The sequence below is a fragment of the Actinomyces sp. 2119 genome, from assembly GCF_003591215.1.
Classification (GTDB): domain Bacteria; phylum Actinomycetota; class Actinomycetes; order Actinomycetales; family Actinomycetaceae; genus Actinomyces; species Actinomyces lilanjuaniae.
In genome coordinates this window covers 1-114463 of sequence record NZ_QYRR01000004.1, presented here as the reverse complement: position 1 = coordinate 114463, position 114463 = coordinate 1, and the positions used below count along the sequence as shown (strand labels likewise).

Genomic DNA, 114463 nt, shown 5'->3' with positions numbered 1-114463 from the left:
AGGAGCCCACCGCTCCGTGGTGCAGGGCACGGTCCAGGTGGGGCAGGAGCCGGGGGTCGTCGGCCACCCGACCCACCAGCAGGACCAGCTTGCCGCCGAGGTTGGAGGTGGCGGCACTACGGCCTGTCCTGGCGAGCTGGCGCAGGGTCTTGCGCGCCTTGGATGCGGAGACGGGCCACAGGATCCTCGCCCAGCCGGTCGCGTGGCCTGTCCGGCGGTCCTCCAGGGACATCAGCATGGAGACCTCGGGCTTGACCCTGATGCGGCAGGCCCGCACGCGCCCTCCGGTGCGTGCGCTGAGCCAGTCGGCGTCCAGGACCCGCTCCAGGACAGCAGCCGTTGACGTGTCGGCCAGGGGCGTGTCCGCCGAGGAGGTAGATGCTAGGGAGGAGGACAGCCCGCTCGTCTTGCTCATGCTACGTCCTCCCTGCTGTGCGGCTGCGGCCCGTCCTGGGTGTCCTCTTCCTCCCCGTCCTGGGGGAGTCCCGGCCGCGCCATGGGCGGCGGGCTCTGCGTGCCTCCCTCCCACGCCCAGGCCCGGAAGGCCTGCGAGGACTCCAAGAGCTGGTCGGGACGGCCCGCCAGGCGGATGTGTCCGTCCTCGACCCACACCACCCGGTCGGCCCGCATGGCGACCTCCGGGTCGTGGGTGACGGTCAGGGTGGTGCGCCCGTCTACCAGCTGGTCGATGGCGTCGAGCACCAGGGTGGTGGAGGCAGGGTCCAGGCCGGTCGTTGCCTCGTCGAGGATGACCACCGGGGCATTGCGAAGCAGAGCGCGGGCGATGGCCACCCGTTGGCGCTGGCCGCCTGACAGTGTCCCGCCACGCTCGCCCACGACAGTGTCGTAGCCCTCAGGCATCTGGGTGATGAAGTCGTGGGCGTAGGCTGCGCGCGCGGCCTGCTCGATCTCCTCGTCGGTGGCGTCCTGCCTGCCCAGGCGGATGTTGTCACGGATCGACCCGGTTAGCAGGACCGCTTCCTGGTGGAGGACGGAGACCTGGGAGCGCAGGTAGGTCAGGTTGATCTCCTCCAGGGGGTGCCCGTCAAGGGTGACCTGTCCGCTGACGGGGTCCATGGCCCGGGTGACCAGGGAGGTCAGCGTCGACTTGCCCGACCCTGAGGGGCCTACCAGCACGACGTGCTGTCCCGGTGTCACCGTCAGGTCCACCCCGTGGAGCACCTCGGTGTCCTCGTAGGCGGCACGCACCGCTGAGAAGCGGATCAGGCCGCGTACCCGAGCCGGGGTCAGTCCCGGCTCGGGGGAGACGATGTCGGGGGTGATCTCCAGCAGCGTGGCCACCCTCTCCCCGGAGGCTGCGGCCCGGGCGATGCGCCCGGTGTACTTGGCCATGTCCCGCAGAGGCTTCATGGTGGTACGCAGGTAGGTGGTGAACAGCACCAGGTCCCCGGGGGACATGGCCCCGGCCAGGACCCTCATCCCTCCGCCAACCATGACCACGGCCGTGGCGACCCCGACGATGACGTCGGTGCTGCGCTCCAGCCTGGCGGCGATACGGCGGGAGCGGACCCCCTCAGTGAGCGACTTGGCGTTGGCGCCGGTGAACCGCTTCTGGATCAGGGGCTCCAGCCCGTAGGACTGGACCACCTTGATGGCCCCCAGGGCCTCCTGGGCGGTGTTGGCCAGGTGGCCCTCAGCCTTGCGTGAGCGCATGGAGGCGGAGGTGATGTGCCGGGAGGTCCCGGAGGACGTCAGGACAAAGGCGCCCACGGCCAGCACGACGACGACAGCCAGCAGCGGGTCCAGCACGACCATGACCACCAGCATCACCACCAGGGTCAGCAGGTTGGCGGCCAGCGGCATACCCGCTGTGACCGCTACTTCCTGCATCCGGTTGATGTCGGCGATGAGGCGCTGGACGGTATCGGCGCTGCGGTTACGGGCGTGGAACTGCTGGGACAGGCCCTGCACGTGGCTGAAGACCCGGGCTCGCAGGGCTGCTGCGGTGCGCGAGCCCACCAGGGCAAAGGCGACGGTGGCCAGGTAGCTGCACAGCGCCCTGGCGGAGACCACGGCCACCTGCAGCGCGCCCAGGCCCAGGAGCATGGGTAGTCCAGCCGGGGCCGTGCCTGTATCAGTCCCCAGGGAGGACACCACCGAGTCGATGACGATCTTCAGGGGCCAGGGCTCCAGCACCCTGAACCCGACCTCGGCCAGGAGGGCGACGATCCCGCCCAGCAGGAGCAGCCACATGGGCCTGGCGTCGCGCCACACCATCCTCAGGGTGCGCCGCATGGGGGCCGGGGTCTCCTCCTCCGCTGCCTGTGCCGACCCGGCCGTCTGCGCTTCAGACCGGGAGTCGTCGTGCTGACCACTGTGGGGAGCGCTGTCGTGCTGGGCGGCGTGCTGGGTGTTGTCGTCGCTGTCGCGCTCCGGGGTGCTGTCAGGTACTGGCTGCTCAGGCACGACCCACCCCCGCGGCGTCCAGGACGGTGGCGACCACGCCGGCCCACGAGTGGCGCTGCTCCGCCCGACGGCGTCCCAGCGCGCCCAGGTGGGCACGTCGGCCCGGGTCCGCGGCCAGGGCGTCGATGGCTTGCGCCAGGCTGTGGGGGTCCGAGGGCGGCACCAGGGTGCCCAGCCCCTCCAGCAGCTGGGGCACCTGCCCCACGGCCGAGGCTACGACCGGCAGCCCGCAGGCCAGGTACTCCAGGACCTTGAGGGGGGAGAAGTACTGGTACTCCTCCCCGCCCAGGTCCGGGTAGGGGGCCACCCCGATCGCCGACCCGGCCAGGTGGTCGGGCATGTCCTGGGGGGCGACGGCGCCGCGGAAGTCGACGTCCAGCCCCAGCTCGGCCGCCTGTGACCGCAGGGCCGACAGCTGGGGGCCGGAGCCGATGATCCTCAGGCTCCACGGGACCCGGGCCAGGGAGGCAGCCACGAGCAGGTCGCTCACCCCGTGCCAGGGCTTGAGCGTGCCCACAAAAGTCACCACCACCTGGTGGGGGTCCTCCGGCTGAGGCTGGATACGACGCACGCTGACGCCGTTGGGCACGGTCATGACCCGCCTGGTTCCCGCGCTGGCGTGACCGGGGCCGGCTGCTTGCGTGTGCCGCCGCACCCAGGCGGCGACCGGCTCCGAGACGCAGACGGTGGCCGAGGCCGTACCCACCTGTGCGGCAAGGACGTCCCAGGCGCGCTCCTGGTCCACTAGCTCGCGGTGCTGGCGCTGCTCCTCCACGAGGGGGGAGTTGACCTCTAGGACGCTGGAGACCGTCTTCGAGTCGGTGGCTACACGGGCCAGGGCGTCGCTGAACAGGGAGTAGCGTTCGTAGACCAGGTCGGTGCCGTCGGCGGTCACCATCTGGGCCACCTGCTCAGCCGCCCGGCCCTGCGCCTGCTCGCGCTCTACGGTGGTGGCTCCGGCCACCTCCACGGTGCGCACGGGCAGGTCCGTGAGGTCATCAGGCACGTGCTCACCCAGGCGCGCCGTGTAGAGGACGACGTCGTGGCCCAGGGCGCGCAGCTCGCGCAGGACCTCTTGGACGTGGACGGAGGCCCCCTTGGTCCCGAAGACGGGGATCCCGGGGTCCAGACAGATGTAGGCGACTCGCATCATGCTCCTCCCCAGCTGTCGGACTGCCAGGCTGACAGCGCTGCGGCCTGGTGGCGGGAGTCGAACTGCTCCTCAATGAGTGCCCGCGCGCCCTGCGCCAGCCTGAGGGTGTCGGTCGTGCCGTCAGCGATGCGGTGCAGCGCCCGGGCCAGCCTGCTGGGGCTGCCCGGCGGCAGCAGCACACCGGTCTCCCCGTCACGTACCACCTCCGGCAGGCCGGAGACGGCGGTGGCGACTACAGGGGTCCCCGAGGCCATCGCCTCCAGCACCACCGTGGGCAGCCCGTCGATATTGCCGTCCTCGGCCTCGACGCACGGCGCGGCGAACACGTCGCAGCGTGACAGCAGGCCCCGGACCTCGGCCTGGGTCATCGGCCCGAGCAGGCGCACCTGGCCGCTGAGGCCTAGCTCGGTGACCTGAGCCTCAAGGCTGTCGCGCTCCTCCCCGTCGCCGGCGATGTCCAGCTGGACCGGGACCGAGGCGTCGGCCAGGAGCCTGACAGCGTCCACCAGGTCGGCAAACCCTTTCTTGGGGACCAGGCGGCCCACGGCAGCGACCTGGAGGGGCACGGTCGGCCGGGTCGGGGGTGAGTAGGGGAAGCGCTCCAGCTCCAGGGCGTTGTAGCGCAGGGAGACCGTCGCGCCTGTGCCCGCCAGGAGAGTACGCAGGTGGGCCTCGTTGTACTGGCTGATGGCGATGACACGTGAGGCGTCGGTGCACACCCGGCGCAGCCACTGGGGGTCCACCGAGCTGTGGTAGATGTCCTTGGCGTGGGTCGTGACCGTGTAGGGCACACCGGTCAGGGTGGAGGCAATCCAGGTGACGCGGGCGGACAGGGAGGCGAAGTGCGCGTGCAGGTGGGTGATGCGGTCGGCACGTACCCTGCTGGCCAGCTCGACGCCCTGCGCCACCTCGTCTCCGGGCAGGGTTGCCAGGACCGGCATGATCCGGGCGAAGCGCTCCCGCTCCTCCTCGTCGGTCAGACAGCCGGTGAGCTGGGCCCACATGTCGCTGGCCTTGAGCGGGCGGCTCACCCACTGCACCCTGGCCCGGACCCTGGCGATCTCGGGGTGGAAGCGTGCGTCCGTGGTGGGACGCAGCGCGTAGATGGACAGGTCGTCCCCCAGGGCCTCACGGGCCAGGATCTCCGTGACGACGAAGGTCTCGGAGAAGCGGGGGTAGACCTTGAGGACGTAGCCGATGCGCTTCATGAGGCACGAGCTCCTTCTGCTGGTAGGGTCGAGGTGCGCACGAGCCTGTCCCGGCGTGTCGGTGTGGCCAGGAGGGAGGCAGCCAGCCGGGGCACGGTGTCCAGGCCGTCCAGGTCGAGGTGCTCACGGTCCTGCCGACCCTCCACGGCCCCGGCGGCCCACCGGCTCAGGGCCTCGGGGGTCAGGGTGCCCAGCTCTAGGTGCTCCACCGCACCGACCCGTGACAGCGCTCTGGCACGGATGACCTGCTCCTGACGGGGCACCTCGCGGGGAACCAGCAGCGCCGGGGTGGAGGTGGCCAGGATCTCACAGACAGTGTTGTAGCCTGCCATGGCGATGACGGCGGCGGCCTCAGCGATGTGGTGGCTCATTCCTGGCAGTGAGCGCCGCACCTGGGTCCGGGGGCCGGCCGAGTCCTCGGCCTGCCGCAGCTCCTTCTCGCTCATCTGGGGGCCGGCGACGACGATGTGATCGTGGCCCGGGGGCGGGGTCATGGACACGGCAGCCCGAAGGAGCGCGTAGCCGTCCGAGCCACCGCCCACCGTGGTCAGCACGAACGGGCGGTCAGCGTGCTCGGGACGGGCCTCCACGGCCTGCCGTCCGTGAGCCAGGTAGCCGGTGAAGAGCACACGGTCGTTGAGCGCCCAGGGGCTCTCACTGGTGGCGACGATGTTGTGGACCTCCGGGTCGCCGTACACCCAGATCTGGTCGATCAGGCGCCTCATCTGGGAGGCCGGGCCCAGGCTGTCCCACTCGCGGGCCATGGTCCGAGGGGTGTCGAGGACCTCACGCAGCCCGAGGACCACGCGGGCGGAGGGGCGCTCGCGGCGCAGCACACGCAGCGGCTCCCGCAGCTCGTGGCGCACCCCGTAGGGATGTCTGTCGATGATGAGCAGGTCCGGGGCGAAGGCCGTAAGTGCCGCACCCAGCATCTGGGAGCGCAGCTGGCCCAGGTGGCTCCTGGTGATGCGCAGGTGGCGAGGCTGGTAGCCGCTGCTCGACTTGGCCACACCTGGCAGGACGAGCCAGTCGAAGCCGGGTGGCAGGGTGTGGTCCTCGGCTGGTGGCAGTCCGGTGACCACCATGCCGGTGACCTCCTGGCCGGTCAGGCCGGGCAGCAGCCGGGCCAGGTGGTGAGCCAGTGCCAGGTTGCGCCTGAGGTGGCCCAGGCCCTGGGCGTCGTGGCTGTAGAGCATCACCCTGGTCGGTGCGGTGGCCGCGGCTGGCACGGTGGTCGCGACCGCTGTCTCTGCAGACGTCACGGCTGGTGCCGCTGTCGCCGTCGTGTGTGGCATCGTCGTGCTTCTCTCCCTCGTTGTCTTCCCGTCGGGCAGGTCCGCCCGCCCGCTGTCAGACAGGCAGGGGACGTTCATGAGACAAGACTGGCAAGGCCGGGCGAGACCACGATGAGGGGCAGATGAGAAAGCTCTTATCTTTAAGTAAATCGAGATTGTGTTATAAGGCCTATGAGATTTGGGTAAGGGGAACTGTGTGATCCGCACGCCTGGGCCGATTCGCTCCGGGCGTTGCGAAGGCCCACAAGTGGTACGCCCCATGGCAGTATGTCCAGCAGCTGCACGTACCCGTACCGGAAGAGGAGAGGCAGACGTGACCGCCAGTAGCGACGCGAGGCGCAGGGTTTGAGCGCGCCTGAACGCCCGCTGCGCATCGGCGTCATGGGCGGAACCTTCGACCCGATCCACCACGGTCACCTCGTGGCCGCCAGCGAGGTCCAGAACGTCTTTGGCCTGGACGAGGTCCTCTTCGTCCCCACCTGGGCGCAGCCCTACAAGCGGGACAGGCGCGTTTCCCCGGCGGAGCACCGTTACCTCATGACGGTTATCGCCACGGCGTCCAACCCGCGCTTCACCGTCTCCCGTGTGGACATCGACCGGGGCGGTACCACCTACACCATTGACACCCTCCACGACATCGGGGCGGAGTACCCGGGAGCGGAGCTGTACTTCATCACGGGTGCGGACGCCCTGGCGCAGATCCTCACCTGGAAGGACAGCAGGGAGATCTTCGACCTGGCGCACCTGGTCGGCGTGACCAGACCAGGCCATGTCCTGACAGGCTCAGGAGTGCCTCGGGACCGTATCTCCCTGGTGGAGGTGCCCGCTATGGCCATCTCGTCAACCGACTGCCGCCAGCGGGTCAGCCGGGGAGAGCCCGTGTGGTACTTGGTCCCGGACGGCGTCGTGCAGTACATCCGGAAGTACGGGCTCTATCGTATGGCTCTGCGTTCGTCGTCGACGACGTCGATGACGGCGCGGGTAGCCCGCGAGCAGTCCCTGAGGAAGGAGAACGACGGTGAGCACTGACCAGACCGGCGTCAACAGCCCTACGTCAGACGATACGACGCAGGACACGCGGCGGGCTCCACGTAGCAGCCGACGTGCCATCCGCCAGGCGGAGAGGGCTGCCGAGCGGGAGGCGATCCTGACCGGACAGCAGCCGCTCCTGACCCGTCGTGAGATGCGGCGCCTGCGGGAGGAGGCCAAGGCGCTGCAGGCTGCGGTCGAGGCGGGTGAGATCACCGAGGAGCAGGCCCGCGCCCTCCAGGACCCGTTGGCGGAGCAGTCGGCTGTTGAGGACCGTGCCCAGGCTGCTGGCAGTGGTCTGGCCAGTACAGCGCCTGAGGAGGGATGGGACCCCCAGGAGCAGGCCGTTGCGGCAAGCCAGTCCGTCGCAGGTGCTGCGGAGGCGGTAGGCACCCGGGACGCCTTCCAGGACGCCGACGCTGAAGCTGCGGCCGGGGCGCCACAGGTCCCGGGGGACGGCGCCTCCGAGGGCTCCGGGGGTCATCCAGGCTGGTTCGACCTGGCCTCTCCCACGACGTCTACGTCCTCGGGGGCGGGAGCAGGTCTCCAGGAGGCGCGCTCGCAGGGGCAGGACGGCGACCCCGCCACCCTGGGCGGTGCTGCCGACCAGGACCCCGCTGCGGAGGACTCGCCCAGCTGGCGGGCGCTGACGGCTGACGAGGCGGTCGCCCTGTCGGAGATCCCTACGGGGCTCATGGATGCCGTCGATCTGCCGATCGCGGTCGAGGGGCAGTGGTCCGTGCCGGAGGAGGACTCGGGTCCGGCACCGGTCCCGGCACGGGCTTCGCTGCGCGAGCGGCTGGAGACCGGTCAGACGCCGATGGTGCCCGGGACGGGACCGGCTTCTAGCGGCTATCCTGCCGGTGCTGACGACGACAGTGCGTCGGCTCCGAAGGCGGCGGTCGGTGTCAGCCCAGGGGGCGCCGCTGCCCAGCCTGCCTTGGACGCTGCCGCCTGGCAGGGGCCGTCCCAGGGCGGTCAGGACGAGGGGGTCAGTGAGGACGGCACTGAGCGCTACGGAAGCTATGGCGGCTACGGTAGCTCTCATGATGACGATGGTGAGGCTTTCGACGGGTCCGCGGGTCCTGCTGGTACCCCTGCCGGGTCCGACGCCTCCGCCGGGCACCGGGGCGGGACTGCGGCGTCCTCGGCCCAGCCGACGGGGGACGACGAGCAGGGACAGCCTGCAGGCGCAGCCTCCGCACCCTCCTCGGCGGTGCGCCGTCCTATCGTGCGGATCCCTGCAGCAGCCCAGGGTGTGCGCACGGTCAACGCCTCCACCGGTGAGCTCAGCGCGGTGCAGCCGGTAGGCTCGGGCGAGGAGGCCGGGCAGCAGCCAGCAGGCGACTCGTTCCCGGTCGCGGACGCGGCTACCTTTGAGGACGAGACCAGTGTGATTCCCGCGGACATCTCCGCGGAGTTCGAGGACGACGCGCCCCAGTGGCCCTCACTGCGCCAGGACGCCTCTGCCGCCGGAGCTGCCGCGGGCCAGCCAATGAGTCCCTACAGTCTCCCCGACCAGCCCGGCACCGAGAGAGCGCAGGAGACTGCGGTGGGTGCCTTCACCTCCACCGAGTGGGACACTGTCGCCGCGCCTCGCAGCGCTGTCGCCCTGGAGGACTCCTCGGCGCAGCGCTCCTCGCCGACAGGGCGGATCCTGCTGATCGCCCTGATCGTCCTGGTGGTCGCCCTGGTTGTGGCCGCAGTAGTCTGGTTTGTCATGTCTCAGACAGGGGGCAGCTCCGAGGCCGCAGGGCCTACGGTGCTGGTGGAGACGACCGCAGGTGCCAGTCGGCTCTTGTGATCCCCGGAGGAGGAGAAAGGAGATCCGTGCCAGCCAGCGCCAGTGACTATGCCGTGGGGCTGACCCGCACCGCAGTACGTGCCGCAACCGATCGTAAGGGGTACGGGGCGGTTGCCATTGATGTCTCCCAGCGCCTCGGCCTGACTGACGTGTTTCTTGTCCTCACGGCTTCCAACAACCGGCAGGTGCGTGCGGTCGTCGATGCTGTGGAGGAGGCTATGCACGGCGCGGGTGCGGTGCGCCGCGCCCGGGAGGGCCTGAGTGAGGCCCGGTGGGTCCTGCTTGACTACGGTGACCTGGTTGTCCACGTGCTCCAGGAGCGGGACCGGGAGTTCTACGGCCTGGAGCGCCTGTGGAAGGACTGCCCGCTCATCGCGCTGCCCGACGACGCGGGACCGGGTCTGGACGCGGTACCAGGGTCCGAGGAGCAGGGGTGACCGAGGTCGTCCTGTGGCGCCACGGCCAGACCGACTACAACCTGTCTGGGCGTGTCCAGGGGCAGGTGGACGTCCCTCTCAACGAAACCGGTGCGCAGCAGGCGCGCCAGGCCGCTGCTGCTGTCGCCGCCCTGGGTCCCACCCGTATCGTCTCCTCGCCGCTGGGTCGCGCCTGGGCTACGGCACAGGCCCTGGCCCAGGAAGTAGGCCTGCCCGTGGAGACCGAGGACAGGCTCGCGGAGCGCTCCTTCGGGCAGTGGGAGGGGCTCACCCGCGAGCAGATTGAGGCAGGATGGCCCGAGCAGTACCGCCGCTGGCGGGAGGGTCGTGACGTGCCTGAGGTGGGTGTGGAGACGAGGGGGCGGGTCGCCCGGCGCGTCGGCGAGGCCGTTGCCGAGCTGGCGGGGCCTGGTCGCGAGGAGACGACTGACGGGGGCGTGGCCGACGGGAGCACGGATGGTGGGGGAGTGGTCGTGGTGGTCTCGCACGGCTCGGCCACTCGTCTGGGTACCTGCCACCTGCTGGGACTCGACCCCGTGACGTGGTTCGGCCTGCGTGGCATGGGCAACGGGCACTACGCGAGGCTGCGGACCCAGGACCGTGAGCCCGGGTGGGCGGTCCTGGGCTGGGACCTGTTCCCGCAGGTGCACCAGGCGTGAGCACCCTGGGACTGGGAGCACTGAGAGCTCGGTGGCGGCAGCCGGGGGCTGAGAGATAGGCCATACCAGGCGGATTTGCCTGACGGGCCTTGCCTTCATACAGTTGCCTGTGTCGCCCGTGTGGGTGGGCGTCCCGACGGGGCTATGGCGCAGTTGGTAGCGCGCTTCCATGGCATGGAAGAGGTCGGGGGTTCGAATCCCCCTAGCTCCACCACCTGTGGTATCTGGCCCTGCGTAGGGGCTGCTGCGGGTGTCGGGGCTATGGCGCAGTTGGTAGCGCGCTTCCATGGCATGGAAGAGGTCAGGGGTTCGAATCCCCTTAGCTCCACCCACGGGGGTCAGGCCGGGCTGGTGCGCCCGGCCTTATGTGTGTGACGGCCGGGGTACGCTCCCCGTGCGGGCCCGGCGCAGGGCGGCACGACCAGAAGGTGCCGGGACCGGGACACCGCCTGGACCGCAAGGTTCTTACACCCGGGGCTGACCGCCTGAGACGGGCTCCATGTCCACATCACGGACCAGGGCTAGAAAGAAACGACCGCTGAGGGTAGCCTCACCTCCAGGTCGGGGCCACCGGCCAGGGCGGCCGTGCCGCCACGCCAGGACACGGCAGGAAGGCACTCGTGTGACGTCACCCCAGGCTGGCAGCGCCAAGGCTCCCCACATCGACGACCGCACCCGCCGTACCGCCCGCAGGCTCCTGTCCGGTGCGGGCAGCGCGGCCGTCACGGCCTATCGTATTGACCCCTCCGCGCCCTCGACCTACGTGGCCCACGCCCTGAGCAAGGACGGGCGCGTCCTGGTGGCTGCCTGCCCTGCTCCCGGATCACCCCTGGCGGTGGTCCCGGAGGCCTCCTCCACCGAGGTGCGGGTAGACATTACCCTGGACGCCGCTGAGCCGGGCGTGCGCATCACCGCAGCCACAGCCCACCTGCTGGGCCACCTCACCTGGGTGAGCGCGGAGGAGGCCGCCGGTGTCCTGGGCTCGGCGTGCACCCCTGCCTGCCGCTGCGCGATCACGGGGGAGGACCCCCTGGAGCGGCTCGCCCAGGTGGCGGGCGCACCCGGCGGGCGCCTGGGGATCGTCACCACCGAGCGCGTCATGCTCCACTGCGTCACCGGCGTGTCCAGCCACACGGTGTCGGAGGTCCTTGGTGTCGAGGCGGCTGGAGGGACCGCTGCAGCCCACAGCGTCTCAACGCATCCTACGCATCCCGCCTCGGGGGCGTGGAACGCCCAGGAGGTCCTGGCCGCCCACGAGGCCGTCAGCGCCGTGGGGCAGCTCGGGCTGCGGGCCGTGTGCGACGCGGTCCGCCAGGGGGAGGCTCACGGGTGGGTGTGCTCCAGCCGGCCTTCCGTCGGCGTGTGCGCCAGCCTGTGGGACCGCATCCTGTGCGTCGACGTCGACATGCACGGAGCCACCCTCATGCACATCACGGGTGAGGAGGTCACCACCCTGGTGGTTGCCTTCTCCGAACCGCTCCAGGCGGCTGCCGAGGCCGGGCAGCACCTGGAGCAGATGGCCGCCGAGCTCCTGCCCCGGCGCCTGGCACGCCCCTGACGGCGGCACCATCCCCTGGTGGCGGCGCCATGATGGGGTGGCGTCGGCGGACAGCCGTACTTCTATAGCTCTTGGGGCTGGGCCGGTCATGCCCCGGGAGGTGGTTGTGACCCACCAAGGGCGCGTCACCGCAGTATTCAGGAGCCAGACAGACACTTACTATATTTTTCCCAAATATGGCTGACCTGTGTGAGACGGAGACTTTTGCCCGCCATCGCGCGATTACCACCCAGATTAAGTTCGTCGGTGACTTGACGGCGAAACAGGATCCTCCTAGCCTTCTTGGGGAGGTGCCCTGAACCGCACCCCAGTCAGATCATTCGTGCAGGTGCCGATCTGAGAGGTGGGTTAAGGTATCGGCATGCCGCTTGAGCCAGCAGTTGTTCCTGACTGGAAAGGGCGTGCGGTATGCAACCTTTCCGCAGCCTGCTTTGTCCGCGGTCCTGCCCCTGGCGTTGAACTGGAAGGTGAGTATCGTGCCCAGGATTAAGCAGGCCACACCCGTGCGTCTCATCGTGTGGCTGGTTCTTGGTGCAGCCCTTGTGGCGCTCTCGATAAGGAGTTTTATAATTCAGGATACCGTGACGGGGGTTGCCTCTATGGCTGGGGGTGTTCTCTTTGGCGGAGTTGCTGTATTGCAGATCATCCAGGGTCGGCGTCAGAAGTAGGCGGACGTCAGTTATACGTCCCGCTTAAGGGGGAGTCCGAGTGAGCCACATGTTGGAGGTCGAGCACCTCAGCGCCTGGTATGACCGGAAGAACCCGGTGGTGCGGGACGCCTCGTTTGGTATCAGCCCTGGTGAGGCTGTGGGGCTCATCGGTGTCAATGGTGCTGGCAAGACGACGATGCTCAAGGCGCTGTGCCACGCGCACCGGGGCTGCTCGGTGGGGGCGCTGCGCTACCGGGGCAGGCCGGTGACACCGGCCACGGCCGCGTTCAAGCGTCAGCGCTACCTCGCCCTGGCCGAGGACTCCTCGTTCCCGACCTGGTCCCTGGACACGTTTGTCCGCTTCCTCGGCAGAGCCTACGGGGCGCGCAGACGGGCGCGGTTGCTTGACGAGCTGGTCGAGGGCTTTGACTTCGGCCGCTACCGGGGCGCGCCCTTTGCGAGCCTGTCCAGCGGATCGCGCAAGAAGGCCAGCCTCATCGCAGCCTTTCACGCCCAGGTAGACATCCTCCTCCTGGACGAGCCGGTCGACTTCCTGGACTTCTCCGCCACGGAGTACCTCTACCAGCGCATACTTGCCGCGAAGGAGCACGGGCAGGCCGTGCTGCTCAGCTCCCATATCGCGGAGTCGTTCACGCGGTGCACCTCCCGTCTGCTCGTCCTGTCCTCCGGCTCGCTGTCCGCCCCCGTTCCCACCCCTGCTGACTCCCGTGACGTCGCCTCACTCATCGCCTAGCGCCTCGCCCCGTCCGCTGCTTGGCACTTCGCCCCGCTCGCTACCTGGCGTCGTCGCCGTCGAGGCAGTCGTCGGCCAGTTCCTGGGGCGGCGCACCCTGGTGTCCGGGATGGTCCTCACAGCGGTCGCGGCCTGGGCGGGGTCCCAGCTGGGACGCCAGGGGGAGGGACGCCTTGTCACCACGGGTGTCCTTCTGGCGACCGCCGGGACGGTGTCCTCCATCGCCTGGACGTGGGTCCTCAGCACACGCTGGACCACCATGGCGCTGCTGCCGGTGCGTTCCAGGGACCTGGCCCGCGCCGTCTACCTGGTGGGCACACTCGTCATGCTCATCGAGGTGACTGCTCCTGCGGCCGCCTTCATGCTGACAGGCCTGGGTGCCTCGTACACCACCGTCGTCGTGACGGCCTGCCTGGGCCTGGGGGCTGCGCCCCTCGTCATCCTGCTCTGGAGCGCGACGTCCTCCTGGCACCGGGTCGGGGCCGGTGCCACGCTGGTGGCAGTCATGGTCGTGGTGGTCCGTGCGGGTCCTGCCTACGGGGCCGCCACGGCACTGGTCGCGGCTGGGCTGTGCCTCATCACCGGCCCGGAGGTCGGCACTGACAGGCCCCGGCAGCCCAGGGCAGGCCGCCTCGCGAGGTCCTCCCTGGTCCTGGGCGAGCTCCTGCGCTCTGCCATGACCCAGGTCAACTCGCTCGTACTCCTCGGGACCGGGACACTGCTCAACCTGGCCCTCCAGCGTCACGGCTCGCCCTGGCTGCCCGGTTGCCTGCTCGTGGTCATCAACACTCCGCTGAGCTCGTACTTCTCCAGGCACCCCAGCACCTGGCTTACGGTCAGGGTCTGCCCCCGGACCTGGCTGTCCTACTGGCGGTTCGGCGCCCAGCTCGCCGTCTTCTACGCAGCCTGCGCCACCGCTGTGACGCTCGCTCCAGGCTGGTCGCCCCGCACTCCCGCCAACCTGGCCGCAGCCCTGATGGCTGCCGTGGCGGCCGCTGGGACCGCTGCTGCCATGGAGATGTACTGGCCGTTCACGGACTGGAAGTCGCAGCGTGAGGTGCTGCGCCACCCCCGCAAGTATCTTCCCGCTGTCGCGGCGCTTGCCGCGGCGGGCTGCGGCTGGCTCCTCAGCGCCATCTGATCCGGGCACGGACAGGAAGCGGAGCGCCGGGTTGCTTGCCGACCAGTTGCTGCCACTGCTACCACGATGGTGCGGGCCCACCGTGCCCTGCGTCGACAGCCGGGCCCGATCTTAGTGGGACGGCGCTAGGAAAAACGAGTGCTGGAGGTGTCCGGACCGATATTCTCGATACTTGCCGCTATTCTAGCACAGTTCTTCCCATCCTGTCAGGTCTGGTGCATAGTCAACGGTGATACGGGTGATCAGGAGTCGATGTTGGACGCCTGAAACAGCAGCCAATCAAAAGGGAGGTCTTCCGGATGCATCTCGTCGACGAGTTTAAATCCTGCTGCTCCGATGCTTTCGGCGACCTGTGGATAGTCGGGCAGAAAAACCTGCTCGCTAAATTCGAGGACGCCACCTTCATCCAGGGCGATGTGCGTATGTACTGTCAGAATATCTCCGTCAAGCTGCCCTTTGGTGTATCCAGTGAACCCTGCTTCGTTCGTAAAATTGACCTGCCCCATCTCCACGAATGATTCATATATATCGCGAGCATAATACTCTACTATAAACCATGCTTGGGGCAGCAGCGCTTCCCGAACATGCGCGGCTGCGGCGGTGAGCGCAGGACTGTCAGGAACACAGGCTAAAGACCCGCATGCGGCTATTGCCGCGCTAAAGTTATTAGCGACTGGCAGCGGTCTGGAGAAGTCTCCTTGCAATAGTGTCACATTGGGTGGCAAGTCGCCCGCCATGGCCAACATATGCGGGGACAACTCGACACCGATTACGCTCTCAGCCAGATCGCCCATGACCTTTGCTACACGTCCTGTGCCTGCGCCAATATCAAGTACCCGCCTGCCGGAAAGTTCCTCAGCGAATTCGGAAATAAGCCTGTCTGCTGTTTGCTCACCTCCTACGATGGCGTCGTGTACCGACGCGTAGGCAGCGTTATAGTCCGTGTTAGCCGTCGGCATGGGTGTTTTCCTCCTGTGATTCTGGTGCCAACCGTTGCAGCCCGACGTGGCTGGGGAATCGCTCAAGAAGAGTCTCGTCGTGGGTGATGAGGAGTACCAGCGAGGAGTCGGCAAGGCGGGCGATCTCCTCACTGACCAAGGTCTTTGTCCGCGCGTCAAGATTTGCTGAGAACTCGTCGAGGAGGGCGACAGGTGGGCGCCGCAGGAGCACGTGCATGACGAAGAGCAGCTGCTTCTGCCCGCCGGACAGCCCCACGCCCTCGGCCCCGATGACGGAGTCCAGGCCGTCGGGAAGGGATATGAAGAAGTCCTGGGCGCCGAGGCGCTCGGCGAGGGTGAGGATCTCCTCGTCGGAGAAGGCCTGTCCCAGGCAGATGTTGTCACGCACGGTGACACTCAGGGCGTCGCGCTCCTGCGTCAGGAGGAGGACCTCCTGACGTACCCGCAGAGCGGTCTGCGGTGAGACTGCGACGTCGTTCCACGTGACTGCCCCCGAGGTCGGCAGGCGCAGGGCGCTGAGCAGGCTGAGCAGAGTGGACTTGCCAGACCCGTTGTCACCGACCAGGCAGTAGGTGCCCGGGCCGGTCAGCGTGAGGTCTCCGACGCGGATCGTCTCGCCGCTGGGATAGGTGTAAGCCGCATCTCTCGTTGCCAGCCGGGTAGGGGAGAGTGCATGGGGCGAGGGAGAAGCGGGGGAGGGCTCCGGGGGCAGCGTGGACTCCAGGGTGCGCAGCCTCTCCCAGGAGGCGTCTGCCTCACGCAGGTCCCCCAGGGCGATACCCAGGGAGACGAGCGGGGAGACCATGTAAACCAGGTAGAGGAAGTAGGCCACCAGGGCGCTGGTCTCCAGATCGCCCCGTGTGACCATGTACCCGCCGGCCAGCAGGACGCCTACTAGGCCGAGCTGGGTACCGATGTTGACCACCGGCAGGATGAGGGAGGAGTACCCGACGAGCCTGTTACCCAGATAGCGGGCGTCACCGGCACGCGCCCCCAGCTCTCCGGCCGCCCAGCGTTCGGCAGTGAGGGCCTTGAGCGGCATAAGGTTGTAGAGCACCTCGTACAGGAACGAGGAGTAGCGGGCCTCAGCCACGCGCGACCTGGCGGCCACCTGGTTGAGCCTGCGCAGGACAACAAGCAGGAGCAGGCCAAAGACGACCAGCAGGGCCAGCAGTCCCAGGGTGAGGGGCCAGCTGGTCACCAGCATCCCCGACAAGCAGAAGATCACCACCAGGGCGGAGCCGACGATATCCGGATAGGTAGAGAAGTAGGGCTGCTGTGCACTGGGAATGTCCTCGACCAGGCGGTTGTTGAGATCACCCCGGTCGTAGGACGATGACTTCGAGTAGGGAGCCTCCAGCACGCGGCGCGCCAGATGGTTGCGCAGGTTGAGCACGAAGCGCTCCGAGGCTAGCCCGAAGAGGAGTCGGCTGCTTGTCGATGCCAGGGCGTCAGCGGCGAAGGCCGCAGCCAGAGCACCCAGGAGTGCTGCGGGAAAGCCCCCGCTGTCAAGAAACGAGTCCGTCACCCGGCCCACTAAATAGGGCTGTGCGGCCGTTGTCACTGACCCGATGAGAGTTCCTGCGATACCGAAGGCGTACCAGAGACGCACGCCCTGGAACCCGTGGTGTCTCAGCGAGGTCACATGACCTCCTCGAACTGCCGAGGTTTAAAAACAGCGTCATATCGTGGCAGTAGTTTGTCTTCGTATCCCGCGCTGTGGGCTATCATGAGTTGGAACATATCTGCTCCTGAGGGACGTTCAATTCTGGCCTTTACAAAGGAGTGAAGTAAGTTTCTGCAAGCGATGTACTCCTTTTCGTATAGCCCATCATGAAGCCCCTGCAAGGTGCTGTAGATATCGAGCACCCCCTTGTTTAGCCTAGATTCCCTTGAGATAAAACTACGGAGCAAACTAGGCCTATATTCTGGAAGAACCCGCCTCCAGGCTGACCAAATGCCTGAAGAAGAGTCTCTGATCCGATATAGGAGGACAACATCTTCAATACCGGGATTAGGCGCAAAGAACTTCCAGTTCGGGATAAGAAAGTTATTGGCTAATGAACCGCCGAGGCGTCGTATCCTCGTATAGGAGTCATCAGGATATTGTGCTGCTGCACTGATCAAGAACCATGCGGTGAAAACGATGGTTGCCGTCACTCTTGTCAGTAGCATTATAGGTTTATCCTTTGGGTTATATTGCTGGCGTGATCCTTGTCTAAGACAATGGTAAAATGATCTGAGTCAGGTATAACGTCAACCGATTCACCTGCTGGGAGGAGATCCTCAAAAATGCTTTTCTGCTCCGCGATAGCGGTTAATGTCGAATCAGAACTGAATACCTGGATGGGGCAACGAATAATCTCAATTTCAGTGGCACCATCAATAAGCATTGGCTCAAGAGTTCGCCACTCGCGTCGCATGGCACGCCACAGGCGACCTGTGCCAAGTTCGCGTGTGACCGTGAATACATAAGGGTTATTCAACTGACGAGACCCCAGATCGGGAGTTTCGTTTAGGAGGGAAAATCCAAGGCCAGACAAATCAGTGTTGAGGCGAATCATTTCACTAATGCCTACGACACCGCCTCGTTTTTGGGGGGCAACGCGCACCTCCTTTGGGTGTGTGGGTTCAACAAGTACTAGTCGTTGAACCAGGTCGGCAAACCTCGCTGCGAACTTATATGCAACAAGTCCCCCAAGCGAATGACCTATTAGTGTAATAGGACTATCTTTAACGGCAACATGGTCAATAACGTCCTTGAGGTCGTCGACAGCTTCCCGGATAGTAAATGGTAGATTTGATCCTACCCTAGAACAACGGTATCCTGCACGGTCATAAGTAATAACCTGGGCAAGGGTGCGCCGATGTATGAGATCTGCCAGTAAAAGTAACGAATTGGAGGATGTTCCGAGTCCATGACAAAGAACGTATACACCCGTTCCACCTCGTGGCGAAATCTCAAGCGATGCAATATCATTGCCACTATGGGCCATAGTGATACGTCTATTTCTTGTGTGCCCATCCAGGGTACTCTCTGGATGTCGACTGGAAAGAAGAGTGTCGCGAATCTCTCTCGCTTTCATGAATCCTAAAGCCGCCGATGAACTTACTAGAATACTGCATGTTAAGTGGTCTGTTTTCATGATGATTGATCCATAGTTCGAAGCAGGGAAGGGTAGGCTGCAATAAAGCAGAGCATAAAGCGTCCCAATCCCATCAACCTTGCATTGACGGCATGAAAACCTCCCATGGCAGCGAGGGCTGCCAAACGAGTTCGACGGTTCAATACAAGGAGCGGGAATGCTGTCTCAAGCGCTACAGTGAAATGTGTGATAAACTCACCGACTTTAGGGTTGCGGCGGAGCAGAATGTACAGGTCGGCGTCACCGTAGGCGTGTGTGCGCATCACGCGCTCTAACGCAACTCCATTTCGCCATTCCGGACCGAATATTTTCGTAAATCCACTAACAAAATAAGAAAGGATCAACTGTGCTGATATAAATGATGTTGCAAGATCCTGATTAGCGCCCCCTTGTGAACGCCCGATTGCCGATGCACCTAAGATGATTGCTGCCATTTGGTCAGCTCCATCGCCACCGTTGATAGTTTGTTTTCCGAGTAGAGCGTGGCTCAGTGCCACGTAAGCAGCTGATGCTTGCCTGATGCGGGAATGGTTGCTGACAACAAGGAGGGTAGATGCTGTCAGTCGACCAACGAGAATACCATTAATAACGGAAGTACGTGCAATCTGAGAATCGAATACTGTAGCCGACGGAGTCATCTCGCGCAGGAACCGCCAGTCATTTATACCTCCCGGAGCGCGGTCCTTGGGATCGAGCGCCTCAATGGTTGACATAATCTGCGCTAGCCCGCACAGGACCTCGGCCGATTTAAGTGGCTGTTCAAGAGTGGATTGTAGTAGTCGAAAATGGTGTCGCATAAAATCTCATTGCCTTTGTTTGTAAATAGGCCGAAAGCGGAAAGAACTGCTTCCTGCGTCGCACGGTTAGATTCGCCGCAAAGACATTGTGTCGCCAAAAGATCGTTAATTTATGGAAACTATCAATAACGGTTGAGTTCCGTCTATCTATTTGACTCTTATTAGTGAACTAGGTATGTTGAGGATGGTGAACTATCTATTGACTTTATTGTCTTGAATGTCGTGCCCTGAGGCTGCTCTAATAACTGCCCCAGGGCACGACAAGGTGACTGCCACTAGATTACCGCGTTGTCTCAGACGGGGAACGGTAGGCCGCGCTGTGTGCGACGCACGGCCCGGCGTGTGACGGTGCGAGCGACAGCGCGACTGGTGGCGACGGCGGCCCGGGCGGCAACGGGTGTTGCGGTCATAGGCATAACACCCTGATCGCAGAAGTCGTCACTGGCGGTAGGAATCTTGTTGTTGGTCTGATCATTGTTTACCATCTCGATGAAACGGTCCATCGCGGCACCTTACTTTCATTCCTTGAGCTTTTTGTCGGCTGATGGGTGTTAACTCGATCCTGCCCACCTGGAGTTGTGCCTCAGCAAGTGAAGCTGTTGCCGCAGAGGCCGACGGGATCTACTTTTTAGTGTTATTAACTGCCGTGGCATATCACCGGCAACCACTGTACGTGACAGCGAAGAGATCGTCAATGGCATTCATGTTGCATCGTTCACATATTATTTATTTATATACGTCTACCTGCTTTTTGATAAGTTACACTAAGGGGTGCGGGTAGCTGCAAGGGACTCGAGGCGTGCGGGCTGCTTGCGCTGTTTGAGGTGGTTGAGCAGGTAGTGCCTGTGACTCGAGTTTGGTCCAGAGCGTCTGGGTGGCCGACTCGGTGGTCTGGTGCAAGACTACAGAAACAGCGTGCATGGGCGCGGGTTGCCGATCTTACGGGTCGTACCGGTCACCGCGGTCCCGGCAACAGTGGGTTCGTTTCCAGGGGCGGGTTCGAGGTGGTTCCTGTCGGCGATGACTATCGGCCCTGGAGTTCTGATGCTCCTTGTTGTCTAGGGTGGCTCGCAGGACTTCTTGTTCCTGGGTGCTGGCTTCCTTTCGCGGCGCATCTGTGGTGTGCGTTAGGTACACGCGCGGGGCCTGAAGTCATCGGGTAGAAGGCCCAGTAACCGGGTATGGATCAGTCGGCCAGTCCAGGGTGTCTAGCGGTCTCGCCGGAGTAGAAGTGCTTCATGGGTGTGGAGTCGGCTAGAGGTTGTGCCCGTTGTTTGGATGTAGGTCAGGTCCCTGAGAGCATCAAGATTGAACTCGTACCTGCAGTGGGCCTGTGGGTATGCTTGTCGCACCCAGACTGGCCGAGTGAACAGGGGAACGTACCTGCGGGATCAGTCCCTGAACCTCGCATAGCAGGCCTCACTGATGAGTCCCAGCTTATCTGAAGGACAGCCAGGGGGCCTCTCCGTGGTTGGTGCCAAGCCCGCAGCGGGGCGACTGGGTAACCGCTTAGGATGCATTGTAGCAAGTTATCGGTGGTGACCTGCAGTGCACCCTTGCGTTAGGGTGGTTCTCCGCCCACTACTTCGGCCAACCGGACCGTAGCCTTGGTGGTCGAAGTTACACATGGTGGCCGCGTAGTCCGGTTCGCCCCAGCAGAAGTTGCGTATCCTGCCAATGCCGTGCCATAGACAGAATGCTGCGTAGGCGTTGCGAAGCTCCCCCTTCACCTAATCCCGAATCAGGTATGTCTTGAATTCTAAGCCAGCAGAACCGCCTATGAGATCACCTATGCGGGGAGAACGCTCATGGATGATCCCCATGCCGTTCAGCGTCATGTTCCGGGCGCCATGTCATGGAGGCAGCAGCTGCTGCTGCTCGTGCTCCCCGTGCGCGTACCAGTCTGCGCGGAAGACCGGAATTTATAGTAGCCGATTTATAGCAGGCCGCGTAGCAAGCAGAAGGGGCCAGCCAGTACGGCTGGCCCCCACACCTCGGCCACGGGTCGCCCGGATGGTCGGGGCGGTGCGAACCTGCCCTCAGCGGGCCTGGTAGGACAGGCAGGCGGCGGTGTCGCCCCCGACCTGGACGGCCTCGGCGGTGCACATGAGGTCGGTGTTGTGGACGCACTCCAGGCGCTGGCAGGCGCCGACGTGGGCGTCAGCCACACCCAGGCCGCCCCGGGCGTCCAGGCTGAGGAACGTGCCGCAGGACGGTGCCCCCGTGTCTCCGCCGACGGTGATGGCAAAGGCGGTGCAGCCGCCGTTGTTGAAGGCGCAGGAGGTGGTGGAACAGGAGGTGATCTGGGCGACGGCGGTCATGGCGGGCTTCCTTCCGTGTGGTGCCGTGAGGTGGACGCTTCTAACCTAAATCCGTTCCCTGCGCACCGGCAGCAGAGGGTGATGCCTCCACAGGGTGAGGCCCCAGATTTCGTTGCAACGGCGCGCATATCCCGGTCTCAGGACACGACGTGCCCGCAGGTGGCGCGCTCACGGGCGCGCCACCGGTTGCGTGCCGCCATCTTGCGTTATTCCGAGCAGGTAAGGCGTTCCTGGTCTCCTTCCCAGGCTCCTCCTCAGCTGTGCGCGGCGGCCACGGCCAGCCGCAGCGCGCCGTCGAAACGGGTCTCGCGCTCAGCCGCGCTCATGTTCTGGGAGTGGTCCAGGAGGTGGTCGGAGACGGTCAGGACGGCCAGGGCCTGCCTGCCGAACTCGGCGGCCACCCCGTACAGGGCAGCCGCCTCCATCTCCACCGCCAGGACGCCGTAGTCGGCCAGACGCTGCGTCTGGCCCTCGGGCGTGAGGTAGAAGTGGTCCCGGGAGATGACGGTGCCCACGTGCGGCCTCGCCCCTTCTCTCTCCGCCGCCTCGCAGGCGGCCCGGGCCAGGTGGAAGTCGGCGACGGCGCTGAAGCTCACCCCCGGGATCCGGGCCTGGTTCATGGCGGAGTCCGTGTGTGCACCGGTAGCCACGACCAGGTCCCCGACCTGCACCGAGGGTGCCACGCCCCCCGCCGTGCCCACACGGATGATCCGCTCGACGCCGAAGTCGCGGAACAGCTCAGTGGCGTAGATGGTCAGCGAGGGCTGCCCCATGCCCGAGCCCATGACACTGAGGGGGCGGCCGGCAACGGTGCCGGTGAAGCCGAGCATGCCCCGCACGTCTGTGACCAGGTGGGCGTCGGGCATGAGGCGCTCGGCGATGCGCTGGGCCCGCCTGGGGTCCCCGGGCATGAGGACGCAGGGGGCGAAGTCGCCGGGCTGGGCGTCAATGTGCGGTGTGGCCATGGGGGACCTTCCTGTGGATGATTTTCTGCAAGCCGCCTCTGTCCACCTGCGTCTCCCGCGCTGGGACGGGACAGGAAGCACAGGGAGCCTGGACGACCAGGCTAGTAGCCGGGGGCTGCCAGGTGGGTAGCCGTGCGGTAGTCTGCCCTGCGGCGGGCCACGCGGCGGTCCACATTCTGGACGCGAGAGGACAGAGCGGGTACCCACCACTAAGTTGCTCGGGCCCACGGCAGGGGCTACCGGTCTGCCTGCCAGGGCACCGTACCTAGGGACACCACGGAAGGACGCCTATGACCTCCTCCAGCGGCGCCGAGCAGTCCGCGCAGACACCACAGCAGGCACCGGGTCGCGAGCAGTGGAGCGGCCAGGTCGGATTCCTCATGGCGGCTGTCGGGTCGGCCATCGGCCTGGGAAACATCTGGCGCTTCCCTGGGGTCGCCTACAGCAACGGCGGAGGGGCCTTTATCGTCCCCTACATGGTGGCCCTGCTGTGCGTAGGCATCCCCGTCCTGTTCCTGGACTACGCCCTGGGCCACCGGTTCCGGGGCAGTGCGGCTACGACCTTCCGCCGTCTCTCTCGCCGCTTCGAGTGGCTGGGCTGGTTCCAGGTCCTCATCTGCTTCGTCATCATGTCCTACTACGCCGTCATCGTGGCCTGGTCCCTGCGCTACACCGTCTTCGCGGTGACCACGGCCTGGGGAGACGACGCGCAGGGCTTCTTCTTCGACTACATCGGCCTGGGGGAGATCTCCTCCTCGGGGACCCCGGCCTACTCCGCCACGCCTGTGGCCGGGGTGGTCGTCCCCCTCCTCCTCGTGTGGGTCTTCGGGATCACCACTATCGCCCGCGGCGTGTCCAGCGGGGTGGAGAGGGCCAACAGGGTCTTCCTGCCGCTGCTGGTGACCATGTTCGTCCTCCTGGTGGGGCGCGCCCTGGTGCTGCCCGGGGCGACCAGCGGGCTCAACGCCCTGTTCACCCCCCAGTGGTCCGCGCTGGGCGACCACACTGTGTGGATGGCGGCCTTTGGGCAGATCTTCTTCTCTCTGTCGGTGGGATTCGGCATCATGCTGACCTACTCCTCCTACCTGCGGCGCCGTTCCAATCTGGTAGGCACGGGGATGGTGGCCGCCTTCGCCAACTCCTCATTCGAGATCCTCGCCGGCATCGGCGTCTTTGCCACCCTGGGCTTCATGGCCTTCCGCGAGGGGGTGGCCGTCTCCGATCTGGAGGGCATCCAGGGGGTCATGTTGTCCTTCGTCACCTTCCCGACCGTCATCTCGGAGATGCCTGGAGGTGCGCTGTTCGGCACCCTGTTCTTCGCCTCCTTCTCCATGGCCGGGCTGACGTCCTTCATCTCCATCATCCAGGTGGTGGCCTCCTCCGTGGCGGAGAAGTTCGCCCTGACCACGCCCCGGGCCACCCTGGTCGTGGGGGTCCCGGCCGCGTTGCTGTCCTTCGTCCTGTTCGGGACCTCCTCGGGGCTGTACGACCTGGACGTGGTGGACGCCTACATCAACAACATCGGGGTGGTGGCCTCGGCCATCATCATGTGCGCGGGCACCGGCCTGGTGCTCAGGCGGCTCGGGATGCTGCAGCGCCACCTCAACCTGGTCTCCGAGACCCGGCTGATCGGCTCCTGGTGGCGCCTCCTGGTCGCCGTCGTGGTCCCCGTGCTCCTGGGCTACATGTTCGTCCAGACGGCGTGGTCCTTCCTCACCGACGGCTACGACGACTACTCCCTGGCCTTTACCGCGATCTTCGGCTGGGGCGTGCTGTTCCTGGTGGCGGTGGCCACGGCGGTGACCACCCTCCTGCCGTGGCGCACGCCCGTGGACGACTTCGAGCCCCTCGCCCTGGACACCCTTGAGGGGGTGAAGTGAGAGATGACAGGATCGGCTATCGCCCTCATGCTCACGTCTGTCGTCATCATCTGGGGAGGGCTGGCGGTGTCGGTGACCTCCCTGGTCTCCCGGGGCCGCCGCGAGGAGCGTGACGCGCGCGCAGCCGCCTCGGCCGCCGCGCACGAGCACCTGCGTGGCGGTGGTGCTGACGCTCGTGCCGACAGCGGCACTGGCGGTGATACTGACAGCGCTGCTAACACCTCCGGTTCGCAGTCCTGAGCCCCGGGTCGCGACCGTGTCTCACGTGCCGGACCCGGCTGCATGCTCCTGACCGTTGTGCACTCAGGTGCGACACAATGCGCCCATGAGCGACGCACGTACCCCCGCCCCCGGACACGCTGACCACGCAGCCGCAGTCGGCACGTGCCCTGGTGCGACAGGCACTGTGCCGGGACCCGGGCTGGTGGCCTTCGACCTTGACGGTACCCTCGCCCCGTCGAAGTCGCCCCTGCCCGAGCCTATGGCTGCCGCGCTGCGTGGTCTGCTGGACGTCGTTCCCGTCTGCGTCATCTCCGGGGGCCAGGTAGCCCAGTTTCATGACCAGGTCCTGACCGGACTGGGCGCCAGCCCGGCCCAGCTGTCCCGGCTCCACCTCATGCCGACCTGCGGAACCCGCTACTACACCTACGACCCGCAGGGCGAGGGGGACAGCGACGGGAGAGGTGACTGGAGGCTGGTCTACGCCAACGACCTGACTGCCTCCCAGACCCGGGAGGTGCTGGCGGTGGTGGAGGAGGAGGCCCGCAGACTGGGGCTGTGGGAGGATCGGACCTGGGGGCCTGTCCTGGAGGACCGCGGCAGCCAGGTCACCTTCTCCGCCCTGGGGCAGGATGCCCCGCTGAAGGCGAAGGAGGCCTGGGACCCCAGCGGTGAGAAGAAGAGCGCCCTGCGTGACGCGGTGGCCCAGCGCCTGCCCGGGCTCGAGGTCCGCTCCGGAGGATCGACGAGCGTGGACATCACCCAGAAAGGGGTTGACAAGGCCTACGGGATGACCCGGCTGGCACGGGCCACCGGTATCCCCCTGGCGGAGATGCTGTTCGTGGGTGACCGCCTGGACCCTGGCGGCAACGACTACCCGGTCAAGGCTCTGGGCGTCGCCTGCCGCGCTGTCACCGGCTGGGAGGAGACTGCCGAGCTCGTGACAGAGCTGGCCAGAGAGCTGGGCAGCGCCTTGGCTGACTCCGACGCAGCCGCGTGCGCTGCTAGGACCGTGTCGGCCCCGGCATCGACGGTGGCGCCGACAGCGGTATCGCCCCTGCCGCCGTCCGTGCCGTCCGCCCCGGGTCACCAGGCCCCGGCGGTGGGAGCTGGCGGCCGTGGCTGAGCCTAGGGAGCGGTACCCGGGCCGGGCCGTTTCCGCTTCCAGCGGTCCTCGCTCTGGCCGGATGGGGGCGAGGACCCAGCCGCTGAGACGCTCGGCCCTCAGGGGGTCGGGCACCGGCTCGCCCGCTCGCCGCACTCCCGGGACGGCCCGTTACCCGCGCCGCGAGGGAAGAGGCAGCCGGGGCGCTGTTCCCGGGTGGGGACCCAGGCTGCGCCCGGTGCTGCGCATGACCGCGCTGCTGGTTGTCACGGGTGCTGTGTCGCTGGCTGTGGGGCTGGCCACGGCCAGGGCCTCGGCCCCGGTCGGACCTCACGAGGCCACCTGGTCCACCACGCTGGACTCCACCGTCACCCTTGACCTGGGGCCGCTGGGGGCAGCCTCCATCGACTCGCCTGCCGGTCCCCTGGGAGTGGAGGTGGTTCTGGGCGAGATCCCCTCCGGGGCCACGCAGGCCGACGTCGTCGATCCCTCCGCGCTGGGGGAGAGCCTGTCCTCGGACGCGGCCTCCTACGTCGGGCTGGTCACCCACCCTGAGCTGACGGTCCAGCGGGGCCTGCACGCGCTGCTCCACGATGGCCTGCGCCGCGCTGGAGTCGTCGAGGGGGTCCTGCTGTGCCTGGTTGCCGCCGCCCACATGACCCTCACCAGGAGCCGTGGCGGTGCCACGCGGGGCCTCCTCGCCGGGAGCGTGGGCCGTCAGGGGTACGGCCGCACTGACGTTGCATGGGGCGCCCTCCTGCGTCGTCCCCCCGTCGTCGCGGCCACGGCCGCACTCCTGGCCGCCGTCACCGTCCTGCTGGTACCCGCCCTGCGCTCCGCACCTGTCCACGGGGCCAGGCTCGCGGCCCTGGAGGGGACGCCGGTGGCCGGGGCCACCCTCTCGGGGCGCGTCGCAGACGTGGTGACTGCCTACGGTCCCCGCGTCACCGACTTCCTGGAGACCAACGAGGCCTTCTACTCCCAGGCAGAGGCGAGCCTACGCACCGCCTGGGCGGTCTCCCAGGAGACTGGCGGCACCGTGGAGGTCACGGCCGCAGACGGCCAGGTCGATGTCGCGCAGGTCAGGCAGCGGGCCGCAGAGGCTGCAGAGGCTGAGGCCAGCGCTGCTGCAGACGCCGGGACTGCCTCTGCCGGCACCGAGACTCCCGGTGAGAGTCCCGGGGTCTCTGCCACCCCCACAGGTACGCAGGCGCCTACCCCGGGCGCCTCACCAGAGGCTGCCTCCACCACCGCCCCGGTCACCGGCGCCCGGGCCGTCCCCCAGCGAGGAGCCGTTACCGCGGTGCTGTCCACCGACCTCCACTGCAACCTCGACGTCATCGCTTTCACCGGTGTCCTGGACGAGGTCTCCGGGGCTGACGTCCACATGGACGACGGCGACCTCACCATGACCGGCTCGGACCCGGAGCAGCTGTGCGTGGACGCCCTGAGCCAGGCGGTCCCCTCCACGGTGGACAAGGTCGCGACCATCGGCAACCACGACTCGGAGTCCACCGCTGCCAGGCTGCGCTCGCAGGGGTGGACGGTGACCGACGGCACTATCCAGGAGGTCGGTGGCCTACGAGTGCTGGGGCAGGACGATCCCGAGCGCACCACCGCCACGGGGACCACCACCCGCAGCGGCGAGACCGCCGAGGAGGTAGGCGCCCGGCTGGCCGCCACCAGCTGTACCGGCTCAGGCAGCGACGTCGTGCTCATCCACCAGCCAGCCACCTTCGGTCCCCTGGTCTCCCAGGGGTGCGCGCCGCTGCTCCTGGCGGGCCACGTCCACGCTGAGCGGGGTATGACGACCAGCCAGGGAAGTGGTGGCGAGGTGTCCGCCCTCGTGTCTGGTGCAGGCAAGGGCGGCACCTCCCTGGGCGCGGTCACGCAGGACGCCTACCTGCACGTGCTGTCCTTTGCTGAGGACGGCAGCCTGGTCGCCTGGCGCGCGGTGGTCCTCCACCCTGACGCCTCGGTCACGGTAGGGGCGTGGCAGGCGGTCCCGCCGGGCGAGCCGATCCCGCAGCCCGGGGCAGCGACGACGAGCACAGCGGGCGCCGACCAGCGGTGAGGCACAATAGCCCTGACAGAGGCAGGGAGAAAAGGGTGAGAGACAACGAGAGACGAGGGAGGGACCGCATGGTGCGGGTGCCCACGGATGCCGAGATCGACGCCATGAGCGAGGAGGAGCTGGAGCTCTACCTCAACGCTCCTGAGGACTATGACCCCTCTGGTAGCGGTGACGGGCCCGGTGCCGACGACCTCCTGGCGCGTGTCCAGCAGGCAGGTGCCCACCCTGGCGGTAACGGCCAGGCTCCGGGCGGCTGGCGTGCTCCCAGCGGGGCACCCCGCTCCTACGGCTGGCTCCTGGTGGTCTGCTCCCTGCTGGGGCTGCTGGCTTGCTGGAGGCTCATCGACGCCCACCTGACGCGTCTGCGTGACCCGATGGCGAACCTGACCTGTGACGTCAACCCGCTGATCTCCTGCGGGGAGACCCTCGACGTCTGGCAGGGGAACCTTCTGGGGGTGCCCAACTCCTTCGTCGGAGCCATGGCCTTCGCCGCCCTCCTGACCGTGGGGGCGGTTGTGCTGGCCGGCCTGAGCCTGCCCCGGTGGATGTGGTGGGCGCTGAGCCTGGGGTGCCTGGGAGGAGTCGCCTTCGTCGCCTGGTTCCTTGCCGTGTCCGTGGTGACCTTCGCAAAGCTGTGCCCCTTCTGCATGCTGGTGTGGGCGGTGACGATCCCCGTGGCCGCGGCTACCTGGGGGTGGGCTGCGGCCGGGGGGCACCTGGGGCTGGGGGACCGGGGTGCCCTCGCCGTGCTGAGGGCACGGTGGTGGGTGGCGGCAGGAATGTACCTGGTGGTCCTCCTGGTCGTGCTCGTGGGTCTGTGGGACCAGTGGAGGGCGCTGCTGGGATGAGCGCAGGCGTCTCGGGAGGCAGCAGAGGCGGGGACGCGGCCGGGTCCTCGACCGTGACCCAGGACTACCTCAAGGCGGTGTGGGCGGCTGGCGAGTGGGGTGGGCAGGGCGCCTCCGTCACCGGCCTGGCCCGTCGCATGGGTGTGGCGCCCTCGACGGCCTCCGAGAACGTGTCACGGCTGGTGGAGGAGGGGCTGCTGGCCCACGAGCCGTACAAGGCCGTCACGCTCACCCCTGAGGGGCGCCTGCGGGCGATGGCGATGGTGCGGCGCCACCGCATCCTGGAGACCTACCTGGTGACCCGGCTCGGCTTTGAGTGGGACGAGGTCCACGCCGAGGCGGAGGAGCTGGAGCACGCGGTCTCCGACAGGCTCCTGGAACGGCTGGACGTGGTGCTGGGGCGGCCCATCCGGGACCCTCACGGTGACCCGATCCCCACCGCTGACGGCCAGGTGGTGGTCCCTGAGCTCGTGCCCCTGGAGGCCCTGAGGGTGGGGGCCAGGGGGATAGTGGGCCGTATCAGGGACGACTCCCAGACCCTGCGCCACCTGGCGCGTGCCGGCATCCGGCTGGACACGCGAGTGCGGCTGGTGGACCGGGGCACCATGGCGCCTGGCGAGGCCGGGGGGAGACGGCGGCGGGCCTGCGTGGTGCGTGTGTGCGGCGGTCGAGGTGCGGGGCTGCCGGACGCCGTCGTGCCTGAGGGGTCCCTGTGGCTGTGCCGCTGAGGGAAGGGGCGACAGGCCAGGGGACAATAGAGTCATGACAACCTCTGAGACGACTTCTGGGACGAGCCCCTATGCGTCCGCCGCTCCTGACGCCCCTACGGCCCCCGGTGGCGGTGCCACCCGGGAGGCGGGCGGTGCTGGGCCGACCCTCTTCACCAGGATCATCAACGGGGAGGTCCCTGGGCGCTTCGTGTGGGCCGACGAGCTGTGCGTCGCCTTCGCCACCATCGAGCCCCACACCGACGGACACGTCCTGGTGGTGCCGCGTCACCAGGTCGACTCCTTCACAGAGGCACCCGAGGACCTGGTGGCCCACCTGGCCGTGGTAGCCAGGCGCGTAGGGGCCACCCAGACGCGGGTCTTCCAGGCCTCCCGGGCCGGGCTCGTGGTCGCCGGCTACGGGGTGGACCACCTTCACCTCCACGTCCTGCCGATCCGCTCGGAGGCTGACCTGTCCTTCTCATCCGCCAGGCACGACGTCCCCGGGGAGGAGCTGGACGCGGCCATGGAGCGGCTGCGGGCGGGGCTGCGTGAGGACGGGTGGGGCGAGTTCGTCCCCTCCCACCTGGGTTCACCATCCCGGTAGGCGTTCACCAGCCCGGTAGGCTCAGACAGGCCTGTGCGGGGTTAGCAGGGGCCGCTCGTGCGGGTGGGAGCACCCCGCTACCGCCCGCCCACGGCCGGGGCGGACAGCCTGGTGGTGAGGTGCCGCGCGATGACGCGAGCGGGTCAGTGGCTCAGTGGTGGGGGCGCATGACGTGGCCGCGGGTGGAGGGGGCGCCACGACGTGGCTGGCGTACCCGGTGCCGCAGCAGGACGGCTCCCAGCACGGCCGAGATAGCGGTGCCCAGGAGCACGGCAGCCCGGGCGTGGTCGGTGGTGGGTCCCTCTCCGAAGGCTAGGCCCGCGATCAGCAGGGACACGGTGAAGCCGATGCCTGCGATCGCCGCCAGGGCGAGGACGTCGGGATTGTCGACCCCGTGGCCCAGCCGCAGGCTGGTGAAGCGGGTCAGCAGGACCACCGCCCCCCAGATCCCCAGGACCTTGCCCACGGGAAGGCCCAGGTAGACGCCGATGGCAGCGGGGTCAGCCAGTGCCTCGACCAGGCCGCCTCCGTCTACGATGTTGACCCCGGCGGCGAACAGGGCGAAGACCGGCAGCGCCAGCCCCGCGCTCCAGGGGTGCACCAGGTGGGTGAAGCGGGCCGTCATACCGGTGGGCTCGGCGCGCGTGGGGCGGGCAGGCACCGTCATCCCCAGCAGGACGCCGGCGATGGTGGCGTGGACGCCGCTAGCGTGCATGAGCCACCAGGCGGCCAGGCCCAGCGGGATGAGCAGGTACCAGTGGGTGGTCCCTCGGCGTACCAGGAGGGCGAACACCCCTGTCACGGCCAGCGCGCCCAGCAGCGCCAGGGGGTTAAGCCCCTGGGAGTAGAAGAAGGCGATGACGATGATCGCCAGCAGGTCGTCGACCACGGCCAGGGTCAGCAGGAAGGTACGCGCTGCAGGGGGCATGCCGCGCCCGAAGATGGACAGGACCGCTACGGCGAAGGCGATGTCCGTGGCCGTGGGCACCGCCCAGCCGCTAAGGCTGCCCCCTGAGGAGGCCAGCTGGACGGCGACGTAGACCAGGGCCGGGCCGACCATCCCGAAGACGGCAGCCAGCATCGGCAGGGTCGCCTCCCTGAGGTCGCGCAGCGAGCCGACGACGAGCTCCTGCTTGAGCTCCAGCCCGACGGCGAAGAAGAACACCACCAGGATCCCGTCCGAGGCCCAGTGCGCCAGGGACAGGTCCAGGTGCAGCGCGTGAGGTCCCACCACGGTCTGGGACAGCGACTCATAGGCACCCCGCCACGGAGAGTTGGCCCAGACCAGGGCTACTGCGGCGGCGGCCACCATGAGGAGCCCGGAGACGACTTCCGACTCCAGGGCGTGGTGGGCGCGGGCGAGCAGCGCGCGCCCACGAGGGCGGCGGGAGGCCGTCCGGGCGCGGTAGGGGGACGGTGCTGGAGTCATGTGTGCCTCTCGTCAGGGGGAGGCCGCCCCAGGGGCTCGGCCCTCCAGGTGGGAGGGCCTGCTTGTCCAGCCAGGAGGGCCGTCCGGTGGTTGTCGGTGGGCCAGGCTACCTGAGACGCAGGATGCCGGTCAGGCTGCTGCGCGGGTGGAGGTCTCGGAGGTCTCGGCAGGGCTTGTCGGGGCTCGGCAGGGTGACGTGTGCCCACGTCGGCGGGTAAGGGCGGGACACGTGGGACAGGGCTGGCAGGCCTGCCAGAGCCGGCAGGCGCTAGGCTGTGGCTGCCTGGCGTGCCCGACCTCCCCGTCCTGGGGCGGGTGCCGTGCCGCCTCCCGGGTGCTCAGCGAGGGCAGCCTGTGGTCCGGCGGCCGGGCGCGCGCCCGGAGCCGCGACCGCACTAGACCATAGAATGAGAGCAGCGCCACGATGACCCAGGCCCGTTCCCGCACCCAGCCCGCCAGCCAGCAGCCGGACGACGCCGAGGCCACCCCCTACCGTTACACGGCCGAGCTGGCCGGCGCCATCGAGACCTCCTGGCAGGACCGCTGGGAGGAGGAGGGGACCTTCTACGCCGACAACCCGGTGGGGACGCTGGCAGGGCCCAGGGCGCAGCAGGAGAAGCTCTTCCTGCTGGACATGTTCCCCTACCCCTCGGGCAAGGGGCTGCACGTGGGGCACCCTCTGGGCTACATCGCCACCGACGTCGTCGCCCGCTTCAGCCGCATGACCGGCAGGAACGTGCTGTACACGATGGGCTACGACGCCTTCGGCCTGCCTGCGGAGCAGTATGCCGTGGCCACCGGACAGCACCCGCGGACCTCTACCGAGACCAACATCGCCACCATGCGCCGCCAGCTGCGCCGCCTGGGGCTGTCCCACGACCCGCGCCGGTCCCTGGCTACCATCGACGTGGACTACGTGCGCTGGACCCAGTGGATCTTCCTGCAGGTCTTCAACTCCTGGTTCGACCCTGAGGCACGACGCCGTGACGGCCGCGGCCGGGGTGCCGCCCGGCCGGTCTCCGAGCTGGTGGAGAAGCTGGCCAGCGGCCAGGTTGCAGTGCCTGACGGGCGGGACTGGTCTGACCTGGACCCGGGGGAGCGCAGCGACGTCATCGACTCCTTCCGGCTGGCCTACGTCACCTCTGCCCCGGTCAACTGGTGCCCGGGCCTGGGAACCGTGCTGGCCAACGAGGAGGTCACGGCCGAGGGCCGCTCCGAGCGTGGCAACTACCCGGTGTTCCAGCGCAACCTCCGCCAGTGGATGATGCGGATCACCGCCTACGCCGACCGCCTGGCCGAGGACCTGGACACGGTGGACTGGCCGGAGAAGGTCAGGCTCATGCAGCGCAACTGGATCGGGCGCTCCGAAGGTGCGCAGGTCGTCTTCGGTGTGCCTGCGGCCGGTCCTGGTGCCGAGCTCGTGGTCTACACCACGCGGCCTGACACACTCTTCGGCGCCACCTTCATGGTGCTGGCCCCTGAGCACCCGCTGCTGGGCGGGGCGGGTTCCTCCGCCTCCGTGCGCTCTGCGGAGGAGGTGGCGCAGGACGCAGCCGCCCTAGCCGTGCCCGCTGCCTGGCCTGAGGGCACTAAGGAGGCCTGGACCGGCGGCTATGCCACCCCGGCCCAGGCCGTGGCCGCCTACCGCGCCCAGGCGGCGGCAGCCACTGAGGCCGAGCGCAGCGACGAGGGCCGAGCCAAGACCGGGGTCTTCACCGGGCTGTTCGGGGTCAACCCTGTCAACGGGGCACAGGTGCCGGTGTTTGTAGCCGACTACGTCCTCATGGGCTACGGGACCGGGGCCATCATGGCGGTGCCCTCGGGCGACCAGCGTGACTGGGAGTTTGCCCGGGCCTACGACCTGGACGTCGTGGCGACCGTGGCGCTGCCGGAGGGCACGTCCCTGGAGGAGGGGGCGTGGACCGGTGACGGTAAGCTCGTCAACTCCGCCAACGAGGAGATCAGCCTCAACGGGATGGGAGTGGAGGAGGCCAAGACGGCCATCACGGCGTGGCTGGAGTCCAGGGGGGCGGGCCGGGCCGCAGTCACCTACCGTCTGCGTGACTGGCTGTTCTCCCGGCAGCGCTACTGGGGCGAGCCCTTCCCTGTGGTGTGGGACCAGGAGGGGCGTGTCCACGCCCTGCCCGAGTCGATGCTGCCCGTGGAGCTGCCTGAGGTCACCGACTACTCGCCGCGCTCCTTTGATCCCGATGACGCCGCCAGCGAGCCCGAGCCGCCTCTGAGCAGGGCCACCGAGTGGGTGGAGGTCGAGCTGGACCTGGGGGAGGGCACCCGGACCTACTACCGTGAGACCAACACGATGCCCCAGTGGGCGGGCTCGTGCTGGTACGAGATGCGCTACGCCGACCCGGACAACGAGGAGGCGCTCATCGACCCTGCCAACGAGGCCTACTGGATGGGACCCAGGCCCCAGGACGGCAACACCTCGGGGGGTACCGACCTGTACGTGGGCGGGGTGGAGCACGCCGTGCTGCACCTGCTGTACTCCCGCTTCTGGCACAAGGTGCTCTTCGACCTGGGCGTGGTCTCCTCCTCCGAGCCCTACCACCGGCTGTTCAACCAGGGCTACATCCAGGCCTACGCCTATACCGACTCCCGGGGCCAGTACGTGCCTGCCGAGGAGGTCGAGGAGACCGAGGGCCCTGACGGCTCGGTGGCCTACACCTGGCAGGGTCAGCAGGTCAGCCGTGAGTACGGCAAGATGGGTAAGTCCCTGAAGAACATCGTCACCCCTGACGAGATGTACGAGGCCTACGGCGCGGACACCTTTCGCGTCTACGAGATGTCCATGGGGCCGCTGGACGTGGACCGGCCCTGGGAGACCCGGGCGGTGGTGGGGGCGCAGCGCTTCCTGCAGCGCCTGTGGCGCAACGTGGTGGACGAGGCCACCGGTGACACCGTCGTGGGCGACCAGCCTGCCCAGGAGGAGACCCGCCGCCTGGTGGCGCGCACGGTAGTGGGTGTGCGCGAGGACTACGAGGGGATGCGTCTCAACACGGCGATCGCCAAGCTCATCGTGCTCAACAACCATCTCACCGGTCTGGACCCCGTGCCGCGTGAGGCGGTCGAGCCGCTGGTCCTCATGACGGCCCCGGTGGCTCCGCACATCGCCGAGGAGCTGTGGAGCAGGCTGGGGCACGAGGGCTCCCTTGCCCGTGAGTCCTTCCCTGAGGTCACTGACGAGTCCCTGCTGCGCGCTGAGCGGGTGACCTGCGTGGTCCAGGTCCGGGGCAAGGTGCGCGACCGCCTCCAGGTGGACCCGGACATCTCGGAGGAGGACCTGGAGAGGGCGGCACTGGCCGCTCCCGGCGTGCGGCGTAGCCTGGACGGCCGGGGCGTGCGCCGGGTCATCGTGCGGGCGCCGAGGCTGGTCAGCATCGTGCCCGACTGAGTCCCGGGACCGTGCCCGGGTGAGCCCCTGTGCCCCTGGGGCTGGCCGGGTGGCTGATCCGGGTACCAGGCCTGTCTGGCCAGACGCTGCGCATCCTTGCGCTGCGGGGCCTTCCGGGCTGGTGCGGGGCAGGCCCGGTACTTCGAGTACCTCGACGTCGTTCTGCTCCCGGCGAGCCGGGGGTGATTTCCACGGCTACACGGGGCGGGCTCCCGCTAGGTCCCGTTAGGCTGGGTCCATGACGCTCGCCGTGGTCACCGACTCTGCCGCCTGCCTGCCAGCAGAGTCCTGCGCCCGCCACGGTATCGTCGTCGTGCCCCTCCACCACACCGGTGGTGGCAGCGGCGACGCATCCTCCGCCGGTGGCAGGGAGCCAGCTACGTCGCGCCCCAGCGTCGAGGAGCTGGAGCAGGCCTACCGTGAGGCGGCGCAGCGGGCCGACGAGGTCCTGGCTGTTCATGTCTCCGGGGTCCTGTCCGGCACGGTGGACAACGCCCGGCTGGCCGCGTCCCGACTCAACGACGACAGGCCGGGCCTGGTCCGGGTGCTGGACTCCGCCAGCTGCTCCGGGGCGCTGGCCCTGGCGGTCTTGGCCGCCTCCCAGGCCCAGGACGCTCGTCGCGGTGCCGCCCTGGCCCGGGAGAGCCTGGCCCGCTCCTACCAGTTCTTCGTTGTCGACGACCTGCGGCACCTGGCGCGGTCAGGACGTATTGACCTCACGACGGCTCGGCTGGGGGGTGTCCTAGGAGTTCGCCCGGTCCTGTCTGTCCAGCCCGAGGGCATACGGGCAGTGGAGACGGTGCGTGGCGGTGCGCGTGCCAGGAGGCACATGGTGGCCCAGGCCGTGCGGGCAGCCGGAGGCACCGCGCTGCGCGGGCCCCGACGTCCTGCGGATCCGGTGCTCCTGGCCCTCCAGGCCCCCGGTCCTGACCTGCCTGGCCTCAGGGAGGAGGTGGACGCCGCTATGGCGCGCTCGGGGGCGCGGGTCGCACAGGTCCTCACTCTCCCGGTTGACAAGGCGTTGGAGGTCCACCTGGGTCCTGGTGCCACGGGGATCGCGGTGGCACCCCGGCTCCTGGTCCGGGTGCGCACCTGATCCTGCTTGACGGGTGCCCGTGCGGGTGCCTCGTGAGCGCGAGCTTGTCAACGGGCGCCTTGTGAGCAGGTGCCGCCCAGTCACCACAGCACGTACGGGACCGGCCGTGTCCACACTATGTCCTGGCTGCCCGGGTACCGACAGCCGCCTCCCGTCTAGCGTCACCACCATGAGCGGCAGAAGACAGGCTCTGGGCAGGTCCGGGAACTGGTCTGTGGACAGGCTGGTGCGCCTGGCCTGCTCTCCGGACCCCGACGAGCCTCCCACCCGTCCGCGGCGGGTAGCACTTGCTCCCCGCGCCGCTGTCGTGGCGGGGACGCTGCTCATGGTCCTGGCTGCGGTCCTGGCGGTGCGCACGGCCCTGGGCGCTCCCGCAGCGGAGGAGGGCGCTCCGGGAGGCGCCGAGGCCTCGGGGTCCGGGGAGTCCTTGCCCCAGGCTCCTGCCACGGCTCCGGCCACCCAGGTCCAGGGGGAGCCGCCGACCGACCCCCGTGCCACCACCGGCAGCGGGGCCGCCGGCCAGCCAGGGCAGGCGGACTCCTCCCAGGATGTTGGCCAGGTGGTCGTCCACGTGACCGGTGCCGTCGCCTCTCCCGGAGTCGTGGTCCTGGACCAGGGAGCGCGTGTCGCCGACGCGATCGAGGCGGCTGGTGGGGTGACCCAGGAGGCGGATGCCGACCAGCTCAACCTGGCTCGTGTCCTCAGCGACGGAGAGCAGGTGCGTGTCCCCCGTGAGGGCGAGGTCCTGACCGGTCAGGAGGCTGAAGCGGGACAGGCAGGGGAGCAGCAGCCGGGACAGTCAGCCTCCGGGGCGTCCCAGGACGGGCCGGGGCAGGAGGCGACCGGCCTGGTCAACATCAACACCGCCAGCGCCCTGGAGCTGGAGGAGCTGCCGGGTATCGGGCCGGCGCTGGCTCAGCGGATCGTGGAGCACCGGGAAGCCAACGGTCCCTTCGGCTCCGTGGATGAGCTCACCGAGGTCTCTGGTATAGGACAGGCCAAGCTGGAGGCCCTCAGGGAGATGGCCGTGGTATGAGGCAGCGACCTCGGCAGCGTGGGGGCCTGGTCGGTGGCAGCGTCCGCTCCGGGGCAGCCGACTCAGGAGCTGCCAGCCCGGACCGGGAGCGCAGGCCCTGGGAACGTGACCACGCCCTGGTGGACAAGGCCCCCGAGCCTCTCGACCTCAGGCTGGCGGCACCAGCCGGCCTGTGCTGGGCCGCAGCATACTGGGCCGTCGGAGTCGGCGGTACCCACGGGTGGCGCCATGTCCTGGTAGCGGCTGGTGCGAGCCTCGGGGCTGCGATGCTGCTGACCGTGCCGGTGCGCCGGTTCCGGCCGCCACGCCACCGGGCGGACTCGCGCCCCGGTGCCCCGGAGGATCCCCGGGCAGCCGGGTCTGTGAGCGCCAGCCTGCTGCTGTGCGCCCTGGCTGTCTCGGCGGTCCTCACGGTCAGTGCCGCCCAGCTGTGGTCGCGTGCGGGGGACCCGCTCGTCCTGGCCTCGGGAACCTCGGTGTCGCCGCCGCAGGCCACTGGTGCAGTGACGCTGACCGCAACGGTGAGCGAGCAGCCACGGGTCCTGGCCCGGGCCGGGTCCACCACGGTGGTGACCAGCCTGAGGGTGCACACCGTGGAGGGAGAGCCCTCCAGGCTCACAGCCACGGTGCTGGCGGACGCCCAGTGGCTGGAGCTGGACATGGGAACGCAGATCCGGGTGAGGACCCGGCTCCAGCCGGCCGAGGCGGGCAGCTCCCGGGCAGCCGTCATCGGCTCCGGCGCCCAGGTCCAGGTCCTGGCTCCTCCCAGCGGGACCCTGGCGATCGTGACGTCGCTGCGGCAGGGCCTGGCAGCAGCCGTGGCCCTGGGAGAAGACCAGTCGGACCAGGCCTCCCGCGCGCCCGGGTCGCACCAGACTGCACCGGCCGACCAGCAGGGCCAGGTGGGCCAGTCAGGAACGGTGCTCCGGTGGCCCCAGGGTGCCCAGGCCCTGGTGCCCGGCATCGCCCTGGGGGACGACCACGCCCTGCCCACGCAGGTACGCCTGGACATGCGCACGGTCTCTATGACCCACCTGACTGCCGTGTCCGGGCAGCACGTGGCCATCGTCCTGGGGCTGGGCCTGGGCGCACTGGGCGTCCTGCCGCGACGGTGGCGCGCGGTGGCGGGGGCCGTGGTACTGGGCGGCCTCGTGCTCCTGGTCCGTCCTTCCGGGTCCGTCCTGCGCTCAGCGGCCATGGGTGGTGTCATGCTTGCCGGGGTGGCTGCGGGCAGGCGCTCAGCCTCGGTGCCCGCCCTGTGCGCCGGAGTCCTCCTTCTGCTCCTGGCCGACCCCTTCCAGGCACGTGACTACGGGTTCGCCCTATCCGTGGCGGCAACCGCTGGGATCCTGCTGGGAGCACGGCCTGCGGCGGCCTGCCTGTCCCGCTACCTGCCCCGGTGGCTGGCGGCTGGTCTGGCTCTGCCTGCGGTGGCGCAGGCTGCCTGCGCCCCCCTCCTGGTACTTCTCCAGCCGCAGGTAGGGCTGTGGTCGGTCCCTGCCAACGTCCTAGCGGCCCCGGTGGTCCCTGTGGCCACGGTGTGCGGCATCACTGCTGCCCTGGTCGCACCGCTGTGGCCCGCAGCGGCCTCCGTGATTGCCTGGCCGGCCCTCGCGTCCTGCGCGTGGCTGGTGGTGCTGGCCCGCAGGACTGCCGACCTTCCCGGCTCCGCGCTGGCCTGCCCCGGAGGTGTCGTCGGGGCGCTGGCCCTGGCCGGGCTGGAGACGGTGGTGCTGGGAGCGGCCAGCCGAGGGCTGCGACGCAGGGCGGGAGACGGCCTCACTCTTGTGTCTCGTCTCCTGTCTCGTGGCAGGCTAGCGCCATGGCAGCCACCCGAGCCCCACGCTCCCGTAGCAGGCGCAGCACACCGGAAGGACCCACGTGGGACCAGGTCGAGCTGGCTGCGGTGGTCCTTGTCAAGGCGGGAGAGGAGGTCCTGGCTGACCGTGCGGTGGCACGTCTTCTGGCGCAGGCCCGGGCGAAGGACCCGACCACGGAGGTCATCCGGGTCGAGGCCGCCACCTACGAGGCCCACCAGCTGGACACGCTAGTGTCCCCCTCCCTGTTCGGTGAGCCCCGGCTGGTCCTGGTCCCGGCCCTGGAGCAGATGACTGACGCCCTGCTGACCGATCTGCTGGCCTACGTAGACTCGGCTGCAGCGTCCGCCGACCCGGAGGTCAGCGTCGTCCTGCGGCACAACGGCGGGCAGCGCGGCAGGAGGCTCCTGGAGGCCGTCGGGGCCTCTGGCTACCCCGTGGTCTCCTGCCCACCGGTGAAGTCTCCCCGGGACAAGTCAGCGCTGGTGAGCGCCGACGTGGCACGAGCGGGCCGACGTATCGAGCCGGAGGCTGTCGGGGCCCTCGTGGACGCCCTGGGAAGCGACCTGCGTGAGCTGTGCTCGGCCGTTGACCAGCTCCTCGCCGACACCCAGGGGACGATCAGCGCCGAGCACGTGAGCACCTACTACGCCGGACGTATCGAGGCCACCGGCTTCACCGTGGCGGACGCCGCAGCAGCAGGCAGCACCTCGGCCGCCATCACCGCGCTGCGTCACGCCGTGGCCACTGGAACAGACCCGGTGGTGGTCGTGGCGGCGCTGGCAACCAAGGTCCGCCAGCTGGCACGTGTGGCCGCTTCCGGAGGCCGACGCATGACCCCGGCCGACCTGGGTATGGCGCCCTGGCAGGTAGACCGGGCGCGGCGCGAGCTCTCCGGCTGGTCTGATGACGCCCTGGCCACGGCTATCGTGGCGGTCGCCAAGGCTGACGCCGAGGTCAAGGGGGGCAGCCGGGACGCTGTCTACGCCGTCGAGCGCGCCGTGCTCACCGTGTGTCGTGCCCGCAGCCGGGGCACGACTGCGCGGCGGTGAAGCCATGAGGACGAGCCAGCAGGCTGGCCAGGGACGGGAGCATCCGGGTGCGTGCGTCCGGGACGGGCCGCCGGAGTACCTGGATGGTACCTAGCGCTTCCTGTACAGGGCCTTGGTGGCATAGACCGGCTCGTTGGTGACCTGGACCCCCAGGGCGCGCAGTATCCCTTCGTCCACAGGACCCAGGATGGTGGAGGTGTGCACGTCGCAGCCACGCAGGTTGCCCAGCTGCTCCAGGGCGCTACGGGCGTTGCTGTCCCCGTTGGCAGACACGGCCAGGGCGATGAGGACCTCGTCGGTGTGCAGGCGGGGGTTGTGGGAGCCCAGGTGCCTAGTCTTCAGTGTCTGGATCGGCTCGATCGAGGCCGGGGCCAGCAGGTCGACGTCGTCGATCCCGGCCAGGACCTTGAGCGCATTGAGCAGCATGGCCGAGCAGGCTCCCAGCAGCGCCGACGTCTTGCCGGTGACAACTCGCCCGTCCGGTAGCGCGATGGCAGCGGCGGGAGCGCCGGTGGACTCCGCCACCTGCAGGGCGGGCCGGACCACCGGCCGGTCCTCCTTGCTCGCACCGACCTTGGCCATGAGAAGAGAGATCCGGTCGGACTGAAGGGACTCTACGGCGTCACGCCTCTCGGCCACCAGCGCCTTGTAGTAGCGGCGGATGACCTCCTGCACAGCTGCCTCGCGGCAGGCCTCGTCGTCGCTGATGCAGTACCCGGCCATGTTGACGCCCATGTCAGTGGGGGAGGCGTAGGGGGAAGAGCCGAGGATCTCCTCGAACAGGCGGGTAAGTACGGGGAAGACCTCTACGTCGCGGTTGTAGTTGACGGCCTGGGTGCCGTGGGCTGCCAGGTGGAAGGGGTCGATCATGTTGACGTCGTCAAGGTCCGCCGTAGCTGCCTCGTAGGCGATGTTGACCGGGTGGTCCAGGGGCAGGTTCCAGATGGGGAAGGTCTCGAACTTGGCGTAGCCGGAGGCGATGCCGCGCCGGTGGTCGTGGTAGAGCTGGGACAGGCAGGTGGCCATCTTGCCCGAGCCCGGTCCGGGAGCGGTGACGACGACCAGGTCGCGGCTGGTCTCGATGTACTCGTTACGTCCGTATCCCTCCTCGGAGACGATACGGGCCACGTCACCCGGGTAACCGGGAATGGGGAAGTGACGGTAGACCTTGATGCCCAGGCTCTCCAGCTTGCGCCTGAAGTCCTGGGCCTGGCGGTTGTCGTCGGTCCACTGGGTGATGACGACGCTGCCTACGTACAGCCCGTAGCTCCTGAAGGCGTCGACATGGCGCAGCAGGTCGTCCTCGTAGGAGATCCCCAGGTCGGCACGGACCTTGCTGCGGGCCAAGTCCCTGGCGCTGACGGCGACGACGACCTCGACCTCGTCGCTGAGCTCGGCGAGCATGACCACCTTGTTGTCCGGGGTGAAGCCGGGCAGCACGCGGGAGGCGTGCATGTCGTCGATCAGCTTGCCCCCGAACTCCAGGTAGAGCTTGCCCGAAAACTGTGCCCGGCGCTGCGCGATGTGGGCGGACTGCATCCGCCGGTAGGTGTCACGGTCGAAGCCGGTACGCATGGGCACTCCTTGTTGGTAGATGACTGGCAGGTAAAACTGGTCGATGGCAAGTCATTGCTGGTACGCGCGGGGGAGCAGGCACAAGATGAGGGCGCCTCCCTGGCTGGGAGACGCCCTCGGTGGTTGCACGGTAGGACCGGCCTCACAGAGAGGCGACGCGCTTGGCCAGCTTGGACTTGCGGTTGGCCGCTTGGTTCTTGTGAATGACACCCTTGGCGGCAGCCTTGTCCAGCTTGCGGGAGGCTGCGTGGAGGTGGGTGAGAGCCGCCTCCTTGTCGCCGGCCTCGACGGCCTCGCGGACACGGCGCACGTAGGTCTTGAGCTCGGACTTGACAGACTGGTTGCGCAGACGAGCCTTCTCGTTGGTCTTGATGCGCTTGATCTGGGAGTTGATGTTCGCCACGGTGAAGCTTTCTCGTGTCTGGTGTGGTCAGTGGCCGGAGAGAGGGTTCGCGCCACGGGACTGGCAGGAGGTGGTGGGGCACCTGGCTGACCCGTGTGCCGGACCCCGCAGCCGACCAGGCCAGAGGTCCAGTGGGCGACTTTAGCACCTGCTGGCAGCAGGTCCCCAGGGTGGAGGTGCTCAGCGCGGCGTGAGGTGTGTCGCGCCGGGTCGGTGCGCCTGGAGGATTGAGGGCGTGTTGCATGGGAGAGTGGCCGCTGCAACGGCCCGTCCCGGGCGGCGCGCTTGACAGGGTGGATGAGGGGGACCTGCGGCCCAGGACAGCCGCGAGATGACAGGAGGCAGCGTGCACGGTGCAGACTACCTGGCGGCCAGCGGATGGGTGAAGCAGCCCTCAATGGCACATCTCTTGCTGGACAACGGTGTCCCCCTGCCTACCAGGGAGTTCTTACACGACGCCTTCGAGCCGGCTGCGTGGGCGGAGGCTGACAAGGTGTGTAGGCACCTGGAGCAGCAGTTCCGCGACTGTAAATTCTCACAGTCGGTGGTCTGGGGCCCGCTCCTGGTCCCCCGTCCCGATCTCCTTGACGTCCGTGGGGCGCTGGGGGCGGGAGCACGCGAGAGCCAGGAGGAGATCACCAGGCCTGACTTTGTTGATGAGCGTCTTCCCGAGGGTGCCGACGTGACTGACCCAGCCTCCCCGTGGACCCTGTACGTAACGGCTGTCTCTGACGCGGGGCTGGCTATGGGCAGCTATGACGAGGTGCGAGGACGTGGCGACGACCTGGGCAGCAGTCGGGACGAGGTGGGCCGGGGCAACAACAGTTACGAGAGTGTCCAGGGCGGTGCTGGTGGCCGGTTCTTGGTGGATGGCTTCGACACGAGGGCACTCATGGTGCGCCAGCTGTGGGGCGCGCTGGTGGTGCAGAACCTGCGTGCCCCGGACTCGGAGAAGCGCGACAGGTGGACGATGACGCTGTTTGCCGGGGAGGAGCCGGTAGAAGGCATGGCTGCCTCGGGGACCGTACTGCACGGCCAGGTCCGCCAGCGCCTTGGCAAGACGAGCCGAGGCAGTGCTCCGGTACGTGTCAGGCCGGCCCTGCGGGTGGCCTCAGCGGTTGCCTAACTCTGGTGGCGGCTGAGTTCCTAGTTGGGGCTTCTGCCCACGGCTACCCGCAGGACATCAAGCATGCCACCTATACCAGTACCGTCACCACGGCGGCCTGCTCATCCTCATAACCGCCACTTCAGCCCGTGCCACGGTGGCAACGGGCCTGTCTCACCAGCCGACTGCCCGTGGCAAGTACGTGTATCTCTAGCCAGTTCTCGTTCACGCGTGGGGTTGGAGACGCTGGTGCGGCTGCAGTTGTGTCGTGCGGATGTCACGTTCGAGAACGGAGTGTCCACGGCGGCCACAAACGGATCTGACCTGGCCCGGGCAAGAGAGCAGAGCCTTGCACTCACGCGGTTTCCCCGGGGACCTACGTGCTCTGCCGAGGCGTTTGTGGCCGCCGTGGACACGCAAACACAGACTGTCACGACCAACCAGCCCGACACGCACAGAGAAGTACCCCTTGGCCGAGTAGCCCTTCCAGTCTCGCTGGTCTGCGAGGCGACCTCGTCGGGGTGTGGAAGTGCCTGTCTGCTAGCGTCCATGACGCACGTGCCTGCGCCACGGCTCCCGCCGTGGCGCAGGCACGTGCGTGGGGTTCAGTCCTGGTCCAGGCCGAGGCGCTTCTCCATCTCCTCCAGAGGCACACCCTTGGTCTCTGGCATTGTCAGCAGCACCCAGGCGAGCTGGCCGATCATGCACACAAAGAAGATTCCGAAGGCCCAGCCTCCGCCCAGACCGCCCATGACGGTGGGGAAGCCCCAGGAGACCACGGCAGCGAAGAACCAGTGGGTGAAGGAACCCAGGGCCTGGCCGCGGGCGCGGATGCGGCTGGGAAAGATCTCGGAGATGAACACCCAGATGACCGAGCCCTGGCCGAAGGCGTGCGAGGCGATGAACACCAGCAGGCTCATCAGGACGAACGTGGAGGTGCTGCCGCCCAGGTCCTCCCCGGACAGGAAGAACACCGAGGAGATCGCGCCCAGAGACAGGAGGTAGCCGATAGAGCCGACCAGCATGAGTCTGCGGCGGCCAAAGCGGTCGATGACAGTCAGCGCGGTCATGGTGGCCACGAGGTTCATGGTCCCGATCGCGATAGAGGACAGGAAGGCCGCGTCGTTACCGGCCCCGGCCATGCGGAAGATGTCCGGGGCGTAGTACATGATCGCGTTGATGCCAGAGAGCTGGTTGAAGGTGGCGATCGCGATGGCCAGGAGGATGACCTTGGTATTCCTGCGCACGAAGAACGGTGCCTGGCCCAGGGAGGCGTCCTCCTCCAGGCGGCGGGCGATCTCGGTGATCTCGTACTCGGCCTCCTCCGGTGACTGGGTCAGGCGGTCGAGGATGGCGCGCGCCTCACCGGTGCTGCCGCGGCCGTAGAGCCACCGGGGGCTCTCCGGGATGCCCAGAGCCAGGAGGAAGAAGATGACCGCCGGGGCAGCCTCGATGCCCAGCATCCAGCGCCAGGCGACCTCGTAGTCGAAGGCTTGGGAGAACACGTAGTTTGTCATGTAGGCCAGGAGGATGCCCAGCACCACGTTGAACTGCACCAGGCCTACGAGCCGCCCGCGCATGCGCGCCGGGGAGATCTCCGCGGTGTAGATCGGTGCCACCACGGAGGCGCCACCGACGCCGATCCCCCCGATGAGACGGAAGAACATGAACAGGAGCCAGTTGGAGACCAGGGCCGAGCCCAGGGCTGAGACCGTGTAGAGGATGCCGATTGACAGCAGGACCCTCTTGCGGCCCCATACGTCGGCGGGCCGACCTGCCGACATGGCACCGATGATGGTGCCGATCAGGGCGGTGGCGACAGTGAAGCCGAGCCAGAAGTCGCTAAGGCCGTAGATGTCGCGGAGGTTCTCCGTGGTCCCCGAGATGACTGCGGTGTCGAATCCGAAGAGGAGACCGCCCAGCGCTGCCACGACAGCGCTGCGGATCACGAGGGGGCTGGTTCTTTGCGGAGCAGGAGTTGTCGTCATTGACGGGTCTTTCAAGGGTGTTGGGTCAGGGTATCGGATGGGTGCTGGACGTCACGTGACCATTGCGCAACGTAGCCTACACCAGGAACATGGTCGGTGGGGAGGAAACGGAGAGGAACAAACAGGAAATAGAGAGGACCAGGGCGAGAGAGTGAGGAACAGAGAAGACCAGGAAGAAGGGGGTCGGGGAGGGACCAGGCGCTCCCCTCCTGTCCCAGGACCTCAGCCCTGTGGCTCCTATGACGGGAAAGCGGCTGACCGCAGCCTCGTAGCGGATGTCAGCGGGCACCTGCGGCTGACGGGAAAGCGGCTGACCGACGTCTCGTCTGCCACGCTCTGCCCGGCAGACGCTTCCCACCGTTGCCGACACGCACCTCAGGAGCGGCTCAGGACCAGTGCTGCTTGAGAGCCGTGACGACTCCGTCAAAGACTGCCTGCTCCATCGTGGCGCCCTCGCGGCGCACCGCAGCGGGGTCCACCGACAGCAGCCGGTCCAGGCGGACCTCGCTGGGGCGGCCCTTCCTGTCCCAGGCGCCGGTGCCCACGTCATACCAGTATCGGCCCCACCGGGCCTCCTGGGCGGCGTCGGCGTCGTGGTCCCTGCTCGTCATCTGGGCGACCACTAGGCGCGCGTCGCTGCGGGCCAGCACCAGGACCGGCCGGTCCTTGCCCTGAGAGGGGTCCTCCTCGTAGGGCACCCAGGCCCACACGACCTCACCGGGGTCGGCCCGGCCGTCAGGGCTGGGCGTGTAGGCGAAGGACGGCAGGCCGTTGCGGGCCACGTCCCACACCGTGGCCCTACTGAGGCAGTCGGAGGCAGGTGGGGCCGCTGTGGAGGGGCAGGCGGAGGCAGCGCGCCTGTCACTTCTGCCGGTCCTGCCACCAGTCTTATCAGCCGCCAGGGAGTCGGCCGCTGCGGTCACGACCGGTCCCAGCAGCCCCAGGACCCTTGTAAGAAGTGACGGCACCAGCCTCACCCCTGCCGCTGCTGCTGGAGGGCGGACTGCCGACTGCGGTGGGTGGCCGCCTTCATGGCTGAGCAGAACTCGACCAGCTCGCTGCTCAGCGCCTCCAGCTCCGCCTCGTAGGCGGTGGAGCCTCTGGGTGCCTCCCGCAGGCTGGCGGCGTGGGACTCCACGATCCTCACTGTCGCCGAGCCGCTGATAGCACCGTCGGCCCCGGCAGCCAGCGCCTCGGTAACCTGGTCGGGACGGGAGATGCCAAAGCCCAGCATGACCGGTGCCGCACTGGCGGAGCGCAGCCGTTCTACCGCTTGGGCCAGCCCGACGGTGGAGGAGGCGTGCTCCGTACCGGTGACTCCCACCCGGGAGACCGCGTAGATGTAACCGCGCGAGGCGGCGGCCACCGCATCCAGGGTATGGTCGGCGGCGGAGGGCGGGGCGATGTAGACCGGGTCCACTCCGGCAGCCCGGGCGGCGGCGCTGAAGGGGAGCGACTCGCGCACCGGAACGTCAGGCAGCAGCACGGAGTCGATGCCCGCCCCCGCACAGTCAGCGTAGAAGCGCTCCAGTCCCAGAGCGAAGGGGACGTTGCCGTAGACGAGCATGCCTATGGGGACCTGATGGTGGCGGGCGCGCACGCGTGCCACTACCTCCAGGCAGTCGTGGAACCCGGCACCAGACTCCAGTGCCCGGACGTGGGCGCGCTGGATGGTCGGCCCGTCTGCCACCGGGTCGGAGAAGGGCACTCCCAGCTCCAGGGCGTCGGCGCCGCCCGCTACGAGTGCCTCGATCACCGCCTCGCAGACGTCCAGGTCAGGGTCGCCCACCATGACGAAGGGCACGAAGGCGCCCTCCTCGCGGGCTTTCAGTGCTCGGAACATGTCGGTGTAGCGGCTCATCTCAGGACTCCTTGGCCAGGCTGGCCAGGGGTGCGTACTCGCTGCGCCTGCCCGCCTCCACCATACGGGCGGCCCTGGCCACCGCCCCGTCGGTGGAGAACGAGCCGCCCAGGCGCGTGCGCACCTGGTCCAGGTCCTTGTCCCCCCGCCCCGACAGGCACACCAGCAGGACCGGCGGCTCGGCCCCCTCCGGTGTGCTGCGCGCCACCTTCAGGGCGTGGGCCAGGGCGTGGGCCGACTCCACGGCAGGGATGATCCCCTCGTGCCGGGACAGCAGGCGGAAGGCCTTGATGGCCTCCTCGTCGTCCACGCCCACGTAGCGGGCCCGCCCAGTGTCGGCCAGCCAGGCGTGCTGGGGTCCCACCCCGGGGTAGTCCAGGCCTGCGGAGACGGAGAAGGACTCCTCCACCTGGCCGTCAGCGGTGCGCATGAGGTAGCTGCGGGAGCCGTGGAGGATACCGACCCGCCCCGTGCTGATGGGTGCTCCGTGGCGTGCGGTGTCCAGGCCCTCCCCGGCGGGCTCCACACCGGTCAGCCTCACCTGCTCGTCGTCAAGGAAGTCGGCGAACATGCCGATGGCGTTGGAGCCCCCGCCCACGCAGGCGATGACCTCCTCAGGCAGGCGCCCCGTCATCGCCAGCACCTGGGCACGAGCCTCGGTGGAGATGACTCGGTGGTACTCGCGCACGATGGTGGGGAAGGGGTGGGGGCCGGCGGCCGTGCCCAGCAGGTAGTGGGTGGTACGGAAGGAGGCAGTCCAGTCACGCAGGGCCTCGTTGACAGCGTCCTTGAGGGTCCCTGCCCCGGAGTTCACGGGGACGACGGTGGCCCCCATGAGTTCCATGCGTTCCACGTTGGGGGCCTGGCGTACCACGTCGGTGGCCCCCATGTAGATCGTGCACTCCAGGCCCAGCAGGGCGCAGACCATGGCGGTGGCGGTCCCGTGCTGACCCGCGCCGGTCTCCGCGATGACGCGCGTCTTGCCCATCCTGCGGGCCAGGAGCGCCTGGCCCAGCACCTGGTTGCCCTTGTGGGCGCCTCCGTGGAGGAGGTCCTCGCGCTTGAGCAGGATACGGGCGCGGCCCTCCACCGGCAGGCTGCGCAGGGGGGTCAGGGGGGTGGGCCGACCCAGGTAGCGGCTCATCAGCTCGCCCAGCTCGGCGGCGAAGGAGGGGTCGGAGCGGGCCTCGATAAAGGCGTCCTCGAGCTGGTCCAGGGCGGGCACCAGCAGCTCGGGCACGTACTGGCCTCCGTAGGGGCCGAAGTAGGCCCCCAGCCTCGGGTGGGTCCGGTTGCTCCCCGTGGTCTCCCCGGTACCTTTCTGGGGCGCTCCTGAGCTACTGCCTGGGCTGCCTACGCTGCCCGTGCCGGGGCGCTGGCCCACGGGCACCGCAGCGGCCAGGGTGGCGGCCGCAGCGGCGGGGTCCGGGGCGCCTGACAGGGAGGAGCCCACCAGGAGGGCGTCAACCTGCCCGGCCAGGCGGCGCACGTCCCCAGGGGTGGACACGCCTGACTCGCCTACCAGCACGGTGCCGGCTGGTGCCAGCGGCGCCATCTCCTCGGTACGGGCCAGGTCGGTGGCCAGTGTGTGCAGGTCTCGGTTGTTGATACCAATGACACGAGCACCCAGGGCTGCGGCCCGGTGCATCTCCTGGGGCGTGGAGACCTCTGTGAGTACCTCCATGCCCAGTTCGTGGGCCAGCCCGGCCAGCTCGCGGTAGACGTCGTCAGGCACCACGGAGAGCATGAGGAGGACGGCGTCGGCCCCCAGGTGACGGGCAGCCAGCACCTGGACCTCGTCAACGACAAAGTCCTTGCACAGCACCGGCACGTCCACCACCGCTCGTACGGCGGCCAGGTCTTGGAAGGAGCCGTTGAACCGGTCCGGCTCGGTGAGCACCGAGACGGCCGAGGCATAAGGGGCGTACTGGGTGGCCAGGGCGGCAGGGTCGTAGCTGGAGCGGATGGTGCCTCGTGAGGGGGATGCTGCCTTGCACTCCATGACAAGGGCCGGGCGCGGGCTGGGGCTGGGACCTGAGCGGGTGCGCAGCGCCTGGGCCAGGGACCGTGCCGAGGGCTCCAGGTCTTGGGCGCGCAGGTGCCCGAACTGCGCCCGCAGCTCGGGAAGCCGGGCGCGCCGGGCTGTGACGATGGAGTCCAGGACGGTGCCGGTGGCCATGAGACGCTGGTCCACGGGACGCCGCTGCGGGCGGGCGGGTCCGGTGCGCCCGGTCGTGCCGGGCCTAGCCGTGGTGGGATCTGCTGCGGCGGGCGCTGCTTCAGGGCGCGGTGTCGCGGGGCCGGGGGAGGGGCTGGTCATCGGGTCTCACCCTCCCCGCCCTGGTCAGCGGCACCTGCCGGGGGTGCGGCTGAGTTCCCGGCGGCCGTGGCCCAGGCCGTCTCCGAGGCCCTGGTCATGGACTCCAGGTGGCTGGCCACCCGGCCGCTGGCCAGCTGGTCCAGGGCCATGCGGGTGCCGTCGGCCAGGTTGTCGGCCGGACCTGCCAGGTAGAGCAGCGCCCCGGCGTTGACGGCGATCGCGTCGCGGTGCGCCTCCTGGCCGTTGCCGACGAAGACCTCGCGCAGCAGGTCGGCGTTGTGCTGCGGGTCGCCGCCCAGCACGTCGTGGAGGGCGTAGGTGGGCACTCCCAGGTCCTCCGGGGTGACCGTGTAGGACGTGACGCCGCGCGGGGTGGCCTCACGCACCAGGGTGGGGCCGTGGACGGCGATCTCGTCGGTGCCCGCGCCGTGGACCACCAGCGCGCGCTTGCGACCCAGACGGACCATGGTCTCGGCGATCATGTCGAGGATGCCCGGGTCAGCCACCCCCATGAGCTGGTAGGTCAGGTGGGCAGGGTTGAGCAGGGGGCCCAGCACGTTGAAGATCGTCGGTGTGGCCAGGGCCTGGCGGACAGGCGCGACATGGCGCATGGCCGGGTGGTAGGCCTGGGCGAACAGGAAGGTGAAGTGGTCACGGGCCAGGACCCCCACCGCCTCCTGGGGGGGGAGGTCCACGGGCAGGCCCAGGGCGGCCACGACGTCGGCCGCGCCGGTGCGCGAGGACACGGCCCGGTTGCCGTGCTTGGCTACCGAGACCCCCATAGAGGCAGCCACGATCCCCGCTGCGGTGGAGATGTTGAGGGTCCCTGCCCCGTCACCCCCGGTGCCCACGACATCGACGAGCGGGAAGGTGACCTGGGGGAAGGGCCGGGCGGCCTGGCGGAAGGCGCTGGCGGCCCCGGCGACCTCGTCGGCGGTCTCGCCCCGGGCGTGCAGGGCGGCCAGCAGGGCGGCGGTCTCGGCCTCGGACAGGTCCCCAGCGCCCAGCGCGGCGAAGACGACGCCGGTCTCCTCCTGGGTCAGGCGCCTGCCCTGAATCACCTCACGTAGCAAGCGATGGGCGTCCTCGGCACCGGCGACCGTGGAGGCAGCGGGAGCGCTCGCCGGGGCGACCGCCGGGCTGGTCGCGGCGCTGCTCCCCGCCGTGCTTCTTGCAGCCTTGTCTGCTGTCTTCTCCGTGGTGCCCCCTGTGCTGGTGTCTGCGGGGGTGTCAGCTGGTGCAGGGGTCATGGGTTCCTCGTGATTTCTGGTCATTGACTGGTGTGTGGGCGGAGTAGCGCTGTCATGTGGGAGCCGGGGCTGCGGGACGGCTCAGGTGGCTTGCGTGCCGGACAGGCTCGTGATCAGTGACCGCAGGAGCGCGGGCCCCTGCGGGGTGAGGACGGACTCCGGGTGGAACTGGAGACCGATAGCGGGACGCTGGCGGTGGCGCGCAGCCATGACGACGCCGGGGCCGGCCGGGTCCGCCTCCGCTGTGACGGCCAGCGGCACCAGGACGGCGGGCAGCGCACGGGTGCCCAGGGAGTGGTAGCGGGCGACGTCAAGCGGTCCGCCCGCCAGGACCTGGAAGGCGGGGTCACAGCGCCCCGGCCCGGTCACGTCCACGCGCACCGAGCGGCCGTGCACGGCCCCGACCCGGTCCACCCGGCCCCCGCAGGCCTCGACGATCGCCTGGAAGCCCAGGCAGATGCCCAGCACGGGGACGGCGCGCTCCAGAGCGGCGCCGACCAGCTCCATGAGGCAGCCTGAGGTGCGCGGGTGGCCGGGTCCGGGTGACAGGCACAGCACCGGTCGCTCAGTGCTGCTGCCACTGCTGCTGCCCGGCCGCGGTTGGAGCGCGTCCAGGACGGTGGAGGCGGGGCTCGTGCTGCGGTAGACCTCGATGTCGGCCCCCAGGGAGGCGAACTGGTCGACGAGGTTGTAGACGAAGGAGTCGCGGTTGTCGAGCAGGACGACGCGCATCTCAGGGCCTCTCTTCCCGGTCCGTGTCTTCCCGTGCCGTGGCCTCAGGGCTGCTGGAGCCGATGACGAGCCGGGCACCCTGGGCGGCGGCAACGGCCTCCAGGACCGCCCGGGCCTTGTGGAGGGTCTCAGCGGCCTCGGCGGCCGGCACGGAGTCGGCCACCACTCCCGCCCCGGCCTGCACCAGAGCCGTCCCCTCACGCACGAAGGCGGAGCGGATGACGATGCAGGTGTCGAGCTCCCCGTCGCCGCGCAGGTAGCCGACCGAGCCGCCGTAGCTGCCGCGTCGCACCCCCTCGGCGGTGCGGATGAGCTCGGCGGCGCGCAGCTTGGGGGCGCCGGTGAGAGTGCCCATGGTCATGGAGGCGCGCAGGGCGTCCAGGGCGTCCAGGTCAGCGTCGAGCTGCCCGCTCACCTCCGAGACCAGGTGCATGACGCGGGAGTAGCGGTCCACGCGCATGAGGTCGTCAACCTGGCGGGTCCCGGCCACGCTCACCCTGGCGACGTCGTTACGGGCCAGGTCCACCAGCATGACGTGCTCGGCGACCTCCTTGGCGTCGGTGCGCAGCTCCAGCTCCAGGCGCGTGTCGCGCTCGTGGTCGATGCTGCCGTCTGGGGCCAGGCCGCGCGGGCGGGTGCCGGCGATGGGGCGGATGGCGACCCGCCCGGTCCTGGCCGAGTGCAGCAGGGCGGACTCCGGGGAGGCTCCCAGCAGCTCGAAGTCAGGGGTGCCCAGGTAGAACATGTAGGGGCTCGGGTTGGAGTCGCGCAGCCGGTGGTAGGCGGCCAGGGCGCTTGGGCACGGCATGGTGAAGCCGCGTGAGGGCACCACCTGGTAGACGTCCCCGGCGGCGATGTGGCCCTGCATCTGGTCCACCAGGGCCTCGAAGTCGTTGTCGGAGACAGTGGGACGGGCGGTCAGGGTAGTGGCTGGTACCGCTGCCCGGGGGGCCGGGTCCCGCGGAGGGGCTGCCGGAGGCCCCTGCGGCTGCGGGGCCGGGTCCTCGGAGTCGTTCGCGTCCTGAGAGTCCCTGGAGTCAGCGGCGTGTCCGGGGAGCGCCCGGGGCCGGGCAGCAGCCTGGCCGGTGGCGGTGTCGGCAGCGGCGTCGGTAGCGGTGTCGATGGCAGCGGCCAGCTCGTCTAGGCGCTGCTCCAGGTCACAGGCGTCCACGGAGGCCCCCACCAGGGTGGCCGTGCGCGTGGGGTGATCGATAACCAGGATGATACGGGCGTCGTAGAAGAGGTAGTCGGGGCAGGTGTTGGCGCCCGTGGCTACCTCGGGCAGGGTCTCGACGGTGGCCAGGTAGTCGAAGGCGAGCACGCCCGCCTCCAGGGGCAGGTGGGGGTGGTCCACCTTGGTGGCGGCCAGGACCCGCAGGGGCTCGACGGTGGAGGTGGCGGTGAGCCGTTCGCGCTCCTCCAGGCTGCCGTCCTCGGGCGGGTCCGGGAAGGTCAGGGTGACCTGCTCGGCGGCCCGGATGCTGGCCGGGGCGCCTCCGGGCCGAGGGCTAGCCTGCGTGGGCTGCTGCGCGCGCTGTGGGTCAGGATCTGGAGCGGGCTGCGGTGCGGGGCCTGGTGCGGGCTCGCTGAGGACGTAGCGGCCCAGGGCGGTGCGCACCCGCTCCACAGCGGCACGGCCGTCGGCTCCGGCGCGGGGGAGGGCCTCGACAGTGACGGTAGGGCCGGTGCAGGTCAGCCGGGCGGAGGCCTCCAGGACCATGACGGTGGTGCGGGAGGCCTTGGTGGTGACGTCGGCCGTCTCCAGCAGCACGGTGTCGCAGGGGCGCGGTGCGCCGTCGGTGCCCGCAGTGATGGGGACCAGGCCCGCCGCAGCCAGGTGCTCCAGCAGCAGGCCTGCGTCGCGGTGGTAGCTGGTGGCCCGTGTTAGCACGGTGGGTGGGGGAAGCGTCATGAGGGCCTTCCTGTTCGTGCCACCAGCAGGACCCGCCCGCTGACGCGCAGGACCTCGCCTGGTGGCGAGCTCTTGCGGTGCGGTGCCGACTGTAGGGCGTCAGCGGCTGCGGGTGGCTCGCCTCCTGGGGAGCCACCACCACTGGCTGGTGCAGGGCGCGGTCATGGCCGAACCTTATGACGGGCGGTGCCGTGCGCACAAGCGCAGCGCCACCGGAGGGTGCGTGTGGCCTCGTGACAAGAGTGTTGACATGGTTTCTAGGTCACGGGTAGCGTCGCGTGGACATGTAGCCTGCGGGCTGCTGAGCTGGTGCGTAGCGAGGAGCCTATGAGGCAGGCAGTTGTCGTGGGCAGTGGTCCCAACGGGCTGGCTGCCGCCGTGACGCTGGCCGAGGCTGGCCTGGCTGTGCGCGTGGTCGAGGCGGGTGACAGGATTGGTGGCGGTGTCGACTCGGAGGAGCTGACGCTGCCGGGGCTGGTGCATGACACGTGCTCGGCGTTCCACCCCTTTGGCCCGGTCTCACCGTTTATGAGCCGCTTTGGCCTGGAGGGGGAGGGACTGCGGTGGCGCTGGGCCCCTTACGAGCTGGCCCACCCACTGCCTGACGGGCGCGGGGCCGTCCTTCACCGCAGCGTCGCGGACACGGCGGCGGGCCTGGGCGGGGACGGGGCGGTCTGGGCCGGGCTGCTCGGCCCGCTGGCCGAGCACTTTGACGCGCTGTCGGCGGAGATCCTCCAGCCCGTGGCCCACATGCCGACTCACCCGTTGGTCCTGGCCCGGTACGGCGCCCCTGCTGCTACGCCCGCGGCGATGCTGGCGCGGGTGTGGAGGGGCGAGGCGGCCCGCGCCCTGTTCGCTGGTGCCGCTGCGCACGCGCTGCGCCCCTTGGGGGCGCCCTTCTCCTCGGCCATCGCTCTGGCGCTGCTGGCGGCGGCCCACGGCTGCGGGTGGCCGGTGGCCCAGGGCGGCTCCGGCGCGATCAGGGACGCGGTGCTGCGCCGGGCGCGGCGCGCGGGGGTCGAGATCGAGACCGGACGGCGTATCAGGTCACGCAGGGAGGTGGAGCCGGGCAGCCTGATCATGCTGGACACCTCGCCCGCTGCGGCTGCCCAGATCCTTGCCGATGCCCTGCCGGGACACGTGGCGCGGGCCTACCGGGCCTACCGGCACGGGCCGGGGGTGGCCAAGGTGGACATGGCCGTGGCCGAGGGGGTGCCCTGGCGACACCTGCCCTCCCGGCAGGCGGGTACGGTCCACCTTGGGGGGACCCTGGCCCAGGTCGCTGCCGCCGAGCGGGAGGTCTGGCGCGGGCGGATGCCGCGGCACCCCTTCATCCTGGTGGGCCAGCAGTACCTGGCTGACCCGGGCCGGGCCCATGGGGGCGTGTACCCCCTCTACGCCTACGCCCACGTCCCGGCGGGCTGGCCCGGTGACGTCACACGGCTGGTCACTGACGAGATCGAGCGCTACGCCCCGGGTTTCCGCGAGCGTGTCCTGGCCTCCACCTCCCGCTCGGCCCTCGATCTCCAGGCGGCCAACGCCAACTACGTCGGCGGGGACATCATCGCGGGTGCCAGCACGGCGCGCCAGCTGGTGGCGCGGCCGCGACTCGCCGCCAACCCGTACGCCACCGGCGTCCCCGGGGCCTACCTGTGCTCGGCCGCGACCCCGCCGGGTGCTGGTGCGCACGGCATGTGCGGATACCTGGCCGCGCGGGCTGCCCTCAAGGACCTGGGGGAGAGGCGGTGACCCGGGCGGATGGCCCGGGCAGCCGGGGTGCCCATGACGGTCACACTCGCGGTGCGGACCGGGCAGGGCGTGCGGGCCTGGGTGGCCCCGCCAGTCCGGTCACCGACGCCGTCCCGACCCGCAGGGACCGCCCGAGGGCACTGCCCCACGACTGGTGGCGGCGCGACCTTGCGGTCGCCCTCCTCGCCCTCCTGCTGTGCGGGGTGGAGACCGAGGCCGTGCGCAGCCTCGGTGTGCTAGAGCGCGGCGGCACGGTTGTGGCGGCCTACGGCTTCGCGGGCGGGCTGGCCCTGCTGTGCGTGTGGCGGCGGCGGTTTCCCCTGAGTGTGGCCGCCTGCGTGTTCCTCCTGTTCCTGGTCGTCAACCTGACTGAGCCCGACGTGCTCAACCTGTTGGGCAACAAGGCGGTCCTCGCCCTGGTGCTGTTCAGTACCGCAGCCTGGGCCTGGCCGCGTCGCCGGGCGAGGACCGTGCTGGCCGCCCTGGTGGCAGGCCTCCTCCTTCTGGGTGCGGTGCTCACGGTGAGGGGCGCGGTGGCCAGCGGCCTGTGGTCGCAGCCGACGCTCCACCTGCTGCCCCCCGGCCTGGCCCTGCTCATCGACAACCTGCTGCTCAACGCGCTGTGGTGCGGGCTGCCGGTGCTGGCGGGCACCATCGCGTGGCAGCTGGTCCAGGAGCGGATGCTGGTGGAGGAGCAGGCCGCTCTCATTGACGCCCAGGCTGAGGAGCGTCGGGCCGACGCGGTGGCCGACGAGCGGCTGTGGATCGCCCGCGACCTGCACGAGGTCGCGTCACGTGACGTGGCAGCCGTTGGTGTGTCGGCTGCGGCGCTGCGGCGCAACCTCACCAGCCCTCCCCCGGAAGTGGCCCAGGGGTTGCGGGACATGGAGGCGATGTCGCGAGAGGCGATGCGTGCCCTGCGCCTGGTCGTGGGCTCGTTGCGCCAGGATGACGGGGGCGGCCTGCCTCCGGGTCTGGACAGCCTCCCGGGACTGGTTGAGGAGCTGGGCCGCCGTGGCCTGAGACTGCGCTACTCGCAGGTGGAGTGCTGTCCCGGGATGACCGGCAGGGTCCCAGCGGCGGTGGGCCTGTCGCTGTACCGGGTGGCGCAGGAGGCCCTGTCCAGCGTGCTGGCCTCCTCCACTGCGGACGAGGCCTCCCTGGTGCTGCGGGTGCTGCACCAGGGCACCGGGCACGCCGCCGAGGTCGAGGTGGTGGAGCGGGGGCGCAGACGTGAGACCGCCTCCGGTGATCGGCGCGGCCTGCTCGGTGTCTCCGAGCGCGTGGCTGCCCACGGCGGCACGGCTGAGGTCGGCCCTCGCCTGGCTGGCGGGTACGGTGTGCGGGTGAGACTGCCCTTCCGCCCTGTGGAGGAGCCGGGATGAGCCAGATCCGGGTGCTCCTGGTCGATGACCACACCGTCATGCGCCGAGGCTTCGCGCTCATGCTCCAGGCCGAGCCCGACATCGTGGTGGTGGGGGAGGCCGCTGACGGCGCGGCCGCAGTGCGCCAGGCCCGTGCGCTGAGTCCTGACGTCGTCCTCATGGACGTGCAGATGCCTGGCGTGGACGGTATCAAGGCCACCGAGCAGGTGACCGAGGCCGGACTCGCCCAGGTCGTCATCCTTACCGCCTTTGACGACGACGGGGCCCTGTTTTCCGGGCTGTCGGCCGGGGCCGCGGGCTACCTGCTCAAGAACGCCGACCCGGTTGAGATCGCCGAGGCCATCCGCCAGGTCCACCGGGGTCACGGCCAGCTGGCGCCGGAGGTGACCAGGCGGGTGCTGGACCGCCTGCCGCACCAGGGGCGGGGCGCGGCGCCGTCTGCCGCACTCGACTCCCTGACCCCGCGGGAGCGGGAGGTGCTGCGCCTGGTGGCCCAGGGGCGCACCAACCAGGAGATCGCCGAGGAGCTGATCGTGGGTGTCACGACGGTCAAGAGCTACCTGTCGGCCTGCCTGGCCAAGTTGCACGCGCGTGACCGCGTCCAGCTGGTGGTGCTGGCCTACGAGCTCGGACTCGTGCGGCCCGGTGAGGGTGGTTCTCCGTCCTGATCCTGGCTCGCGGCGGCAGTCTGCCGGGTGCAGCCGGGAGGCTGCGCGGGTCGAGGCAGCTGTCTCACGTGGGCACGAGACCTGTCAGGTGTGCGGCTGGGTCTGCTCCTTCGTGGGGAGGGGTGGTGGGCTGTGGGCTCTCCTTCCTCGGCAGGGGGAGGTTCCGGCTCCTGGCAGGGTCAGGTGCTGGCTGGTTGCTCCTAGCCTGGTGGTCGGCAAGAAGACACTGGCAGGCAGTGACAGGCAGACAGCAAGGAGGTGGTGATGCTGGAGGTTCGGCACCTGGTGCGGCGCTTCGGGGCCGTGACGGCGGTGGAGGACATGAGCCTCACGGTGCGCCGTGGCGAGGTCGTCGGCTTCGTGGGGGCCAACGGGTCGGGCAAGACCACGACGATGCGTATCATCATGGGTGTCCTGGCCCCGCACGGAGGGGAGGTCCTGTGGGACTCCCGGTCCGTGGACGCCGCCGTGCGCCGCCGCCTGGGCTACCTGCCCGAGGAGCGCGGCCTCTACCCTAAGCAGGCGGTGGCCGACCAGCTGGTCTACCTGGGCAGGCTCGCGGGCAGCAGCCGGTCCCAGGCCCGCCAGACCGCCGCACGGCTGCTGGAGGAGCTCGGTATTGAGGAGTACGCCAGGTCCCCTCTGGAGTCCCTCTCCCTGGGCAACCAGCAGCGGGTCCAGGTGGCGGCAGCCTCCATGAGCCGGCCCGTGGCGCTCGTGCTCGACGAGCCGTTCTCAGGGCTGGACCCGCAGGCCGTTGACCAGATGGCGCAGATGCTTCGCAGGGACGCCGACCGTGGGGTCCCCGTCCTGTTCTCCTCCCACCAGCTGGACCTGGTGGAGCGCCTGTGTGACCGGGTCGTCGTCGTGGACCAGGGGCGGGTTGTCGCTGAGGGGACCCCCGGGCAGCTGCGGGGCGAGCAGGACCCGGTTGTCCTCATCAGGCTTGAGGGCGACGCCGGGTGGCTGCGCGACGAGCCCGGTATCGAGGTCCGCGACATTGAGGGCAGGCAGGCCGTGGTGCGCCTGGGCTCGTGGACCACGACGGACCTGCTGAGGGCGGCCCTCAGCCGTGGTGGCGTCCACGAGCTGCGCCCGTGGCAGCCCAGTCTGGCAGAGATCTTCAGGGAGGTGGTCAGCGATGCCAGCGGCACCGAGGACGTCTGAGACGACTGAGCAGCCGGGGACGACGAAGAGGACAACGAACCAGTCTGGCTCGCACGAGCAGCCTGCGGGGGCTGCTGCGCGCGGGGCCTGGCTGGTGGTGGCCGGGCGGGAGATCTCCGTCCAGTTGCGTAGCAGGACGTTCCTTGTCACCGTGGTGACGACGGCCCTGGGGCTGATGATCACCATCTCCGTGAGCGGATTTATTGCGAGCCTGATGAGCGGGTCCGGCGGTGGCCCCACGCGTGTGGCCGTCACCGACGAGGCGGGCGCGCGCCTGGTCCAGCGTGCCCAGCAGTTGGCTGAGGCCACGGAGGACGCGCCCCGCCTGGAGGCCCGCGAGGTGGCTGACGAGGCGGCGGCGCGTCAGGACGTGCTCTCCGGCGAGGCCGAGCTGGCCGTGGTGACTGAGGGCGGTGGCAGCGAGGTCACACTCATGGTTCGCAGCGACCCGTCGTCGCCGCAGGCCAGCCTGGTGGCAGAGGCGTGGGCACAGCTCCGGCTGGAGGACAATGCCAGCGCCCAGGGGGTGCCCATGGAGGCGCTGCTGGAGGGGACGCAGGTCCGCGAGGTGGTCCTTGCGCCGGGAGAGCCCTCGCCGGGGACCGTCCGGCTTACCGGCTGGGTCCTCACCGGGCTGTTCTACCTGCTGGCCGTGATGTTTGGTGCCCAGCTCGCGCAGGTGGTGCTGGAGGAGAAGCAGAACCGGGTGGTGGAGATTATTGCCTCCCTGGTCCCGGTGCGCTCTCTGCTCTACGGCAAGCTGGTGGGCAGCTGGGTGGTCTCCGTGGTCCAGGTGACCGCCTACGCCTGTGCTGCTCTGGTGGGCTTCTGGCTGCGAGGCTCCGGGGTGGACCTGTCACGGGTCAGTACGGTGCTGGTCTGGTTCGTGGTGCTGCTTGCGGCCGGTCTGGTGGGGACCAACGCCCTGTGGGCGGTGGCGGGGTCGATGTCCACCCGGAGTGAGGACCTTGCCCAGACGGCTACACCGGTCACGTTGCTGCTCATGGCGGTGCTCCCGGTCGGGTTCCTCACCACAGGTCCGGCCGCGACGGTGCTCTCTTTTATCCCGCTGGCCAACGTGGCCGCGATGCCCACAAGGATGCTGGCAGGCGGTGCCGCTTGGTGGGAGCCGGTCCTCTCTCTGGTGATCACGCTCGCTGTGTTCACCCCGCTGCTGGTCATGCTGGCGACGGCTGTCTACCGCCGCTCGCTCATGCAGACCCAGGGGCGCCTCACCATGCGCCAGGCGCTGCGTCTGCCTGCTGACTGAATCCTTCTCTGACACGGTTGTCTTAGTCTTCTTCGCCTTCTGCGGCGGCCCAGACGTAGTTTTCGTCGTCATCGTTGTCCTGGGTAAGGTGGAGCCGCAAGCTCGTCCAACGAGGAAAGTGGCAAGGCGGGCGCCTGGAGCACTCTGTGGTGTCAGTGCTCCAGGCGCCTACCTGCATGCTGCCATGCAGTGCCGAGTACCTGTCGGTGCTACACACCACGGGGTGGGGCTGGACTAGCGGGTCGCCGCGCCAACGGCCGCACCGCCGGCGGCTGCGGCCACCAGGGCGCCTGCAGCCTTGGCACCCGCACCCAGTCCTGCCACGAAAGCAGCAGGGGTGGCGAGTACGGGAACCTGTGCGCGGTCCACCACGACCACGGTGTCGGAGTTGACCTTGTCAAGCAGCTCGTTCATGAGTCCTCCCTTGCTCTGTCAGTTTGCCACGGCCCGATAGGCGGCGTACGCGGCCCCACCCACAGATCCCCCGCCGAGGGCTGCTCCGGCCGCCCACGCAAGTGCGGCGGGTGTAGCGAGTACCGGTGCTTCAGACCTGCTGGCCCGCAGCTGAAGCATTTCCTTCAACGCGGGGTCTGAGTTGACCTTGTCAAGCAGTATCGGCATATGCTCCCTCCTTTCTGTCCTGAGAGGACAATCTCTCCAATGAGAACCTTTCTCCTGGAGGTCTAGGTGTCGGACGACGAGACGAAGAACAGTGCTACCACGGTCCCCGCCGTGATGGCCAAAGATACGGACGACGTTATTCGACCCGGATTATCCATGTGATCGAACATAGTCAGGTAGGTGACAGAGCCTACGAACATTGTTGTCAGCCAGAAGGCGTACCACCTAGACATTCGCACCTCCTAGCACGCGGCTGAGGCGCTCAGCCCTCACACCTTCTAGGGGCTGCCGAAGCGCCCGAAAATGCTGGGTGACACACCCCCGTTCGATCCGGGGCTCCTCGCGTTGATAGCAGCGCTTCCTTCTCATGACTCTCCCCTTTCCAGCACGAACCAGTCGAAGGGTGTGCCGTGTGCGGCGTACATCGCCTGTACGGGCTCAAAGCCTGCCTGTCGCGCCAGCCACTCAAACCGTCCTTCACCCAGTACCAGCACCACCTCACGGAAAAGAGACTCTGTGCCGTCCGGGTGATGAACCCTGGCTTCGGTCTCCATGAGGTCCCCGTCCCACGATGCCCGGAACTCGCACCACCCCTGGCCGTCTGGCATGGGGAAGCGCGATGGTCCGGCCTCGAAGAGGGCGCGGTAGGTGGACAGCGAGTAGTTCTCTGCGATCAGGGTTCCTCGGGGGGCCAGCACCTCTCTGACGTGCCGCAGGCAGTCCGCGTACTCCTCAAGGCTGTCCACGTAGGAGAGTGAGCCCATCGCAGAGACCGTCACCTCAAACTCCCCAGAATAGAAGGGGAGCGGCAGCCTGACGTCAGCCAGCCGGGCCGATAGGCTCTCCGGCAGCCGCTTGGCCAGCAGGTGCTCCAGCATTGGCTCAGAGTTGTCGATACCGGTGTAGGAGGCCGCCACCTCAGCCAGCGGCAGCGCTACTCGCCCGGTCCCTATACCGATTTCCAGGGTCTTGCGTCCGCGAACGTAGGGAGCGCACCTGGACACAAGCTCTGTCGGGTCACTGGCCCGGCTGATGAACGGGTCATAGAGATCCGCCATGACCTGGTCATACTGGGGTGTGCCAATCATGAGGCCTCCACCGGCTCGTAGTCGAACACCATGTCGTACAGCGGATTCTCCGAGTGGTCGTATCCTGAGTACCGCACCAGGAGCACCTGGAAGTAGGGGTATCCTTCGCGTGGTGTGACCCTGGCGCGCACAAAGCTGGTGACCAGCCTCTTGGCCGACTCCACCGCCTCCTTCTCCGTAGGGACAGAGGCGGCCTGGTTGTTCAGGATGGTGGAGGCGGCGTCGAAGATGCTCTTCTCCATACGCCGGGCCGGGAACCAGAACGCGTGCCACCACCGTCTGGGCTCAGCCTCGTAGACCGCCATCCACGGCGTGTGGTCCGATCGGTCCTCGTTCGCGAGGCGGTACAGGAAGTGCTGGTCGTGGACCGCAGGGTTAGGGGCGAAGAAGCGCCAGTTGGGGATGAGCAGCCCCGTGCCGGTGCGGTCCACCTGACGTACCCGGTCAAAGCTGCGGTCAGGGTGCTGGGACAGGGCCGTGACCACCAGCCACACGGCGAACACCGCCGGTAGCAAGCGGCGCAGCAAGGCTTTCATGAGGTGACCTCCCGGGGCTCGGGGCGTTCCTGGACCAGTGAGGTAATCTGCTGAGCCAGACGCTGGGCGGCCTGTGGAGCGTTGATAATGCTCAGGTGGTCGCACTCTTCCAACTCCAGGCGTCTGCCACCCGCCGAGCCTGAGGCCACGTACTCGTCGTAGAGGCCGCCCTGCTCTGGGGAGCTCGCAACGGTCGCCTCCGCAGCGATCACATAGACCGGGGTGGCTACCTGCTCCAGGGGCGCCCCGCCGTCCAGCAGATGGGGGTAGAGGTAGCGCCACTCCCGGGCTGCGGCGTACCAGGTAGAGGCTGCCGATATTTCTGCGCGCAGGCGCCCCAGGAAGGGACTGCCAGCCGCCGAGCTCAGGACACCGCCCTTGTCCATCAGCAGGCCCGCGCCCAGCGCGACGGGAAGCGGGGCGGTGCGCAGGGTGAGGTCAGTGCCCTTGGCCCCCTCTCTCTGCGGCTGGCTCACCACCATCTCGCGAGGGTGCATAGGGTCGATGAGGATGACCCCGGCAATGTTGTCGAGCTGGCCAGCCAGCCGGTGAACCAGGTAGCCGCCCATCGAGTGCCCGGCCAGCCAGACCGGACCGGTCCCGGAGCACACCTCCTTCACCACGTCGGCTGCGTCGGCAACAGACTCCTGGAGGTGGTAGGGGGCCTCTGAGCGCCGCAGCGAGCGCCCGTAGCCTGCGCGGTCGTAGAGGACAGCTGTCACGCCAGACAGGTGCGAGGCCAGCAGCAGCCACGAGGTTGAGGTGTTCATGAGCCCGCTTGCGAACAACATTGTGACGCCACTGCCTCCGGCAGGCGCGCCCCGGTAGCAGGACAGCTCGTTGCCACTGCGGCACCGAACCACGTGGTGCTCGTAGCCAGAGTGACGCCTCAGCGAGCGGGCAGTCGCGTACGCCTGGTGCGCCAGACCGATCCCCAGTGCCGCTGTCGTCACAGCGGCCGTGTCACGCATCACGCTCATGCGGACACCTCCTCCCAGCGCACCAGGCTGCGCACTGCGGGGTAGGTAGACACGAACGCCCAGGAGAACCTCGACAGCCCCATGAACCGGGCATTGGCCGCGTGGAAGGCCGCCATGACAGCCAGGCCCCAGTCCATGCACCGGCCTCTGCCCACAGCCAGCAGCGGGAAGAGGGCCTCAAAGGCCACGACACCCCGGCACAGTGCCCGCGCCGAGCGCGGGAACCGCGTCAGCAGACGGTAGAAGCCCTCGTCACCATAAGTCTGGGTGCGCATGATGCTGACCAGGGCGTCCCCGCTCCTCCACAGGGCTCCTGGCAGCTTGGCGATACCCGCCGCGCTGTAGGACAGGATGGTCTGGGCCCCGATGAACTCGATCGCGGCGCGCCTGGTGCCAGCCGTGCCGCCAGCCCGCCCGAGCCCTGCTGCGGCCGCGACCAGGAAGGAGACCTGGTCCGACCCGTCCGTCCCGTACAGGTGCCTGGGGTACAGCAGCAGCTGGGACCCTGCAAGGAGCAAGTCGGCCCCGGCACGCACCCCCTGGTGCCTCACAGGCGACAGCAGCACCATCCCCGCGCCGACCTGCGCCACGTGCAGGCCCGAGGTCACCGCCTCAGTAGCAACAAGATCACGCATCCTGCGGGTCAGCCTCAGCTTTGAGGGCACCTGGTCCCTGGCGAGATTCCAGTCGTTGAGCCCGCCCGTCTCCCGGTCAGCCCGTCGGACAAGGTACTCGGCGCCGGACAGTATCTGGCACACGGCCGACACCCGCTCAGCAGTACCCAGAGGCGCCCCCAACGCCCTCGACAGCACGCTGTCGACAACAGGGCGAGGTGCAGGCACACGCTCTCGCGGTCTCCTCAGAGTCTTCATTGAACCCCTCCGAAAGTCATGCAGAAACTTGGCGCAGCAGCCAGCGGCAGAGACTGCTGACCTGCTGAGTACCGTGTACCGTGCTCGGCGTTGAACCAGCGTTTTCTTCGATAAGAAATGTAGATGAGGCAGGGGGTCGGCTGCTCCTACCTGAGGCCGGGGCCTGTCCTGCTGTGGGAGGTGGTCTGTGGCGCTCTTCCTCCTCCTGGCGGAGAGCCTGGAACCGTGCGTCCCCGGGATTGGAGAGGGCAGAGGGGGTGTGGTGCGTCGCCGGGCTGGTCGAGGTCGGTGTGCTCCGACTGCCACAGGACCACGGGGCGGCGGGCGTTATGATCATTCAGCGGGTCTGCGCGCAGGTCCGTGAAGCCGCTGTCCTGCCCGCTTGTCCTGCCTGGGGTCTTGCCTGCCCGGCTCGCCCAGGCTCCGGGTGGGACGGGCAGAAGCGCGGGCGCGAGCCGGGTCCCACGGCTGCGAGCTGACCTCCCTGACTGAAAGGAGCGTACCCATGAGCGCTGAGCAGCAGAAGACGGTGATCGTGGTTGACCGCCACCTCCCGATGGGCCTGGCTGTCAACGCCGCCTCCATCGTCTCCGCGATGGTCGCCAGCGCCTGCCCTCAGATCATGGGGCCACCGGTGAGGACGGCAGACTCTGAGCTGCCGGGCGTCGTCCTGACGCCGCTGCCCGTTCTTGCCGGTGACAGCGGGCTGCTCGCCTCGCTGTGGGGCCGTGCCGAGGCGCAGGGCTCCGGCGTTGATGTCTTTCCCTTCACCCGCCTGGCGCAGGGGTGCAGGACTTATGAACAGTATGTCTCCAGGCTCGGTTCTGCCCTCACACGTGACCTGGAGCTGGCGGCGCTGGGGCTGCGAGGACCCAGGAGGCAGGTCACCTCCCTGACGGGTGACCTGCCGCTGTACCCCGCGAAGGATGCGTGACATAGCGGCAGGTGCAGGAGGGGCTGTCTCAGGCAGGCGCGGCGGGCGAGTGGTTGTGCTGCTCCGTGGCGGCACTGTTGGCAGTAGGGGTGGCTGGAACGGTGCTCTGACGGGCACGCCGGTAGCGACCCGTGATGACGGCGGCCAGAGCGCACACGGCTGCCACCGCCACCACGCGCCCTGCAGGGCTGGTGTACCAGGCGGCCAGGACCGCCATGCCGATCGTGGTGTAGACCCCCGCCCAGGCCAGTGCCCCTACTGCCGTGGCCAGGGCGTAGCGGTGCAGCGGCATACGGGTCACGCCCGCGGACAGCTGGATGGCGCTCTGGAGCCCCACCGTGAGGAAGGACAGGGGGACGGCGAGCACGCCCCACCGCGCAGACCAGGCCTGGGCGCGCACGTACACCGGGGACTCCAGCACCCTGGCCCAGCGGGAGCGCGCCGTGCCCGCCGTGACGCCCCGCCCGACCCAGTACACGGTGTGGGACCGCATCATGGCCAGGCACCAGAAGAACAGGAAAATCCCCGGGTAGGGCAGCTCGTGGATCCGGTCCATCACATAGGTCAGCCTAACTTAGGCGGGATAGGGCAACGTAATCGTCATAGGACAACACGGCACCGTGTTGTCCTATGACGATTTGGTGCCGTGAGCGGGGCGGGCCCGGTGCCGTGAGCGGGGCGGGGCGGGGTGCAGAACAGGTCCCGGAATCGACAGGTTGGTCCTGCGGGCTGGCCCTGCCGCAGGGAAACCGGCTTGACTGTGCCCAGGCCTCCCTGACGGTGACCGACGACGGCAGCACCGGGCAGCACTGCCAGCATGCCCGTCCCGCCAGCGGCAGGCGGCCCGCCCCACCCCGTGCTCCCACCGTGCGCAGGGAGAGGCACAGCAGCCACAGACACAGAGGTACAAAGAGGTACAGAGAGGTACTCTGCCATGCTGTCGATCAACTGGAACGACGTCTGGAACGTCGTGGCAAGCCTGCGACCACAGCTTATCGCCATCGGCGTCGTGCTCCTGCTCGCCGTGGTCGTCACGGTTGCCGTGAGACGCAGGGGCAGTCCCTTGCGCAAGCTAGTGCGCTCCACCACGTGGGTCGCCGCCGCGCTCGCCGTGGCGGTGGCCGTCACCTCCATGATGTATGGCGGCCTGCGCACCATCCTGGACCTGTCCTCCGGGGCGGGTACGCTCAGCGAGGAGACCAGGGCCACCGTTGAGGAGTTGGGGAACACCATCTCCGATGAGGGCATGGTCCTGCTGAAGAACACCGACGGCGCCCTGCCGCTGGAGGAGGGCTCCGCGCTCAACGTGCTCGGCTGGGCCTCGACCAACCCGATCTACGGCGGGACCGGCTCGGGCTCGCTCAGCCCGGACAACCCCACGACCACGCTCCTGGACGGCCTGCACAACGCGGGCTTCACCACGAACGAGGAGCTGACCTCCCTGTACACCGACTACCGCGCCGAGCGCCCCGAGGTGGGCATGTTCGAGGCGGACTGGACCCTGCCGGAGCCCACCTCGCAGGCCTACACCTCAGACGTCGTCACCGGCCTTGAAGAGTTCTCCGACACCTCCGTGGTCACCATCGCCCGCTCCGGGGGCGAGGGCTTTGACCTGCCCCAGGACGTCAACGCCGAGGTTGCCGACAACCCCGCCTTCAGCTACACCGACAACGCCGAGGACACCCCCGACTTCGCCGACGGGCAGGGCTACCTGGAGCTGACCGCCCCCGAGCGCGACCTCATCGAGCTGGCTAAGACCAGCTCGCAGACCACCGTCGTGGTCATCAACTCGGCCAACGCCATGGAGCTGGGCGACCTGGAGGCCGACCCCGACATCGACGCCATCATCTGGGCTGTCCCCGGCGGCCAGGTGGGCTTCAACGCCCTGGGGCGCATCCTGGACGGAGAGGTCAACCCCTCCGCCCGGACCCCTGACACCTTCGTGACCGATATCAAGTCCTCACCCGCAGCCAACAACTTCGGGGACTTCACCTACACCAACATGGAGGGCTACGGTCAGACCTCCCCGTTCACCGACACCACGACCTACCCGGGGTTCGTCAGCTACGTGGAGGGGATCTACGTCGGCTACCGCTGGTACGAGACCGCTGCGGCCGAGGGGGTCATCGACTACGACAAGGAGGTCGTCTACCCCTTCGGCTACGGGCTGTCCTACACGACCTTCCGCCAGGAGATGGGGGAGGTGACCTACGCCGACGGGACCGTCTCCTTCGACGTCACGGTCACCAACACCGGTGACGTGGCGGGCAAGGACGTCGTGGAGGCCTACTACACCGCCCCCTACACCGACGGCGGCATTGAGAAGTCGGCTGTCGACCTGGCCGACTATGCCAAGACCGGCCTGCTGGAGCCCGGCGCCTCCGAGACGGTGGCCATCAGCTTTGACGACGACGCCATGGCCTCCTACGACTCCCAGGACGCCAAGGCCTACGTACTGGAGGCCGGCGACTACACCGTGTCCATCCGCAGCGACTCCCACACGGTCATCGACTCCGCCGAGGTGACGGTCCCCAGCACCATCACCTACACCGGCGAGACCACTCACGACGGGGACGTCGTGGCGGCCACCAACCAGTTCGACGACGCCGCAGGTGACGTCACCTACCTGTCTCGCGCCGACTCCTTCGCCAACTACGAGGAGGCCACCGCCGCCCCCTCCTCGCTGGAGATGTCACAGGCCCACCAGGAGTCCTTCGTCGCCAACGACACCTACGACGCCTCCCAGGAGGACGACGCCGACGCCGAGATGCCGACCACAGGGGCGGACAACGGGCTCGTCCTGGGTGACATGCACGGCCTGGACTACGACGACCCGCAGTGGGAGCAGCTGCTCGACCAGCTGAGCGTGGCGGAGATGAACGACCTCATCGCCCACGGCGGCTACGGGTCGGTGGCTGTCGACTCGGTAGGTAAGGTCCGCGTCTCCGACGTGGACGGTCCCGCCTCCCTCAACAACAACTTCACCGGAGTGGGCTCCATTGGCCTGGCAGCCGCCGTGTCCGTGGCGGCGACCTGGAACAAGGAGATCGCCCACGACTTCGGCACCGCTATCGGCACCATGGCTCACGACATGGACGTGGCAGGCTGGTACGCCCCGGCCACCAACACCCACCGCTACGCCTACGCCGGGCGCAACTTCGAGTACTTCTCCGAGGACCCGGTCCTGGCAGGCAACCAGGTGGCCCAGGAGATCCAGGGAGCCAAGGAACTGGGCGTCTACGCCTTCATCAAGCACTTCGCCTTCAACGACCAGGAGACTAACCGCACCAACATGCTCGTCACCTGGTCCCAGGAGCAGGCGCTGCGTGAGATCTACCTGCGCTCCTTCGAGATCGGCGTCAAGGAGGGCGGGGCCGGGGCGGTCATGACCGCGTTCAACTACATCGGGACCACCTACGCGGGCGCCTCGCCCGCCCTTCAGCAGGCTGTCCTGCGCGATGAGTGGGGCTTCCGGGGCATGACGCTCACCGACTACTTCGCGGGCTACGGCTACCAGAACGCCGACCAGCTGGTGCGCAATGGCGGCGACATGATGCTGGCCACCACAGACATCGGGGTGAACTTCGTCCAGGACACCTCGGCCGCAGGCGTCCAGGCGATGCGCACCGCCTCGCACAACATCCTCTACACCGTGGCCAGCTCGTGGGTCTACGAGGACGGCCAGCCCGAGGCGCAGCGTGCTCCCTGGGAGTACACAACCTGGGCCGTGCTCGGGGTGCTGGGTGTGGTTCTCCTGAGCCTGGAGGCCCTGGCCGTGAGGCGCTTCCTGGCCCGCAGGAGGCAGGCGGCGGCCCAGGCGGCCGACGGTGCTCCCGCGCAGCCCTCAGAGTCCTCGGGGTTGTCGGGCTCCCCTGAGTAGGGGCGGCTGCCGCCAGGCAGCAGGAGGTGGGCGGGTGTGTCCGTGCCCGCCCACCTGCCCGGCCCGCGGCCTGTCCCGGCCGCTGGCGCTGCCCCGTCCTGCTCCCACCCTTCTTCTGCCACTGGAAAGACCTGAGAAAGGACGCCTCGTGACCCCCGACCCCCGCGACCTCACCCTGCTGGAGGCCGCCGCCCTGCTCTCGGGCGCCTCCGAGTGGGACTCCCGGGCACTGCCCTCCAGGGGCGTGCGCTCCTTCGTGCTGTCCGACGGCCCCCACGGGGTGCGCCGCCAGCTCGGCAGCGGCGACCACCTGGGAATCGCCGCCTCCGAGCCCGCCACCTGCTTCCCTACTGCCGCCACCGTGGCCAACAGCTGGGACCCCGACCTGGCCGAGGAGATGGGGGCGGCCCTGGGCCAGGAGGCGCGTGCGCTGGGAGTCGATGTCCTCTTGGGCCCGGGGCTCAACATCAAGCGCTCACCCCTGTGCGGGCGCAACTTTGAGTACTACTCCGAGGACCCGCTGCTGTCGGGCCGCATGGCTGCTGGGCTGGTGCGCGGCATCCAGTCCCAGGGGGTGGCCGCCACCCCCAAGCACTTTGCCGTCAACAGCCAGGAGCTGCGCCGCATGGCCTCGGACTCCGTGGTTGACGAGCGCACCATGCGCGAGCTCTACCTCACCGCTTTCGAGATCGTCGTGCGTGAGGCGGCACCGCGCGCCCTCATGAGCGCCTACAACAAGGTCAACGGCGTCTACGCCAACGAGAGCCACCACCTGCTCACCGAGATCCTGCGGCAGGAGTGGGGGTTTGACGGCATGGTTGTCTCCGACTGGGGAGGCTCCAACTCTGCACCCGCTGCAGCGGCTGCCGGCAGCTCCCTGGAGATGCCCGCACCCGGACTGCACTCGGCGCGTGAGGTCGTCGCCGCGGTGGAGTCTGGGCAGCTCTCCCGCGAGCAGGTCGAGGCCCGCGCCGCCGAGGTCCTGGCCGTGGCGCAGACGGCACCCTCCCACGGGGACCTCCCGGTCCTGGAGGACCGGGCGCACCACGACTTGGCTCGGCGTGTGGCCGAGGAGTCCATCGTGCTGCTGCGCAACGAGGACGCCATGCTCCCCCTGAAGCCGGGGACCCGGGTGGCCCTTATCGGTGACATGGCCCGCACGCCGCGCTACCAGGGCGCTGGCTCCTCCCAGATCAGCCCCACGCGCCTGGAGACTCTTCTGGAGGCTGTCGGGGAGACCGAGCTGGAGCTCGTCGGCTACGCCCAGGGCTACCACCGTGACGGCAGGCTGGACCCGGACCTGTGCCGTGAGGCAGTCTCCCTGGCCGCTAGCGCCGAGGTTGCCGTGGTGTGCCTCGGCCTGGACGAGCTCTGCGAGTCCGAGGGCCTGGACCGCAGCCACATGCGCCTGCCCGAGGCCCAGACCCGCATGCTGGCCGAGGTCGCCCGGGCCAACCCGCGCACCGTCGTCGTCGTGTCGGCCGGGTCTGCGGTGGAGACGCAGTGGGAGGTCCACGCCCGCGCTGTCGTCCACACCTACCTGTCGGGCCAGGCTGGGGCGTCGGCGACGCTGCGGGTGCTCACCGGGGCGGTCAACCCCTCCGGCCGCCTGGCCGAGACATACCCGGTGCGCTACGAGGACCATCCCGTCGCAGCCTGGTTCCCCGCCACCGGGGAGCACGCGGTGTACCGGGAGGGACCCTACGTCGGCTACCGCTACTTCACCACCACCGGCACCCCGGTGGCCCACCCCTTCGGCTTCGGCCTGTCCTACTCCACCTGTGACTACTCCGACCTTGAGGTCGACGAGCAGGGGGCACGGTTCACCCTGACCAACACCTCCCAGGTTGACGGCGCGGAGGTGGCCCAGCTCTACGTGCGCCCGCCCGGCGGCCTGTGGGGGCCGAGCATCCAGCTCAAGGGCTTCGCCAAGGTCCGGCTGCGGGCCGGGCAGTCGCGCAGGGTGTACGTTCCTTTCGACCGTTACACCTTCCGCCACTACGACGTGGGGGAGCAGGCCTGGTGCGTGGAGGCAGGGACCTGGACCGTGCGGGTAGGCCGCAACGTCGAGGACCTTCCCCTCCAGGCGCAGGTGGAGGTGGAGGGGACCCACCCGCAGCCAGCCACGCAGGAGCTGGGTGCCTACCTCACCGGCGAGGTTACCCAGGCCACGGACGCCCAGCTGCGTGCCCTCCTGGGACGGCCCTTGCCTGTGGCCCGAGCAGGCGGGGAGCTGGGAGTCAACGACCCGCTGTCCTCAATGGCCCAGGCCCGCAGCCTCCTGGCGCGTTCCGTCGTGAGGGTCCTTAACCGCAGGAGGGCCAGGGTCGAGGCCGCAGGCAGGCCCGACCTCAACATTCTCTTCCTCCTCAACATGCCGTTGAGGGCCATGGCCAAGATGACCTCGGGCAGGGTCGACCAGGCGATGGTGGAGGGCGTCGTCGACATTGTCAACGGACACCTCCTGCGGGGGGTGCGGCGCACCACCATGGGGTACCTGCGCAACTGGCGCGCGGACCGGGCCACCCGGCGTGAGCTGTCGGGGCGCTAAGCTGTCCCGACGCTGAGCTGTCCTTGCCGCCCGGGCACCACCAGGCGGTAGTAGGCAGCAGGCAGACCACCACACCGACAACCTAAGGAGAGCCCGTGCCCGGTATCAGGCAGGCGTGGTCCCGCTTCGAGGAGAGGCACGAGACCCTTGCCCAGTTCATCGTCTTCTTCGTCGTGTCCAACGGCATCACCGTGCTCCAGCTGGTCCTCATGCCGGTGTTCCGCTGGGTGTTCCGCTTCACCTCCCTGGAGGGTACCCCCTTCCACTTCCTGCCCGTGGGCTCCTCGGGGGGGCAGACGGTCTACCTGTTCGACTACGCTGCCGGCGCCATCCAGGCCGATGGCTCCGGCGGGGGGCTGGCCTACTTCCTGGCGGTGGAGATCACCCTGCTTATTGCCCAGGTCATCAACTTCTTCGCCCAGCGCAGCATCACCTTCAGGTCCAACTCCTCGGTGTGGAAGGCGGCACTGTGGTACACGATCGCCTACATCATCATCACGGTCTTCGCCGCAGCCGCCCAGGTGGTCTACAAGGGCCCGATCTACTCCTGGTGCCAGAGCGTGCTGGGTGCCAGTAGCGGTGAGGCGGTAGCCGATGTCATCACGATGGTCATCAACGCCGCGATCTCCTTCTGGGTGTTCTTCCCCATCTTCAAGGTCATTTTCCGGCGCGAGCCCGAGCCGGACGGAGGCGACCTAGGCACTGGTCAGGCGACTGGCGAGGAGGCTGACAAGGAGACCGGGAAGGGGGTCGGCCAGGGCAGTGCTCACCACACCGGCCAGGCGGCCGGGCAGGACAGCGTGCAGGAGATGGCCAAGCCGTGAGGATGCGCTTGGCGATCCCTGAGAGGATCCGGGAAGACACGGTCTGCGCGCGCCTGTAGACTCCCAGAGGTCCTAGGGGCTCGGCATCGGCCGACAGGACGTCACACGGGTTCTGACGGCCCCGCAAGACACCCCACAGGACGCTGAGAGACGAACCGACTGAGGACACGTACATGGCACCCCTTCCCCCGTCGGCACCGTTACTGACCCTGGTTGTCCCTGCCTACAACGCCCAGGACTACGTGACGCGGTGCCTGAATACCCTGGTGGGGCACGCGGAGGTGGAGGTCGTCGTCGTCGATGACGGCTCTACTGACTCCACACCGGCGCTGCTTGACGACTACGCCAGGCGAGAGCCGCGCCTGGTCGTGGTCCACCAGCAGAACAAGGGGCACGGGGGAGCGGTCAACACCGGCCTGGCCCGCGCCCGCGGGACCTGGGTCAAGGTGGTGGACTCCGACGACGCCCTGGACCGGGCCAGCCTGCTGCGCCTGCTGTCCCACCTGCGGCGGTGGCGGCAGGCAGGCCAGAAGCCGGACCTGGTCGTCACCAACTTCACCTACGTGCGTGAGGGCAGCCGCCTGCGGCGGCACTCGGTGCGCTATCGGGGGATCCTTCCTCAGGGGCGTGTGGGCACCTGGAGCGACGTGGGGCGCTTCCGCCCCGACCAGTACCTTATGATGCACTCCCTGACCTACCGCACCCAGGTGCTGCGCGACTCCGGAACGCGCCTGCCGGAGCACTGCTTCTACGTGGACACCCTGTACTCTTTTCAGCCCCTGGCCAGCGTGCGCTCCCTGACCTACCTGGACCTCGACCTCTACCTGTACACGGTGGGGCGCCAGGGGCAGTCGGTGGCGGACGAGGTCATCATCCGCCGCCTGGACCAGCACGACCGGGTCAACGCCCTCATGCTGGAGTCGATGCCTCGCGCCCACGAGGTTCCGCCAGAGCTGATGCGCTACCTGGTCCACATCTACACCATGAGCTGTGTCGTCATCACCACCATGGCGCTGCGCTCGGGGACGCCGGAGAACCTGGCGATCCGGGAGGGGCTGTGGCAGCGCCTGGACGCCCAGCGCCCCGACGTCAGCGTCCGTGTGCGACGCAGCCTCATGGGACGCCTCATGAACCTGCCCGGCCGTGCCGGGAGCCGGGTTCCCGTCGCCGGCTACCAGGTGGCCAGAAGGATCCTGGCCCTCAACTAGGCTGCTCGGGCGGTGCCGGTGCTGTGGGCTGTCACGGTTACCCCACTTGCCTCACTACTTGCCTCACTGCCAGAACGGTTCGGCTGCCACGCTATGTCAGTGGCAGTCAGCGGCGGCGGGCGGAGCTCGGTACGGGCAGGAGCACGCGCAGCACAAAGGTGTCCTCCTGCGTCACGCCCACCGTCACCTCGCCGCCGTAGCCGGCTGCGGCGTGGCGGATGGACGTGACCCCGAAGCCGTGGGCTGTCGCGTCCTCCTTGGAGGTGACCAGTTCCGAGCCGTCTGCGGAGAAGACCGGCGGGGTGGCGAAGGTGTTCTCCACCTCCAGCAGGACCAGGCCGTGGTGAGCGCGCAGGTCAAGGCGGACCAGACGCCGGTCGGCGTCACCCACCTGGGCACAGGCCTCCACAGCGTTGTCCAGCGCGTTGCCCACGATCGTGGCCAGGTCTACGGTGGAGATGAACCCCACAGCGGCCCCGTCAGCCATGGCTGTCAGGGTGATGCCGTGCTCCACGCAGGCCTGGCCCTTGTCCGTGAGAATGACGTCAAGCACCGGGTTGCCGGTGCGGTAGTGGGCACCGTAGGGGCGCACCGAGTCCTCCAGCTCGTCGAGCTGGTCGCGACGCAGCCCGGGGTCTGTCTCGGCCCGGATGGCGGTGACCAGGTTGCGCAGGTCGTGATAGCGGCGGTTGACGACGTCGGTCACGCGCTTGGAGGCCAGGTACTGGTCGTGCTGGCTGTGCAGCAGGGCGCGCACGGCTACCACCTCGCGGGCTGCCTGCGCCTCCCGGTCCTGCTCCAGCTGGGCGTAGAGGACGACGAAGCCGCACAGGTCCACCAGGGTGCGGACGTAGAAGATCTCGGCTCCCAGGCGGGCGGAGAAGGGGGTGGAGGTCGTCATGAAGCTGAGGTTGCTCATGGCAAAGGTGATGGCCGCGATCGCCGCGGACAGCACGAGGAAGCGGGAGGTGGGTACCACCCTGCCGTGGCCGCGACCTCGCTCCAGGGGGTAGACGAGGGCCAGCAGGAGAGTGTCGAGGACCAGCAGCAAGGTCAGGGCTGCCGGGTCTGCCTGCGGGATCTCCGGGAGGAGCCGCTGCGGGAGGAACGACTCTGAGAGGAACAGCGACAGCTGCCACTGGAGGGAGGCTACCAGCTCGGCCAGGACAAAGGCGCGCACCACCAGGTAGGCGCAGCGTCGTACGGGGCCGCCCAGGGCTAGGTGGAGCACCAGCCACATGAGAGCGACAGCACCGACCATGCCCGGCAGCCACAGGGTGGTCGGCAGCGAGCCCGCTCCGAGGTGATAGGCGCACAGGGCGGGCAGGGCCGCTACTATGACGGCTACCACGACGACGGCGCGCGCAGGCCGATCCTGCTGTCCTCGGGCGACCAGGACGTAGAGGAGACAGGCGCCCCACTCCGCCAGGGCGGTCCACAGGCGGGGAATGTCAGGCAGGGCCTCCTGGATGGGCAGGTTGACCGGGGTCACGTCGAGGCCCTGGACGTCCTGGCAGCCTCGCCGGGAGGCCTCCCGGATACGGGCAGGCCGCCGACGTGGTCGGCCAGGGCTGACATGAGGCCCCGCCTGCGGGGCCGGGACACGCGCAGCACCTCGCCGGTGCTCATGAGGCAGTCCTGGTCATGTACGCCGACCACGTGGTCCAGGTTGACCAGGTAGCAGGAGTTGGAACGGTAGAAGCTGTGGCCGCGCAGAACCTCCTCCATCGCCTTGAGGCTGGACGCCACGGTGACCTCCTGGTCCAGGAGGTGGATCCTCACCCGGTGGCGCACTGACTCCAGGTAGACGATGTCACGGGCGGACACCCGCCTCACCCCGCTGCCCTCCGGCAGGAGCACGGGGCCCACGCCCTGGCGACCCAGAGCCGCCAGGGCGCGCCCCATCTCCTGGGCCAGCGCGGTGTAGGTCAGGGGCTTGAGCAGGTAGCCCAGCGCACCCACCTCGTAGCCTGCGACCGCGTACTGATGGGCGGAGGTGACAAAGATGATGACGACCGCCGGGTCGGTGGCGCGCACCGTGCGGGCAGCGCTCATCCCGTCCACGTCCCCGCTCTGCGCGCCCTCCATCCGGATGTCCAGCAGGAGGATGTCGTAGACGGGGCGGTAGCTCTCAAGGAGCGCCGAGGCACTGGGATAGGTGGTTACCTCCAGATGGACCTGCCTCTGGGCCGCGTAGCGCTCCAGGTAACCGGTCAGGGTGCGCAGGTGGAGAGGGTCGTCCTCGACGACGCCCACGTGGACCATGGGTCATCACTTCCTCAGGATGGCGACGGACGGCTCTGGCCGGTCCGGCTCTGCCGCGGCCTCCGGCTGGCCCGAGGCTGTACGGCACCGGGACGGGCTGCGTGGGGGCAGGGTGAGAAGCTAGTCTAACGCCCTGTTATCCGGTGCTGCGCCACTGTCGGACCGGAGTCGGTCGGCTGAAGGGAGACTGGTGTGCGGGCGGATCTTGTCGTAGTGGGCTCAGGCCTGTTCGGAGCCACGGTGGCCCAGCGCGCGGCGGAGGAGCTGGGGATCGACGTCGTCGTGCTGGAGGCACGTGACCACCCCGGCGGCAACGTCTGGTCCCAGGCGGACCCGGCCACCGGTATTGAGGTCCACACTTACGGCTCCCACATCTTCCACACCTCTGATGAGCGGGTGTGGGCCTATGTCAACCGGTTCACCGCCTTCAACGGCTACCAGCACCGGGTGTGGGCCCAGCACCGCGGCGAGGTGTACCCGATGCCGATCAACCTGGGCACCATCAACCAGTTCTTCCGCACCGCCATGGGGCCGGACCAGGCCCGCTCGCTCCTGCGCGAGCAGGCCGCCGAGGCTGCCCGTGCCGGTGAGGAGCCCACCAGCCTGGAGGACAAGGCCGTCAGCCTCATCGGGCGGCCCCTCTACGAGGCCTTTATCCGCGACTACACGGCCAAGCAGTGGCAGACCGACCCTGCCGAGCTGCCCGCCTCCATCATCACCCGCCTGCCCGTGCGCCTGACCTATGACAGCCGCTACTTCTCCGACCGCTACGAGGGCATCCCCCTGGGGGGCTACGCGGCGTGGGTGGAGGCGATGCTGGACTCCCCGCGTATCGAGGTGCGGCTGGGGGAGGACTTCCTGGCGGGTCTGGGGCCGCTCACCCGTGAGGCCTGCGTGGGGCGGGTGCCGGTGGTCTACACCGGTGCCCTGGACCGATACTTCGACAGCTGCTTCGGCGAGCTGTCATGGCGGACCCTCGACATGGAGACCGAGGTGGTGCCCACGGGGGACTTCCAGGGCACTGCTGTCATCAACCAGGTGGACGCCAGCGTGCCTTGGACCCGCGTCCACGAGTTCCGCCACTACCACCCCGAGCGCAGCTACCCCGACGACGCCACGGTTATCACCCGGGAGTACTCTCGCGACGCCGGGGCCGGGGACGAGCCCTACTATCCGGTGGGCACGTCCCGTGACCGGCAGCGCCTGGTCCGCTACCAGGAGCTGGCCGCCCGGGAGCAGGAGCGTAGCCGCGTGGTGCTAGGCGGCAGGCTGGGTTCCTACCGCTACCTGGACATGGACAAGACAGTGGCGGCGGCCCTGGACTGCTTCGAGCAGGTGGTACGGCCCTGGTTGCGCTCCTGAGGTGTCCCTACGCGCGCTCAGGCAGCAGAAACGTCAGAAGACAACAAGGCACCATGTCGCCCTGTGACGTTTCTGCTGCTTGTGCTGCCCCTGGTCAGGTCTCACAGCGCCACCGGGAGGGAGGCAGCCCCGGTGCGTGGGACACTAGGCTCAGACCCTGACCTTGCGCCCCCGCGGCGCCCTCCTGGAAGGCCCCTGTGTCACCGATCCCCACGCCCGACCAGCGTGACGGCGTGCAGCCTGCCGCCACCGCGCAGGAGCGGCTGCGCAGCTTCTGCATCATCGCGCACATTGACCACGGCAAGTCCACCCTGGCCGACCGTATGCTCCAGGCCACCGGCGTGGTCCAGCCCCGGGACATGCGCGCCCAGTACCTGGACCGCATGGACATCGAGCGCGAGCGGGGCATCACCATCAAGTCCCAGGCGGTGCGCATGCCCTGGGCCGTGACCGGCGCGGACGGGACCGCGGCCACCTACGCCCTCAACATGATCGACACCCCCGGGCACGTGGACTTCTCCTATGAGGTCAGCCGCTCCCTGGCCGCCTGTGAGGGCGCGGTGCTCCTGGTGGACGCCGCCCAGGGCATCCAGGCCCAGACTCTGGCCAACCTCTACCTGGCCATTGAGGGGGACCTGGCTATCATCCCCGTGCTCAACAAGATCGACCTGCCTGCTGCCGAGCCGCAGCGCCATGCCGAGGAGATCGCCTCGCTCATCGGCTGCGACACCGACGACGTCCTGCAGGTCTCCGGCAAGACCGGCCAGGGCGTGCCCGAGCTGCTCGACCGCATCGTGGAGGCCGTCCCCCCGCCCTCCGGGGTCCCCGACGCTCCCGCGCGCGCCATGATCTTTGACTCCGTCTACGACACCTACCGGGGTGTGGTCACCTACGTGCGCGTCGTCGACGGGGCGCTGCGACCCCGTGAGCGCATCGAGATGCTGTCCACCGGTGCCGTTCACGACCTGCTGGAGATCGGGGTCATCAGCCCGGAGCCGGTTCCCACCCAGGGGCTGGGGCCGGGTGAGGTCGGCTACCTCATCACCGGGGTCAAGGACGTGCGCCAGTCCAAGGTCGGCGACACGGTGACCTCCGCGCTGCGGCCCGCCACCGAGCCCCTGGCCGGGTACCAGGAGCCCAGGCCGATGGTCTTCTCCGGACTGTTCCCCGTGGACGGCTCCGACTTCCCGGCGCTGCGCGAGGCCCTGGACAAGCTCAAGCTTAACGACGCCGCCCTGACCTATGAGCCGGAGACCTCAGTGGCCCTGGGCTTCGGGTTCCGCTGCGGCTACCTGGGTCTGCTGCACCTGGAGATTATCCGCGAGCGCCTGGAGCGGGAGTTCGGCCTGGACATTATCTCCACCGCCCCCTCCGTGGTCTACGAGGTGACCACAGAGGACGGCACCACTCACACGGTGACCAACCCCAGCGAGTTCCCTGAGGGGAGGATCGCGGGTGTGCGCGAGCCGGTGGTGCGCGCCACCATCCTGACCCCCTCGGAGTACGTGGGCACCGTCATGGAGCTGTGCCAGGCCCGCCGCGGGGCCATGTCGGGGATGGACTACCTCTCTGAGACCCGGGTGGAGATGCACTACACGCTGCCCTTGGCGGAGATCGTCTTCGACTTCTTCGACGCCCTGAAGTCGCGCACCCGTGGCTACGCCTCCCTAGACTACGAGCCGGACGGCTCCCAGCAGGCCGACCTGGTCAAGGTGGACATCCTGCTCAACGGGGACCGGGTGGACGCCTTCAGCGCCATCGTGCACAAGGAGGCGGCCTACTCCTACGGGGTCATGATGACCAGGCGGCTCAAGGAGCTCATCCCGCGCCAGCAGTTCGAGGTGCCGGTCCAGGCGGCCGTGGGCAGCCGTGTCATCTCCCGAGAGACCATCCGTGCTCTGCGCAAGGACATGCTGGCCAAGTGCTACGGGGGCGATGTCACCCGCAAGCGCAAGCTGCTGGAGAAGCAGAAGGAGGGCAAGAAGCGCATGAAGGCTATCGGCCGGGTGGACGTCCCCCAGGAGGCCTTTGTCGCGGCCCTGGGGGCGGACACCCCTACCGGCAGGGACAGGTGAGCGCAGGTGAGCTCCGTGCCAGGACAGCAGCACCCGCCCCGCTCTCACGCCATCCCCTCCCGGGTGCGCTCCTACTCGCGCGCCGGGGGGCGCCTGCGTCCCGGTCAGGCCCGGGCGCTGGCGCGCCTGGCGCCCCGCTACGTGGTCCCCGTCCCCCGGGCTGACGCCGTGCGCACGGTCAGCCCGGACTTCCGCCTGGACCCGGAGCAGGTCTTCGGTCACGTGGGGCAGGTGCGCCCCCTGGTGGTGGAGGTCGGTCCCGGCAGCGGTGAGGCCCTCCTGGCCCACGCCGCCTCCCGTCCGGAGTGTGACTACCTGGCCGTGGAGGTGTGGGAGACGGCTGTGGCCCGCCTGGTATCGGCTATTAGCCGCCAGGGGCTGCCCAACGTGAGGGTGGTTCCCGCCGACGCCGCCCAGCTCCTGGCCACGGCGCTTCCGGTAGGCTGTGCCAGCGAGGTCTGGGTGTTCTTCCCTGACCCGTGGCGCAAGCCCCGACACCGCAAGCGCCGCCTGGTGACGACGAGCTTCGCGGACTCGGTGGCGCGCGTGCTGCGTCCCGGCGGCGTGTGGCGCATGGCCACGGACTGGGCGGACTACGCCTGGCAGATGCGCGACGTAGCGGAGGAGGTCTCCGCCCTGCCCCAGGGCATACGTGCTGACGACACCCTGCCCTACTTCCGCTACGACGACGCGGGTGCCCGAGCGGACCTGGGGGTGCAGGCAGCTCAGGAGGGCAGCCTGGGCAACGGGCTCGACCCGGGCTCCCCGGCCGGGATCCGGGGCGGGTGGTCCCCGCGCTACGCCGGGCGGGTCATGACCCGCTTCGAGAAGCGGGGTCTGGAGGCGGGCCGAACCGTGCGTGACCTGACGGTGACACGTACCGAGGTCCCCTGGGAGCCTGGCAGGGGTGCCAGCGTGCTCCAGGCCCTCCAGGACCAGGCGCGCTCGTGGCAGCAGCACGAATCCCAGCCTTGGCACCTGCGTGACGCCACCCCGCTGGGCAGCCTGGCGGGTGCCAGTGGCTGCCGGTCGCAGTCGTGAGTCCCTCCCAGCCGCAGGGAGCGCCCCTGAGCGGGCCCAGGACGCTGCCGCCGCAGGTGCGGTCGGCACTACCGGCGGGGGACGGGCCGCGCCCCTTCAGCGTCTACCTGCACGTGCCCTACTGCCGGGTGCGGTGCGGGTACTGCGACTTCAACACCTACACCAACCTGAGCATGGGAGCGGGAGCCTCCGCCGCTGACTACGTGGGTACCGTGGCTGTCGAGCTGGAGGCGGCGCGGGCGGCTATGGAGGAGGCGGGGCTGCCTGCCAGGCCCGCCCGGACGGTGTTCCTGGGCGGAGGTACGCCCACGGTGCTGCCTGCCGGGGACCTGGCGGCCCTGCTGGGCCTGGTCCGTGACTGCTTCGGGCTGGTCCCGGGCGCGGAGGTCACCACGGAGGCCAACCCGGACTCGGTGGACCAGGCCTACCTGGAGACACTGGCCGGGGCAGGGTTCACCAGGGTGTCCTTTGGTATGCAGTCGGCGGTGCCCCACGTGCTGGCAGTCCTGGAGCGCACCCATCAGCCTCATCGGGTGCCTCTGGTGGTGGACTGGGCCCGCCGCTGCGGCCTGGAGACCTCCCTGGACCTCATCTACGGGGCTCCGGGGGAGTCCCTAGAGGACTGGCAGCGCTCCCTGGAGGCGGCTCTGGAGATACAGCCGGACCACGTCAGCGCCTACGCCCTGGTCATCGAGGAGGGGACCAGGATGTGGGCGCAGGTGCGGCGCGGCGAGCTGGTCGAGCCCAGCGACGACGACGAGGCCACCAAGTATGAGATGGCTGACGCGGCCCTGACCGCCGCTGGCTACCAGTGGTATGAGATCTCCAACTGGGCGCGGCCGGGACGGGCCTGCCAGCATAACCAGGCCTACTGGCGTGACTGGGACTGGTGGGGTGCGGGGCCGGGAGCCCACTCCCACCTGGGAGACGTGCGCCTGTGGAACACCAGGCACCCGGTGGCCTGGGCGGGGCAGCTGGCTGACGGGAGGCTCCCGGTGGCCGGGCACGAGATCCTGGACGCGCAGGCGCGTCGGTTGGAGCAGGTGATGCTGGCCGTGCGTCTGCGTGAGGGCCTGGACCTGCGGGCGCTGGAGCCGCAGCACCCGGAGCGCCTTGTCCCGGTCGTGTCCACCCTGGTGGGTGACGGCCTGCTCGACAAGGCCGCCGCAGCCAAGGGAAGCGCGGTCCTCACCCTGCGGGGGCGCCTCCTGGCCGACACGGTGACACGGGCGCTGGTCCAGGGCGGTACCTGAAGGCGGCGGGGTCCGGACCCGCCCTGAGCGTCCTGAGGCAGGGCCGACACACTGGCGGGGTGCTGGGGTGCTGTGGCTGGCCCCAGACCCGCCTGGTCTCCTTCTCCTTGTCGATGCCCGGGGTCAGGGGCGGAGCAGGTGCAGCGGGAAGGTGAGCGTGCCGTCGGGCAGGGTGGCGGTGAAGCCTGTTCCGGTGATGACAGCCCGGAACGCTGGTGGTGGGGCGTCGATCTGGGCGACGGCAGCTGCGAGGCTGGCAGCGCCCTGCTGCACCTGCCCGCCTCCAAGCTTCACCTCGACCGCGGCCCAGCGACCGTCTGGCAGCGAGAGGATGGCATCGATCTCGTACCCGTTGGAGTCGCGGTAGCGGGAGACGGAACCTCCCAAGGCCTCCGTGTAGACAAGCAGGTCGTGGATGACGGCGGACTCAAACAGGAGGCCCAGGGTCTCCAGGTCCGCAGTCAGGTCGTCTGCGTCAGCACGCAGGGCCACAGCAGCCAGGGAGGGGTCCGCCAGGTGGTATGCGGGAGAACGACGCAACCGGGCCCTGGACCGCAGGGGGGTCGCCCAGGGCTGGACGCGCTCAATCATGAACACCCGTTCCAGGAGCTCCAGGAGCTTGGCCATGGTTCCTTCGGAGGGAGCGGGCAGGACCCGCGCGATGTCCTTGCGCAGGGTCGCCTGCGAGACCTCGGTGGCGGTGGACCGGGCCAGGGCAGCGATCAGCTGCTCGATGACGACTGGCTCTGAGCGAAGGCTCGACAGGCGGTTGAGGTCAGTGGTGGCGGTGTCCTTGATGTAGCTGTCCAGGCTGTGCGCCACGATGTCCCGTGGCAGGGAGACGAGCCTGGGAAAACCAGGGCGAAGGACCCCGGCGACCACCTCGGTGAGCGGGACGGTGGCCAAGGAGGCCTGCGGAGCGGCTCCGTCAAGGAGGTCGTGCAGGCAGACGCCGTCGGAGTCGAGGTCGCCGTTCTTCTCCGCCCAGGTCATGGTTCGCTGCCGGACGCGGATGAAGCGGGCGGCACCCGTGTGGCGTGCGGGGTCGGTTGCGGGGACTGCGGAGCCGGTCAGGATGAAGTGGCCGGGCTCGGCGGAGAAGTCAACCTCCCGGCGCGCTAGGTTCCATACCTGGGGAATAGTCTGCCACTCGTCGAGGAGCCGAGGGCTGTCCCCGACCAGCAGCATCCGTGGGTCGATCTGGGAGGCTGCCTGCGCCTCTGGCGTGTCGAGCAGGATGTAGGAAGAGGAGTGGTGGAGACCCGTCATGGTCTTGCCGCAGCCGCGCGGACCTTCCAGGATGACCGCTCCGACCGTGCCAAGAGCGCGGCTGACGAGCGGGTCCACGGCTCGTGGTAGGTAGGTGACTCCGGTGACCGCGCTGGTGTCCACAGCCATATCCTAGCCTGGTGGGGACTTTGCAGGGTTCCTGGTGGGGACTTTGCAGGGTTCCTGGTGGGGACTTTGCAGGGTTCCTGGTGGGGACTTTGCAGAAGCTGTGCGGCCTGTCCGGCGGCTGCGGCCTCGGACAGGGTGTGTGCTGAGGGGAATGGGGTAGGGGTGCAGGCGGTGAGAGGCGTCCCCAGGTCGGTGCAGGCACGTCCTGGAGGGTGTCAGGGCAGGGGGACGGGGAGAAGGTTATTGACATCGGTGCAGATGTTGTCTCTGGTTAGTGTCCGCGCCACGGCTGCTGTCTTGGCGGCGATGCCTCTTTTGCCCGGTACGGAGTGGGAAAGCGGCTGTGGATCCGTTGCCCAGCGGAGGTCTTATCGGATGTCGGATGAACAGATGTTCGCGAAGCCTATTGTCAGGGGCGGCCGGACCTCCTAAGCTGGAGGCACGTTGCTGGATCAAGGTGGATCGCGGTGACGCTGTCAGCGGGTTGGACCGCGTGGCAGGTCCTGGCGTTCCGCCCGGAGCCGAGGAGGCGCTGTGCACCGGGACCTGCTGAGAAGGGAGCTCGTCTTCCTGGACTGGTCCGAGCCTGATCAGAAGGCTGTCCTCAACCGTGTCTCGGTGGCACTGGAGGACAGGGGCTACGTGCGTCCCTCCTTCGGGGCGGCTCTGGTGGCTCGTGAGGAGGCCTATCCGACGGCACTGCCCCTGGCCCCCGAGGCTGTCGCTATCCCGCACTGCGACCCCGAGCACGTTGTGGTCCCGTTCATCGCCTTACTGCGCCTGGGCGCGCCGGTGCCCTGGCGGGAGATGGGGCGCGACCAGGTCGTCCACGACGTCCGGCTCGTGCTCGTCCTGGGCCTCACCGGCAACGGCGGGCACCTCGAGACGCTGCAGCAGCTGCTCCAGGCTCTCCAGCAGCCGGGGCTGACGACGACGATGCTGGCGGCCCGCACCGCCGAGGACTACCTCGGGGCCGTGCGAGAGGCCGTGGCAGGCGGCTCGTCGTAGCCCTGACATCCAGCCAGACTCACGGAGGTACAGATTCCCATGACGACCAAGGTTGTTGTTGCCTGCGGCAGCGGTGTCGCCACGTCGCAGACCGTCGCTAGCAAGGTCAGCAGGATGCTCAAGGAGGTTGGCGTCGAGGCCGACGTCCAGGCCGTTGACCTGAAGTCCGTGGACCGCCACCTCAGGGACGCGGCCGCCTATATCTCTATCGTCCGGGGTTCTCCGGGCGCAGGCGTGCCCGAGATCAACGGGATCGCCTTCCTGACCGGGGTCGGACAGGACGAGGAGATGGCCAGGCTCGTGGCCGCGATTCGGGCGAGCCAGGACCCGGCCCTCACCTGAGGGCAGGTCCTTCCAAAATCCTTCCAGGACTCCTCAGGAGGTGACACCATGCAGATTCTTCAGGGATCAGTCGAGTTTCTGCTCTCTCTGGGAGCAGCCGTGTTCGTCCCCGTCATCATGATTGCCGCCGGCCTCGCGGTCGGTATGCGGGCCAGGGAGGCGCTGTCGGCGGGAGTCACCCTGGGCGTGGCCTTCTCCGGCATGACGATGCTGATCGGCTACATGACCGATGCCATCACGCCCGCGGCCCAGGCCATGTCCACCACGGTGGGCGTGGACCTTCCCATCACTGACGGCGGGTGGACCACCATGTCCACCATCTCCTGGTCCTGGCCCTACGCCTTCCTCATGTTCCCCCTGGTCGTGGGCATCAACGTCGTGCTGATCCTGGCCAGACAGACCGAGACCTTCAACGCGGACCTGTGGAACGTGTGGGGCAAGATCTTCACCGCCGTCGCGGTCTACTCCATCACCGGAAACGTCGGGCTCGCCTTTGTCCTGGCCGCGGTCCAGACGGTGTTCGAGCTCAAGGCCGGCGACTTCCACCAGCACCGGGTGGAGGCGATGACCGGGATACCGGGGGTGACCATTACCCACCGGATGGTCTTTATCGCGGCTCCCATGTACCTCGTGGACTGCCTGCTGCGCCGGGTCCCCGGGCTGGACCGCTCCTTCAACGCCGCCGACCTGCGCAACAGGATCGGCATCCTGGCGGAGAACCACGTCCTGGGATTCATCCTGGGCCTGCTCTTCGGCGTGCTGGCCCGGTTCGACGTGGCTGCCACGCTCACCCTGGCGGTCCAGGCCGCCACCGCACTGACGCTCTTCCCGGTGATCTCCAGGTACTTCATGCAGGCGCTGGAGCCCATATCGGAGGCCATATCGGAGTTCATGAGGGCGCGGTTCAGGGACCGTCGGCTCTACGTGGGGCTGGACTGGCCCTTCCTGGGCGGGTCCAACGAGATATGGATCGCCGTCATCTGGACGGTCCCGGTCACCCTCCTCTACTCCTTCTTCCTGCCAGGCAACGGCATTCTTCCCTTCGCCGGGATTATCAACATCTGCGTGGCCGTAGGGGCCTTCTTTGCCAGTCGCGGCAACATCATCCGGATGATCATCCAGTGCACGATCTTCGCACCGGTCTTTCTGTGGGCCGGGACAGCCTTCGCCCCCTTCATGACCGAGCTGGCCAACACCACCAGGGCGGTCGACCTCGCAGCGGGGCAGTCCATCTCGAACTCCTCCATCGACGCACCGATCTTTACCTACTCCCTGTCCCACCTCATGCAGGTGGTAGAGGGAAACTGGCTCCCCCTGGGGATCTTCCTGGCCTGGCTGCTGTGCTTTGTCCTCTACTCGCGCAGTCTCGTGCGGGAGCGCGACCAGGCCCGCGCCGAGGCCGCGGCAGGCGGGGCGCCCACCGTCCAGGCCTGAGCCGCCCCCGGGTGCCCCGGGACCCGCCTGGGACCCGGTTTCTTCCGTCACCCATCCATACCTGACTATGCAAAGGAGCACCATCCATGCTGGAGCTGTTGAAGAAGGACCTGTGCGAGATCGGCAGGCGTGCCCAGCACGACGGCCTGTGTAAGCACAGGTCGGGTAACTTCTCCGTGCGTGACCAGGAGACCGGTCTCGTCGCCGTCTCCCCGGCGGGGCTGGACCGCGACCAGATGAGCCCGCGCGACGTTGTCGTCTTGGACGGCCAGGCTCGGGTCGTGGAGAACGAGTCCGGGTTACGTCCCTCCAGCGAGGCCCTCATGCACCTTGAGGTCTACCGGGTTCGCCCCGAGGTCGTGGCCGTGGTGCACACGCACTCGGTGTACGCCACGAGTTTTGCCGTGCTGGGCAGGCCGATTCCGGCCATCGTCTACGAGGTGGCCAGCCTCGGGCTGTCCCGGGGACGGGTCCCGGTAGCCCCCTACGCGCGCCCCGGCACCCCTGGGCTGGCTGCTTCCGTGGCCCAGGCGGCCCGGGAGGCGGACTGTGTGCTGCTGGAGAAGCACGGGACCGTCGCCGTGGACTCGCGCGGCATCTACGAGGCCTACCTCAAGGCCGCCTACATCGAGGAGCTGGCGCAGCTCTACCACCACAGCCTGGTCGCCTCCGGTGGGCAGGAGCCGGGCAGCCTGACCCCCGACGAGCTCGGTGCCTGGTCCTACCCGGAGGAGATCAGCCTGCCTGAGGGCCAGGCGCCCAGGTGAGCACGACACCACAGACACCAAGAAGGACACCGACTGGAACCGACTGGAAAGGACACTGCCATGAAGAAGCTGCTTAATACCGCCGACTCCTTTGTCCGTGACACCATGGAGGGCATTGAGGCGGCCTACGGAGACCGGGTGGGCCTGCTCGACGGCGACTACCGGGTCCTGGTCTCGCGGTACCCGACCCGCCAGGACAAGGTTGGCGTCGTCACCGCAGGGGGCAGCGGGCACCTGCCCCTGTTCCTGGGCTACGTGGGCCAGGGCCTGCTGGACGGCTGTGCCGTCGGGGAGGTCTTCGCCTCGCCCTCGGCGCAGAAGATGGCTGACATGATCCGGGCCTGCGACCGTGGCCGCGGGGTGCTGTGCCTGTACGGCAACTACAACGGGGACCTGTTCAACTTCCGGATGGCCTGCGACGACGTCGACCTGGACGACATCGAGACCCGCCAGGTGCTGGCCCGTGACGACGTCGCCAGCGCGCCCCCTGAGGAGGCCTCCAGGCGGCGCGGTGTAGCCGGGCTGGTCCTGGCCTTCAAGACCGCGGGAGCAGCCGCGCAGGAGGGTCTGGGCCTGGAGGAGGTCGCTGCCGTGGCACAGCGCACGCTGGACCGTACCCGTACCATCGGGTTCGCCCTGTCCCCGTGTGTCGTGCCCCGGGTCGGTGAGCCCACCTTCAGCGTCGGCGAGGACGACATCGAGGTCGGCATGGGCATCCACGGCGAGGCGGGTATCGAGACTCGGCCCATGATGAGCGCCCACGAGGTGGCTCAGCTCGCGGTGGAGACCATTGAGGCGGACATGCCCCTGTCCGAGGGCGAGGAGGTCTGCGTCATGGTCAACGGTCTGGGGGCTACCCCGCTGGAGGAGCAGCTCATCGTCTACCGCAGCGTGCACTCCTTCCTGAGCGCCCGCGGGGTCAGGATCGTCATGCCCCACGTGGGGGAGTACGCCACCTCCATGGAGATGGCGGGCCTGTCGGTGACAGTCCTGCGCCTGGATGACCAGCTGCGCAGCCTGCTTGAGGCTCCGGCGGTCTCTCCGTTCTACGCCGCCGCCAGCGTGGGTGCCAGGTAGGAGGACGCGCTGTGCTTACCACGGACACTCTTTCCGAGGTCCTCACCTCCATCAGTGCTGTCATGACGAGCAACCGCGACTACCTTGTCAGGCTGGACCAGGTGGGCGGTGACGGCGACCTGGGCGTCTCCATGGACGACGGGTTCGCGGCGGTAGCCGACTACCTTGGCAGCAGAGAGCCAAAGGACCTGGGCCAGGCCTTCCGGCAGGCGGCGCGGGTCCTCAACGAGGCCGCGCCGTCCTCCCTGGGGACGATCCTCAGCTTCGGCCTCATGGGGATGGCCAGGTCCCTGCGAGGAGTGACCGAGGCGGACCTGTCCCGCACCACGGAGGCGCTGCGGGCTGGGACACAGACCATCATGGCCCGGGCGGAGTGCGCCCCGGGGGAGAAGACGCTCCTGGACGCGCTGCTGCCCGCTGTGCAGGCGCTGGAGGAGGCTGTCGGTGCGGTGGCGCCGCCGCGGGCGGCGGAGGACACGGAGGACACGCAGCGGGCGGGAGAGCCTCTGCTGCGTGAGGAGCACCCTTGGGCGCTGGCGGAGACGGTGCCTGTGGAGGTGGGGGAGGGGCAGCCCCGAACGGCAGACCCAATGACTGCAGATCTGGTGACTGCCGCCCTTGGCAGGGCAGCCCGGGCTGCGGCTGCGGGCTCGGCCGCAACCCGGCAGATGCGTGCCGTCCACGGACGCGCGGCCTACTCCGCCGACCGCAGCGTTGGTGCCCTGGACGGCGGGGCCGAGGTCGGCAGGCTTATCTTCGAGGGCATCCTCGCCTGGAGGACGGCTCGTAGCGGTCGTACCGGGCAGGAGTGAGCGGGGCGCGTCCGGGTTCTAGGCGTGGCGGGAGACGTAGAGGCGGGTCAGCCCGCGCCCCTTGCGGCGGCGCCTGACGTGGAGGTCGCCGCCGATCTCGCTGGTGGAGGTCACGTGGGTGCCGCCGCACGGGATTGAGAACTCTGCCGCCCGCCACAGCCGTAGCCCGCTGTCCTGCCTCTCGATATGGGCGTCCAGGGCCGCGTCTCGTAGCTGCCTCACCCTGGTCTCGATCTCGGGGAGGGACTGCGCGCCGATGTCGGCGCTGAAGTCGAAGCGCGCCGCCTCGCCCTCGATCTGGCAGCCCCTGGTGACCACCGGCAGGTCACGGCTCTGGAGGTGCTCGCTGACAGCGATGTAGAGCAGGTGGGCCAGGGTGTGGGTCCTCATGTTGTCGTAGCGGCGCTGCCAGTCCAGCTCGAGGTCGACCACGTCCCCGACGTCCAGGTCGTGGCCGGGCAGGGTATGCATAACCACTGCCGCGACGGGCACGGCGGCGCCAGTCCCCACCTGCTCGAGGCGGACCCGCTCGCGGCGCAGGCCTGCCACCTGGTGGCCTGCGACGCGGCCGGTGTCGGCGGCCTGTCCGCCGCCCTCGGGGTAGAACAGCGTGCGGTCCAGGACGACATCCTCTCCTGAGACCTCGGTGACTGTTGCTGTCGCCCTGGTCATATAGGGGTCGTCGTTGTACAGGAGCTCGGTGTGATCGTCAGGGCTGGTCGTCATGTGCTGGATCTTCCTTACAGGATGTCTGTGTACAGCTCGCCCCGGTCGGGGAAGTCGGGGAAGAAGGTAAGGACCGTGCTGCCGTCTCCTAGGGACTCTAGCAGTCTCTCACCTGGCTGACTTCTCCAAAAATAAACGATGCGGGACGCTAGCCCCTGGTCGGCGTACCTCGGCCGGGAGCCGCCCCGGCCCTGATGTCGTGGCCCCTGGTCCTGATCTCGTGGACGTGCTGGAGGATCGAGGAGGCGGTCTCGTCGTCGGTGACCAGGCCGTTGAGGATGCCGCCGCGTACCGCGCTGACGATGGCCTCCACCTTGTCGCTGCCCGCCGCCACGCCGATGACCAGGGGGATCTTCCTGAGGTCGCGCAGCGGCAGGGCGAGAGTGCGCGCCGTCAGCGGCGTGGGCACGTGCCGCCCGCGGGCGTCGAAGTGGTGGTCAAGAATGTGACCGGTGGCACCGCCTGCTCGGATCGCCTCCCTCACTTCCGCCGTGAGGTACTCCGCCAGGATGTTTCCTGCCCCGTGGGCCTCGATCCCGGCAACCCCCACCAGCGCCACATCGGCCCTCGCAGCCAGGGCCAGGACGGTGGCTACCTTCTCCTCGCGCATCAGCGGCTGGAGCAGGGCCGGATCGTCCACCATGAGAGGGACCGCCATTCGCGCGGTCTTGGCTCCCAGTCTCTGGGCGATACGGCTGCACACTGTAGGAGCGTCCCGGCCCCAGGCGGGCAGACCGCCGGGAACTGACCCCAGCAGCTGGACGATCGTGCACCCTGTGCGGGGGACCGGGCGCAGATGCCGCGCCGTGGCGGCCACCGAGCGCCCGTTGCCCACGGCCACCACCTGGCCGTCCGTGACGGTGTCGGTGAGGAGCTCGGCGGCGCTGCGTCCGATGGCGTCGAGGATATTGTCGTCGTGTGTCGGCGTGACCCGGACAACCTGAAGGGGCAGCGCCTGGCGCAGTCCCCGCTCGACAGACAGGATCCTCTCCAGCGGGTGCGAGATGGAGATCGTCACGATTCCCGTCTCCCTCGCCCGGGTCAGCATACGAGAGACACTGGCGCGCGAGTATCCCACCCTGCGGGCGATCTCAGCCTGAGTGAGCTGCTCCTCGTAGTACATGCGCGAGACCCGCAGCAGCAGCTCGATGTCGTCTCGTCTGCCAGCGTCGGCCACAGCACCATCGTAGAGCCTGTGCCCCGGTCGCAGCAGGGTCCGGTGCCGGCAGCCGGACGCAAGGTGCTGGAATAGGTGCTACAGAGAGGTGCCTGGTCGCGGTCTTTTCGGGCGGGGACACAGGGCGACGGCACAGATGGCAGGGGGCGCCGTGGAAGTGCGCCATGATAGGTCCATGACAACACCTTCAAACCCTCAGTACCCCAGCCAGTACCCTGGTGCCTCCGACCAGTACCCCGGTGCGCCCCAGCCCCAGCCCGGCTACGGCCAGTGGGGAGGCCAGCCTGGTGCGGCACCGGGATACGGCCAGCCGGGCTATGCCCAGTCCGGCTACGGTGTGCCCGGCTACGGTGCGCCGACAATTCCCGCCATGGGGGTAGGTGACGGCCTGTCCTGGGCCTGGTCAAGGCTCATGGCCAACCCTCTTGTGCTCTTCGTCGGCATCCTCGTCTGGACGGTCCTGTCAAGTATCGGTTTCAACGCGGAGACGACAGTCAACGGTGAGACCTACAGCTACGGTCTTGGGCTGGGTCTTCTGGGTAGCCTGCTCAGCTTTGTACTCCGTCTGCTCAGCAGCATCGCCCTGGCCAATGTCGCGCTCAGGACAGCCGCTGGGCAGCGGGTGACCTGGAGCGACCTCGTGTCCTTCCCGAACCTGGGCGGAGGACTCCTCGCAGGTCTCCTCACCTCTCTGGCTGTTGTCCTGGCCGGGGTCCTGACCTTCTTCCTCCTTGGCGCCGGTGGGATCATCGCTGCCTACCTGCTGTACTTTGCCGTCTACGTCACCACGGACAAGGGGGTGAACGGCATTGAGGGCATAACTGCCTCCACGAGCCTCCTCGCTGGCAACGCAGGACGGCTGGTCCCCTTCGCGCTGGCCGGGTTCGGCCTGCTGGTCCTTGGTGTCATCACGGTCGTCGGCTGGGTCGTCACCGTCCCGCTTGTCACACTCATGACTGCCTACGCCTACGTGCGGGTCCAGGGCCACGACGTCGCACGCTGACTCGGTTCGTGGGGACCATGGGGCGGCGCGGCCCAGGGCGCTGGAGGGCAGGAGGCTTGGGACGGGTGCTGGGAACCGGGGGTGCCGACCCTTCCCCGGGCACCTGGTCCTGCGGCTCCTGGTCCGTGGCTCGCTCCACGATCCAGGACGACAGTGTTGCCGTCACTGCACCGATGAGGGCAACTCCGGTGATCATGAAGACCATGGCCACTAGCCGCCCGGTGGTCGTGACCGGCGCGATGTCGCCGTAGCCCACGGTGGTCATGGTGACCAGGGACCACCACAGGGCGTCACCGAGGCTGGTGATCGTCGCTCCGTCTACTGAGCGCTCTGCCTCCAGGACGGCCAGCGACCCTACCCAGGCGAGCAGAACCGCCCCGCTGGCGGCGTAGACGATGACCTTGCCGCGCAGCGCCCTGCCGACTGTGCCGTGGAACACCCGTAGCACCACCACAAGGCGCAGCAGCCGCAGCGGCCGGAGCACGGGCAGTACCACGACCACCAGGTCGAGCAGGTGGTGAGTGACCCAGTGCCACCGGTGGGTGGCGGCACGCAGCCGCACCAGGTAGTCACCGAGGAAGCACGCGCTCACCGCGAGGCTGGTTGCCTCCGGGATCCTCGGTGGCAGATCCGCGACGACCTCCCAGGAGTACAGCCCTAGGTAGGCCACCGCCACCAGGGTCAGGAGCAGGTCGGTGCGCTGTTGCCGCGTGCGCCTCATGGTTGCCGATCGTAGTGTCGGCAGCGGCTGGCGATCGTGCTGGCCTGCGCCGGGGGCGCTTCCCGGAGCCCTGAGCGCCCCCGCCGCCTCGACCCCGCGTGACAGGTGCGCCCAGGCAGGAGTACAGTCGCAGGCGTTTGCCCTCGTGTGCCCACGTGTCGGAACGTGCCTGGGTGCCGTTCCGGATCCTGAGCCGGGCGCCACGTGGCGGACTCCGAGGCTGTCAGCACCTGCTGGTAGCCGCTGACGAAGGAGTGATCCGTGCACCTGGAGTGGTGGTCTGTCCTGCCCTTTGCGGCCATGCTGGCCAGCATCGCCGTCCTGCCCCTGGTCCCCGCCACCTCCCACTGGTGGGAGAGACGCTCTAGCCAGCTGCTCGTGGCGCTGGGGCTGGGACTGCCAGTAGCCGCCTGGATGTGGGTGGCCGGGGGCTGGCAGGTCGTCTTCGCCTCCGTGGTGGAGTATGCCCAGTTCATCGCCTTGCTCCTGTCCCTCTTCGTGGTCTCCGGGGGGATCTTCCTCAAGGGGGACATCCGGGCCACGCCGCGCAACAACGCCATCTTCCTGGCCGTCGGCGGGCTCATCGCCTCCTTCGTGGGGACCACCGGTGCCGCCATGCTGCTGATCCGTCCCCTGCTGGCCACCAACAGGGAGCGGCGCTACCGGGTCCACACCGTGCTGTACACGATCTTTATCGTGGCCAACTGTGGCGGGCTGCTCACCCCGTTGGGAGACCCGCCCTTGTTCCTGGGCTTCCTGCGTGGTGTGCCCTTCACCTGGACCTTCAGCCTCCTGCCGGAGTACCTCTTCGTCAACGGCATGCTGCTCATCAGCTACTACGCTCTGGACTCCTACTACTATGCGCGCGAGCCTGCCGCTGCCGTGGCTGCCGACGAGACCGACATCGAGCCTCTGGGGCTCAAGGGGGCGTTCAACTTTGCGTTCTTCGCCGTGATCGTCGCCGCGGTTGCCTTCGTGCCCTCGGTGGACGTCGAGGCTGTTGAGTCCGGCCATGCCACCCTGATGTCGTGGATTCCGCTGCGTGAGATCCTCATGCTGTCTGCCGCTGCCGCCTCTTTCCTGCTGGGTGACCGTGAGACCCGCTTTGTCGACAACCAGTTCACCTGGGCACCCATTGCCGAGGTCGCGGCCCTGTTCATCGGCATCTTCCTCACCATGATCCCGGCCCTGCACTACCTGGACGAGGTTGCCGGGCAGCTGCCTCTCAACGAGGTGACCTTCTTCGTGTTTACCGGGGGACTGTCCTCCATGCTAGACAACGCCCCTACCTACGCGACCTTCTTCGAGATGGCGGGGCAGGTCGCCCATCCCGGCGGCGCGACGGTAGCGGGCGTGCCTGAGGCCTACCTGGTGCCGATCTCCCTGGGAGCCGTGCTGTGCGGGGCGATCACCTACATCGGTAACGGCCCCAACTTCATGGTCAAGTCCGTGGCCGACGCCGACGGTGTGGACATGCCCTCCTTCGGCGGCTACATGCTGCGCTCCTTCCAGCACCTGGTTCCGGTCATCACCGCGATGGTCCTGCTGTTTCTCGCCCCGGGCGCCTGGTGGCGGGTCCTGGGGGTCGTGGTGGTCGTGGCCCTCCTGGCCCGTGACGTGAGGCTGCTGACCCGCTCGCGGCGCCTGCATCTGGCTGACCCGCAGGAGTAGGCGCATCGGGTGCGCTTAGGTGGGCGTGCCCGGTCAACAGAAACGTCATAGGACAACACGAATTCGTGTTGTCCTATGACGTTTCTGTTGACCGGGGTGAGTGCGTGCCCGTATGTTGCCGGACTCAGCGCGTCCCGGGAGCCGTGACGAAGTCGATCAGCTCCTCCATGCGTCCCAGGAGGCTAGGCTCCAGGTCCTTGTAAGAGTGGACCCGCCCCAGGATCCGCTTCCAGGCGTGGGCCACGTCCGCCTGGGAGTCGTGCGGCCACCCTAGGGCCTCCAGCGTCCCGTGCTTGATGTCGGTGCCGTGCGGCACCTGTGGCCAGGCCCTCAGACCCAGGCGCTCGGGCCTGACCGCCTGCCACACGTCCACGTAGGGGTGGCCCAGGACGAGGATGTTGTCGCCCCCGGGCATTGCCGCGACCTCCTGGGCGATGCGCGACTCCTTGGACCCGGCCACCAAGTGGTCCACGAGCACCCCGGCGCGCCTGGTGGGAGAGGGGGCGAACTCAGCCATGACCCGCGCCAGGTTGTCCACGCCCTCCAGCAGGAGGACCACGACCCCCTCGTGGCGCAGGTCGTCCCCCCAGACCTTCTCCACCAGCTCGGCGTCGTGGCGGCCCTCCACCCAGATCCGTGAGGCGCGTGCCACCTTGGCTGCCCCGGTCTCCTCCCCCTCTACGGCGTAGGACCCCGAGGCGGTCAGCCTGCGACCCGAGGCGCTGCGCGGACCGGTGGGTCTGCGCCTGGCAGGTGCGGGCGGCTCCAGGAGTACGGGGCGGCCCTCCACCCAGAACCCCGGCCCCAGGGGGAAGGCGCGGCGGGTTCCGTGGCGGTCCTCCAGGACCACCAGATGCTGGCCGCCCGACTTCTCCACCGCGACCACGGCTCCCACGAAGCCGGTCTGGCGGTCCTCAACCACCAGACCGCGCGAGACCCGCAGGGGGGCTGACTGCGGGCGCACTGCTGCCGGACCTACCCGGTGCGGGTCGGCCGACAGCACGTCGCTGCCGTAACGGTCGGTGGAGGAGGGCTGCCGCAGCGGACCCTGCGCCGATGAGGTCGGCGCAGGGGAGGGCGGATCCGGAGGAGCCTGGCCCGCTGCCGTCGTCCGGCTCGTCCCCGCACCTGGCACCTGGGTGGTGCGTGCCTGAGCACGTGCACGCAGGGCGGCGCGCCGCGCCGCAGTCGAGCCGGGGACTGGCTGGCGGTAGGGAGCGGGAGTGTTCACCCTCGGCACGGTAGGGGAACCTCACGGCCTGCAGGCGGCGGACCCGCCGTCGGGCGGCGTAGGATGGCACTCACACCCGGTGAGTGCCAGATGTGCCGCAGGCAGCGGCGCATCCAGCGCGGAGCCGACGCCGGGCAGACGGAGCCAGTCAGGGCCGGGCGGAGCCTAGGGCGCACGCCGCCCGGCGGCGCGCCGTAGGCCCGTAGGGCTGTGTTGCCACGGGAAGTAGCCACAGGAAGGAGACGGGCGCATGGCAGACGACCGCCGCCTCAAGGTCCTGTCTGCCATCGTCACCGACTACGTGCGCACCCGTGAGCCCGTCGGGTCCAAGGCGCTGACGGAGCGTTATCACCTGGGGGTCTCCCCGGCCACTATCCGCAACGACATGGCCAGCCTGGAGGATGAGGGCTACATCCTCCAGCCTCACACCTCCGCCGGCCGGGTGCCGACGGAGAAGGGCTACCGCCTCTTCGTGGACCAGGTCGCACGTGTCAAGCCGCTGTCGCCGCCGGAGCGGGCCGCTATCGCCGCGCTCCTGACGGGCGGGGTGGACCTGGAGGAGGTCGTGGCTCGCACCGTGCGCGCACTGGCCCAGTTGACCGGACAGTTGGCGGTGGTGGAGTACCCCAGCCTGAGGCTGACAACCCTCCAGCACCTGGAGCTCGTGGCGCTGGCCCCCGGCCGCGTCCTGCTGGTCATCATCACCGACACCGGCCGTGTGGAGCAGCGCACCGTCACCCTACCCCCCGCACATGAGGAGCACACGGATCTGCCCCGGTCACAGCCGGTGCCTCCGGCGGTCTTGGAACGGGTGCGTGCCCGGCTCAACTCCGCGCTGGTGGGACGCCGGGCGGCCGAGGTGGCTCCGGTACTGGCATCCCTGGCCCGGCAGGTCTCTGCCGAGGAGCGGCTCCTCCTGACGGCGGTGACTGACGAGCTCGTCTCGGCGCTACGGCCGGATGCCGAGGAGCGTCTAGCCGTAGCCGGGACCGCAAACCTGGCCCGTGCTGTCCCCGACTTCTCCTCCCTGGGCCCGCTTCTGGACGCCGTCGAGGAGCAGGTGGTCCTGCTGCGCCTGTTCACTGAGTCCTCTCTTCGTCGTGAGCAGGGCGGGATGAGGGTCTCGATCGGCTCGGAGAACGACGACGACGCCCTGGCCGAGGCCTCGGTCGTCACCGCCGGATACGGACCGACGCAGGGCGACGCGATTGCGCACCTGGGGGTGATCGGTCCCACCCGCATGGACTACCCAGCCACCATGGCTGCGGTGCGGGCGGTAGCCCACTACCTCTCCCGCTTCCTCTCCCCGCCCCGGGAGGAGCGCTCTGAGCAGGACCAGGAGGGCTGGTAGCCAGCCCTGCCGGGACGAAGACCACGGACCTATCCCACGACGGACACGAAGGAAGCGCACGACGTGAGCAACTACTACGAGGTCCTGGGCGTCAGCCGCGAGGCGGACGCTGAGGAGATCAAGAAGGCCTACCGCAGGAAGGCTCGTCAGCTCCACCCTGACGTCGCGGGACCGGGTCACGAGGAGGAGTTCAAGGCGGTCTCCACCGCCTACGAGGTCCTCTCCGACCCCGAGAAGCGTCAGATGTACGACCTCGGTGGCGAGGAGGCGCTGCACGGGGGCGGGTTCGGTCCGGGCGGGTTCGCCGGTGCCGACTTCGGTGACCTGGGAGGGATCTTCCAGTCCTTCTTCGGGGGTGGTGCCGGCTCCCGCGGCCCTGCCTCACGCGCCCGACGCGGTCAGGACTCCCTGGTAGCCGTGGAGGTCGAGCTCTCCGACGTCGCCTTCGGGGCCACCCGTACCGTCCCCGTCGATACCTACGTGGTATGCACCACTTGTGGGGGCTCCTGCTGCGCACCGGGCACGGACCCGGTGACGTGCTCCCAGTGCAACGGGACGGGCACTATCCAGCGCATGACGCGTACGCTGCTGGGCCAGGTCATGACCTCCTCGCCCTGCCCGGGATGCCAGGGTTATGGGACGGTCATCGTCACCCCCTGCAAGGACTGCTCCGGGGAGGGTCGCAAGCACGCCCACCAGGACCTGGAGGTGGCGATCCCAGCGGGAGTGTCCACAGGGACCCGTATCCGCATGTCGGGTCGCGGGGAGGCTGGCCCCGCGGGCGGACCCAACGGCGACCTCTACCTGGAGATCCACGAGAAGCGCCACGACTTCCTGGAGCGTGACGGCGACGACCTCTACACCGAGCTGCGCGTGCCCATGACAGCGGCAGCCCTGGGGGCGAGGTTCCCCCTTCAGACCCTGGACGGAGAGCGTCAGGTCACTGTCAAGGCGGGAAGCCAGCCCGGTGACGAGATCGTCCTTGACGGCCTGGGCGTGGGCAGGCTGCGCCGCAAGGGCAGGGGGGACCTGCACGTGACGGTGGTGGTGGAGACCCCGACCGGTCTTGACGAGCGCCAGCGCCAGCTGCTTGCCGAGCTGGCCAGCCTGCGGGGGGAGGACGACGTCGCCCCACCCAGGGAGGAGTCCGTCATGGGCAAGCTCAAGGAGCGCTTCACCGGGCGGTGACCCCACCCGTGCCTGTCTGCGGCGGAGTGGGGCGGGCACCGAAGATCGCCTGCCCCACACGCACACAGGTCGAGCCCTCCTCGACGGCCGTCTCAAGGTCCCCGCTCATGCCCATGGACAGCAGCCCCGGCCCCACAGTTCCCGCCTGTGCTGCGTCGTCACGCAGCTGGCGCACCAGGCGGAAGCACTCACGCACACGCGCCTGGTCCGTGGTGTGGGCCGCCAGGGTCATGAGGCCCTGGACCCTCAGGGCAGGGTAGGCCTGGAGCCGTGCCAGGAAGTCCGGGACCTCAGCGGGCTCCAGGCCGAACTTCGAGGTCTCGCCGGAGGAGTTGACCTGGACGTAGACGTTCAGGCTGCGCCCGGCAGCCTGGAGGCGGCGGTCCAGGGCCTGGGCCAGGCGCAGGGAGTCCAGCGACTGGAGCTCAGCGGCGAGGGCTGCCGCGTCGCGGGCCTTGTTGGTCTGGACGTGGCCGATGAGGACCCAGGCGATCCCCAGGTCGGCCAGGCTGCCCGCCTTGCGCCGTGCCTCCTGGACCTTGTTCTCACCCATCTGGGTGGCGCCCGCCGCGTAGGCAGCCCTCAGCCGCTCCTCCGGGACAGTCTTGGACACGGGTAGCAGGCGGATTGCCGCCGGGTCGCGGCCAGCCCGGCGGGCAGCGGCGTCGATGCGGGCACGTACGGCGGCCAGCCTGCGGCGGAAGCTCTCCACCGACGCGGCGGTATCGGTGCCGACGGAGCTGGTAGCGCCTACCAGGGTGCTGTCACCGATGGGTACCGAGCCGGTCCCGTTACCGGCCTCGTCGGGGACGCCGGTGGGTACGGGAGAAGATGTCATGGGCAACGACGCTACACCTATGCGACACCGGTTCCGTGCGGCACACGGTACTGCGAAGCGGCTTGCGCTGGTCGTAGCCTGGGCGCGTGAGCGCGCCCGTCTTTGTCGTCACTCCTGGCACGGCTGAGCCCGCTGGCTCCTCTGCCCGGCAGGAGGCATCTGCCGCCCCTTCCCCGTCTGGTTCTCAGCCCGGCTCTGGGACTCGCCTGGTGCTCTCCAGCCTTGACAGCGGCGACGAGATCGTCCTGACCGGTCCTGAGGCCCACCACGCCGTCAGCGTGCGACGCCTGCGTGAGCCTGAGCGGGTGGACCTGGTTGACGGGGCAGGGTTGCGGCTGGTGTGCACGGTGACCTCCGCCGGGGGCGGCGCCAGGGACCGGCTGGGGGTGCGGGTGGTGGAGCGGGTGGTGGAGCCTGCGCCCCCGGTGCGCCTCGTCCTGGTCCAGGCCCTGGCCAAGGGGGGGCGTGACGAGCAGGCGGTAGAGACCGCCACCGAGGTCGGTGCGGAGACACTTCTGCCCTGGCAGGCCAGGCGGTGTGTGTCTGTGTGGCAGGGGGCCAGGCGTTCCAGGGGGCAGGAACGCTGGCAGGCCACCGCCCGGGAGGCGGCCAAGCAGGCCCGCCGTGCCGTCGTGCCCCGGGTGGAGGAGGTGCGTTCCACCGACGAGCTGGCCCAGTGGGTACGTGCGACCGTGGAGGCCGGGGGAGTGGTGGGTCTCCTCCACGAGGAGGCGAGGGCGCCCCTGTCGGCCCTGCTGCCTGCCCTTGCGGGGCCTGGGGCTGTGTTAACTGCCTCGCAGCGGCCGGTGCTGGCCGTCATCGTCGGCCCTGAGGGTGGTATCGAGGGGGAGGAGGTCACCACCCTTGAGAAGGCGGGGGCGGTGACGGTGCGCCTGGGTCCTCACGTCATGCGCACGGCCTCGGCTGGGCCGGTCGCCCTGGCTGTCCTGGCCCAGCACGCGGGCCTGTGGGAGCCAGCAGGCGCGTTCCCGGCGGAGGTGGCCAGGTGAGCCCGCGAGGGCGGCGCCCGGCCGGGTCCCCCGATGCCCGCGAGGCGATCCTGGCCGCCGCGCGAACAGCCTTCGCCCGTGACGGCTACCAGACGTCGCTGCGGGGGATCGCCCGCCAGGCAGGTGTGGACCCGGCCCTGGTCCACCACTACTTCCCCGACCGGGCCTCCCTGTTCTCGGCCGCAGTCATCTCGCTGAGTGCAGGGGTCCAGATGGACCTGGGCGCCAGGGCGGCCGCGGTAGCCCGGCTGCCTGAGCAAGACATTGGTGCCAACCTGGTGAGGTCCTTCGTCTCCCTGTGGGACGAGGTCGGGGCGGACCGGTTCGCCGCCGTCTTCCGGGCCGCGACGGGCAGCCAGGACAGCCTTGCCCCGGTGGCCGAGTTCGTCTTCGGTGGGACCCTCGGCCCCCTGATGGAGCGGGTCTCCCCGGACCGGCCCCAGCTGCGTACCCAGCTCGTCGCCAGTCAGCTCATCGGCATGGGGCTGGTTCGTTGGGTGGTACGCGCGGAGCCGTTCGCCGCCCTTGAGGTGGAGGAGCTGGTCGCCCTGGTGGGCCCCACTGTGCATCGCTACGCCGTTGGCCGGCTGGCTGAGGATGAGACCGAGGAGGCGGCGAGCCAGGAGGACGCCGACCTCAACGACTAAGAGGAAGCAGCCCTCAACCAAACCGTAATCTGCCTTGACACAGGGTTTGTCGCACCCTATATTCATCACATGATGAAAAGCAGAACCGAAGCGCTCGCGACGCCGCAGGACCTTGCTGTCAACGCGAGCGCAGCGCTTGGCCACACGGCTGCGGTGGAGGTAGCCGACCTGCACGTCTCCCGCGGGCGCAAGGAGATCCTCCACGGCTTGGGGCTCAGCCTCGCGCCCGGCACCGTGACCGGGCTGCTCGGCCCCTCAGGATGTGGCAAGACCACGCTCATGCGTACCCTGGTGGGCGTCCAGCGCTACCGGGGCCGGGTCAGCGTGCTGGGTCATGGCCCCGGCACGCCAGCGGTGCGCGGGCGCGTCGGCTACGTCACCCAGGGGCTGGTCGTCTACAAGGACCTCACTGCGCGCCAGAACCTCAGGTACTTCGCCAGGGTCGCGGGTGCTCGCGCCCGTGACGTCCAGGAGGTCCTGGACCTGGTGGGCCTGACTGCCCTGGCAGACAGGCCCGTGTCCAGCTGCTCCGGCGGGGAGGCGGGCCGAGTGAGCCTGGCCTGCGCGCTGGTGGCTGGTCCCGACCTGCTTGTCATGGACGAGCCGACCGTGGGCTTGGACCCACTGACCCGGGAGGAGCTGTGGGAGAGCTTCCGGACCATGGCTCAGGGGGGGACCACTCTGCTGGTCTCCAGCCACGTCATGGACGAGGCCTTCCGCTGCGACCAGGTACTCCTTATGCGTGAGGGGCGCCTCCTGACCTCCACCACCGCGTCCGAGCTCTTGGAGGATACCGGGGCCACGACACTCGACGAGGCCTTCCTGGCCGTCATCACCCGCAGTGCCGAGAGCGCCAAGGAGGACCTGCGATGAGCCTACGTACCTACCTGGCCGCCACCGCGCGGATCCTGACCCAGCTGCGTGCCGACCGCCGCACCCTGGTGCTCATCTCCGTAGTCCCGTCGGTGCTGCTGACCCTGCTGTACTTCGTCTATGTCGACTCTGCCGGTGGGGACGTCCTGTTCAACCGGGTCGCCGTGTCCATGATGGCGATCCTGCCCATGACGATGATGTTCCTGGTCACCAGTATCGCCATGCTGCGCGAGCGCACCAGCGGCACCCTGGAGAGGCTGTGGACCACGCCTACCTATCGGGCCGACCTGCTGTTCGGCTATGCCACCGCCTTCTCCGCCACTGCCGTGGTGCAGATCCTCGTCCTGTGCGCTGTGGGTGCCTGGGGCCTGGACGTGGAGGTCGAGGCCGCCTGGGGGTGGGTGGTCCTGGTGGGGCTGCTTGACGCCTTCGTCGGGATAGCGCTGGGACTGATCGTCTCCGCTTTTGCCCGCAGCGAGTTCCAGGCCGTGCAGTTCGTGCCCGTAGTCATCATCCCCCAGCTGTTCCTGTGCGGGCTCCTGGTACCCCGTGACCAGCTCCCCCGCGCCCTGGAGGTGGTTGGGGGTGTGCTGCCCATGAGCTGGGGGATTGACGTCGTTGACGAGCTGAGGACGGTGGCTGACCCCTCTGGGGACCTCACCCGCAACCTTGTCTACCTGCTGTGCTTCGGGCTGGTGGCACTGGTCCTGGCCGCTCTGACGGTGCCTCGGCGGACCCGGTGAGCAGCCGTTTCCACGGTGCCGTGTGTGCGGCGACTCTCACCGACTGCCGCCAGCACAGGCCCCGCCCGTGGACCGAGGGTAGCCTGACCTCATGTGGCTTCTCCTTGCCTGCGGCTCGGCCTTCTTCGCCGCAGTGACCGCGGTCCTAGCCAAGCAGGGGGTGCGCACCACGGACCCCACGCCACGGACCCCACGCTGGCCACAGCCATCAGGACGGTCGTGGTCCTGGCCGGGGCGTGGGGCATGGTCCTCCTCGTCGGCTCTCACCGTACGCTAGGGGAGGTCGGAGGTCGGTGCTCGTAGCCTGGTCTCCCTCGTACTCTCCGGCCTGGCCACCTGGGCGTCCTGGCTGTGCTACTACCGCGCGCTCCAGGATGGTCCTGCGAGTGTCGTGGTACCGGTTGACAAGCTCAGCGTGCTGGTCACGGTGGTGTTCTCCGTCGTGGTCCTTCACGAGCGCGTCTCCCGACGCTACCTGGCGGGTCTGGGCCTGCTGGTCACCGGGACGCTGGCCATGCTCGGGTGAGCGGTGCGACTGTCCTCGTGGCAGGCCCAGGGGCTGTGGCCTGGGTCTGTGGCTCTTCGCCGCACGGGCGAGGTCGCAGCGGCCCTGGAGGCGATGGCGACGCGAGTCCTGGTCTCACGCGGGGCGTGCCAGCACCTCGCCGTGGACGACGACGAACCAGCCGTCGCCCGCCTCGGCCCAGGCGTGCCAGGCCTCAGCCATCTCCTGCAGTCCCTCCGGCGTGGTCAGGCCCAGCCCGACAGCCTGCGGCCCGAAGGAGGACAGGCACCGCTGCGCCCACGTTCCTGCCCACCAGCGGCGCTGCGGCTGCGTGGCGTAGCACCAGGTGGAGGCGGAGCAGGTGACCTCGGTGAGTCCGGCCTCCCGGCACCACGACAGGAGCTGGGCGCCTGCGTCCGGATGCCCACCGTTGTGCTGCGCCGTCGCGGTGTACACGCGCCGCCACTCCTCCAGGGCGCCGGGCTGGGGGAACCAGGCCATGGCCGGGTAGACGGTGTCGCGGGCCGCGATGATCCCGCCGGGGCGGGTCACACGGGCCATCTCCCGCAGGGCTGTGACCGGGTCTGCCACGTGCTGGAGCACCTGGTGAGCGTGGACCACGTCGAAGGAGGCGTCGCTGAAGGGCAGGCTGAGCACGTCACCTGCGAGGAGCTCCACGGCCGGTGCCGCGCCGTCTGCGGCGCTGCTGGTGCCGGGGTCGTCTGCTGGGGGCGCCGCGCGTGCAGCCAGCGTGGCGCGTGCCGCCTCCAGGGCCGCGCGCGCGGGGTCCAGCCCGACGACGCGCCCTGGAGCCACAGCCTGGGCGAGGTCGGCGGTGATCGTCGCCGGCCCGCAGCCGACGTCCAGCAGGTCCTGCCCCGCCTGGAGGTGAGGGAGGAGGTAGGCGGCACAGTCTGCTGCCGAGCGCTGCGAGTGGCTGGCCAGGACGGCTGCCCCGTGGCCGTGGGTGTATCTCATGAGGGCCGAGGCTAGCCGGGCCGCGCTCGGTGGGAGCCGGGGCCCAGTATGTAGGATCGGGGCACGATGACCGACGCCTTCCGTGAACCTGGTACAGCACCTGGGGCAGCCGCTGCCAGTCGTGGCGCCGCTGACGCCACCGTCGGCGGTGGCGGCTCCCTGGCACGCACGGCCGCCCCTGCTGGCACACCCACCGTCACTCGCACCATGTCCCTGCCTACTGACCTGGATCCGGTGGTCCTCCTGGGCACCCATGACGAGGTGCTGCGCGCGGTGGAGAAGGGGTTCCCGGAGGTAGACGTCCACGTGCGTGGCACCACTGTCACCGCCACCGCTGCCCGGGAGAACCAGGACCGCCTCGACACGGCCCTCGTGCTGGTCTCCGAGCTGGTTGACGTCGCCCGCGCTGGCACGCCGCTGACTGCCGACTCTGTGGAGCGTGCCGTCGGTCTGCTGGAGGAGGCGGCCCGGCCGACCGAGGTTCTCACCGACAGCGTGCTGAGCGCGCGCGGGCGGACCATCACCCCCCGGTCCCTGGGGCAGAAGGCCTACACCGACGCTATTGAGGACTCGACCATCACCTTCGGGATCGGTCCGGCCGGGACCGGCAAGACATACCTGGCCATGGCCAAGGCTGTGGACGCCCTGGCCCGCAGGCAGGTCTCCCGGATCGTCCTGACCCGTCCTGCCGTGGAGGCGGGGGAGAGCCTGGGCTTCCTGCCCGGGAGCCTGACCGACAAGATCGACCCCTACCTGCGTCCCCTCTACGACGCCCTCCACGACATGCTGGAGCCCGAGGTCCTGCCCCGGCTCATGGCAGCGGGAACCGTCGAGGTCGCCCCTCTGGCCTACATGCGCGGACGTACCCTCAACGACGCCTTCGTCATCCTCGACGAGGCCCAGAACACCACCCCAGAGCAGATGAAGATGTTCCTCACCCGCCTGGGCTTCGGCTCCACGATGGTGGTGACCGGGGACGTCTCCCAGGTGGACCTGCCTGGTGGGCGGCCCTCGGGCCTGGTCGTGGTGCGTAGCATCCTGGAGGGGGTGGAAGGCATCGCCTTCTGCGACCTGGGTAGCGCCGACGTCGTCCGCCACCGTCTCGTGGGCCGCATCATTGACGCCTACGCCAGCTACGAGGCCCAGGCCGCGGCCCTGCAGGCGGGGGCTGCCCCCACCGAGCATGGTCCTGCGCTGCGTCGTTCGCCGCGTCGTCGTGCCGCGCCCGGCGGTGCCCGCAGCCGTGGGCGTCCTGTCGGAGCCGGTAGAGTTGGTCGGGCTGGCAGGGCTGGTGAGGCCAGCGGAGCCGACGAGGGGAGGCAGACGTGACGACAGAGGTCAGCAACGAGACCTCCGTCCCGATTGACGGGGCCGAGTTCGCCGCCCTGGCTGACCACGTGCTCCAGGCCATGCACGTCTCGCCCGCTGCCGAGCTCGCCATCCTGTTCGTCGACCCCGAGCCGATGGCCGAGCTCCACGAGCGCTGGCTGGACCTGCCTGGTCCCACTGACGTCATGAGCTTTCCTATGGACGAGCTGCGGCCGGGGACGGCTGGGACACCCACGCCCCCGGGGACCCTGGGTGACATCGTGCTGTGCCCACAGGTGGCTGCTGAGCAGGCGCTGGAGGCCGGCCACTCCGCGGTGGAGGAGATGCTCCTGCTGACGACCCACGGCATCCTGCACCTCCTGGGCTACGACCACGCCGAGCCGCACGAGCGCAAGGAGATGTTCGCGCTCCAGCGCAGGCTCCTGCTGACCTTCCTGGCGGAGCGGGGCGCGTGAGCGGGATACCTGTCCTCCTTCTCGTCCTGGGCGCTCTCCTTGTCCTGGGCCTGGGGGCTGCGCTGTCGGCGGGGGAGGCGGCCCTGACCCGCTTCACCCGTGCTGCCGCTGAGGACCTGGTCGAAGCCGGGCGGGGCGGGGCCGTGCGGGTGCGTGACCTGGCGCAGCGGCGCGACCAGGTACTGGCCGCCGTGGCGCCTGCACGCGTGGCGGTGGACATGCTCGCCGCAGTCCTGGTGACCCTGGCGGTCGCCGGCCTGGTGGATGAGTGGTGGCTGGTGCTGGTCCTGGCCGTCCTGGGCAACATTGTGCTCCTGGGGGTGCTGGTGGGCGTCTCCCCACGGTCGGTGGGCCAGCGCAACCCGGGGGGAACCCTCCTGGTGCTGGGAGGGCTCCTGGCCTGGGTCACCGCCCTGGGGGCGCCGTGGCGCGCGCTGGCAGCCCATGGCCCCCGCCGCCGTGCCGAGCCGACCCACGCCCAGGCCCGGGAGGCCGTCAACGAGGACCTGCGGGAGATGATCGACGAGATCGGCGAGGCCGACACTATTGAGGACGAGGACCGCCAGATGCTGCGCAGCGTCGTCGAGCTGGGCCAGACCCTGGTGCGCGAGGTCATGGTGCCTCGCACCGACATGGTGACGATCGAGTCGGACAGGAGCGCCGCCAGCGCGATGCGGCTGTTCGTGCGCTCCGGGTTCTCCCGGGTGCCTGTTATCGGGGAGGACGCTGACGACGTGCGCGGCGTGCTCTACCTCAAGGACCTCCTGCGTCGGCTGTCGGAGCGTCCCGACCAGGACGGCCTGGCCGTGTCCGGGTTCGTGCGCGAGGCCGAGTACGTCCCGGAGACCAAGCTGGCTGACGACCTGCTGCGAGAGATGCAGACCGGCCACTTCCACATGGCCCTGGCAGTGGACGAGTACGGGGGCACTGCGGGCCTGGTCACCATGGAGGACCTGCTGGAGGAGGTGGTCGGTGAGCTCACCGACGAGCACGACCCCCGGCTGCCCGAGCCCCAGGAGGTCGCTCCTGGTACCTACCGTATCCCCGCCCGGCTCGGGCTGGACGAGCTGGGCGGCCTCTTCGGCCTGGAGATCGACGACGACGACGTTGACACCGCCGGGGGGCTGCTCACCAAGGCTGTCGGACGTGTTCCCCTCCCCGGGGCGAGCGGGGACGTCCAGGGGCTGCGTCTGGTGGCGCAGGACGTGGCAGGGCGCCGTCGCCAGCTGGCGACCCTGACTGCCACCAGGGTGCCCGAGGTCCCTGACCAGCCTGAGCGGAAGGACTCTGATGCCCCAGTCCCCTGACTTCAGCGGCTCCAGCAGCTCGCGTGAGGGCCAGGCTGTGCCTGTGCGTGACGGCGACGGCTTTCCTGTCCTGCTTCCTGCCCTGGACGACTCCGGCCCGGGGCGGGCCGGGGCGGACGGTGCGCGTGTCGAGGTCGCAGTGCCGCAGGTCCCCGAGGGCTTCCGCGCCGGGTTCGCCTGCGTGGTAGGGCGTCCCAACGCGGGCAAGTCCACCCTGACCAACGCGATGGTCGGCACTAAGGTCGCCATTACCTCCGGGAAGCCGCAGACGACCCGGCACAACGTGAGAGCCGTGGTTCACCGTGCCGACGCCCAGCTGGTGCTGGTGGACACCCCTGGCTTCCACCGGCCCAGGACGCTGCTGGGTCGGCGCCTCAACGACCTGGTACGCACCACCCTGGCCGAGGTGGACGTCGTGGTCTTCTGCCTGCCTGCCAACGAGAGGACCGGCCCGGGCGACCGCCTCATCGCCCGGGAGCTGGCCGGGCTGCGCACTCCCGTGGTGGCAGCGGTTACCAAGGCGGACACCGTCTCGCGCCAGGACCTGGCTGCCCGGCTCCTGGCCGTGGACTCCCTGGGGGACTGGGCCGAGATCGTCCCGGTCTCGGCCAGGCGCGGGGAGCAGGTTGACGTCCTGGAGGAGGTCCTGGTCTCCTACCTGCCTGCCAGCCCGCCCCTCTACCCCTCCAGCGAGGTCACTGACGAGTCCGAGACCACCATGATCGCCGAGCTGGTCCGTGAGGCCGCGCTGGAGGGGGTGCGCGAGGAGCTGCCGCACTCCCTGGCCGTCGTCGTCGACGAGGTCATCGACCCTGAGCGGGCGCGTCAGGAGGACCGCGACCCGGGGTACCTCAAGGGAGCAGGTCGCCGCCTCCAGGTGCGGGTGAGCCTGGTGGTGGAGCGCGACTCCCAGAAGGGGATCGTCATCGGGCGCAACGGCGCCCGGTTGAAGGAGGTCGGGGTCAAGGCACGCAAGGGCATTGAGGAGCTGCTGGGACGCAAGGTCTACCTTGACCTGCACGTGCGTACCGCCAGGGACTGGCAGTCCGACCCGAAGGCCCTGGCCCGGCTCGGGTTCTGAGCAGGACCTGTCCTGCTATGCACCCTCACCGTCATGCCCGCCTCCTGCCGCGTCGGACCCGCTCCCGGCCAGAGCCCCTGAGACCATCCCAGGCCGAGATCACCTCCGGGTGGGCCTGGGCGCGCGCCTTTCCCCGCAGGGCCGTCGGGCTGGTTGTCGAGGTGTGCCGTGCCGGACGCCGTCGCCTGGCTAGGCTGCTCCTGGGGGTCCCCGCCCTGGTCCTTCTCCTGCTGCTCCTCGGGGCGGGACTGACCGAGATCTGGCAGATCGTCCTCACCCTTGCGCTGGGGGCGCTGGTCCTGGCGGTCTCCTACGACCACCGCGTCATGGGGGGCAGCATCGTCCTAGTGCTGGGGCTCAGCCTCGTGGGGACCCTGGCGGGTCCGCGCTGGTCGCCCGCGGTCTTCACCGCGCCGTTGGCCCCGACCACCCGTGACACCAGCATCGGCGGCCAGGTCGAGACCGTCCCGGTAGGCACCTACGAGGTCAGGACCATCCAGGTGAGCGTGCCCCAGGCCGACGGCCAGGAGGTGCCCGCGCTCCTGCGCCAGCCGGTGGGGGCACCCACCCCCACTGCGGGCGTCGTCTTCCTCCACGGCGCCGGGACCCAGACGATCGAGGGCTTTGCCGAGCAGGCCGAGGCGCTGGCCTCGGCCGGGGCAACCACCATAGTGCCGGACAAGCCGATGAAGGACTACACCCTCACCGAGCGTGACTACGTGTCCATGGCGGCGGACTACGCCGGCTCCGTGGAGTTCCTGCGCTCCCTGGAGGAGGTGGACGAGCTGAGGGTGGGGCTGTACGCCGAGTCGGAGGGCGGCTACCCCGGCGTGGTGCTGGCTGCCCAGGACTCCCGTATCGCTTTCCTGGTGCTGGCCTCGGCGCCGGTGGTTCCCATACGCCAGCAGGCTGCCTTCGCCATGGACTCCTACCTGCGCGAGGTGGGGGTCCCCGACCCCCTGCTGGACATCATCCCCCGGATCCTGGGTTCCCAGGAGCTGCCCGGCGGATGGTTCAAGTATGCCGACTTTGACGTCTCCGCCTACGAGCGGCATCTGAGGGTGCCGGTCCTCATGCTCTACGGTACGGAGGACTCCTCCATGCCTGTGCTCCAGGGGCCCAAGACGGTCTGGGAGTCGATGCAGGAGGCGGGCAACGACCAGCTCACGGTGCGCTACTACGCCGGGGCCAACCACGGCCTCAAGCTGGGTACCAGTACCGAGGGACCTCTGGTGCCTGGGGTGACGCGGGACCTGGCCCGATGGGTGACGGGACTGCCGGAGACCGGCGGTGCTGAGCCCCGTGTGGCCGGGGCGGCGTCCACGCAGGTCTACTGGGCGCAGGTGCCGGAGCGGACTCGGTGGTACGCCAGCGGGGACCTCATGCTGGTGACTGCCCTCCTGGGCCTGGGGCTGCTCGGCCTGTCTGCCGTGCTGTGGGGGGCTGGCCAGCTCCCGAGGCTGAGAGGCGGGCACGGCCTGGACCTGCCGGCACCTCTCGGGCGGTGGGCAGTGTCGTTGGGCCTGTCCGTGACGGCCTCCTGGGTGCTGTACCTGGCCTACGTCCTGACCGTGGCCCAGCTCGCCCTGAACCGCACCTCCAACCTGTGGATCTCCTACGGGGGGTGGGTAGTGGCGCAGGGGGCGGCGCTGATGACGGTGGTGCTCCTGGTCAAGCTGGTCGGCAGGGCCTGGCTCATGCGTGGGCACGTCCGCCGGGACGGGGGAGGACGCTGGTTGACCCGTCCGGCGGGGGCCGTTTTGCTCACCGCCCTGGGGGGCACCCTTGTCCAGCTGATGTTCCTGGCCTACTGGGGACTGTTTCCTCTGCTGCTGTGACTGCGCGCAGGCTCCTGATAGCGCACACTGGGAGGTGGGCACTCTGCCCGCTACCGGCCACCAGACCAGTGCGTACTGGAACAGGAGACCACCAGGATGATGACGTCCACCCCCTCCGAGCCCCTGGGCACCGCAGATGCCTCCTCGCCCTGCCCTGTTCTTCCAGGCTCCTCGACCTCCTTGTCAACCTCCTTGACCGACCCGGTCCCGACGAGGCCCCCGGACAGTCCCTGCCCGCAGGAGACGTGGGAGCTGGGGCTGCGTGCCGTGGAGCGTGCGCGGGGCTGGGTGGAGGCCTCGGCCCGGCTTCCCGTGCCCCGGGCGGCGGCCCTGCTCTCCCGGATCCTGGCTGACCCCGACGGGCTGGCCTTCACCACCCGCTTTGTCGACGACGTCGTGCGCCCGGCTGACCTGGAGGTGGCGGGGCGTGCCCTGCGCCGCCTGGCCGCAGGGCGCACGGATTTTCTCCCGCCCGCCCTGGCCGCAGCCACCAGTCTGGGCGGGGCGACCTCACGGCTCGCGCCGGCCGTGGTGGCTGCCGCTGCTCGGCGCACCTTCCGCCAGATCGTGGGCGACCTGGTCGTCGATGCAACCGACCACAGCCTGGGACCAGCGCTGCGGCGTCTGCGCCGGGACGGCAACCGGCTCAACATCAACCTCCTGGGTGAGGCGGTCCTGGGTGACCAGGAGGCTGCCCGGCGTCTGGCGGAGGTCTCCAGACTAGTCTCCAGGCCGGACGTGGACTACGTCTCGGTGAAGGTGTCTGCCGTGACCGGTCCGCACAACCCCTGGGGCTTTGACGAGGTAGTCGCCCACGGGGTGGAGGTGCTGACCCCTCTGTACCGGCTGGCGCGTGACCATGGCACCTTCCTTAACCTGGACATGGAGGACTACAAGGACCTGGACCTGACCCTGGCCGTGTTCACCGCCCTTCTGGACCAGGAGGAGTTGCGTGGCTACGAGGCCGGGGTCGTTCTGCAGGCCTACCTGCCTGACTCCCTGGGGGCCATGCAGCGGCTCCAGGACTGGGCTTCGGCGCGGGTGGCCCGGGGAGGCGCCCCGGTCAAGGTGCGAGTGGTTAAGGGGGCCAACCTCGCCATGGAGGCTGTGGACGCCGGTATCCACGGGTGGGAGATGACCACATGGCCCACCAAGCAGGAGACCGACACCTGCTACAAGCGTGTCCTCCACTGGGCCATGACGCCGCAGCGCACCCGGGCCGTGCGCCTGGGCGTGGCGGGACAGAACATCTTTGACATCGCCATGGCCTACGAGCTGCGGGCGGCCCGTGGGCTGGAGGGCACTGACGCCGTCGAGTTCGAGATGCTGTCGGGGATGGCCACCACCCTGGCGGAGGTCGTACGGCGCGACGTGGGTCACCTGCTGCTGTACGTGCCAGTGGTCGCTCCCCGGGAGTTCGACGTCGCCATCGCCTACCTGGTGCGTCGCCTGGAGGAAAACGCCGCACCGCAGAACTTTATGTCCGGGGTGTTCGACATCGCCTCTGACAGCCGTGTCTTCACCCGGGAGCGTGACCGCTTCCTGGCGTCCCTAGCCGACCTCGACCCTCAGGCGCCCGTGCCCGGGCCCCGGCGGACCCAGGACCGCCTGGAGGGGCGGCCCACTGGTGCCCCGGCACCGGCCCCGGTGCAGGAGGAGGCCTTTGTCTCCACCCCAGACTCTGACCCCTCCCTGGGCGGCAACCGGCAGTGGGCTCGTCAGATCGCCCAGGCTGTGCCCACCTCCCGGCTGGGAGTCGAGGCCGTGACGGCCGGCGCCGCCCGGTTCGCCATCAAGGAGGACGTGGATGCTGTCGTGGAGGTCCTCCAGGCGGCCGCACCCGGCTGGGCGGAACTGGGGGCCAGCATCCGCTCGGAGATCATCCGGCGGGCCGGACAGCTTCTTGAGCAGCGGCGGGGCGCTCTGATCGAGGTCGCCGCCAGCGAGACCGGCAAGACGATCGACCAGTCCGACCCCGAGGTCAGCGAGGCGATCGACTTCTGCAACCTTTACGCCCGCAACGCCCTGGCGCTGGAGGATCCCGGCTACCTGGGTGGAGGCAGCTTTGTCCCCAGCAGAGTGACTGTGGTCGCCTCTCCGTGGAACTTCCCCCTGGCCATCCCCACCGGTGGCGTGGCTGCGGCCCTGGCCACGGGCAGCACCGTCGTCCTCAAGCCGGCCCCTCCGGCCAGGCGCTGTGCCGCGGAGCTGGTCAGCGCCTTCCACGACGCCGGGGTCCCCACCGACGTCCTCATGCTGGCTCCGGTGGAGGACGGTGAGGTCTCCCGGCACCTGGTCACCCACGACGGCGTGGACCGGGTCATCCTCACCGGCTCCTACGACACCGCTCGCATGTTCCGCTCCTGGAGGCCGGACATGCGCCTGCTGGGGGAGACCAGTGGCAAGAACGCCATCATCGTCACGCCCTCGGCCGACCCGGATCTGGCCGTGCGAGACACCGTCGCCTCGGCCTTCGCCCACGCGGGCCAGAAGTGCTCGGCCGCCTCCCTGCTGGTCCTGGTCGGCTCAGCCGGGCGCTCGGAGAGGATCGCCCGCCAGCTGGTGGACGCCACCGCCTCCCTGGTGGTGGCTGCACCCGACCACCTGGACTCCCAGGTGGGACCCGTGGTGGTGCCTGACGACGCCAAGGCCGTGCGGGGACTGACGGCTCTGGGGGAGGGGGAGCACTGGGTGCTGCGGCCCAGGCACCTGGGCTCCGGTCTGTGGCGCCCGGGCATCCGCGCCGGGGTGAGGCCCGGAAGCGAGTTCCACCTCACGGAGTACTTCGCCCCGGTGCTCGGCGTCATGCGGGTGGACACCCTGGAGGAGGCCGTCGAGGTGGTCAACGCGGTTGACTACGGCCTCACCTCGGGCCTGCAGACCCTGGACTCCGAGGAGCTGGCCCAGTGGCTGGAGACGGTCCAGGCGGGCAACCTCTACGTCAACCGGGGGATCACCGGCGCCATCGTGAGGCGCCAGCCCTTTGGCGGGTGGAAGCGCTCGGCCATCGGCTCCACCACGAAGGCGGGTGGTCCCAGCTACCTGCTGGGCCTGGGGGAGGTCGTGCGCTCAGACGGTGCCGTGGAGGACACCCCGCAGCAGGCGGACGTCCTCGGCGAGGGCGATGAGGCTGAGCCTCTGGGTGACCTGGGTGACCTGGACGACCTGTACCGCTGCGTGCGATCCGAGCTCGCCGACCAGGACCTGCTGCTCCTGCGCACGGCTCTGGCCCGCGACGCCCAGGCGTGGCGCAGCGCCTACGGGCAGGCTGTGGACGTCACCGGCCTGGCTTGTGAGCGTAACGTGCTGCGCTACCGTCCCGCAGAGGTCCTTGTGCGGGCTGAGGCAGGCACGGCGCTGGCGGACCTGGTGCGAGTCATGGCGGCGGGCTGCCTGGCTGGTGCCGGGCTGAGCCTGTCGGTGGCCGAGGCGCTGCCCGAGACGCTGGCGACGGTGCTGCGGGACCGTGGTGCCACGGTGGTCCAGGAGGACTCCCGGGCATGGACCCGGCGGTTGGGCGACCTTGCCGGCTCCGGGGCGCTGGGGGTGCGCGTGCGGCTGCTGGGACCGCGGGAGCAGCCCGCCCAGGAGCGCTGGCAGGAGGGCTGCCACGCCACCGGCGGCAGCCCGGACGTCGCGCTGTACACCGGGGATGTGACCGCTTGCCCTCACACCGAGCTGCTGCCCTTCCTGCGCGAGCAGTCGGTATCGGTCACTGCGCACCGCTTCGGCACGCCCCTCGACCTGGCCGCCGGGCTGCTGTGAGCCGAGGACCTAGGGCCACTGAGTTGACGGGGCGGCCGGTCTGGCGTGCGGGTGGGCTCCTGGGTTGCTCTCGGCCAGCAGGATGACTTGGACAGAGCAGACGTACCGCCTATTGCGAGAGGATCGTTATGGAGAGACTCGATGTTGAGGAGCGCTGGCCTGAGCTGTTCGAGCAGCTCGACGCGACCCAGCGCCGTGCCGTGGTGCAGTCACTTGCGGCCGACTGGCACGAGGGCTGGGGCACAACCGTGAGGACGTGGAGTACTTAACCGGTCTGGCTCGCGGTGCGATTGATCGCGAGGAGGATATGTGTCGTGTACGTCGGGCTGCTGAGCGTAGTCGTACAGCTCAGACTGACATGGACCTCCATCTGGTGCCTTATGGCTGAATTCGACACCTGGGAGTCATAATTTTCTAGCCGGAGACGTATGACCGTCCGTCGGCCCGGGTAGAAGGGCAGGAGAGAGAAGGAGGCCGGTATGGCTGAAGAGAGTGACGGTATTGAGGAGGCTCTGGAGGGCCAGTTGAGGATGCTCGTGAGCGCCGCCGTCCAGGTAGGGGAGCGCCTCGCCCGAGAGCGGGAGGAGGCGTTGCGCCGGGCAGGTGCGCGCAGTGGGCAGGAGCCGGGAGAGTTGCGGTCCCGCTACGGTTACGGTGTTGAGGCTGACAATGCCGGTGCTGCCCGGGAGGCGGGGAGCCTGGGCGCCCGCCTCATGCAGGACCGCGCCAGGTACGAGTACGCCGATGCTGGGGCGGAAGGAGTCAGGTCGGCCTGGGACCGTGCCGAGGCGCAGCGGCTCCTGGCTCAGGCGGACCGGGAGGACCAGCGGGCTGGGGAGACAGCCGTGGCGGCTGAGCACGAGCCGGACCCTGGGGAGCGTGCCCGAGCGGTGGCCGAGGCCGAGCAGCGTGAGGTGGCAGCCGACAGGGCTCGTGAGGACGGGCGTACCCTCTATGACAGTGCCGAGCGTCGTGCCAGTACTGCACGTGATCTGGAGGCCAGGGGTATCGACCGGGAGGTCGTGGCCACGAGGATGCGTGCTGACGTCAGCCAGGCCAGGCCTGCCACCGAGGCGGTCAGAGCGAGGACTTCCCATCGGGTGCTGAGGGCGCGTGGGGCGCGTGTCGGCCAGCGGCGGGTGCCGCAACATGGACCCAGTCGGTGAGGACTCCCAAAACGTGTGGGGCAGACGTGGGAGGAGGGGGCGCGGCAGCAAGATTGCAGCCTCTCCCCACGACCGTTTACGGGCCGACGGTGGCCGAGGGGAGACGGAAGTTGGCAAGCCGGACCCAAACCCTCGCGACCCAAGACTGCCCCTAGATCGTTTTCGGGAAATCGGCTAGAGTCGATTGTTGTCGAGCGAGAGGGGTACCGTCGTGGCCACTGGTACAGCAGGCACCGCGACGACTGCGGCCGAGCGCGGGCTGCGCGTGGCCGAGGCGATCCACAGCGGCGAGATGGAGGGTATGCGCGTCGATGCTGCGACGCGTGCGGACGCCGACGAGTATGTCGCCGGGCGCATCGACTCTGACGAGCTGGTGGCCCGCGCTCGCGCGCGTTATGGCCTCGGCTGAGCTCGTCGACCCGTATCTTGATCCTGAGACGGGTCTGCTGAGCAACAAGGTCGGCGCGACGACACAGAGCGCCCTCGACAAGGCCGAGGGCGCTCTGGTGTTCACCCGCCTGGTGCAGCTCATGGATCGCCCAGTGAGGCCGACCGGTGACCTCGACGAGCTGCGCGCGATCCACCGCCATCTGTTCCAGGACGTCTACGACTGGGCGGGAGAGCTGCGCACTGTCGACATTCGCAAGAATATGGAGGGAGCGCAGTTCTTTCTTCCGGTGCCGATGATCGGTCGTGCCGCCGCATATTGCGCGGAGGAGCTGCGGGCCGACAACGAGCTGCGCGGCATGAGCCGCGAGCAGTTTATCGACCGCCTGGCGTACCACTACGACCAGTTCAACTACGTGCACCCGTTCCGAGAGGGGAACGGTAGGGCGCAACGGGTGTTCTGGAGCCGTGTCGCCCGCGACGCCGGGTGGCAGCTCGACTGGCGCACCGTGCACGGCGCGACCAATGACCAGGCCAGCCGAGCCGCGTCTGAGCAGCGGGACTTCGCTCCGCTGCGTGAGATGCTCGATCAGATCGTCAGCAAGGCGACCCCGCAGGGTGCGCGAGACGCCGCCTGGCGCGTCGCAGAGCGCGCCCGGCTGTCGTTCCCCACGAGTGCCTCCCAGGCTGTGCGACAACCCCAGAGCAGCCCGCCAGGCACACCGCAGGCACGCACCACCGCGCATGTGCCAGGGCAGAGCCACCGAGGGCCTGGCAACGACGGGCCAGGAGTGAGTCGATGACGAGCATCTGTGCGTGTGTGGGTACTTGTGAGTAGCGTCCTGGGGCCTGGGAGGCGGAGCGGGGGGCGGGTGCTGTTCGGCATTGTGGCTGTGCTCGCTCGGCTCCGTGTGGACACGGCATGACAGTGCCGAGCGTCGTGCCAGTACTGCACGTGATCTGGAGGCCAGGGGTATCGACCGGGAGGTCGTGGCCACGAGGATGCGTGCTGACGTCAGCCAGGCCAGGCCTGCCACCGAGGCGGTCAGAGCGAGGACTTCCCATCGGGTGCTGAGGGCGCGTGGGGCGCGTGTCGGCCAGCGGCGGGTGCCGCAACATGGACCCAGTCGGTGAGGACTCCCAAAACGTGTGGGGCAGACGTGGGAGGAGGGGGC

General features: G+C 69.0%; 98 protein-coding genes, 2 tRNA genes and 1 pseudogene (1 of these 101 cut by a window edge). 63 read left to right on the top strand and 38 right to left on the bottom strand.

The annotated features are described in order from the left end of the window. The 5 genes from D4740_RS05975 to D4740_RS05955 all read right to left on the bottom strand — a co-directional run. On the bottom strand, positions 1-415 hold the start of the coding sequence (locus D4740_RS05975; protein ID WP_119836043.1) for an aminoglycoside phosphotransferase family protein. It extends 800 nt beyond the left edge of the window; only the first 415 of its 1215 coding nucleotides appear in the window; it begins with the start codon at positions 413-415; the stop codon falls past the left edge of the window. Beyond that, positions 412-2256 carry an ABC transporter ATP-binding protein gene (locus D4740_RS05970; RefSeq protein WP_119836182.1) on the bottom strand — a complete coding sequence of 615 codons (1845 nt, stop codon included), beginning with the start codon at positions 2254-2256 and terminating at the stop codon, positions 412-414. The genes D4740_RS05975 and D4740_RS05970 overlap by 4 nt, the downstream gene beginning before the upstream one ends. 163 nt (positions 2257-2419) lie before the next feature. Next, a complete protein-coding gene (locus tag D4740_RS05965; protein WP_119836042.1) occupies positions 2420-3577 on the bottom strand; it encodes a glycosyltransferase family 4 protein in 1158 nt (385 codons plus the stop codon). Further along, entirely contained in the window at positions 3577-4788 is a 1212-nt protein-coding gene (locus tag D4740_RS05960) for a glycosyltransferase (protein ID WP_119836041.1), read from the bottom strand. Before D4740_RS05960 ends, D4740_RS05965 begins: the two co-directional genes overlap by 1 nt. Beyond that, on the bottom strand, positions 4785-5984 hold the full coding sequence (locus D4740_RS05955; RefSeq protein WP_259390703.1) for a glycosyltransferase: 1200 nt from the start codon (positions 5982-5984) through the stop codon (positions 4785-4787). The genes D4740_RS05960 and D4740_RS05955 overlap by 4 nt, the downstream gene beginning before the upstream one ends. Before the next feature lie 444 nt (positions 5985-6428). On the opposite strand from D4740_RS05955, the gene nadD reads away from it, so the two are divergent. The 10 genes from nadD (at position 6429) to D4740_RS05905 (ending at position 14115) form a co-directional block, all read left to right on the top strand. Then, a complete protein-coding gene (nadD, locus tag D4740_RS05950; RefSeq protein ID WP_119836039.1) occupies positions 6429-7112 on the top strand; it encodes a nicotinate-nucleotide adenylyltransferase in 684 nt (227 codons plus the stop codon). Next, a complete protein-coding gene (locus tag D4740_RS05945; RefSeq protein WP_119836038.1) occupies positions 7102-8916 on the top strand; it encodes a hypothetical protein in 1815 nt (604 codons plus the stop codon). Before nadD ends, D4740_RS05945 begins: the two co-directional genes overlap by 11 nt. Positions 8917-8942: 26 nt before the next feature. Continuing rightward, positions 8943-9353, top strand: coding sequence for a ribosome silencing factor (rsfS, locus tag D4740_RS05940; RefSeq protein WP_119836037.1), 411 nt, complete (start codon positions 8943-8945; stop codon positions 9351-9353). After that, positions 9350-10012 carry a histidine phosphatase family protein gene (locus D4740_RS05935; RefSeq protein WP_119836036.1) on the top strand — a complete coding sequence of 221 codons (663 nt, stop codon included), beginning with the start codon at positions 9350-9352 and terminating at the stop codon, positions 10010-10012. The genes rsfS and D4740_RS05935 overlap by 4 nt, the downstream gene beginning before the upstream one ends. A gap of 138 nt (positions 10013-10150) precedes the next feature. Then, positions 10151-10226: transfer RNA gene (locus D4740_RS05930), tRNA-Ala, on the top strand. A gap of 41 nt (positions 10227-10267) precedes the next feature. Beyond that, positions 10268-10340: transfer RNA gene (locus tag D4740_RS05925), tRNA-Ala, on the top strand. Positions 10341-10634: 294 nt separating this feature from the next. After that, a complete protein-coding gene (locus tag D4740_RS05920; RefSeq protein WP_259390693.1) occupies positions 10635-11570 on the top strand; it encodes a hypothetical protein in 936 nt (311 codons plus the stop codon). Between the two features lie 476 nt (positions 11571-12046). Continuing rightward, entirely contained in the window at positions 12047-12238 is a 192-nt protein-coding gene (locus D4740_RS12705) for a hypothetical protein (RefSeq protein ID WP_147392854.1), read from the top strand. 49 nt (positions 12239-12287) lie between these two features. Continuing rightward, the gene (locus D4740_RS05910) at positions 12288-12974 is read left to right on the top strand and encodes an ATP-binding cassette domain-containing protein (protein ID WP_119836034.1); all 687 of its coding nucleotides are present in this window, start codon (positions 12288-12290) and stop codon (positions 12972-12974) included. Next, entirely contained in the window at positions 12949-14115 is a 1167-nt protein-coding gene (locus tag D4740_RS05905) for a hypothetical protein (RefSeq protein ID WP_147392853.1), read from the top strand. The genes D4740_RS05910 and D4740_RS05905 overlap by 26 nt, the downstream gene beginning before the upstream one ends. 242 nt (positions 14116-14357) lie before the next feature. Here the strand turns inward: D4740_RS05905 and D4740_RS05900 are convergent, their stop codons facing one another. The 8 genes from D4740_RS05900 to deoD all read right to left on the bottom strand — a co-directional run bounded on the left by D4740_RS05900 (position 14358) and on the right by deoD (position 22303). Further along, a complete protein-coding gene (locus D4740_RS05900) occupies positions 14358-15074 on the bottom strand; it encodes a class I SAM-dependent methyltransferase (protein ID WP_119836032.1) in 717 nt (238 codons plus the stop codon). Further along, positions 15061-16719 (bottom strand): ABC transporter ATP-binding protein, encoded by a 1659-nt coding sequence (locus D4740_RS05895; RefSeq protein ID WP_119836031.1) that lies wholly within the window; start codon positions 16717-16719, stop codon positions 15061-15063. Before D4740_RS05895 ends, D4740_RS05900 begins: the two co-directional genes overlap by 14 nt. Beyond that, entirely contained in the window at positions 16716-17234 is a 519-nt protein-coding gene (locus tag D4740_RS12700) for a hypothetical protein (RefSeq protein WP_147392852.1), read from the bottom strand. The genes D4740_RS05895 and D4740_RS12700 overlap by 4 nt, the downstream gene beginning before the upstream one ends. A 14-nt stretch (positions 17235-17248) precedes the next feature. Beyond that, the gene (locus tag D4740_RS05890; RefSeq protein ID WP_119836030.1) at positions 17249-18220 is read right to left on the bottom strand and encodes an alpha/beta hydrolase; all 972 of its coding nucleotides are present in this window, start codon (positions 18218-18220) and stop codon (positions 17249-17251) included. Further along, complete coding sequence (locus D4740_RS05885) at positions 18217-18933, bottom strand: HTTM domain-containing protein (protein ID WP_182911355.1); 717 nt, start codon at positions 18931-18933, stop codon at positions 18217-18219. The genes D4740_RS05890 and D4740_RS05885 overlap by 4 nt, the downstream gene beginning before the upstream one ends. 377 nt (positions 18934-19310) lie before the next feature. Continuing rightward, a complete protein-coding gene (locus D4740_RS05880) occupies positions 19311-19520 on the bottom strand; it encodes a hypothetical protein (RefSeq protein ID WP_119836028.1) in 210 nt (69 codons plus the stop codon). Between the two features lie 1536 nt (positions 19521-21056). Further along, complete coding sequence (locus D4740_RS05875; RefSeq protein WP_119836027.1) at positions 21057-21338, bottom strand: DUF1540 domain-containing protein; 282 nt, start codon at positions 21336-21338, stop codon at positions 21057-21059. A 254-nt stretch (positions 21339-21592) separates the two neighbouring features. Further along, positions 21593-22303 (bottom strand): purine-nucleoside phosphorylase, encoded by a 711-nt coding sequence (deoD, locus tag D4740_RS05870; protein ID WP_119836026.1) that lies wholly within the window; start codon positions 22301-22303, stop codon positions 21593-21595. Positions 22304-22593: 290 nt separating this feature from the next. Between deoD and D4740_RS05865 the strand changes: the two genes are divergently transcribed. The 7 genes and pseudogenes from D4740_RS05865 (at position 22594) to D4740_RS05835 (ending at position 29743) form a co-directional block, all read left to right on the top strand. Next, on the top strand, positions 22594-24183 hold the full coding sequence (locus D4740_RS05865) for a sodium-dependent transporter (protein ID WP_119836025.1): 1590 nt from the start codon (positions 22594-22596) through the stop codon (positions 24181-24183). 3 nt (positions 24184-24186) lie between these two features. Then, positions 24187-24336: pseudogene (locus tag D4740_RS13255) on the top strand (methionine/alanine import family NSS transporter small subunit); the annotation flags it as partial. A gap of 172 nt (positions 24337-24508) precedes the next feature. Further along, complete coding sequence (locus D4740_RS05855) at positions 24509-25528, top strand: HAD hydrolase family protein (RefSeq protein ID WP_119836023.1); 1020 nt, start codon at positions 24509-24511, stop codon at positions 25526-25528. Between the two features lie 226 nt (positions 25529-25754). Continuing rightward, on the top strand, positions 25755-27581 hold the full coding sequence (locus tag D4740_RS05850; RefSeq protein WP_119836022.1) for a serine/threonine protein phosphatase: 1827 nt from the start codon (positions 25755-25757) through the stop codon (positions 27579-27581). A gap of 68 nt (positions 27582-27649) precedes the next feature. After that, positions 27650-28429, top strand: coding sequence for a vitamin K epoxide reductase family protein (locus tag D4740_RS05845; RefSeq protein WP_119836021.1), 780 nt, complete (start codon positions 27650-27652; stop codon positions 28427-28429). Then, complete coding sequence (locus D4740_RS05840; protein WP_119836020.1) at positions 28426-29157, top strand: metal-dependent transcriptional regulator; 732 nt, start codon at positions 28426-28428, stop codon at positions 29155-29157. Before D4740_RS05845 ends, D4740_RS05840 begins: the two co-directional genes overlap by 4 nt. 34 nt (positions 29158-29191) lie before the next feature. Continuing rightward, entirely contained in the window at positions 29192-29743 is a 552-nt protein-coding gene (locus D4740_RS05835; protein WP_119836019.1) for an HIT family protein, read from the top strand. 151 nt (positions 29744-29894) lie between these two features. Here the strand turns inward: D4740_RS05835 and nhaA are convergent, their stop codons facing one another. Beyond that, positions 29895-31172 carry a Na+/H+ antiporter NhaA gene (nhaA, locus tag D4740_RS05830; protein ID WP_119836018.1) on the bottom strand — a complete coding sequence of 426 codons (1278 nt, stop codon included), beginning with the start codon at positions 31170-31172 and terminating at the stop codon, positions 29895-29897. A 424-nt stretch (positions 31173-31596) separates the two neighbouring features. Here nhaA and D4740_RS05825 point away from each other — a divergent pair, with 424 nt between their 5' ends. The 5 genes from D4740_RS05825 to holA all read left to right on the top strand — a co-directional run bounded on the left by D4740_RS05825 (position 31597) and on the right by holA (position 39585). Next, on the top strand, positions 31597-34584 hold the full coding sequence (locus D4740_RS05825; protein WP_119836017.1) for a leucine--tRNA ligase: 2988 nt from the start codon (positions 31597-31599) through the stop codon (positions 34582-34584). Between the two features lie 238 nt (positions 34585-34822). Beyond that, positions 34823-35680 carry a DegV family protein gene (locus D4740_RS05820; protein ID WP_119836016.1) on the top strand — a complete coding sequence of 286 codons (858 nt, stop codon included), beginning with the start codon at positions 34823-34825 and terminating at the stop codon, positions 35678-35680. Between the two features lie 169 nt (positions 35681-35849). Further along, on the top strand, positions 35850-36716 hold the full coding sequence (locus D4740_RS05815; protein ID WP_259390691.1) for a helix-hairpin-helix domain-containing protein: 867 nt from the start codon (positions 35850-35852) through the stop codon (positions 36714-36716). After that, positions 36713-38767, top strand: a complete 2055-nt coding sequence (locus D4740_RS05810; RefSeq protein ID WP_119836015.1) for a ComEC/Rec2 family competence protein — start codon at positions 36713-36715, stop codon at positions 38765-38767. The genes D4740_RS05815 and D4740_RS05810 overlap by 4 nt, the downstream gene beginning before the upstream one ends. Then, a complete protein-coding gene (holA, locus tag D4740_RS05805) occupies positions 38668-39585 on the top strand; it encodes a DNA polymerase III subunit delta (RefSeq protein ID WP_119836179.1) in 918 nt (305 codons plus the stop codon). Before D4740_RS05810 ends, holA begins: the two co-directional genes overlap by 100 nt. A gap of 90 nt (positions 39586-39675) precedes the next feature. Here the strand turns inward: holA and D4740_RS05800 are convergent, their stop codons facing one another. Then, positions 39676-41160 carry a DUF1846 domain-containing protein gene (locus tag D4740_RS05800; protein ID WP_119836014.1) on the bottom strand — a complete coding sequence of 495 codons (1485 nt, stop codon included), beginning with the start codon at positions 41158-41160 and terminating at the stop codon, positions 39676-39678. Between the two features lie 142 nt (positions 41161-41302). Next, positions 41303-41563: a 30S ribosomal protein S20 gene (rpsT, locus tag D4740_RS05795; protein WP_119836013.1), complete on the bottom strand. Its 261-nt coding sequence runs from the start codon at positions 41561-41563 to the stop codon at positions 41303-41305. A gap of 397 nt (positions 41564-41960) precedes the next feature. Here rpsT and D4740_RS05790 point away from each other — a divergent pair, with 397 nt between their 5' ends. Further along, a complete protein-coding gene (locus D4740_RS05790) occupies positions 41961-42689 on the top strand; it encodes a hypothetical protein (RefSeq protein ID WP_182911353.1) in 729 nt (242 codons plus the stop codon). A 584-nt stretch (positions 42690-43273) separates the two neighbouring features. On the opposite strand, the gene D4740_RS05785 is transcribed toward D4740_RS05790, so the two are convergent. The 7 genes from D4740_RS05785 to D4740_RS05750 all read right to left on the bottom strand — a co-directional run bounded on the left by D4740_RS05785 (position 43274) and on the right by D4740_RS05750 (position 52731). After that, positions 43274-44656, bottom strand: coding sequence for a sugar porter family MFS transporter (locus D4740_RS05785; RefSeq protein WP_119836011.1), 1383 nt, complete (start codon positions 44654-44656; stop codon positions 43274-43276). Positions 44657-45042: 386 nt separating this feature from the next. Further along, positions 45043-45624: a type II toxin-antitoxin system PemK/MazF family toxin gene (locus tag D4740_RS05775; RefSeq protein WP_119836178.1), complete on the bottom strand. Its 582-nt coding sequence runs from the start codon at positions 45622-45624 to the stop codon at positions 45043-45045. A 5-nt stretch (positions 45625-45629) separates the two neighbouring features. Continuing rightward, positions 45630-46517, bottom strand: a complete 888-nt coding sequence (gene trpA / locus D4740_RS05770) for a tryptophan synthase subunit alpha (RefSeq protein ID WP_119836009.1) — start codon at positions 46515-46517, stop codon at positions 45630-45632. A 1-nt stretch (position 46518) separates the two neighbouring features. Next, on the bottom strand, positions 46519-48837 hold the full coding sequence (gene trpB, locus D4740_RS05765; protein WP_119836008.1) for a tryptophan synthase subunit beta: 2319 nt from the start codon (positions 48835-48837) through the stop codon (positions 46519-46521). Further along, positions 48834-50087, bottom strand: a complete 1254-nt coding sequence (trpD, locus tag D4740_RS05760; protein WP_119836007.1) for an anthranilate phosphoribosyltransferase — start codon at positions 50085-50087, stop codon at positions 48834-48836. The genes trpB and trpD overlap by 4 nt, the downstream gene beginning before the upstream one ends. An 81-nt stretch (positions 50088-50168) precedes the next feature. Next, positions 50169-50819 (bottom strand): aminodeoxychorismate/anthranilate synthase component II, encoded by a 651-nt coding sequence (locus D4740_RS05755; protein WP_119836006.1) that lies wholly within the window; start codon positions 50817-50819, stop codon positions 50169-50171. Position 50820: 1 nt separating this feature from the next. Next, entirely contained in the window at positions 50821-52731 is a 1911-nt protein-coding gene (locus tag D4740_RS05750) for an anthranilate synthase component 1 (RefSeq protein ID WP_119836005.1), read from the bottom strand. Positions 52732-53058: 327 nt separating this feature from the next. On the opposite strand from D4740_RS05750, the gene D4740_RS05745 reads away from it, so the two are divergent. The 5 genes from D4740_RS05745 (at position 53059) to D4740_RS05725 (ending at position 58970) form a co-directional block, all read left to right on the top strand. Beyond that, positions 53059-54480: an NAD(P)/FAD-dependent oxidoreductase gene (locus D4740_RS05745; RefSeq protein ID WP_119836004.1), complete on the top strand. Its 1422-nt coding sequence runs from the start codon at positions 53059-53061 to the stop codon at positions 54478-54480. Beyond that, on the top strand, positions 54477-55865 hold the full coding sequence (locus D4740_RS05740; RefSeq protein ID WP_119836003.1) for a sensor histidine kinase: 1389 nt from the start codon (positions 54477-54479) through the stop codon (positions 55863-55865). The genes D4740_RS05745 and D4740_RS05740 overlap by 4 nt, the downstream gene beginning before the upstream one ends. Beyond that, a complete protein-coding gene (locus D4740_RS05735) occupies positions 55862-56533 on the top strand; it encodes a response regulator transcription factor (protein WP_119836002.1) in 672 nt (223 codons plus the stop codon). The genes D4740_RS05740 and D4740_RS05735 overlap by 4 nt, the downstream gene beginning before the upstream one ends. A gap of 264 nt (positions 56534-56797) precedes the next feature. Further along, the gene (locus D4740_RS05730; protein WP_119836001.1) at positions 56798-57700 is read left to right on the top strand and encodes an ABC transporter ATP-binding protein; all 903 of its coding nucleotides are present in this window, start codon (positions 56798-56800) and stop codon (positions 57698-57700) included. Further along, positions 57675-58970, top strand: a complete 1296-nt coding sequence (locus tag D4740_RS05725; RefSeq protein ID WP_119836000.1) for an ABC transporter permease — start codon at positions 57675-57677, stop codon at positions 58968-58970. Before D4740_RS05730 ends, D4740_RS05725 begins: the two co-directional genes overlap by 26 nt. Before the next feature lie 234 nt (positions 58971-59204). Here D4740_RS05725 and D4740_RS12850 read toward each other — a convergent pair whose 3' ends face one another. The 5 genes from D4740_RS12850 to D4740_RS05695 all read right to left on the bottom strand — a co-directional run bounded on the left by D4740_RS12850 (position 59205) and on the right by D4740_RS05695 (position 63037). Continuing rightward, positions 59205-59384: a hypothetical protein gene (locus tag D4740_RS12850; protein ID WP_162933885.1), complete on the bottom strand. Its 180-nt coding sequence runs from the start codon at positions 59382-59384 to the stop codon at positions 59205-59207. 572 nt (positions 59385-59956) lie between these two features. Then, positions 59957-60679, bottom strand: a complete 723-nt coding sequence (locus D4740_RS05710) for a bifunctional 2-polyprenyl-6-hydroxyphenol methylase/3-demethylubiquinol 3-O-methyltransferase UbiG (protein WP_119835998.1) — start codon at positions 60677-60679, stop codon at positions 59957-59959. Further along, positions 60676-61215, bottom strand: a complete 540-nt coding sequence (locus D4740_RS05705) for a hypothetical protein (protein WP_147392849.1) — start codon at positions 61213-61215, stop codon at positions 60676-60678. The genes D4740_RS05710 and D4740_RS05705 overlap by 4 nt, the downstream gene beginning before the upstream one ends. Beyond that, on the bottom strand, positions 61212-62195 hold the full coding sequence (locus tag D4740_RS05700; RefSeq protein ID WP_119835996.1) for an alpha/beta fold hydrolase: 984 nt from the start codon (positions 62193-62195) through the stop codon (positions 61212-61214). The genes D4740_RS05705 and D4740_RS05700 overlap by 4 nt, the downstream gene beginning before the upstream one ends. Then, positions 62192-63037: a hypothetical protein gene (locus D4740_RS05695; RefSeq protein WP_119835995.1), complete on the bottom strand. Its 846-nt coding sequence runs from the start codon at positions 63035-63037 to the stop codon at positions 62192-62194. The genes D4740_RS05700 and D4740_RS05695 overlap by 4 nt, the downstream gene beginning before the upstream one ends. A gap of 535 nt (positions 63038-63572) precedes the next feature. Between D4740_RS05695 and D4740_RS05690 the strand changes: the two genes are divergently transcribed. Next, on the top strand, positions 63573-64001 hold the full coding sequence (locus tag D4740_RS05690; protein ID WP_119835994.1) for a DUF2000 domain-containing protein: 429 nt from the start codon (positions 63573-63575) through the stop codon (positions 63999-64001). A gap of 28 nt (positions 64002-64029) precedes the next feature. Here the strand turns inward: D4740_RS05690 and D4740_RS05685 are convergent, their stop codons facing one another. Further along, a complete protein-coding gene (locus tag D4740_RS05685) occupies positions 64030-64560 on the bottom strand; it encodes a DedA family protein (protein WP_119835993.1) in 531 nt (176 codons plus the stop codon). A gap of 375 nt (positions 64561-64935) precedes the next feature. Here D4740_RS05685 and D4740_RS05680 point away from each other — a divergent pair, with 375 nt between their 5' ends. The 4 genes from D4740_RS05680 (at position 64936) to D4740_RS05665 (ending at position 72464) form a co-directional block, all read left to right on the top strand. Continuing rightward, positions 64936-67881 (top strand): glycoside hydrolase family 3 protein, encoded by a 2946-nt coding sequence (locus D4740_RS05680; RefSeq protein ID WP_119835992.1) that lies wholly within the window; start codon positions 64936-64938, stop codon positions 67879-67881. Between the two features lie 148 nt (positions 67882-68029). Next, positions 68030-70432, top strand: a complete 2403-nt coding sequence (locus D4740_RS05675; protein WP_119835991.1) for a glycoside hydrolase family 3 C-terminal domain-containing protein — start codon at positions 68030-68032, stop codon at positions 70430-70432. A 95-nt stretch (positions 70433-70527) separates the two neighbouring features. Continuing rightward, positions 70528-71256 (top strand): GtrA family protein, encoded by a 729-nt coding sequence (locus D4740_RS05670; protein ID WP_243106665.1) that lies wholly within the window; start codon positions 70528-70530, stop codon positions 71254-71256. 173 nt (positions 71257-71429) lie between these two features. After that, positions 71430-72464: a glycosyltransferase family 2 protein gene (locus D4740_RS05665; RefSeq protein ID WP_119835990.1), complete on the top strand. Its 1035-nt coding sequence runs from the start codon at positions 71430-71432 to the stop codon at positions 72462-72464. 106 nt (positions 72465-72570) lie between these two features. Here the strand turns inward: D4740_RS05665 and D4740_RS05660 are convergent, their stop codons facing one another. After that, complete coding sequence (locus D4740_RS05660; RefSeq protein ID WP_119835989.1) at positions 72571-73956, bottom strand: ATP-binding protein; 1386 nt, start codon at positions 73954-73956, stop codon at positions 72571-72573. Then, positions 73953-74729: a LytTR family DNA-binding domain-containing protein gene (locus D4740_RS05655; protein WP_119835988.1), complete on the bottom strand. Its 777-nt coding sequence runs from the start codon at positions 74727-74729 to the stop codon at positions 73953-73955. The genes D4740_RS05660 and D4740_RS05655 overlap by 4 nt, the downstream gene beginning before the upstream one ends. Positions 74730-74921: 192 nt before the next feature. Here D4740_RS05655 and glf point away from each other — a divergent pair, with 192 nt between their 5' ends. The 4 genes from glf (at position 74922) to hemW (ending at position 80460) form a co-directional block, all read left to right on the top strand. Further along, a complete protein-coding gene (glf, locus tag D4740_RS05650) occupies positions 74922-76091 on the top strand; it encodes a UDP-galactopyranose mutase (protein ID WP_119835987.1) in 1170 nt (389 codons plus the stop codon). A gap of 197 nt (positions 76092-76288) precedes the next feature. Further along, positions 76289-78166 (top strand): translation elongation factor 4, encoded by a 1878-nt coding sequence (gene lepA, locus D4740_RS05645; RefSeq protein ID WP_119835986.1) that lies wholly within the window; start codon positions 76289-76291, stop codon positions 78164-78166. Between the two features lie 15 nt (positions 78167-78181). Next, on the top strand, positions 78182-79207 hold the full coding sequence (gene trmB, locus D4740_RS05640) for a tRNA (guanosine(46)-N7)-methyltransferase TrmB (RefSeq protein WP_119836177.1): 1026 nt from the start codon (positions 78182-78184) through the stop codon (positions 79205-79207). Next, positions 79204-80460, top strand: coding sequence for a radical SAM family heme chaperone HemW (gene hemW, locus D4740_RS05635; RefSeq protein ID WP_119835985.1), 1257 nt, complete (start codon positions 79204-79206; stop codon positions 80458-80460). Before trmB ends, hemW begins: the two co-directional genes overlap by 4 nt. A 123-nt stretch (positions 80461-80583) precedes the next feature. Here hemW and D4740_RS05630 read toward each other — a convergent pair whose 3' ends face one another. Next, positions 80584-81858 (bottom strand): ATP-binding protein, encoded by a 1275-nt coding sequence (locus tag D4740_RS05630; RefSeq protein WP_182911352.1) that lies wholly within the window; start codon positions 81856-81858, stop codon positions 80584-80586. A gap of 534 nt (positions 81859-82392) precedes the next feature. On the opposite strand from D4740_RS05630, the gene D4740_RS05625 reads away from it, so the two are divergent. The 6 genes from D4740_RS05625 to D4740_RS05600 all read left to right on the top strand — a co-directional run bounded on the left by D4740_RS05625 (position 82393) and on the right by D4740_RS05600 (position 87298). Then, positions 82393-82866: a PTS sugar transporter subunit IIA gene (locus tag D4740_RS05625; RefSeq protein ID WP_119835984.1), complete on the top strand. Its 474-nt coding sequence runs from the start codon at positions 82393-82395 to the stop codon at positions 82864-82866. 39 nt (positions 82867-82905) lie between these two features. After that, positions 82906-83208 carry a PTS sugar transporter subunit IIB gene (locus tag D4740_RS05620; RefSeq protein ID WP_119835983.1) on the top strand — a complete coding sequence of 101 codons (303 nt, stop codon included), beginning with the start codon at positions 82906-82908 and terminating at the stop codon, positions 83206-83208. A gap of 48 nt (positions 83209-83256) precedes the next feature. Next, positions 83257-84642 (top strand): PTS galactitol transporter subunit IIC, encoded by a 1386-nt coding sequence (locus D4740_RS05615; protein WP_119835982.1) that lies wholly within the window; start codon positions 83257-83259, stop codon positions 84640-84642. A gap of 86 nt (positions 84643-84728) precedes the next feature. Beyond that, on the top strand, positions 84729-85409 hold the full coding sequence (locus D4740_RS05610; RefSeq protein ID WP_119835981.1) for a class II aldolase/adducin family protein: 681 nt from the start codon (positions 84729-84731) through the stop codon (positions 85407-85409). A 60-nt stretch (positions 85410-85469) separates the two neighbouring features. Further along, on the top strand, positions 85470-86486 hold the full coding sequence (locus D4740_RS05605; protein WP_119835980.1) for a dihydroxyacetone kinase subunit DhaK: 1017 nt from the start codon (positions 85470-85472) through the stop codon (positions 86484-86486). An 11-nt stretch (positions 86487-86497) separates the two neighbouring features. Then, positions 86498-87298 (top strand): dihydroxyacetone kinase subunit L, encoded by an 801-nt coding sequence (locus tag D4740_RS05600; protein ID WP_119835979.1) that lies wholly within the window; start codon positions 86498-86500, stop codon positions 87296-87298. Between the two features lie 18 nt (positions 87299-87316). On the opposite strand, the gene D4740_RS05595 is transcribed toward D4740_RS05600, so the two are convergent. Both D4740_RS05595 and D4740_RS05590 read right to left on the bottom strand, forming a co-directional pair. Next, positions 87317-88024 (bottom strand): alanyl-tRNA editing protein, encoded by a 708-nt coding sequence (locus D4740_RS05595; protein ID WP_119835978.1) that lies wholly within the window; start codon positions 88022-88024, stop codon positions 87317-87319. A gap of 148 nt (positions 88025-88172) precedes the next feature. Continuing rightward, positions 88173-89201, bottom strand: coding sequence for a sugar-binding transcriptional regulator (locus D4740_RS05590; RefSeq protein WP_119835977.1), 1029 nt, complete (start codon positions 89199-89201; stop codon positions 88173-88175). Between the two features lie 175 nt (positions 89202-89376). On the opposite strand from D4740_RS05590, the gene D4740_RS05585 reads away from it, so the two are divergent. After that, positions 89377-90204: a hypothetical protein gene (locus tag D4740_RS05585; protein ID WP_243106664.1), complete on the top strand. Its 828-nt coding sequence runs from the start codon at positions 89377-89379 to the stop codon at positions 90202-90204. On the opposite strand, the gene D4740_RS05580 is transcribed toward D4740_RS05585, so the two are convergent. Then, positions 90152-90925 carry a potassium channel family protein gene (locus D4740_RS05580; protein ID WP_119835976.1) on the bottom strand — a complete coding sequence of 258 codons (774 nt, stop codon included), beginning with the start codon at positions 90923-90925 and terminating at the stop codon, positions 90152-90154. The two genes, D4740_RS05585 and D4740_RS05580, sit on opposite strands and share 53 nt — an antisense overlap. Before the next feature lie 261 nt (positions 90926-91186). On the opposite strand from D4740_RS05580, the gene D4740_RS05575 reads away from it, so the two are divergent. Then, a complete protein-coding gene (locus D4740_RS05575) occupies positions 91187-92596 on the top strand; it encodes a sodium:proton antiporter (protein ID WP_119835975.1) in 1410 nt (469 codons plus the stop codon). A 124-nt stretch (positions 92597-92720) separates the two neighbouring features. Here the strand turns inward: D4740_RS05575 and D4740_RS05570 are convergent, their stop codons facing one another. Next, positions 92721-93827, bottom strand: a complete 1107-nt coding sequence (locus D4740_RS05570; protein ID WP_396027231.1) for a DUF3097 domain-containing protein — start codon at positions 93825-93827, stop codon at positions 92721-92723. Between the two features lie 250 nt (positions 93828-94077). On the opposite strand from D4740_RS05570, the gene hrcA reads away from it, so the two are divergent. Both hrcA and dnaJ read left to right on the top strand, forming a co-directional pair. Beyond that, the gene (gene hrcA, locus D4740_RS05565) at positions 94078-95178 is read left to right on the top strand and encodes a heat-inducible transcriptional repressor HrcA (RefSeq protein WP_119835974.1); all 1101 of its coding nucleotides are present in this window, start codon (positions 94078-94080) and stop codon (positions 95176-95178) included. Between the two features lie 63 nt (positions 95179-95241). Further along, on the top strand, positions 95242-96366 hold the full coding sequence (dnaJ, locus tag D4740_RS05560) for a molecular chaperone DnaJ (protein ID WP_119835973.1): 1125 nt from the start codon (positions 95242-95244) through the stop codon (positions 96364-96366). On the opposite strand, the gene D4740_RS05555 is transcribed toward dnaJ, so the two are convergent. Then, positions 96353-97204 (bottom strand): YggS family pyridoxal phosphate-dependent enzyme, encoded by an 852-nt coding sequence (locus tag D4740_RS05555; protein ID WP_119835972.1) that lies wholly within the window; start codon positions 97202-97204, stop codon positions 96353-96355. The genes dnaJ and D4740_RS05555 overlap by 14 nt on opposite strands. 86 nt (positions 97205-97290) lie before the next feature. Between D4740_RS05555 and D4740_RS05550 the strand changes: the two genes are divergently transcribed. The 6 genes from D4740_RS05550 (at position 97291) to D4740_RS13245 (ending at position 101003) form a co-directional block, all read left to right on the top strand. Next, positions 97291-98214 (top strand): 16S rRNA (uracil(1498)-N(3))-methyltransferase, encoded by a 924-nt coding sequence (locus D4740_RS05550; protein ID WP_119835971.1) that lies wholly within the window; start codon positions 97291-97293, stop codon positions 98212-98214. Then, complete coding sequence (locus tag D4740_RS05545) at positions 98211-98861, top strand: TetR family transcriptional regulator (RefSeq protein WP_119835970.1); 651 nt, start codon at positions 98211-98213, stop codon at positions 98859-98861. The genes D4740_RS05550 and D4740_RS05545 overlap by 4 nt, the downstream gene beginning before the upstream one ends. Before the next feature lie 69 nt (positions 98862-98930). Then, complete coding sequence (locus tag D4740_RS05540; RefSeq protein WP_182911350.1) at positions 98931-99734, top strand: ABC transporter ATP-binding protein; 804 nt, start codon at positions 98931-98933, stop codon at positions 99732-99734. After that, a complete protein-coding gene (locus D4740_RS05535) occupies positions 99731-100477 on the top strand; it encodes an ABC transporter permease (RefSeq protein ID WP_119835969.1) in 747 nt (248 codons plus the stop codon). Before D4740_RS05540 ends, D4740_RS05535 begins: the two co-directional genes overlap by 4 nt. 91 nt (positions 100478-100568) lie before the next feature. Beyond that, entirely contained in the window at positions 100569-100754 is a 186-nt protein-coding gene (locus tag D4740_RS13250; protein ID WP_259390690.1) for a hypothetical protein, read from the top strand. Between the two features lie 27 nt (positions 100755-100781). Continuing rightward, entirely contained in the window at positions 100782-101003 is a 222-nt protein-coding gene (locus tag D4740_RS13245; RefSeq protein WP_259390702.1) for an EamA family transporter, read from the top strand. A gap of 114 nt (positions 101004-101117) precedes the next feature. Here the strand turns inward: D4740_RS13245 and D4740_RS05525 are convergent, their stop codons facing one another. Beyond that, complete coding sequence (locus D4740_RS05525; protein WP_119835968.1) at positions 101118-101960, bottom strand: methyltransferase domain-containing protein; 843 nt, start codon at positions 101958-101960, stop codon at positions 101118-101120. A 66-nt stretch (positions 101961-102026) separates the two neighbouring features. On the opposite strand from D4740_RS05525, the gene D4740_RS05520 reads away from it, so the two are divergent. The 10 genes from D4740_RS05520 (at position 102027) to D4740_RS05475 (ending at position 114091) form a co-directional block, all read left to right on the top strand. Continuing rightward, entirely contained in the window at positions 102027-103289 is a 1263-nt protein-coding gene (locus D4740_RS05520) for a PhoH family protein (RefSeq protein ID WP_119835967.1), read from the top strand. After that, complete coding sequence (ybeY, locus tag D4740_RS05515) at positions 103286-103744, top strand: rRNA maturation RNase YbeY (RefSeq protein ID WP_119835966.1); 459 nt, start codon at positions 103286-103288, stop codon at positions 103742-103744. Before D4740_RS05520 ends, ybeY begins: the two co-directional genes overlap by 4 nt. After that, positions 103741-105051 (top strand): hemolysin family protein, encoded by a 1311-nt coding sequence (locus D4740_RS05510; RefSeq protein ID WP_119835965.1) that lies wholly within the window; start codon positions 103741-103743, stop codon positions 105049-105051. Before ybeY ends, D4740_RS05510 begins: the two co-directional genes overlap by 4 nt. Continuing rightward, positions 105035-106132, top strand: a complete 1098-nt coding sequence (gene era, locus D4740_RS05505) for a GTPase Era (RefSeq protein ID WP_119835964.1) — start codon at positions 105035-105037, stop codon at positions 106130-106132. The genes D4740_RS05510 and era overlap by 17 nt, the downstream gene beginning before the upstream one ends. Before the next feature lie 17 nt (positions 106133-106149). Further along, a complete protein-coding gene (locus D4740_RS05500; protein ID WP_119835963.1) occupies positions 106150-107970 on the top strand; it encodes a S9 family peptidase in 1821 nt (606 codons plus the stop codon). Positions 107971-108066: 96 nt separating this feature from the next. Further along, on the top strand, positions 108067-111735 hold the full coding sequence (locus tag D4740_RS05495) for a bifunctional proline dehydrogenase/L-glutamate gamma-semialdehyde dehydrogenase (protein WP_259390689.1): 3669 nt from the start codon (positions 108067-108069) through the stop codon (positions 111733-111735). Positions 111736-111863: 128 nt separating this feature from the next. Further along, positions 111864-112004 carry a hypothetical protein gene (locus tag D4740_RS13015; protein ID WP_205570148.1) on the top strand — a complete coding sequence of 47 codons (141 nt, stop codon included), beginning with the start codon at positions 111864-111866 and terminating at the stop codon, positions 112002-112004. A 210-nt stretch (positions 112005-112214) separates the two neighbouring features. Further along, positions 112215-112901: a hypothetical protein gene (locus D4740_RS05485; protein ID WP_119835962.1), complete on the top strand. Its 687-nt coding sequence runs from the start codon at positions 112215-112217 to the stop codon at positions 112899-112901. A 187-nt stretch (positions 112902-113088) separates the two neighbouring features. Further along, positions 113089-113310 carry an antitoxin VbhA family protein gene (locus D4740_RS05480; protein WP_207666568.1) on the top strand — a complete coding sequence of 74 codons (222 nt, stop codon included), beginning with the start codon at positions 113089-113091 and terminating at the stop codon, positions 113308-113310. Next, positions 113297-114091, top strand: coding sequence for a Fic family protein (locus D4740_RS05475; RefSeq protein WP_119835960.1), 795 nt, complete (start codon positions 113297-113299; stop codon positions 114089-114091). The genes D4740_RS05480 and D4740_RS05475 overlap by 14 nt, the downstream gene beginning before the upstream one ends. Positions 114092-114463: the final 372 nt, after the last annotated feature.

Excerpts from the sequence above, each read along its gene's own strand:
- D4740_RS05970 (WP_119836182.1), bottom strand. The coding sequence starts at position 2,256 with ATGCGGCGCACCCTGAGGATGGTGTGGCGCGACGCCAGGCCCATGTGG.
- D4740_RS05965 (WP_119836042.1), bottom strand. The coding sequence starts at position 3,577 with ATGCGAGTCGCCTACATCTGTCTGGACCCCGGGATCCCCGTCTTCGGG.
- D4740_RS05960 (WP_119836041.1), bottom strand. The coding sequence starts at position 4,788 with ATGAAGCGCATCGGCTACGTCCTCAAGGTCTACCCCCGCTTCTCCGAG.
- D4740_RS05955 (WP_259390703.1), bottom strand. The coding sequence starts at position 5,984 with ATGCTCTACAGCCACGACGCCCAGGGCCTGGGCCACCTCAGGCGCAAC.
- D4740_RS05910 (WP_119836034.1), top strand. The coding sequence starts at position 12,288 with ATGTTGGAGGTCGAGCACCTCAGCGCCTGGTATGACCGGAAGAACCCG.
- D4740_RS05900 (WP_119836032.1), bottom strand. The coding sequence starts at position 15,074 with ATGCCGACGGCTAACACGGACTATAACGCTGCCTACGCGTCGGTACAC.
- D4740_RS05890 (WP_119836030.1), bottom strand. The coding sequence starts at position 18,220 with ATGAAAACAGACCACTTAACATGCAGTATTCTAGTAAGTTCATCGGCG.
- D4740_RS05885 (WP_182911355.1), bottom strand. The coding sequence starts at position 18,933 with ATGTCAACCATTGAGGCGCTCGATCCCAAGGACCGCGCTCCGGGAGGT.
- D4740_RS05880 (WP_119836028.1), bottom strand. The coding sequence starts at position 19,520 with ATGGACCGTTTCATCGAGATGGTAAACAATGATCAGACCAACAACAAG.
- D4740_RS05875 (WP_119836027.1), bottom strand. The coding sequence starts at position 21,338 with ATGACCGCCGTCGCCCAGATCACCTCCTGTTCCACCACCTCCTGCGCC.
- deoD (WP_119836026.1), bottom strand. The coding sequence starts at position 22,303 with ATGGCCACACCGCACATTGACGCCCAGCCCGGCGACTTCGCCCCCTGC.
- D4740_RS05865 (WP_119836025.1), top strand. The coding sequence starts at position 22,594 with ATGACCTCCTCCAGCGGCGCCGAGCAGTCCGCGCAGACACCACAGCAG.
- D4740_RS05855 (WP_119836023.1), top strand. The coding sequence starts at position 24,509 with ATGAGCGACGCACGTACCCCCGCCCCCGGACACGCTGACCACGCAGCC.
- D4740_RS05850 (WP_119836022.1), top strand. The coding sequence starts at position 25,755 with ATGACCGCGCTGCTGGTTGTCACGGGTGCTGTGTCGCTGGCTGTGGGG.
- D4740_RS05845 (WP_119836021.1), top strand. The coding sequence starts at position 27,650 with ATGGTGCGGGTGCCCACGGATGCCGAGATCGACGCCATGAGCGAGGAG.
- D4740_RS05840 (WP_119836020.1), top strand. The coding sequence starts at position 28,426 with ATGAGCGCAGGCGTCTCGGGAGGCAGCAGAGGCGGGGACGCGGCCGGG.
- D4740_RS05835 (WP_119836019.1), top strand. The coding sequence starts at position 29,192 with ATGACAACCTCTGAGACGACTTCTGGGACGAGCCCCTATGCGTCCGCC.
- nhaA (WP_119836018.1), bottom strand. The coding sequence starts at position 31,172 with ATGACTCCAGCACCGTCCCCCTACCGCGCCCGGACGGCCTCCCGCCGC.
- D4740_RS05825 (WP_119836017.1), top strand. The coding sequence starts at position 31,597 with ATGACCCAGGCCCGTTCCCGCACCCAGCCCGCCAGCCAGCAGCCGGAC.
- D4740_RS05820 (WP_119836016.1), top strand. The coding sequence starts at position 34,823 with ATGACGCTCGCCGTGGTCACCGACTCTGCCGCCTGCCTGCCAGCAGAG.
- D4740_RS05815 (WP_259390691.1), top strand. The coding sequence starts at position 35,850 with ATGAGCGGCAGAAGACAGGCTCTGGGCAGGTCCGGGAACTGGTCTGTG.
- D4740_RS05810 (WP_119836015.1), top strand. The coding sequence starts at position 36,713 with ATGAGGCAGCGACCTCGGCAGCGTGGGGGCCTGGTCGGTGGCAGCGTC.
- D4740_RS05800 (WP_119836014.1), bottom strand. The coding sequence starts at position 41,160 with ATGCGTACCGGCTTCGACCGTGACACCTACCGGCGGATGCAGTCCGCC.
- D4740_RS05790 (WP_182911353.1), top strand. The coding sequence starts at position 41,961 with ATGGCACATCTCTTGCTGGACAACGGTGTCCCCCTGCCTACCAGGGAG.
- D4740_RS05785 (WP_119836011.1), bottom strand. The coding sequence starts at position 44,656 with ATGACGACAACTCCTGCTCCGCAAAGAACCAGCCCCCTCGTGATCCGC.
- trpA (WP_119836009.1), bottom strand. The coding sequence starts at position 46,517 with ATGAGCCGCTACACCGACATGTTCCGAGCACTGAAAGCCCGCGAGGAG.
- trpB (WP_119836008.1), bottom strand. The coding sequence starts at position 48,837 with ATGACCAGCCCCTCCCCCGGCCCCGCGACACCGCGCCCTGAAGCAGCG.
- trpD (WP_119836007.1), bottom strand. The coding sequence starts at position 50,087 with ATGACCCCTGCACCAGCTGACACCCCCGCAGACACCAGCACAGGGGGC.
- D4740_RS05755 (WP_119836006.1), bottom strand. The coding sequence starts at position 50,819 with ATGCGCGTCGTCCTGCTCGACAACCGCGACTCCTTCGTCTACAACCTC.
- D4740_RS05750 (WP_119836005.1), bottom strand. The coding sequence starts at position 52,731 with ATGACGCTTCCCCCACCCACCGTGCTAACACGGGCCACCAGCTACCAC.
- D4740_RS05745 (WP_119836004.1), top strand. The coding sequence starts at position 53,059 with ATGAGGCAGGCAGTTGTCGTGGGCAGTGGTCCCAACGGGCTGGCTGCC.
- D4740_RS05735 (WP_119836002.1), top strand. The coding sequence starts at position 55,862 with ATGAGCCAGATCCGGGTGCTCCTGGTCGATGACCACACCGTCATGCGC.
- D4740_RS05730 (WP_119836001.1), top strand. The coding sequence starts at position 56,798 with ATGCTGGAGGTTCGGCACCTGGTGCGGCGCTTCGGGGCCGTGACGGCG.
- D4740_RS05725 (WP_119836000.1), top strand. The coding sequence starts at position 57,675 with ATGCCAGCGGCACCGAGGACGTCTGAGACGACTGAGCAGCCGGGGACG.
- D4740_RS12850 (WP_162933885.1), bottom strand. The coding sequence starts at position 59,384 with ATGAACGAGCTGCTTGACAAGGTCAACTCCGACACCGTGGTCGTGGTG.
- D4740_RS05710 (WP_119835998.1), bottom strand. The coding sequence starts at position 60,679 with ATGATTGGCACACCCCAGTATGACCAGGTCATGGCGGATCTCTATGAC.
- D4740_RS05705 (WP_147392849.1), bottom strand. The coding sequence starts at position 61,215 with ATGAAAGCCTTGCTGCGCCGCTTGCTACCGGCGGTGTTCGCCGTGTGG.
- D4740_RS05700 (WP_119835996.1), bottom strand. The coding sequence starts at position 62,195 with ATGAGCGTGATGCGTGACACGGCCGCTGTGACGACAGCGGCACTGGGG.
- D4740_RS05690 (WP_119835994.1), top strand. The coding sequence starts at position 63,573 with ATGAGCGCTGAGCAGCAGAAGACGGTGATCGTGGTTGACCGCCACCTC.
- D4740_RS05680 (WP_119835992.1), top strand. The coding sequence starts at position 64,936 with ATGCTGTCGATCAACTGGAACGACGTCTGGAACGTCGTGGCAAGCCTG.
- D4740_RS05665 (WP_119835990.1), top strand. The coding sequence starts at position 71,430 with ATGGCACCCCTTCCCCCGTCGGCACCGTTACTGACCCTGGTTGTCCCT.
- D4740_RS05655 (WP_119835988.1), bottom strand. The coding sequence starts at position 74,729 with ATGGTCCACGTGGGCGTCGTCGAGGACGACCCTCTCCACCTGCGCACC.
- D4740_RS05630 (WP_182911352.1), bottom strand. The coding sequence starts at position 81,858 with ATGGCTGTGGACACCAGCGCGGTCACCGGAGTCACCTACCTACCACGA.
- D4740_RS05620 (WP_119835983.1), top strand. The coding sequence starts at position 82,906 with ATGACGACCAAGGTTGTTGTTGCCTGCGGCAGCGGTGTCGCCACGTCG.
- D4740_RS05615 (WP_119835982.1), top strand. The coding sequence starts at position 83,257 with ATGCAGATTCTTCAGGGATCAGTCGAGTTTCTGCTCTCTCTGGGAGCA.
- D4740_RS05610 (WP_119835981.1), top strand. The coding sequence starts at position 84,729 with ATGCTGGAGCTGTTGAAGAAGGACCTGTGCGAGATCGGCAGGCGTGCC.
- D4740_RS05605 (WP_119835980.1), top strand. The coding sequence starts at position 85,470 with ATGAAGAAGCTGCTTAATACCGCCGACTCCTTTGTCCGTGACACCATG.
- D4740_RS05595 (WP_119835978.1), bottom strand. The coding sequence starts at position 88,024 with ATGACGACCAGCCCTGACGATCACACCGAGCTCCTGTACAACGACGAC.
- D4740_RS05585 (WP_243106664.1), top strand. The coding sequence starts at position 89,377 with ATGACAACACCTTCAAACCCTCAGTACCCCAGCCAGTACCCTGGTGCC.
- D4740_RS05580 (WP_119835976.1), bottom strand. The coding sequence starts at position 90,925 with ATGAGGCGCACGCGGCAACAGCGCACCGACCTGCTCCTGACCCTGGTG.
- hrcA (WP_119835974.1), top strand. The coding sequence starts at position 94,078 with ATGGCAGACGACCGCCGCCTCAAGGTCCTGTCTGCCATCGTCACCGAC.
- D4740_RS05555 (WP_119835972.1), bottom strand. The coding sequence starts at position 97,204 with ATGACATCTTCTCCCGTACCCACCGGCGTCCCCGACGAGGCCGGTAAC.
- D4740_RS05540 (WP_182911350.1), top strand. The coding sequence starts at position 98,931 with ATGATGAAAAGCAGAACCGAAGCGCTCGCGACGCCGCAGGACCTTGCT.
- D4740_RS05535 (WP_119835969.1), top strand. The coding sequence starts at position 99,731 with ATGAGCCTACGTACCTACCTGGCCGCCACCGCGCGGATCCTGACCCAG.
- D4740_RS13250 (WP_259390690.1), top strand. The coding sequence starts at position 100,569 with ATGTGGCTTCTCCTTGCCTGCGGCTCGGCCTTCTTCGCCGCAGTGACC.
- D4740_RS05525 (WP_119835968.1), bottom strand. The coding sequence starts at position 101,960 with ATGAGATACACCCACGGCCACGGGGCAGCCGTCCTGGCCAGCCACTCG.
- D4740_RS05520 (WP_119835967.1), top strand. The coding sequence starts at position 102,027 with ATGACCGACGCCTTCCGTGAACCTGGTACAGCACCTGGGGCAGCCGCT.
- era (WP_119835964.1), top strand. The coding sequence starts at position 105,035 with ATGCCCCAGTCCCCTGACTTCAGCGGCTCCAGCAGCTCGCGTGAGGGC.
- D4740_RS05500 (WP_119835963.1), top strand. The coding sequence starts at position 106,150 with ATGCACCCTCACCGTCATGCCCGCCTCCTGCCGCGTCGGACCCGCTCC.
- D4740_RS05495 (WP_259390689.1), top strand. The coding sequence starts at position 108,067 with ATGATGACGTCCACCCCCTCCGAGCCCCTGGGCACCGCAGATGCCTCC.
- D4740_RS13015 (WP_205570148.1), top strand. The coding sequence starts at position 111,864 with ATGGAGAGACTCGATGTTGAGGAGCGCTGGCCTGAGCTGTTCGAGCAG.
- D4740_RS05485 (WP_119835962.1), top strand. The coding sequence starts at position 112,215 with ATGGCTGAAGAGAGTGACGGTATTGAGGAGGCTCTGGAGGGCCAGTTG.
- D4740_RS05475 (WP_119835960.1), top strand. The coding sequence starts at position 113,297 with ATGGCCTCGGCTGAGCTCGTCGACCCGTATCTTGATCCTGAGACGGGT.